The sequence below is a fragment of the Methylobacterium nonmethylotrophicum genome (assembly GCF_004745635.1).
Classification (GTDB): domain Bacteria; phylum Pseudomonadota; class Alphaproteobacteria; order Rhizobiales; family Beijerinckiaceae; genus Methylobacterium; species Methylobacterium nonmethylotrophicum.
This window is the reverse complement of the sequence record NZ_SRLB01000010.1, coordinates 168,340-272,736: the sequence shown is the minus strand read 5'-3', so window position 1 is coordinate 272,736 and position 104,397 is coordinate 168,340. Positions and strand designations below refer to the sequence as shown.

100 protein-coding genes and 1 pseudogene (1 of these 101 only partly in view) are annotated in these 104,397 nt (G+C 72.6%); 40 read left to right on the top strand and 61 right to left on the bottom strand.

The annotated features are described in order from the left end of the window. On the top strand, positions 1 to 314 hold a 314-nt coding region (locus EU555_RS36190; RefSeq protein ID WP_167858559.1), incomplete at its 5' end, for a hypothetical protein. A 77-nt stretch (positions 315 to 391) separates the two neighbouring features. Here EU555_RS36190 and EU555_RS15810 read toward each other — a convergent pair. The 7 genes and pseudogenes from EU555_RS15810 to EU555_RS15785 form a co-directional block, all read right to left on the bottom strand. Next, positions 392 to 1,528, bottom strand: coding sequence for a sulfate/molybdate ABC transporter ATP-binding protein (locus EU555_RS15810; protein WP_135415679.1), 1,137 nt, complete (start codon positions 1,526 to 1,528; stop codon positions 392 to 394). Position 1,529: 1 nt separating this feature from the next. After that, positions 1,530 to 2,411 (bottom strand): sulfate ABC transporter permease subunit CysW, encoded by an 882-nt coding sequence (gene cysW / locus EU555_RS15805; protein ID WP_135415677.1) that lies wholly within the window; start codon positions 2,409 to 2,411, stop codon positions 1,530 to 1,532. After that, entirely contained in the window at positions 2,404 to 3,273 is an 870-nt protein-coding gene (cysT, locus tag EU555_RS15800) for a sulfate ABC transporter permease subunit CysT (RefSeq protein ID WP_135415675.1), read from the bottom strand. The genes cysW and cysT overlap by 8 nt, the downstream gene beginning before the upstream one ends. After that, on the bottom strand, positions 3,270 to 4,271 hold the full coding sequence (locus EU555_RS37025) for a sulfate ABC transporter substrate-binding protein (RefSeq protein WP_425375118.1): 1,002 nt from the start codon (positions 4,269 to 4,271) through the stop codon (positions 3,270 to 3,272). The genes cysT and EU555_RS37025 overlap by 4 nt, the downstream gene beginning before the upstream one ends. Before the next feature lie 6 nt (positions 4,272 to 4,277). Continuing rightward, positions 4,278 to 5,690: pseudogene (cysN, locus tag EU555_RS37020) on the bottom strand (sulfate adenylyltransferase subunit CysN); the annotation flags it as partial. Beyond that, on the bottom strand, positions 5,690 to 6,625 hold the full coding sequence (cysD, locus tag EU555_RS15790; RefSeq protein WP_135415671.1) for a sulfate adenylyltransferase subunit CysD: 936 nt from the start codon (positions 6,623 to 6,625) through the stop codon (positions 5,690 to 5,692). The pseudogene cysN and the gene cysD, both read right to left, overlap by 1 nt. Then, positions 6,622 to 7,470 (bottom strand): phosphoadenylyl-sulfate reductase, encoded by an 849-nt coding sequence (locus EU555_RS15785; RefSeq protein ID WP_135415669.1) that lies wholly within the window; start codon positions 7,468 to 7,470, stop codon positions 6,622 to 6,624. Before EU555_RS15785 ends, cysD begins: the two co-directional genes overlap by 4 nt. 213 nt (positions 7,471 to 7,683) lie before the next feature. On the opposite strand from EU555_RS15785, the gene EU555_RS15780 reads away from it, so the two are divergent. The 3 genes from EU555_RS15780 (at position 7,684) to EU555_RS15765 (ending at position 12,364) form a co-directional block, all read left to right on the top strand. Continuing rightward, positions 7,684 to 8,175 (top strand): Lrp/AsnC family transcriptional regulator, encoded by a 492-nt coding sequence (locus EU555_RS15780; protein WP_135415668.1) that lies wholly within the window; start codon positions 7,684 to 7,686, stop codon positions 8,173 to 8,175. A gap of 108 nt (positions 8,176 to 8,283) precedes the next feature. Next, complete coding sequence (locus EU555_RS15775) at positions 8,284 to 10,062, top strand: diflavin oxidoreductase (protein WP_135415666.1); 1,779 nt, start codon at positions 8,284 to 8,286, stop codon at positions 10,060 to 10,062. 487 nt (positions 10,063 to 10,549) lie between these two features. Beyond that, positions 10,550 to 12,364: an NADPH-dependent assimilatory sulfite reductase hemoprotein subunit gene (locus EU555_RS15765; RefSeq protein WP_135415714.1), complete on the top strand. Its 1,815-nt coding sequence runs from the start codon at positions 10,550 to 10,552 to the stop codon at positions 12,362 to 12,364. A 22-nt stretch (positions 12,365 to 12,386) separates the two neighbouring features. Here the strand turns inward: EU555_RS15765 and EU555_RS15760 are convergent, their stop codons facing one another. Then, entirely contained in the window at positions 12,387 to 12,974 is a 588-nt protein-coding gene (locus EU555_RS15760) for a glutathione peroxidase (protein WP_135415662.1), read from the bottom strand. Positions 12,975 to 13,142: 168 nt separating this feature from the next. On the opposite strand from EU555_RS15760, the gene EU555_RS15755 reads away from it, so the two are divergent. After that, positions 13,143 to 13,340 (top strand): hypothetical protein, encoded by a 198-nt coding sequence (locus tag EU555_RS15755; protein WP_135415660.1) that lies wholly within the window; start codon positions 13,143 to 13,145, stop codon positions 13,338 to 13,340. Positions 13,341 to 13,443: 103 nt separating this feature from the next. Continuing rightward, entirely contained in the window at positions 13,444 to 14,058 is a 615-nt protein-coding gene (locus tag EU555_RS15750) for a TetR/AcrR family transcriptional regulator (RefSeq protein WP_135415658.1), read from the top strand. A gap of 9 nt (positions 14,059 to 14,067) precedes the next feature. On the opposite strand, the gene EU555_RS15745 is transcribed toward EU555_RS15750, so the two are convergent. Beyond that, positions 14,068 to 14,877, bottom strand: coding sequence for a formate/nitrite transporter family protein (locus tag EU555_RS15745; RefSeq protein WP_135415656.1), 810 nt, complete (start codon positions 14,875 to 14,877; stop codon positions 14,068 to 14,070). A 173-nt stretch (positions 14,878 to 15,050) separates the two neighbouring features. On the opposite strand from EU555_RS15745, the gene EU555_RS15740 reads away from it, so the two are divergent. Then, entirely contained in the window at positions 15,051 to 16,316 is a 1,266-nt protein-coding gene (locus EU555_RS15740; protein ID WP_135415654.1) for an alpha-hydroxy acid oxidase, read from the top strand. Between the two features lie 114 nt (positions 16,317 to 16,430). On the opposite strand, the gene EU555_RS15735 is transcribed toward EU555_RS15740, so the two are convergent. The 7 genes from EU555_RS15735 to EU555_RS15705 form a co-directional block, all read right to left on the bottom strand. After that, on the bottom strand, positions 16,431 to 17,474 hold the full coding sequence (locus tag EU555_RS15735; protein WP_135415652.1) for a DUF3616 domain-containing protein: 1,044 nt from the start codon (positions 17,472 to 17,474) through the stop codon (positions 16,431 to 16,433). A gap of 146 nt (positions 17,475 to 17,620) precedes the next feature. After that, on the bottom strand, positions 17,621 to 17,953 hold the full coding sequence (locus EU555_RS15730; RefSeq protein ID WP_135415650.1) for a hypothetical protein: 333 nt from the start codon (positions 17,951 to 17,953) through the stop codon (positions 17,621 to 17,623). Between the two features lie 70 nt (positions 17,954 to 18,023). After that, a complete protein-coding gene (gene lpdA, locus EU555_RS15725; protein WP_135415648.1) occupies positions 18,024 to 19,412 on the bottom strand; it encodes a dihydrolipoyl dehydrogenase in 1,389 nt (462 codons plus the stop codon). A 2-nt stretch (positions 19,413 to 19,414) separates the two neighbouring features. Beyond that, positions 19,415 to 20,785 (bottom strand): dihydrolipoamide acetyltransferase family protein, encoded by a 1,371-nt coding sequence (locus tag EU555_RS15720; protein WP_135415646.1) that lies wholly within the window; start codon positions 20,783 to 20,785, stop codon positions 19,415 to 19,417. A gap of 3 nt (positions 20,786 to 20,788) precedes the next feature. Beyond that, complete coding sequence (locus EU555_RS15715) at positions 20,789 to 21,802, bottom strand: alpha-ketoacid dehydrogenase subunit beta (protein WP_135415644.1); 1,014 nt, start codon at positions 21,800 to 21,802, stop codon at positions 20,789 to 20,791. Position 21,803: 1 nt separating this feature from the next. Continuing rightward, on the bottom strand, positions 21,804 to 23,051 hold the full coding sequence (locus EU555_RS15710; RefSeq protein WP_135415642.1) for a 3-methyl-2-oxobutanoate dehydrogenase (2-methylpropanoyl-transferring) subunit alpha: 1,248 nt from the start codon (positions 23,049 to 23,051) through the stop codon (positions 21,804 to 21,806). Between the two features lie 57 nt (positions 23,052 to 23,108). Further along, the gene (locus EU555_RS15705) at positions 23,109 to 23,363 is read right to left on the bottom strand and encodes a hypothetical protein (RefSeq protein ID WP_135415640.1); all 255 of its coding nucleotides are present in this window, start codon (positions 23,361 to 23,363) and stop codon (positions 23,109 to 23,111) included. A 103-nt stretch (positions 23,364 to 23,466) separates the two neighbouring features. On the opposite strand from EU555_RS15705, the gene EU555_RS15700 reads away from it, so the two are divergent. Continuing rightward, on the top strand, positions 23,467 to 24,021 hold the full coding sequence (locus EU555_RS15700) for an Lrp/AsnC family transcriptional regulator (RefSeq protein WP_135415638.1): 555 nt from the start codon (positions 23,467 to 23,469) through the stop codon (positions 24,019 to 24,021). Between the two features lie 470 nt (positions 24,022 to 24,491). On the opposite strand, the gene EU555_RS36185 is transcribed toward EU555_RS15700, so the two are convergent. From EU555_RS36185 to bchF, 20 genes are all read right to left on the bottom strand, one after another. Then, complete coding sequence (locus EU555_RS36185) at positions 24,492 to 24,641, bottom strand: hypothetical protein (protein WP_167858558.1); 150 nt, start codon at positions 24,639 to 24,641, stop codon at positions 24,492 to 24,494. Next, positions 24,638 to 25,693 (bottom strand): phytoene/squalene synthase family protein, encoded by a 1,056-nt coding sequence (locus EU555_RS15695; protein WP_135415636.1) that lies wholly within the window; start codon positions 25,691 to 25,693, stop codon positions 24,638 to 24,640. The genes EU555_RS36185 and EU555_RS15695 overlap by 4 nt, the downstream gene beginning before the upstream one ends. Beyond that, a complete protein-coding gene (crtI, locus tag EU555_RS15690; protein ID WP_135415634.1) occupies positions 25,674 to 27,200 on the bottom strand; it encodes a phytoene desaturase family protein in 1,527 nt (508 codons plus the stop codon). Before crtI ends, EU555_RS15695 begins: the two co-directional genes overlap by 20 nt. Before the next feature lie 75 nt (positions 27,201 to 27,275). Then, entirely contained in the window at positions 27,276 to 28,151 is an 876-nt protein-coding gene (gene bchO / locus EU555_RS15685; RefSeq protein WP_135415632.1) for an alpha/beta fold hydrolase BchO, read from the bottom strand. A 5-nt stretch (positions 28,152 to 28,156) separates the two neighbouring features. Then, positions 28,157 to 29,896, bottom strand: coding sequence for a magnesium chelatase subunit D (locus EU555_RS15680; RefSeq protein ID WP_135415630.1), 1,740 nt, complete (start codon positions 29,894 to 29,896; stop codon positions 28,157 to 28,159). Next, positions 29,893 to 30,867 (bottom strand): magnesium chelatase ATPase subunit I, encoded by a 975-nt coding sequence (gene bchI, locus EU555_RS15675; RefSeq protein WP_245524323.1) that lies wholly within the window; start codon positions 30,865 to 30,867, stop codon positions 29,893 to 29,895. The genes EU555_RS15680 and bchI overlap by 4 nt, the downstream gene beginning before the upstream one ends. A gap of 426 nt (positions 30,868 to 31,293) precedes the next feature. Next, positions 31,294 to 32,505 carry a 5-aminolevulinate synthase gene (gene hemA / locus EU555_RS15670; protein WP_135415626.1) on the bottom strand — a complete coding sequence of 404 codons (1,212 nt, stop codon included), beginning with the start codon at positions 32,503 to 32,505 and terminating at the stop codon, positions 31,294 to 31,296. Positions 32,506 to 32,554: 49 nt separating this feature from the next. Continuing rightward, the gene (gene puhE / locus EU555_RS15665) at positions 32,555 to 33,337 is read right to left on the bottom strand and encodes a putative photosynthetic complex assembly protein PuhE (protein ID WP_135415624.1); all 783 of its coding nucleotides are present in this window, start codon (positions 33,335 to 33,337) and stop codon (positions 32,555 to 32,557) included. A gap of 7 nt (positions 33,338 to 33,344) precedes the next feature. Continuing rightward, positions 33,345 to 34,406 (bottom strand): magnesium-protoporphyrin IX monomethyl ester (oxidative) cyclase, encoded by a 1,062-nt coding sequence (gene acsF, locus EU555_RS15660; RefSeq protein ID WP_135415622.1) that lies wholly within the window; start codon positions 34,404 to 34,406, stop codon positions 33,345 to 33,347. Then, complete coding sequence (locus tag EU555_RS15655; RefSeq protein WP_135415712.1) at positions 34,403 to 34,702, bottom strand: hypothetical protein; 300 nt, start codon at positions 34,700 to 34,702, stop codon at positions 34,403 to 34,405. Before EU555_RS15655 ends, acsF begins: the two co-directional genes overlap by 4 nt. Further along, entirely contained in the window at positions 34,702 to 35,151 is a 450-nt protein-coding gene (gene puhC / locus EU555_RS15650; RefSeq protein WP_135415620.1) for a photosynthetic complex assembly protein PuhC, read from the bottom strand. The genes EU555_RS15655 and puhC overlap by 1 nt, the downstream gene beginning before the upstream one ends. Positions 35,152 to 35,161: 10 nt before the next feature. Then, positions 35,162 to 35,788 (bottom strand): photosynthetic complex putative assembly protein PuhB, encoded by a 627-nt coding sequence (gene puhB, locus EU555_RS15645; protein WP_135415618.1) that lies wholly within the window; start codon positions 35,786 to 35,788, stop codon positions 35,162 to 35,164. Then, positions 35,785 to 36,576, bottom strand: coding sequence for a photosynthetic reaction center subunit H (gene puhA / locus EU555_RS15640; protein ID WP_135415616.1), 792 nt, complete (start codon positions 36,574 to 36,576; stop codon positions 35,785 to 35,787). The genes puhB and puhA overlap by 4 nt, the downstream gene beginning before the upstream one ends. A 12-nt stretch (positions 36,577 to 36,588) precedes the next feature. Further along, positions 36,589 to 37,998, bottom strand: a complete 1,410-nt coding sequence (locus EU555_RS15635; protein ID WP_135415614.1) for an MFS transporter — start codon at positions 37,996 to 37,998, stop codon at positions 36,589 to 36,591. Next, entirely contained in the window at positions 37,995 to 38,696 is a 702-nt protein-coding gene (gene bchM / locus EU555_RS15630; RefSeq protein ID WP_135415612.1) for a magnesium protoporphyrin IX methyltransferase, read from the bottom strand. Before bchM ends, EU555_RS15635 begins: the two co-directional genes overlap by 4 nt. Further along, the gene (gene bchL / locus EU555_RS15625; RefSeq protein ID WP_135415610.1) at positions 38,696 to 39,589 is read right to left on the bottom strand and encodes a ferredoxin:protochlorophyllide reductase (ATP-dependent) iron-sulfur ATP-binding protein; all 894 of its coding nucleotides are present in this window, start codon (positions 39,587 to 39,589) and stop codon (positions 38,696 to 38,698) included. The genes bchM and bchL overlap by 1 nt, the downstream gene beginning before the upstream one ends. Then, positions 39,586 to 43,302, bottom strand: coding sequence for a magnesium chelatase subunit H (locus EU555_RS15620; protein ID WP_135415608.1), 3,717 nt, complete (start codon positions 43,300 to 43,302; stop codon positions 39,586 to 39,588). The genes bchL and EU555_RS15620 overlap by 4 nt, the downstream gene beginning before the upstream one ends. Beyond that, the gene (gene bchB, locus EU555_RS15615; protein ID WP_135415606.1) at positions 43,277 to 44,809 is read right to left on the bottom strand and encodes a ferredoxin:protochlorophyllide reductase (ATP-dependent) subunit B; all 1,533 of its coding nucleotides are present in this window, start codon (positions 44,807 to 44,809) and stop codon (positions 43,277 to 43,279) included. Before bchB ends, EU555_RS15620 begins: the two co-directional genes overlap by 26 nt. A gap of 5 nt (positions 44,810 to 44,814) precedes the next feature. Beyond that, positions 44,815 to 46,077, bottom strand: coding sequence for a ferredoxin:protochlorophyllide reductase (ATP-dependent) subunit N (locus EU555_RS15610; RefSeq protein WP_135415605.1), 1,263 nt, complete (start codon positions 46,075 to 46,077; stop codon positions 44,815 to 44,817). Beyond that, positions 46,074 to 46,565, bottom strand: a complete 492-nt coding sequence (gene bchF / locus EU555_RS15605) for a 2-vinyl bacteriochlorophyllide hydratase (RefSeq protein WP_135415603.1) — start codon at positions 46,563 to 46,565, stop codon at positions 46,074 to 46,076. Before bchF ends, EU555_RS15610 begins: the two co-directional genes overlap by 4 nt. 269 nt (positions 46,566 to 46,834) lie before the next feature. Here bchF and EU555_RS15600 point away from each other — a divergent pair, with 269 nt between their 5' ends. The 8 genes from EU555_RS15600 (at position 46,835) to EU555_RS15565 (ending at position 55,315) form a co-directional block, all read left to right on the top strand. Beyond that, positions 46,835 to 47,722: a cobalamin B12-binding domain-containing protein gene (locus tag EU555_RS15600; protein ID WP_245524316.1), complete on the top strand. Its 888-nt coding sequence runs from the start codon at positions 46,835 to 46,837 to the stop codon at positions 47,720 to 47,722. Positions 47,723 to 47,801: 79 nt separating this feature from the next. Then, positions 47,802 to 49,214, top strand: a complete 1,413-nt coding sequence (gene ppsR / locus EU555_RS15595; protein ID WP_135415601.1) for a transcriptional regulator PpsR — start codon at positions 47,802 to 47,804, stop codon at positions 49,212 to 49,214. 80 nt (positions 49,215 to 49,294) lie between these two features. Further along, positions 49,295 to 50,227 carry a chlorophyll synthase ChlG gene (gene chlG / locus EU555_RS15590; RefSeq protein ID WP_135415599.1) on the top strand — a complete coding sequence of 311 codons (933 nt, stop codon included), beginning with the start codon at positions 49,295 to 49,297 and terminating at the stop codon, positions 50,225 to 50,227. Next, positions 50,224 to 51,558, top strand: a complete 1,335-nt coding sequence (locus EU555_RS15585) for a BCD family MFS transporter (RefSeq protein ID WP_135415597.1) — start codon at positions 50,224 to 50,226, stop codon at positions 51,556 to 51,558. The genes chlG and EU555_RS15585 overlap by 4 nt, the downstream gene beginning before the upstream one ends. A 46-nt stretch (positions 51,559 to 51,604) precedes the next feature. Beyond that, complete coding sequence (locus EU555_RS15580) at positions 51,605 to 52,783, top strand: geranylgeranyl diphosphate reductase (protein WP_135415595.1); 1,179 nt, start codon at positions 51,605 to 51,607, stop codon at positions 52,781 to 52,783. Continuing rightward, positions 52,780 to 53,268 carry a TspO/MBR family protein gene (locus tag EU555_RS15575; protein WP_135415594.1) on the top strand — a complete coding sequence of 163 codons (489 nt, stop codon included), beginning with the start codon at positions 52,780 to 52,782 and terminating at the stop codon, positions 53,266 to 53,268. Before EU555_RS15580 ends, EU555_RS15575 begins: the two co-directional genes overlap by 4 nt. Before the next feature lie 225 nt (positions 53,269 to 53,493). After that, positions 53,494 to 53,763: a hypothetical protein gene (locus EU555_RS15570; RefSeq protein ID WP_135415592.1), complete on the top strand. Its 270-nt coding sequence runs from the start codon at positions 53,494 to 53,496 to the stop codon at positions 53,761 to 53,763. A 19-nt stretch (positions 53,764 to 53,782) separates the two neighbouring features. Further along, a complete protein-coding gene (locus tag EU555_RS15565) occupies positions 53,783 to 55,315 on the top strand; it encodes a c-type cytochrome (RefSeq protein ID WP_135415590.1) in 1,533 nt (510 codons plus the stop codon). A gap of 473 nt (positions 55,316 to 55,788) precedes the next feature. Here the strand turns inward: EU555_RS15565 and EU555_RS36180 are convergent, their stop codons facing one another. The 13 genes from EU555_RS36180 to EU555_RS15505 all read right to left on the bottom strand — a co-directional run bounded on the left by EU555_RS36180 (position 55,789) and on the right by EU555_RS15505 (position 67,672). After that, the gene (locus tag EU555_RS36180; RefSeq protein WP_167858557.1) at positions 55,789 to 55,965 is read right to left on the bottom strand and encodes a hypothetical protein; all 177 of its coding nucleotides are present in this window, start codon (positions 55,963 to 55,965) and stop codon (positions 55,789 to 55,791) included. Between the two features lie 286 nt (positions 55,966 to 56,251). After that, on the bottom strand, positions 56,252 to 57,298 hold the full coding sequence (gene pufC / locus EU555_RS15560) for a photosynthetic reaction center cytochrome PufC (RefSeq protein ID WP_135415588.1): 1,047 nt from the start codon (positions 57,296 to 57,298) through the stop codon (positions 56,252 to 56,254). Beyond that, positions 57,295 to 58,272 carry a photosynthetic reaction center subunit M gene (gene pufM / locus EU555_RS15555; RefSeq protein ID WP_135415586.1) on the bottom strand — a complete coding sequence of 326 codons (978 nt, stop codon included), beginning with the start codon at positions 58,270 to 58,272 and terminating at the stop codon, positions 57,295 to 57,297. The genes pufC and pufM overlap by 4 nt, the downstream gene beginning before the upstream one ends. A 49-nt stretch (positions 58,273 to 58,321) precedes the next feature. Continuing rightward, on the bottom strand, positions 58,322 to 59,146 hold the full coding sequence (gene pufL / locus EU555_RS15550) for a photosynthetic reaction center subunit L (protein WP_135415584.1): 825 nt from the start codon (positions 59,144 to 59,146) through the stop codon (positions 58,322 to 58,324). Positions 59,147 to 59,250: 104 nt separating this feature from the next. After that, entirely contained in the window at positions 59,251 to 59,430 is a 180-nt protein-coding gene (gene pufA / locus EU555_RS15545; protein ID WP_135415708.1) for a light-harvesting antenna LH1, alpha subunit, read from the bottom strand. A gap of 16 nt (positions 59,431 to 59,446) precedes the next feature. After that, positions 59,447 to 59,677: a light-harvesting antenna LH1, beta subunit gene (gene pufB / locus EU555_RS15540; RefSeq protein ID WP_135415582.1), complete on the bottom strand. Its 231-nt coding sequence runs from the start codon at positions 59,675 to 59,677 to the stop codon at positions 59,447 to 59,449. A 199-nt stretch (positions 59,678 to 59,876) separates the two neighbouring features. After that, a complete protein-coding gene (locus EU555_RS15535) occupies positions 59,877 to 60,089 on the bottom strand; it encodes a hypothetical protein (RefSeq protein WP_135415580.1) in 213 nt (70 codons plus the stop codon). Between the two features lie 99 nt (positions 60,090 to 60,188). Further along, on the bottom strand, positions 60,189 to 61,652 hold the full coding sequence (bchZ, locus tag EU555_RS15530) for a chlorophyllide a reductase subunit Z (RefSeq protein ID WP_135415578.1): 1,464 nt from the start codon (positions 61,650 to 61,652) through the stop codon (positions 60,189 to 60,191). Then, on the bottom strand, positions 61,652 to 63,199 hold the full coding sequence (gene bchY / locus EU555_RS15525; protein WP_135415576.1) for a chlorophyllide a reductase subunit Y: 1,548 nt from the start codon (positions 63,197 to 63,199) through the stop codon (positions 61,652 to 61,654). Before bchY ends, bchZ begins: the two co-directional genes overlap by 1 nt. 2 nt (positions 63,200 to 63,201) lie before the next feature. Next, positions 63,202 to 64,206: a chlorophyllide a reductase iron protein subunit X gene (locus EU555_RS15520; protein WP_135415574.1), complete on the bottom strand. Its 1,005-nt coding sequence runs from the start codon at positions 64,204 to 64,206 to the stop codon at positions 63,202 to 63,204. Further along, positions 64,203 to 65,135, bottom strand: a complete 933-nt coding sequence (gene bchC, locus EU555_RS15515; RefSeq protein WP_135415572.1) for a chlorophyll synthesis pathway protein BchC — start codon at positions 65,133 to 65,135, stop codon at positions 64,203 to 64,205. The genes EU555_RS15520 and bchC overlap by 4 nt, the downstream gene beginning before the upstream one ends. A 165-nt stretch (positions 65,136 to 65,300) precedes the next feature. After that, positions 65,301 to 66,437 carry a methyltransferase gene (locus EU555_RS15510; RefSeq protein WP_167858561.1) on the bottom strand — a complete coding sequence of 379 codons (1,137 nt, stop codon included), beginning with the start codon at positions 66,435 to 66,437 and terminating at the stop codon, positions 65,301 to 65,303. Between the two features lie 362 nt (positions 66,438 to 66,799). After that, complete coding sequence (locus EU555_RS15505) at positions 66,800 to 67,672, bottom strand: polyprenyl synthetase family protein (RefSeq protein ID WP_135415568.1); 873 nt, start codon at positions 67,670 to 67,672, stop codon at positions 66,800 to 66,802. Between the two features lie 83 nt (positions 67,673 to 67,755). On the opposite strand from EU555_RS15505, the gene crtD reads away from it, so the two are divergent. The 3 genes from crtD to EU555_RS15490 all read left to right on the top strand — a co-directional run bounded on the left by crtD (position 67,756) and on the right by EU555_RS15490 (position 70,742). Next, positions 67,756 to 69,237: a 1-hydroxycarotenoid 3,4-desaturase CrtD gene (crtD, locus tag EU555_RS15500; protein ID WP_135415566.1), complete on the top strand. Its 1,482-nt coding sequence runs from the start codon at positions 67,756 to 67,758 to the stop codon at positions 69,235 to 69,237. A 2-nt stretch (positions 69,238 to 69,239) separates the two neighbouring features. Continuing rightward, entirely contained in the window at positions 69,240 to 70,133 is an 894-nt protein-coding gene (locus EU555_RS15495; protein ID WP_135415564.1) for a carotenoid 1,2-hydratase, read from the top strand. 66 nt (positions 70,134 to 70,199) lie between these two features. Next, positions 70,200 to 70,742 carry a phosphate-starvation-inducible PsiE family protein gene (locus tag EU555_RS15490; RefSeq protein WP_135415562.1) on the top strand — a complete coding sequence of 181 codons (543 nt, stop codon included), beginning with the start codon at positions 70,200 to 70,202 and terminating at the stop codon, positions 70,740 to 70,742. Positions 70,743 to 71,235: 493 nt separating this feature from the next. On the opposite strand, the gene EU555_RS15485 is transcribed toward EU555_RS15490, so the two are convergent. Next, entirely contained in the window at positions 71,236 to 71,943 is a 708-nt protein-coding gene (locus tag EU555_RS15485) for a L,D-transpeptidase (RefSeq protein ID WP_135415560.1), read from the bottom strand. Between the two features lie 212 nt (positions 71,944 to 72,155). Here EU555_RS15485 and EU555_RS15480 point away from each other — a divergent pair, with 212 nt between their 5' ends. The 11 genes from EU555_RS15480 (at position 72,156) to EU555_RS15430 (ending at position 82,443) form a co-directional block, all read left to right on the top strand. Further along, a complete protein-coding gene (locus tag EU555_RS15480) occupies positions 72,156 to 72,659 on the top strand; it encodes a DUF427 domain-containing protein (RefSeq protein ID WP_135415558.1) in 504 nt (167 codons plus the stop codon). Positions 72,660 to 72,935: 276 nt separating this feature from the next. Then, positions 72,936 to 73,868, top strand: a complete 933-nt coding sequence (locus EU555_RS15475; protein ID WP_135415556.1) for a hypothetical protein — start codon at positions 72,936 to 72,938, stop codon at positions 73,866 to 73,868. 48 nt (positions 73,869 to 73,916) lie between these two features. Beyond that, the gene (locus EU555_RS15470) at positions 73,917 to 75,242 is read left to right on the top strand and encodes a hypothetical protein (RefSeq protein ID WP_205820933.1); all 1,326 of its coding nucleotides are present in this window, start codon (positions 73,917 to 73,919) and stop codon (positions 75,240 to 75,242) included. Positions 75,243 to 75,250: 8 nt separating this feature from the next. Further along, positions 75,251 to 77,023, top strand: coding sequence for a hypothetical protein (locus EU555_RS15465; protein ID WP_135415554.1), 1,773 nt, complete (start codon positions 75,251 to 75,253; stop codon positions 77,021 to 77,023). A gap of 10 nt (positions 77,024 to 77,033) precedes the next feature. Beyond that, the gene (locus EU555_RS15460) at positions 77,034 to 77,219 is read left to right on the top strand and encodes a hypothetical protein (protein WP_135415552.1); all 186 of its coding nucleotides are present in this window, start codon (positions 77,034 to 77,036) and stop codon (positions 77,217 to 77,219) included. A gap of 115 nt (positions 77,220 to 77,334) precedes the next feature. After that, positions 77,335 to 77,766 (top strand): hypothetical protein, encoded by a 432-nt coding sequence (locus tag EU555_RS15455; RefSeq protein ID WP_135415550.1) that lies wholly within the window; start codon positions 77,335 to 77,337, stop codon positions 77,764 to 77,766. 123 nt (positions 77,767 to 77,889) lie between these two features. Then, positions 77,890 to 78,987 carry a hypothetical protein gene (locus EU555_RS15450; RefSeq protein ID WP_135415548.1) on the top strand — a complete coding sequence of 366 codons (1,098 nt, stop codon included), beginning with the start codon at positions 77,890 to 77,892 and terminating at the stop codon, positions 78,985 to 78,987. Positions 78,988 to 79,079: 92 nt separating this feature from the next. Continuing rightward, positions 79,080 to 79,934, top strand: a complete 855-nt coding sequence (locus EU555_RS15445) for a hypothetical protein (protein WP_135415546.1) — start codon at positions 79,080 to 79,082, stop codon at positions 79,932 to 79,934. Continuing rightward, entirely contained in the window at positions 79,931 to 80,776 is an 846-nt protein-coding gene (locus tag EU555_RS15440; protein ID WP_135415544.1) for a hypothetical protein, read from the top strand. Before EU555_RS15445 ends, EU555_RS15440 begins: the two co-directional genes overlap by 4 nt. Positions 80,777 to 80,899: 123 nt before the next feature. Further along, entirely contained in the window at positions 80,900 to 81,730 is an 831-nt protein-coding gene (locus EU555_RS15435; RefSeq protein ID WP_167858556.1) for a trypsin-like serine peptidase, read from the top strand. 350 nt (positions 81,731 to 82,080) lie between these two features. After that, on the top strand, positions 82,081 to 82,443 hold the full coding sequence (locus EU555_RS15430) for a helix-turn-helix domain-containing protein (RefSeq protein ID WP_205820932.1): 363 nt from the start codon (positions 82,081 to 82,083) through the stop codon (positions 82,441 to 82,443). 65 nt (positions 82,444 to 82,508) lie between these two features. On the opposite strand, the gene EU555_RS15425 is transcribed toward EU555_RS15430, so the two are convergent. The 3 genes from EU555_RS15425 to EU555_RS15415 form a co-directional block, all read right to left on the bottom strand. Then, positions 82,509 to 83,546, bottom strand: coding sequence for an alpha/beta fold hydrolase (locus tag EU555_RS15425; RefSeq protein ID WP_135415541.1), 1,038 nt, complete (start codon positions 83,544 to 83,546; stop codon positions 82,509 to 82,511). 179 nt (positions 83,547 to 83,725) lie between these two features. Further along, entirely contained in the window at positions 83,726 to 85,018 is a 1,293-nt protein-coding gene (locus tag EU555_RS15420; protein ID WP_135415539.1) for a sensor histidine kinase, read from the bottom strand. Further along, a complete protein-coding gene (locus EU555_RS15415) occupies positions 85,015 to 85,791 on the bottom strand; it encodes a response regulator (protein ID WP_135415537.1) in 777 nt (258 codons plus the stop codon). Before EU555_RS15415 ends, EU555_RS15420 begins: the two co-directional genes overlap by 4 nt. 260 nt (positions 85,792 to 86,051) lie before the next feature. Between EU555_RS15415 and EU555_RS15410 the strand changes: the two genes are divergently transcribed. The 5 genes from EU555_RS15410 (at position 86,052) to EU555_RS15390 (ending at position 91,717) form a co-directional block, all read left to right on the top strand. Then, entirely contained in the window at positions 86,052 to 87,788 is a 1,737-nt protein-coding gene (locus EU555_RS15410; protein ID WP_135415535.1) for a cytochrome c biogenesis protein DipZ, read from the top strand. A gap of 52 nt (positions 87,789 to 87,840) precedes the next feature. Next, positions 87,841 to 88,950 (top strand): apurinic/apyrimidinic endonuclease family protein, encoded by a 1,110-nt coding sequence (locus EU555_RS15405; RefSeq protein ID WP_135415533.1) that lies wholly within the window; start codon positions 87,841 to 87,843, stop codon positions 88,948 to 88,950. Positions 88,951 to 88,993: 43 nt separating this feature from the next. After that, positions 88,994 to 89,542: an RBBP9/YdeN family alpha/beta hydrolase gene (locus EU555_RS15400; protein WP_135415531.1), complete on the top strand. Its 549-nt coding sequence runs from the start codon at positions 88,994 to 88,996 to the stop codon at positions 89,540 to 89,542. Positions 89,543 to 89,550: 8 nt separating this feature from the next. After that, positions 89,551 to 90,501 (top strand): class I SAM-dependent methyltransferase, encoded by a 951-nt coding sequence (locus EU555_RS15395; protein WP_135415529.1) that lies wholly within the window; start codon positions 89,551 to 89,553, stop codon positions 90,499 to 90,501. A gap of 250 nt (positions 90,502 to 90,751) precedes the next feature. Beyond that, the gene (locus EU555_RS15390; protein WP_135415527.1) at positions 90,752 to 91,717 is read left to right on the top strand and encodes a UDP-glucuronic acid decarboxylase family protein; all 966 of its coding nucleotides are present in this window, start codon (positions 90,752 to 90,754) and stop codon (positions 91,715 to 91,717) included. Positions 91,718 to 91,968: 251 nt separating this feature from the next. Here EU555_RS15390 and EU555_RS15385 read toward each other — a convergent pair whose 3' ends face one another. Together EU555_RS15385 and EU555_RS37015 are read right to left on the bottom strand one after the other, a co-directional pair. Further along, on the bottom strand, positions 91,969 to 92,460 hold the full coding sequence (locus tag EU555_RS15385; RefSeq protein WP_135415525.1) for a prepilin peptidase: 492 nt from the start codon (positions 92,458 to 92,460) through the stop codon (positions 91,969 to 91,971). Continuing rightward, on the bottom strand, positions 92,460 to 93,521 hold the full coding sequence (locus tag EU555_RS37015) for a hypothetical protein (protein WP_245524315.1): 1,062 nt from the start codon (positions 93,519 to 93,521) through the stop codon (positions 92,460 to 92,462). The genes EU555_RS15385 and EU555_RS37015 overlap by 1 nt, the downstream gene beginning before the upstream one ends. Before the next feature lie 179 nt (positions 93,522 to 93,700). Here EU555_RS37015 and gspG point away from each other — a divergent pair, with 179 nt between their 5' ends. After that, positions 93,701 to 94,144, top strand: a complete 444-nt coding sequence (gene gspG / locus EU555_RS15375) for a type II secretion system major pseudopilin GspG (protein WP_135415523.1) — start codon at positions 93,701 to 93,703, stop codon at positions 94,142 to 94,144. A gap of 539 nt (positions 94,145 to 94,683) precedes the next feature. Further along, positions 94,684 to 97,026: a type II secretion system secretin GspD gene (gene gspD, locus EU555_RS15370; protein ID WP_135415521.1), complete on the top strand. Its 2,343-nt coding sequence runs from the start codon at positions 94,684 to 94,686 to the stop codon at positions 97,024 to 97,026. On the opposite strand, the gene EU555_RS15365 is transcribed toward gspD, so the two are convergent. The 3 genes from EU555_RS15365 to EU555_RS15355 are packed head-to-tail and all read right to left on the bottom strand — an operon-like array spanning position 97,023 to position 99,132. Then, entirely contained in the window at positions 97,023 to 97,544 is a 522-nt protein-coding gene (locus EU555_RS15365; protein ID WP_135415519.1) for a hypothetical protein, read from the bottom strand. The two genes, gspD and EU555_RS15365, sit on opposite strands and share 4 nt — an antisense overlap. After that, a complete protein-coding gene (locus EU555_RS36175; RefSeq protein WP_167858555.1) occupies positions 97,541 to 98,071 on the bottom strand; it encodes a hypothetical protein in 531 nt (176 codons plus the stop codon). The genes EU555_RS15365 and EU555_RS36175 overlap by 4 nt, the downstream gene beginning before the upstream one ends. Further along, on the bottom strand, positions 98,068 to 99,132 hold the full coding sequence (locus EU555_RS15355) for a PilN domain-containing protein (protein ID WP_135415518.1): 1,065 nt from the start codon (positions 99,130 to 99,132) through the stop codon (positions 98,068 to 98,070). The genes EU555_RS36175 and EU555_RS15355 overlap by 4 nt, the downstream gene beginning before the upstream one ends. Positions 99,133 to 99,286: 154 nt before the next feature. On the opposite strand from EU555_RS15355, the gene EU555_RS15350 reads away from it, so the two are divergent. The 3 genes from EU555_RS15350 (at position 99,287) to EU555_RS15340 (ending at position 102,904) form a co-directional block, all read left to right on the top strand. Beyond that, positions 99,287 to 101,017, top strand: a complete 1,731-nt coding sequence (locus EU555_RS15350) for a GspE/PulE family protein (RefSeq protein WP_135415517.1) — start codon at positions 99,287 to 99,289, stop codon at positions 101,015 to 101,017. A 289-nt stretch (positions 101,018 to 101,306) separates the two neighbouring features. Continuing rightward, the gene (locus EU555_RS15345; RefSeq protein WP_135415516.1) at positions 101,307 to 102,521 is read left to right on the top strand and encodes a type II secretion system F family protein; all 1,215 of its coding nucleotides are present in this window, start codon (positions 101,307 to 101,309) and stop codon (positions 102,519 to 102,521) included. Between the two features lie 59 nt (positions 102,522 to 102,580). Then, a complete protein-coding gene (locus EU555_RS15340) occupies positions 102,581 to 102,904 on the top strand; it encodes a hypothetical protein (protein ID WP_425375116.1) in 324 nt (107 codons plus the stop codon). Between the two features lie 9 nt (positions 102,905 to 102,913). Here EU555_RS15340 and EU555_RS15335 read toward each other — a convergent pair whose 3' ends face one another. The 3 genes in view from EU555_RS15335 to EU555_RS15325 are tightly spaced (at most 17 nt apart) and all read right to left on the bottom strand, a layout consistent with a single transcriptional unit that may run on beyond the window. Continuing rightward, positions 102,914 to 103,261 (bottom strand): RidA family protein, encoded by a 348-nt coding sequence (locus tag EU555_RS15335; RefSeq protein WP_135415515.1) that lies wholly within the window; start codon positions 103,259 to 103,261, stop codon positions 102,914 to 102,916. 17 nt (positions 103,262 to 103,278) lie between these two features. After that, complete coding sequence (locus EU555_RS15330; protein WP_135415514.1) at positions 103,279 to 104,391, bottom strand: NAD(P)/FAD-dependent oxidoreductase; 1,113 nt, start codon at positions 104,389 to 104,391, stop codon at positions 103,279 to 103,281. Beyond that, positions 104,388 to 104,397, bottom strand: the 3' portion of a protein-coding gene (locus EU555_RS15325; RefSeq protein WP_135415513.1) for an NAD(P)/FAD-dependent oxidoreductase. The gene runs 1,424 nt beyond the window's last position; only the last 10 of its 1,434 coding nucleotides appear in the window; its start codon lies off the right edge, out of view; the stop codon is at positions 104,388 to 104,390. The genes EU555_RS15330 and EU555_RS15325 overlap by 4 nt, the downstream gene beginning before the upstream one ends.

Sequence of the window (104,397 nt, the reverse complement as noted above, 5' to 3'; positions counted from 1 at the left end):
TCAGGCTTTTGCTGTCTCTCCTGCTCGCCGCCGCACTCCGCATGGTCAGATCCGACCCGCCAAGCAGCCAAGCCGCCAAGCCGCCAAGCCGCCTGAGCGATTTCTTCACGGACGACATTTGCCGGGAGATGTCGGGGAGCGACATGACCGCCGTGGCCGACGTCATGTTCGAATACCGGCTCAACCTCTACCTCATGCCGGTCGCCGGAATTGCCATCTACGCGGCGACGGCCCTGCTGGCCTGGATCGGCGGCCGAACCTTGCGGCGTGTGGCTGGGCCGGACCTCCTAGCGCGTCGTGAGGGGCGGGATTGAGCAGAGGACCGTAGCGATTGTTACCAAAATCGCGGTTTTGGTAACAATCGCTACGGTCGATACTGGCCTGGCCGATTCTATCCCCGCGCGAACACCCGCGCTGCCCCCACCGCGAGGGCCACCCGGTCGCCGGGCTCGTAGACCTCGGTCACCTTCACCTCGACCGGGGCCTCGGCGCCGTCGAGCAGGATCTCCGCCACGGTCCCGCGGCCGGTGCGGCGCCATTCGCGCACGGTGCCGGGCAGCGTGCCGGGTCCCTGCCCGACCGTGAGGTCCCAGGGCCGCAGGCAGAGATCGACGGCGCCTTGCGGCCAGCCGGGCTCCGCCGCGATGACCGGGCGGCCGGCGACGCGGACCTGCCCGTCCGAGACCTCGGCGGCGAGGCGCGCGGTCTCGCCGACGAAGGACATCACGAAGCGCGAGGCCGGGTGGTCCTGGACCTCGTGGGCTGCGCCGACCTGCTCGATGCGACCCTTGTTGAGGATCGCGATCCGGTCGGCGAGCTCCAGGGCCTCGTCCTGGTCGTGGGTGACGAAGATCGTGGTCTGGCCGGTCTCGCGGTGGATCTCGCGCAGCCAGCGCCGCAGGTCCTTGCGCACCTGGGCGTCGAGGGCGCCGAAGGGCTCGTCGAGGAGCAGCACCGAGGGCTCGACGGCGAGCGCGCGGGCGAGCGCGACGCGCTGGCGCTGGCCGCCCGAGAGCTGGCCCGGATAGCGCTTGGCGAGGTCGGGCAGCTGCACCAGCTCGAGCAGGCGCTCGACCCGGCGGCGGATCTCGTCCTCCTTCGGGCGGTGGGCCCGGGGGCGCGAGCGCAACCCGTAGGCGATGTTCTCGAACACCGTCAGGTGGCGGAAGAGGGCGTAGTGCTGGAACACGAAGCCGACGCCGCGGCGCTGGACGGGCAGGTCGGTGGTGTCCTGCGAGCCGAAGAAAACCCGGCCGCCATCCGGGATCTCGAGCCCGGCGATGACGCGCAGGAGCGTCGTCTTGCCCGAGCCCGAGGGACCAAGCAGCGCCAGCAGCTCGCCGGGCTCGATCGCCAGGCTGACGCCCTCGAGGGCCGCCGGGCCGGCGCCGGCGTAGCGCTTGACGATGGCATCGACGCGCACGGACGTTCCGGCGTGGCGCAGGCGCTCGGGGGCGGCGACCTCGACCGACCGGACCTGCGCGTCGCGGCGCAGGGTCAGGGTGGTGGGAGCGAATCCTGCCGTCATCTCAGTGGGCTCCGCGTCCGGCCAGCGCATCCGCGTGGCGCCATTCAAGGAACGATTTTCCCGCCAGGGTGACGAGCGCCAGGAGCGCCAGCAGCGAGGCGATCCCGAACGCCGCCACGTAATTGTACTCGTTGTACAGAATCTCGACGTGCAGCGGCATGGTGGTGGTGAGGCCCCTGATTCGACCGGACACGACCGAGACCGCGCCGAACTCGCCCATCGCCCGGGCATTGCAGAGCAGCACGCCGTAGAGCAGCGCCCAGCGCACGTTGGGCAGCGTCACGGTCCGGAAGACCCGCCACGGGCTCGCCCCGAGGGTCAACGCGGCCTCCTCGTCGGTGGTGCCCTGGTCCTGCATCAGCGGGATCAGCTCGCGGGCCACGAACGGGAAGGTGACGAACACGGTGGCGAGCACGATGCCCGGCACTGCGAAGATGATCTCGATGCCGTGCCGGTGCAGGAACGGCCCGAACAGCCCCTGCGCCCCGAAGAGCAGCACGTAGATCAGGCCCGCCACCACCGGCGAGACCGAGAACGGCAGGTCGATCAGGGTGATGAGGAGGTTACGGCCGCGGAAGTCGAACTTGGCGATGGCCCAGGAGGCGCACAGGCCGAACGCGACGTTGAGCGGCACCGCGATCACCGCGACGAGGAGCGTCAGGCGGATCGCCGCCTGGGCATCCGGCTCCGCGAAGGTGTCGAGATAGGCCCCGACCCCCTTGCTCAGCGCCTCGACGAACACCACCGCCAGCGGCAGCAGCAGGAAGAGGGCCAGGAAGGCGACGGCCAGGAGGATCAGGGCGATCCGGACCGGGCGCGGCTCGGTGAGCGCCGCGTGCGGGCCGCGGGAGGGCGGCGGAATCGACGGGACGGTCTCAGACATGCCCGAACCTGCGGCGGCTGACATCCTGCACCAGGTTGATGGCGAGGAGCGCGGCGAACGACATCAGCAGCATCACGGCCGCGATGGCGGTGGCGCCGGCGTAGTTGAACTCCTCGAGCTTGATCACGATCAGGAGCGGCGCGATCTCCGAGACGAAAGGCAGGTTGCCGGCGACGAAGATCACCGAGCCGTACTCGCCGACGGCCCGCGCGAAGGCCAGCGCGAAGCCCGTGAGCATCGCCGGGATCAGCGGCGGCAGGATCACGGTGACCAGCGCCCGGAAGCGCGAGGCGCCGAGGATCGCGGCGGCCTCCTCGCTCGACCGGTCGATCTCGGCCACCAGCGGCTGCACCGTGCGGACGCAGAACGGAAGGCCGACGAAGACGAGCGCCACCAGGATGCCGAGCGGGGTGTAAGCGACCTTGATCCCGAGGCTCATCAGCGGCTCGCCGATCCAGCCGTTCGGGGCGTAGAGGCTGGCGAGCGCGATGCCGGCCACCGCCGTCGGCAGGGCGAAGGGCAGGTCGACGAGGGCGTCGATGATCCGCCGGCCGGGGAAGCGGTAGCGCGTCAGCACCCAGGCGATCAGGAGCCCGAACACCGCATCGATCGCGGCGGCGGCGAGCGACAGGCCGAACGAGGTCTTGAGCGCCGCGAGGTTGCGGGCGTCGGTGACGAGCGCCCACAGCCCGGCCGGGCCGACGCTGGCGGCGCGCAGGAGCAGCACCGCCAGCGGCAGCAGGACGAGCAGGGTCAGGTAGGTGAGCGTGATCCCGAAGGTGAGGCGGAAGCCCGGGAGCGCGCTCGGTCGCCGGAAGCGGGGTGCGGCCCGCCCCGCGGGCAGGGCCGCGGCGTTGCTCATTGGCGGGACTTCAGGATGGCGTCGAAGACGCCGCCGTCGTCGAAATGGGTTTTCTGCGCCTTGGCCCAGCCGCCGAAGGTGTCGTCGATGGTGACGAGCTTCAGCTTGGGGAAGCGGGCCAGGTCCTCCTTGGCCGCCGCCGATTCGTCGCGCGGGCGGTAGTAGTTCCTGGCGATGATGGCTTGCGCCTCCCGGGTATAGAGGAACTGCAGGTAGGCCTCCGCTTGGCGGCGGGTGCCCTTCTGGTCGACATTGGCGTCGACGAGGGCCACCGGCGGCTCGGCCAGGATCGAGAGCGACGGCACCACGATGTCGAACTTGCCCTTGCCGAATTCCTCGTCGGCCAGGAACGCCTCGTTCTCCCAGGCGATCAGCACGTCGCCGAGGCCCCGCTGCACGAAGGTGGTGGTGGCGCCCCGCGCCCCGGTGTCGAGCACCGGCACGTTCTTGAACAGGGCGGCGATGAACGCCTTCGCCTTGGCGTCGTCGCCGTTGTTCCTGGCGAGCGCATAGGCGTAGGCGCCCAGGTAGTTCCAGCGCGCGCCGCCCGAGGTCTTCGGGTTCGGGGTGATGACCTGGATGCCGGGCTTGACCAGGTCGTCCCAGTCCTTGACGCCCTTCGGGTTGCCCTTGCGGACCAGGAACACGATGGTCGAGGTGTAGGGCGTCGAGTTGTGGGGAAGACGCTTCTGCCAGTCGGCCGGCAGCTTCTTGGTGCGCTCGGCGATGGCATCGATGTCGCTGGCGAGCGCCAGCGTCACCACGTCGGCCGGCAGCCCGTCGATGACCGAGCGGGCCTGGGCGCCCGAGCCGCCATGCGAGGCGCGCACCGTCACGGTCTCGCCGGTCTTGGCCTTCCATTCCTTGGCGAAGGCGGCGTCGATCGCCCGGTACAGCTCGCGGGTCGGATCGTAGGAGACGTTGAGGAGGGCTTGCGCCTTGACCGGGGCCGGCGCCCCGGCCAGCGCCAGGAACGAGGCCCCGGCGAGGAGCGCCAGGGACGAGCCCCGGAACAGCCGGCGCAGGGAGCCGAGGAAGCCGCCGCCGGCGGGAGCCGCCCCGGCCTTCGCTTCGGTCGTCGGAGCCTCGGCCTCGGTCCCGCCCTGGGGAGCGATCTGGGGTGCCTGGACCAGGCCGAGCGCCGCCGTGTCGGTGGTCGTGCGGTCGATCAGGATCAGGCTGCCGGTGTCGCGGTTCTGCCGGTAGGCGTCGACCGCGACCTTGCGGTCGAGGCTCAAGGTGACGTCGCCGATGTCGTTGGCGCTCAAGCGTTCGGCCGGCACGCCCTGCCCGGTCTCGGTATCGATGCGCGCGCGCACCGCCTCGACCACGGCATTGGCCGTCACGGTGCCGACCTTGGCGAGGTAGGTCGCGCCCGGCGTCAGCTCGGCCTCGTTGGCCCAGAACAGCCGCACCTCGAGCCGGTCGCTCACCAACGGCGCCTGCGCGGCGGCGGCGATCACGCTGCCGCGGGAGGCGTCGACCTCGTCGGCCAGCACCAGGGTCACCGACTGGCCGGCGATGGCGCGGTCCAGGTCGCCGTCATAGGTGACGATCCGCGCCACCGTGGAGCGGGTGCCCGAGGGCGCCACCACGACCGCGTCGCCCGGGGCGATCGCGCCAGACGCGATCAGGCCGGCAAAGCCGCGGAAGTCGGAATTCGGCCGGTTGACCCACTGCACCGCCATGCGGAAGGGGGCGACCTCCTCCTCGACATGGGCCGGCACCTCCTCGAGGTACTGCAGCAGCGGCGCGCCGGTGTACCAGGGGGCGGCGGTGCCGGGCAGCACGACGTTGTCGCCGTTCGCCGCCGAGAGCGGGATGCCGGTGACCTCGGCGAAGGAGAGACCTTTCGCGAAGGCCTCGAACTCGGCCACGATCGTCTCGAACCGATCTTGCGACCAGCCGATCAGGTCCATCTTGTTGACCGCCAGCACGACGCGGCGGATGCCGAGCATCGAGACCAGCAGGGCGTGGCGGCGGGTCTGGGGGCTCAGGCCCTTCCTCGCATCGACGAGCAGCACCGCGACCTCGGCGGTCGAGGCGCCGGTCGCCATGTTGCGGGTGTACTGCACGTGGCCGGGGGTGTCGGCGACGATGAACGAGCGCCGCTCGGTCGAGAAGAACCGGTAGGCGACGTCGATGGTGATGCCCTGCTCGCGCTCGGCCTGCAGGCCGTCGACGAGGAGCGCGAGGTCGAGCTCCCCGCCCCGCGTGCCGTGGCGGCGCGAGTCGCGCTCGAGCGCGCTCACCTGGTCGTCGAAGATCTGCTTGGTGTCGTGCAGGAGCCGCCCGATCAGGGTCGACTTGCCGTCGTCGACCGAGCCGCAGGTGATGAACCGCAGCACTTCCTTGCGCTGGTGGGCGGCGAGGAACGCCTCGTAGCCGAAGGCGCGGGTGGATTGGTGCACGGTCATCAGAAGTAGCCTTCCTGCTTCTTGCGCTCCATGGCGCCGGCGCCGTCCTTGTCGATCACCCGGCCCTGCCGCTCGGAGGTGCGGGTCGCCAGCGTCTCGCCGATGATCTCCGGCAGGGTCGCGGCGTCGCTCTCGACCGCCCCGGTCAGCGGGTAGCAGCCGAGCGTCCGGAACCGCACGCGGCGCATCTGCGGCGTCTCGCCGGGCCGGAGCGGCAGGCGCCCGTCGTCGACCATGATGAGCTGCCCGTCGCGCTCCACCACCGGGCGCTCGGCCGCGTAGTAGAGCGGCACGATCGGGATGTTCTCCTGCTCGATGTAGAGCCAGATATCGAGCTCGGTCCAGTTCGAGAGCGGGAAGACGCGCAAGGACTCACCGCGCTGCTTCTTCATGTTGTAGAGGTGCCAGGGCTCGGCGCGCTGGCGCTTCGGGTCCCAGCGGTGCTGGGCGGTGCGCAACGAGACGATGCGCTCCTTGGCCCGCGAGGCCTCCTCGTCGCGGCGCGCCCCGCCGAAGGCGGCGTCGAACTTGTGCGTGTCGAGGGCCTGGCGCAGGGCCTGGGTCTTCATCACGTCGGTATGGACCTCGGAACCGTGGCTCACCGGCCCGATGCCGCGGGCGAGCCCGTCCGGGTTGGTGTGGACGAGGAGGTCGAGGCCGAGCTCCTTCGCGCGCCGGTCGCGGAAGGCGATCATCTCGCGGAACTTCCAGGTCGTGTCGACGTGGAGCAGCGGGAACGGCAGCCGGCCCGGCGCGAAGGCCTTGAGCGCCAGGTGCAGCAGCACCGAGGAATCCTTGCCGATCGAGTACAGCATCACCGGGTTCTCGGTCTCGGCGACCGTCTCCCGCATGATGTGGATGCTCTCGGCCTCCAGGCGCTGGAGGTGGGTCAGGCGGTCGAGCCCGTCGGTGCGGACTTTAAGGGCGGCGCTCATGCGGCCAGCTCCGGGTTGCTTCTGGTCGAGGACGACGCGGGGGAAAGGTTACGGTCCGACTGTGCCGGCTCGAAGGCGGCGGGCTCCTGGCCTGGGCGCAGGACCGCGCCCGGCGCTCCCGCGACGTGCAGGCCGCATTCCTGCTTGCCCGCCTGCTCCCACCACCAGCGGCCGGCCCGCTCGGGCTCGCCGACCTTCACGGCGCGGGTGCAGGGCGCGCAGCCGATCGACGGGAAGCCGCGGTCGTGCAGGACGTTGTAGGGCACGTAGTTCTGGTGGACCAAGTCGGCGATCGCCTCGCGGGTCCAGTCGGCCAGGGGGTTGAGCTTGATCAGGCCGCGGGCCTCGTCGGCCTCGGCCAGCGGCGTCTCGGCGCGGTTGGCCGACTGGCCGGCACGCAGGCCGGTGAGCCAGCCGGCGGCGCCGGAAAGCGCCCGTCCCAGGGGTTCGACCTTGCGAAAGCCGCAGCAGGCCTGCCGCGCCGCGACCGAGTGCCGGAATCCGTTGATGCCCGATTCGGCGACGAAAAGCTCCTCGGCCTCGCGCTCGGGCGCGTAGGCGCGGATGCGCAAGCCGTAGGCGGCTTCCGTCTCGGCCCAGACGTCGTAGGTCTCGGGGAAGAGCCGGCCGGTATCGAGCGTGACGATCTCGGCCCGCGACTTCGCCATGCGCAGGGCATGGGTCAGGGCCTGATCCTCGAGGCCGAAGCTCGTGGTGAAGACCAGGCGGCCGTCCATCGTCGCGTCGATCAGCGCGAGGCGCTCCGGCAGGGCGAGGGGACGCAGGCGCGCCGCCAGCGACTGCGCAAGGTCGGCCTGCGCCGCACGGTCGAGGGGGAGGGTCATGGGGAGCACGGGAATGGCTGCTTGTCGGACCCGGTAACTGTTCGCTATACCGAACACTGTCAAGGCATGGCTGGGATGCGGTCCCGGTGTTTTTCGCGAGCTTCGCCCCGGCGTTCCGCGATATTCGGGATCCGGCAAACCACCGGGTAGGAGATTCGTTCCCTGCCCAAGGGTCATCCTTGAAAGAATCTTCTCCAGAATCGGAGCCGCGCAGTGGATGCCATCGATCTGAAGATCCTCGCCCTGCTCCAGAACGACGCCACTCTGTCGATTGCGCAGATCGGGGAGCGCGTCGGCCTGTCGCAGACCCCGTGCTGGAAGCGGATCCAGCGCCTCGAGGCCGACGGGGTGATCGACCGGCGGGTGGCGGTGCTCGACCCCGTCAAGCTGGGGCTCGGGCTCACGGTGTTCGTCTCGATCGAGACCAACGACCATTCGCGCGAGTGGCTGGAGCGGTTCGCCGCCACGGTCTCGGGCATGCCGGAGGTGCTGGAATTCTACCGCATGGCCGGCGACGTCGACTACATGCTCCGCGTCGTGGTGGCGGACATGCAGGCCTACGACGCCTTCTACAAGCGCCTGATCGCGGTGCTGCCGCTCAAGAACGTGACATCGCGGTTCGCCATGGAGAAGGTGAAGAGCACCACTGCGTTGCCGCTCCCGACGGCACCGTTCATCCAGCCTGTCGCGGCGAACGGAAAATAATTTTCTCTTTCCGGCGGCCGGGGCGATAACGACGATCTCCCGCGGGCGCGTTCTTCAAAAAGAACATTTCGGTTGACTCCGGGACCGCGCGGGCACATCTGTGCGGGCATGTCTCGCCCCGCGCTCCTTCCCCGCACGGCTCCCTTCGGCGACGCCGAGCGGGCCCATCTCGATGCCGCCCTCGGCTCCACCACCGCCCTGCAGCGCGCCTGGCTCGCGGGCTTCCTGGCCGGCCTGGACGCCGCCGGGGGCAGCGCCGCCGCTGCCGAGGCGCCCGCCCCGGCCGCTCCGCCGCGGGCGGCCGAGCCGCTGACGGTCGTGTTCGCCAGCGAGTCCGGCAACTCCGAGAAACTCGCCGGCGACGTCTCCAAGCTCGCCCGCAAGAGCGGCTTCAAGCCGAAGGTCGTCGACTTCGCCGACCTCGACGTGGCGGCCCTCGGCAAGGAGAAGCGCCTGGTCGTCATCGCCGCCACCTGGGGCGAGGGCGAGCCGCCGGCCCGGGCCGTGCGGGCCTATGGCGAGATCATGGGCGAGGGCGCGCCGCGCCTCGACGGGGTCGAGTTCGGCGTTCTGGCCCTCGGCGACACCTCCTACGCCGAGTTCTGCGCCACGGGTAAGCGCCTCGACGCCCGGCTCGAGGAGCTGGGGGCCAAGCGGGTGCTGCCGCGGGTCGATTGCGACCTCGACTTCGACAAGCCGGCCGCCGCCTGGATCAAGGACGCCCTGAAGGCGCTCGCGCCTCCTGAGCCCGCCGGCAACGTCGTGGCGGTGGACTTCGCCCGCACGGCCGGCGCCGACGAGGACGTCGAGGTCAGCCGCGAGCCGGTCACCGTCGAGGTGATCGAGCACGTCAACCTGAACTCCTCGCGCTCCGACAAGGAGACGATCCACCTCGCGCTGGCCTTCGAGGACGCCGCCCCGGCTTACGAGCCCGGCGATTCCCTCGAGCTCTATCCCGAGAACGATCCGGCGCTCGTCGACCAGATCCTCAAGGCCGCGGGCCTCGAGGGCGACGCGGCCCTGCGCCGGGCGCTGCTCGCCGAGCGCGACATCACCACGCTGTCGGCCGCGACGGTCGAGCGCTTCGTGAAGGCCACCGGCCACGAGGAGGCGCGGCGCCTCATCGACTCGAACGAGGTCCGGGCCTGGATCGAGGGCCGGCACCTGATCGACCTGATCGAGACCTACCCGGCCAAGCTCACGGCGCAACACCTCTCCGAGATCACCCGGCCGCTGCCGCCGCGGGCCTACTCGATCGCCTCCTCGCGGGCCGAGGTCGGCGACGAGGCGCACCTCACCATCGCGGCGGTGCGCTACACGACGCATGGCCGCGCGCGGACCGGCGTCGCTTCGGTCCACGTCGCCGACCGGATCCGCACCGGCGCCAAGCTGCGGGTGCGGGTGAAGCCCAACAAGCACTTCCGCCTGCCGAAGGATCTCGCCACCGACATCATCATGGTCGGCCCCGGCACCGGCGTGGCGCCGTTCCGCGCCTTCGTGCAGGAGCGCCGCGCCACCGAGGCGCCGGGCCGCAACTGGCTGTTCTTCGGCGACCGCCACTTCACCCACGACTTCCTGTACCAGCTCGAGTGGCAGGAGGCCCTGGAGGACGGCTCGCTTCACCGCATCGACGTCGCCTTCTCCCGCGATCAGCCCGAGAAGATCTACGTCCAGGACCGGATCTGGGAGCAGCGCCGCGAGCTCGTCGCCTGGCTCGATAACGGCGCCCATTTCTACGTCTGCGGCGACGCCAAGGCGATGGCCAAGGACGTGCGGGCGGCCCTGGTCAAGGCCTTCGCCGACGTGAAGGGCCTGGATGCGGCGGCCGCCGAAGCCGCCGTGGCGGGCCTGGAGCGCAGCCACCGCTATCAGCAGGACGTGTACTAAGCATCATTCGCCGAAGTGGTCACCGGTTCGGCGGCGAAAATGATGCAAAAACAAGAAGCTAAGAAGAGTTGTGCCATGCAATTCACGGTGCACGACAGTGCGGTTTGGAGGCAGCGTCAGTCGTCCCTCCGACCCGCGACCTCATCCTGAGGTGCCGGCGATCGGAGATCGCACGCGATCGCAGATCGCTGGGCCTCGAAGGAGGGCTCCAGAAGTCGGTGCGATCCCTGGAGCCCTCCTTCGAGGCTGCCGCTAGCGGCGCGATCTCCGATCGCCAGCACCTCAGGATGAGGTTCGAGGGTCGGAGGTCCCTAACCGCCGACACACTGGCCGTGTCGTGTACCGTGCATGCAATTCTGCTTAGGACCCGTACCGCCTCCCCTCTCCCACACGGGAGAGGGGATCCCGCGTTTCATTCGGTGCTGTCAGGCGTCGGAGACGCTGGTAGATGACGCGCCGCACCCGGCGCCCGAACGGACACCACTCCATGGCCGACCACAAGACCGCCGACATCTCCGCCGCCGAGCGCGTCTACGAGACGCCGCCGACCGAGCGCCCGATCACCGAGGCGGAAGCGGCGCGGGCCGCCAAGCTCTCGGCCAACGAGCACATCAAGATCGCCAGCGGCTACCTGCGCGGCACCCTCGCCGAGGGCCTGCTGAAGAACGCCACCGGCGCGATCTCGGACGATGACGGGCAGCTCGTGAAGTTCCACGGGATGTACCTGCAGGACGACCGCGACCTGCGGCCCGAGCGGACCAGGAAGAAGCTCGACAAGGCCTATTCGTTCATGATCCGCCTGCGCATCGCCGGCGGCGTCGTGACCCCGAAGCAGTGGCTGATCCTCGACGAGATCGCCCGCACCTACGCCAACGGCACCCTGCGGGCGACGACGCGCCAGACGTTCCAGTATCACGGCGTCATCAAGTCGAACCTGAAGCGCACCATGGCGGCGATCGACTCGGCGCTCCTCGACACGATCGCGGCCTGCGGCGACGTCAACCGCAACGTGATGGCGGCGACGAACCCGGCCCAGAAGGGCGCCCACGAGACGGCCTACAAACTCGCCAAGGACATCTCCGACACCCTGCTGCCGAAGACCAATGCCTGGCGCGAGATCTGGCTCGACGGCGAGCGCGTGGTCGGGGGCGAGGAGGCGGCCGAGGTCGAGCCGGTCTACGGCAAGACCTATTTGCCGCGGAAGTTCAAGACCATCGTGGCGGTGCCGCCCTCCAACGAGGTCGACGTCTACGCCCACGACCTCGGCTTCATCGCGATCCTCGACAAGAAGGGCAAGGTGACGGGCTGGAACGTCACCGTCGGCGGCGGCATGGGCATGACCCACGGCGAGACCGACACCTTCCCGCGCACCGCCGACGTGATGCTCTTCTGCGAGCCGGACTACGCCCTGAAGGTCGCCGAGGCGGTGATGACCGTCCAGCGCGACTGGGGCAACCGCACTGTCCGCAAGAACGCCCGCCTGAAGTACACGATCGAGCGCTACGGCCTGAAGGCCTTCCGGGCCGAGGTCGAGAAGCGCGTCGGCCGCGCCTTCCAGGACCCCAAGCCCTTCACGTTCACCGGCAACGGCGACCGCTACGGCTGGGTCGAGGGCGATGACGGCAAGCACCACCTGACGCTCTACGTCGCGTCCGGCCGGATCAAGGACATCGAGGGCGGGCCGCAGATCCTCTCGGGGCTCCGCCGCATCGCCGAGGTCCACCAGGGTGATTTCCGCCTGACCGGCAACCAGAACGTCATCATCGCCAACGTCCCGGCCGACCGGAAGGCGGAGATCGACGCCCTGGTGCAGGAATACGGGCTGACCGCCGGCGCGGGGGCGCTTCGCCGCAACAGCCTCGCCTGCGTGGCGCTGCCGACCTGCGGCCTGGCGCTCGCCGAGAGCGAGCGCTACCTGCCGAGCCTCATCGACGAGCTCGAGGAGAGCCTGGCCTCCCACGGCCTCGCCGAGGACGACATCACCATCCGGATGACCGGCTGCCCCAATGGCTGCGCCCGGCCGTTCATCGCCGAGATCGGCCTCGTCGGCCGGGGCCCCGAGCGCTACAACCTCTATCTCGGTGCCGCCTTCGACGGCTCGCGGTTGAGCAAGCTCTACGCCGACGACGTCGCGGCCTCCGACATCAAGGCCAAGCTCGACCCGCTCTTCGCCGCCTACGCCAAGGACCGCAAGGCCGGCGAGCGGTTCGGCGACTTCGTGATCCGGGCCGGCTACGTGGCGAAGACCGGCAACGGGCCGGACTTCCACGCACGCACCGGCGCGCAGAAGGCGGTGGCCTGAGCCGCTCGACGCGGCGGGGTCCCTACCCTGCCGCGTCGAGCTCCTTGACGATCGCGGCGATCACCCGCGGGTCGGTCGGCTCGACCGGGGTGGCGAAGGCGGCGGCCAGGTGGCCGTCGCGGCCGACCAGGTACTTGTGGAAGTTCCAGCGCGGGGTCTCGGCCGGCTTCTCGGCCGCGGCCCAACGGTAGAACGGGTGCGCCTGCGGCCCGGTGACGGAGGTCTTGTCCACCACCGGGAAGGTCACGCCGTGGCTCTTGCGCGCGGCCTCGGCGATCGCCAGCCCGTCGAGGGGCTCCTGGCGCCCGAAATCGGGCGACGGCACCGCGATCACCGTCAGCCCGCGGGAGCCGAAGCGGGTCCAGAGCTGCTGCAGGCCGGAGAATTGCGGGGCGTAGCCGCAGGCGGTCGCGGTGTTGACCACGAGGATCGGCTTGCCGGCATGCTCGGCGAGCGCGAGGCTGCCGCCCTCGGGCCTGGTGAAGCTGAAGGCGGAGGCGGTCACGCCGCTCTGCAGCGGCGCGGCCCGGGCCGGAAGGGCGACCGCGCCCGCGATCAGGAACAGCGCCTCGCGGCGCAGGAACAGCGCCTCGCGGCAAACGACCGGCATCGATCTCTCTCCCTCGTCGGAACCTGTCGCCGATTGTCTCCCGGCCGCCGGGGTCGCGCAAGCGGCGGCCTATGCTCAAGCTTGCGCAGAGTTCGGCGAACCGGCGCAACATTCCGTGAACTTCCGCCCGACTGCCACGTTGTCTCCGCGACTGACAGGGAGGCAGATGTGGGCCGGCACGAAATCCTGAACTACTTCGAGCACCGGCGCGACGGCGCCTGGGTCTGCACGAAGTCGGTCACCCTGACCACCCCGCGCGAGAGCGTGGCGATCCGGGCCGGCATGCGGTTCGACTACGGCAAGAAGGTCGGCGGCATCGACCTGGCGGAGTACCTGGAGCGCCTCGGCTCGCAGTTCGGCTCCTGAACGGGAGCGCCCGCCCCGCCCGGGGGTGACGCGGCTGCCACACCCGGCCGCGAGGGTGCAGGTGCCTTTTGACCAGGATGCGATCGGCACGATAGGCTCGCGCATGATCCCTGCCCTGTCCGCACCTCCGCCGGTCGCGGAGTCGCCGCCCGATACGCGCTGTCGCATCCTGGCGACGGCGGAGCGCTTCTTTCGCGAGATCGGCTACCAGAAGACCACGGTGGCCGACATCGCCAAGACCCTGCGGATGAGCCCGGCCAACGTCTATCGCTTCTTCGACTCGAAGAAGGCGATCAACGAGGCCGTGGTGGCGCGCCTGATCGGCGAGGTCGAGGCGCAGATCGCCGCCGTCGCGGATCGGCCGGGCCTCTCGGCCGAGGCGCGGCTGCGCGAGGTCATCGTCTTCCTGCACCGCGATGCCGTCGGCCGCTTCACCGGCCATCCGCGCATGCACGAGATGGTCGAGGCGGCGATGTCCGAGAGCTGGAACGTCTGCCGCCACCACGTCGACCGGATCACCGCGGTGCTCGAGCGCATCATCGCCGACGGCGTGGCGCGGGGCGAGTTCAGGGTCGAGGATCCGGCGGTGGCGGCGCGCTGCGTCCACACCGCGATCGTGCGCTTCTGCCACCCGGTCCTGGTGGTGCAGTGCCCGGAGGATTTCGTGCCGGCTCTCGACGCGATGATCGCGTTCCTGCTCGGTGCGCTGCGCGCCTGACCGCCTCCCTTACAACTCCTGGCGGACCTGGGCGTGGGCCAGCAGCGCGAACAGGCCGGTCCCGCCGATCACGTTGCCGACGAGCGCCGGCAGGATCTGCCCGCCGAGCACCCGGCCGAGGCCGGCCTCGCCGGAGAACAGCAGCAGGAAGGCCTCCGCCGCCCCCGCCACCACGTGGGTGAAGTCGCCGAGCACGATCGCGAGGGTGAGGATCACGACGATCCACAGCTCGCCCCCGCTCGCGGCGGCCCGAAGCCACGCCACGGTGGCGATGAGGAAGCCGGCCGGGATGCCCTGGAGCAGGATCTCGGAGGGCGTCTTGTGCATCAGGCTCTCGCGCGACACCGCCACCATCGCGGCGAGCAGGTCCTGGCTCACCAGGTGGCCGTAGGTGTTGAGCGCGGCGGCGGCGCAGCTGCCGATCATGTTGCCGAGAAGCACGATCGCCCAGAGCCGGGCGGTCGCCGCGAGCGCCCGCCCGCTCGGCCGGGTGACGAGGGGCAGCACCGTGACGATCGTCTGCTCGGTGAAGAGCTGCAGCCGCCCGAGGATGACGATCAGGAAGCCGAGCGGGTAGCCGAGCTGCGCCACCAGCGTCCGGGCCGCCATGTCGGGCGGCAGCTTGTGGTGCAGCGCCCCTTCCGCGATGACCGACGCCATGATGGCGATGCCCGCCGCGACCCCGGACCAGAACAGGGAGCCGGCGGGGCGGGACAGCTCCTCCTCCCCCTGCTTGCGCACCGCCTCGTGGACGATCGTCGCCCGCGGGGCCGAGCGGTCCGCGATCTCGTCGCGCTCGGCCGAGCCCTGATCCGCCATAGGCTCCCCGCTGCGCCGCCCGCCTGACCATCGAGCGGGTTCGACGCGCGGCATCTTCCGCCGTTCCATCCCCGCCGCCGCGACGGCTCCGGCCCGCCGGTTGCGGCCCGCTCCGCGCCGGTGCTACCCCTCGGCCCGACCGGACACGAGAGCCGGAAGCCCGGGAGGCCAACGTGGACGCAGACGAGGCCCGCGGCACGGGGCGGGCGGTCGCCCCTCGGCCGTCATCGGCGCTGACGCCCCCCGCCCAGGCCCTGCCGGCGCAGGGCGTGGCGTCGACGCGGCTCGCCGCCCGGCTGCAGCGGGCCCACGCGGTCGCGGACCTGCGCGGCCTCGCCGCCCGCCGCCTGCCGAAGGCGGTGTTCGACTTCATCGATGGCGGCGCCGAGGACGAGCGCACCCTGCGCGACAACGTCGAGGCCTTCGACGCCTGGATGCTGATGCCGCGGGTCGGCGTCGATGTCGGCACCCGCGACCTCTCCTGCGCGATCCTCGGCGCCCGATCGTCCCTGCCCGTCATGATGGCGCCGACCGGGCTCGCCGGCTTCTTCTGGCCGGACGGCGAGGTCGCAGGCGCCCGGGCCGCGGCGCGGGCCGGCATCCCCTATTGCCTGTCGACCAATTCGGTGGGCTCGATCGAGCACGTGGCGAAGGGGGCGCCCGACGGGGAGCGCTGGTTCCAGCTCTACTTCCTGCGCGACCGCGACTGGATGCAGGCGCTGCTGCGCCGCGCCGCGGCGGCGCGCTACCGGGTGCTCTGCCTCACCGTCGACCTCGCGGTGCAGGGACGGCGCGAGCGCGACCTGCGCAACGCCTTCACGATGCCCCTGCGGCCGCGCCTCTCCACCGCCTTCGACCTCGCCCGCCGGCCGGGCTGGCTCGCCGGGGTCGCCCGCTCGCGCCTCGGCTTCGGCAATTTCGAGGTCGCCGGTCCCGGCTTCACCAGCGTCGCCCAGCACGTCGCCTCGCTGTTCGATCCCTCGGCGAACTGGGACGACATCGCGCGCATCCGGGAGAGCTGGCGCGGCCCGATGGCGCTGAAGGGCCTCCTGCACCCGGCCGATGCCGAGCGGGCGGTAGCGCTCGGGATCGAGGCGGTGATCGTCTCCAACCACGGCGGCCGCCAGCTCGACGACGTGCCGGCGGCGATCGAGGCCCTGCCGGACGTGGCCGCGGCGGTCGCGGGCCGGGCCGAGGTGATCCTCGACGGCGGCGTGCGCCGCGGGACCGACGTGATCAAGGCCCTGGCGCTCGGCGCCACCGCCTGCAGCCTGGGCCGCCCGTTCCTGTGGGGCCTCGCGGCCGGCGGGACCGAGGGCGTCGCCCGGACGATCGAGATCTTTCGCAGCGAGCTCGACAACGCGATGACGCTGCTGGGCACGCCGGCGCTCAAGGACATCGCGCGGGATCACGTGCGGGCGCGGCGGGGGCGCTGGTGAGGACGGAGCCCGACACGATGATCGGGCAGACGGCTCTCATCTCCTCTCCGTCGTCCCGGGTTCCGCTGCGCGGCCCCGGAACGACGGAGGATGCAGACCCAGCGATGACGGTGCTTACTGCAAGTCCAGGACCACGCTGCGGAACGACAGCGGCTTGCGCGCCGGGCAGATGTCGGCGTCGTCGCTGATGAGCCGTACCTTGGTGCCGTCGGGAGAGACCAGCAGGCCCTCGGGCTGGAAGTCCGGAATCGCGGCCAGCGCCTCGGCGGCGCCGGCGATCCGGGTCGGGGCCGCGCCGGGGGTGCCGGACCACCGGTAGAGGTCGAAGGACTCGCCGCCGCTGCCCGAGCCGCCCGCGATGATGACGTAGGTCTTGCTCCCCGGCGCGTAGGCGATGTCGCGGATGCCGCGGCCCTTGAGGTCGAGGGCGATCGGCTTGGCCAGCTTGGGCTTGGCTCCGCTCGCCAGCACCTCGGCCGGGTTCTCGAACGGCACCACCAGGGCGTCGTTGTCGGCGCTGAGCGGGTTGCGCAGGCCGATCAAGAGCCCCTTGCCGTCCGGAGCCGGGGTCAGGCCCTCGATGGAAAAGCCCCGCCGCCGCGGGCTGAGATTGGGCTTCTCCGCGAGGTCGACGGCGATGCGCTCGGCGAGGCGCGGATCGAGCTCGGCGATCGCCTTGGCGAGGCCCGGGAACACCTTGCCCTTCGGCGTCACGGCGGGCTCGGCGGCGGTGCCGCCCACCGACAGGCCGAGCACCTGGCGCGATGCCTCGCGCGTGCGGCCCTCGGCGTCGCGGGCGTGCGAGCCCATCAGCACCAGGTCGCTGCCGAGCCAGGCGAGGGCTTCGAGATCCGCCTTCCCGGCGCCCTCGCCGGGACCGGCCCCGAGGGCTTCGCCGAGATCGCCGCCCTTGAGCGGGAGCGGCGGGCCGGACTCGTTGGACCGGTAGAGCCGGAGGGTATTGTCCTCGTCGCTCACCACCAGGAAGCGGTCGCCGAAGCTGCCGGCCGGGTAGGCGGCAGCAGCGGACGCCTCGCACAGGCCCCAATGCATCAGGACCGGTCCCGCTTTCACCTCGGCGCGCGCGGCGCCGGTCGCGAGACAGAGGGCAAGCGCAGAAACGAGCGTTCCCAGGCGCGCGGTGCCCAGGCCATCCATGGCGATCCTCCCCGTTCCGCGGCCCGTCGGTTCGGGACCGTCTTCGCTATATTTCACGCGGCCAAGGCTCCGTTCAATGTGCCGGACGAAAATTCTTCGCGGCGCGAGACCCGGCACCGCCGGCGCTGCGGCAGCCGGCGCCGCGCTCAGGCGTCGTCCCGCAGCGCGGTGTCGCCGGCCTCGCCGGCCCTCCCCTGCTGCTCGGCGACGTAGCGGCGGCGCGCCTCCGCCGCCAGCCGGAACGCCCGGGACCGGGGCGGCTCACGCGCGAGCTTGCCGATCTCGCGCAGGATCAGCTCGGCCTCGAAGGCCGCGGCGCGCTCCATCGCGGCGGCGCGGCTGTCGGCGCCGCGGGCCTCTGTGTGCCGCTCCAGCCCGTCGCGGCAGATCGCGACGCGGTATTCCAGCCACTCGATCACGTCGCGGAAGGCGCGGCCGCGGATCTCGGCCGCATTGGCCCGGCGCTTCCTCTCGCTCATCCTCGTCCCTCCGCGGCTCGGGAGGGCGATGATCTCGCATATCGCGCCGCGATTCGCCCCGCAGGCCCGCTCAGATGTGCAGAGCCTCGCCGAGCGCCCGCAGGTTCGCCTCGTGGAAGGCCTCGCCGAGGGTCGGGTGGGCGTGGATCGTGCCGGCGACGTCCTCGAGCCGCGCGCCCATCTCCAGAGCGAGGCCGAAGCCCGCCGCCAGCTCCGAGACGCCCGCCCCCACCGCCTGGATGCCGAGCAGCAGGTGGTTGTCGGCCCGCGCGGTCACCCGCACGAAGCCGTCCTCGGCGCCGAGCGTCATGGCGCGGCCGTTGGCGGCGAAGGGGAAGAGGCCGGTGCGGATCTCGTGGCCGGCCGCGCGGGCCTCCTCCGGCGAGAGGCCGGCCGAGACCACCTCGGGATCGGTGAAGCAGACCGCGGGAATCGCGACCTTGTGGAAGGCGCGGCGGCGGCCGGCGACGAGGTCGGCCACCATCTCGCCCTGCGCCATGGCGCGATGGGCCAGCATCGGCTCGCCGGTGACGTCGCCGACCGCCCAGACGTTGCGCATCGAGGTGGCGCAGCGCTCGTCGATGCGGATGAACGGGCCGCTCATGTCGAGGTCGAGCCGGTCGAGCCCGAGATCCTGCGTCCGGGCTCTTCGCCCGACCGCGACCAGGATCACCTCGGCGGGGATCTTTCGGAGTTCGCCGTTCACCTCCACCGTGAGCGCATCGCCCGCATGTCCGGTCGCCTTCGCGCCGAGCAGCACCTCGATCCCCAGGGCGCCGAGGCGCCGCGACACGGGCCTCGTCAGCTCGGAATCGTAGGCGGGCAGGATCCGGTCCGCCATCTCGACCACCGTGACCGTGGCGCCGAGCTTGGCGAAGGCGGTGCCGAGCTCGAGCCCGATATAGCCGGCGCCCACCACCGCCATCGTGGCCGGGACCTTTTGCAGCGACAGGGCCTCGGTCGAGGAGATCACCCGCCCGCCGAAGGGCAGGTGGGGGAGCGCCGCCGGGACCGAGCCGGTGGCGAGCACCACGTGCTCGGCCCGCACCCGCTCGGGGCCGGTATCGGTCTCGACGAGGCAGGTCTTGCCGTCGACCATCGCGCCTCGCCCGCGCAGGATCTTGACCCCGCCGCGCTTGAGGAGCGACGCGACGCCGGTGTTGAGCCGCCCGACGATCCCGTCCTTCCAGGCGACCGTGCGGGAAAAGTCGAGGCTCGGCGGGCCGGCCGAGAGGCCGAAGGGCGAGGAATCCTCGGCCTGGAGCACGGCCGCGTGGAAGGCCTCAGCCGCGTGGATCAGCGCCTTCGAGGGGATGCAGCCGACATTGAGGCAGGTGCCCCCGAGCCGGTTCTCCTCGACCAGCACCGTGTCGATGCCGTGCTGGCCGGCGCGGATCGCCGCGACGTAGCCGCCCGGGCCGCCGCCGAGCACCAGGAGCTTGGTGGTGATCTCGCCCACGGTCAGGCCTCCATGAACAGCATCGCGGGCGTCTCGAGCAGGGCTTTCAAGGCCTGCACGAACAGGGCGGCGTCGTAGCCGTCGACCACCCGGTGGTCGAAGGACGCCGAGAGGTTCATGGTCAGGCGCGGCACGAAGGCATTGTCGCGCCAGACCGGGCGCATCACCTGCTTGTTGACGCCGATGATCGCGACCTCCGGCCGGTTGATGACCGGCGTCGTGACGATGCCGCCCAGCGCCCCGAGCGACGTGATGGTGATCGTGGATCCCGACAGCTCGTCGCGGGCGGCGAGCCCGTTGCGGGCGGCCTCCGCCAGGCGGCGCACCTCGGTGGCCGCGTTCCACAGGTCGCGGGTCTCGGCGTGGCGCAGGACCGGCACCATCAGGCCCGACGGCGTCTGGGTGGCGATGCCGACATGCACGCCGGCATGGCGGTGGATCACCTCCGCCTCGTCGTCGTAATGCGCGTTCATCTGCGGGAAGTCCGGCAGGGCGCGCACCAGCGCCTGGACCAGGAACGGGATCAGGGTCAGCTTCGGGCGGCTCGCGCCGTGGCGCTGGTTGAGGCTCGCGCGCAGCTCCTCCACCGCCGTGACGTCGACCTCCTCGACGTAGGAGAAATGCGCGACCCGGCGCTTGGCGTCGGCCATGCGCTGGGCGATGCGCCGGCGCAGGCCGATGACCTTGATCTCCTCCACCGCCGTGCGGGGCGCGCGGCCGGCGGGAGCGGGGGTGGCCTCCTCGGGCGGCGCGTTGAGATAGGCGTCGAGGTCGTCGTGGCCGATGCGGCCGGCCGGCCCGGTGCCGCGGACCTGGCGCAGGTCGATGCCGGCCTCGAGCGCCCGCCGGCGCACCGCCGGGGAGGCGACGGGCTTCTCGCCCGGGGGACGGGGCGGGCCGGAGGCGGGCGCCGCCGCGGCGGGGCGCGGGGCGGTCGGCTTCGCCGCCGGGGGCTTCGGCGCCTCGACCGGCCTTGGCGCCTCGACCGTCCCGGGCGTGGGCGGGGCCGGCTCCAGGCCGTCCGCGGCCGGGACCAGGGCGGCGGCCGGCCGGCCCGCCGCCGCGTCCTGCGCCTGCGCGACCTCGGGCGCCACGGCAACGCCGGCGTCCGGGGCGGGCACGGCATCGCCGCCCTCGACCTCGAGCCGCACCAATTCGGCGCCGACCGCCAGCATCTGGCCGGCCTCGGCCCCGAGGGCCGCGACCGTGCCGCTGACCGGCGACGGGATCTCGACGGTGGCCTTGTCGGTCATCACGTCGGCCAGCGGCTGGTCCTCGCGGACCACGTCCCCGACCTTGACGTGCCAAGCCGAGACCTCGGCCTCGGCCACGCCCTCGCCGATATCGGGCAGCTTGACGATGCGAAAGCCCATGGATCAGCCCTCCATCGCGGCGAGAAGGGCCCGGCCGACGCGCTCGGGGCCCGGGAAATAGGCCCATTCCTGGGCGTGCGGGTAGGGCGTGTCCCAGCCCGCCACCCGGACGATCGGCGCCTCGAGGTGGTAGAAGCAGGCCTCCTGCACGAGCGCGGCGAGCTCGGCGCCGAACCCGGACGTCAGGGTCGCCTCGTGGGCGATGACGCAGCGCCCGGTCTTGCGCACCGAGGCCTCGATCGTCTCCATGTCGAGCGGAAGCAGCGTGCGCAGGTCGATGACCTCCGCGTCGATGCCGGTCTCGGCGGCCGCCGCCTCCGCCACGTGCACGATGGTGCCGTAGGCCAGCACCGTGACGGCGCTTCCCTCGCGCCGGATCGCCGCCCTGCCGAGCGGCACGGTGTAGTGCCCGTCCGGCACCTCGCCGAGGTCGTGGCGGGCCCAGGGGGTCACCGGCCGGTCGTGATGGCCGTCGAATGGGCCGTTGTAGAGCCGCTTGGGCTCCAGGAAGATCACCGGGTCGGGATCCTCGATCGCGGCGATCAGCAGGCCCTTGGCGTCGTAGGGGTTCGACGGCACCACGGTCTTGAGGCCGGCGACGTGGGTGAACAGCGCCTCGGGGCTCTGGCTGTGGGTCTGGCCGCCGAAGATGCCGCCGCCGGTCGGCATCCGCACCACCATCGGGGCGGTGAACTGGCCGCCCGAGCGGTAGCGCAGGCGCGCGGCCTCCGACACGATCTGGTCGTAGGCCGGGTACATGTAGTCGGCGAACTGGATCTCGATGCAGGGCTTCAGGCCGTAGGCCGCCATGCCGACGGCGGCGCCGACGATGCCCAATTCGCTGATCGGCGCGTCGAAGCAGCGGCTCTTGCCGAAGCGGGCCTGGAGCCCTTGCGTGCAGCGGAAGACGCCGCCGAAATAGCCGACATCCTCCCCGAACACGACCACGTCGTCGTCGCGCTCCATCGCCACCGCCATCGCGTCGCGGATGGCCTCGATCATCGTGCGGCGCGGCATGTCAGTACCCCGCCTGCTGGCGCTGGCGGCGCAGGTGGGGCGGCATCTCGGAAAACACGCCTTCGAACATGTCGCGCGGCGACGGCTTGCCGCCGGCATGGAGCGTGCCGTGGGTCTCGGCCTCGCGCTGCGCGGCCACGACCTCGTCGAGGATCTCGGCCTCGCCCTGGCGATGGCGCTCCTCCGACCAGGCGCCGCGGGCGATCAGGTGATCCTTCAACCGCTTGACGGGATCGCCCAGCGGCCAGGCGTCGAACTCGGTCTTCGGCCGGTAGGCGGAGGGGTCGTCCGAGGTCGAGTGCGCGCCGGCCCGGTAGGTGACGTACTCGACGAGCGTCGGCCCCAGGTTGCGCCGCGCCCGCTCCACCGCCCATTTCGCCACCGCGTGGACGGCGAGGTAGTCGTTGCCGTCGACCCGCAAAGCCGGGATGCCGAAGCCGTGGCCCCGCGCCGCGAAGGTCGAGGAGCCGCCGCGGGCGAAGCCCTGGAAGGTCGAGATCGCCCACTGATTGTTGACGACGTTGAGCACCACCGGCGCCCGGTAGGTCGACGCGAAGACGAGGGCCGCGTGGAAGTCGGATTCGGCGGTCGAGCCGTCGCCGATCCAGGCGGCTGCGATCCTGGTGTCGTTCTTGATCGCCGAGGCCATCGCCCAGCCGACCGCCTGGACGTACTGCGTCGCGAGGTTGCCGGAGATCGAGAAGAAGCCGTGATCCTTGGCCGAGTACATCACCGGCAACTGGCGCCCGTGCAGCGGATCGGCCTCGTTCGAGTAGATCTGGCACATCATGTCGACGAGCGGATAGCCGCCGGCGATGAGCAGGCCCGCCTGGCGGTAGGTCGGGAAGTTCATGTCGCCGGGTTCGAGCGCGCGCCGGAAGGCGGTGCTCACCGCCTCCTCGCCGAGATGCTGCATGTAGAACGAGGTCTTGCCCTGGCGCTGGGCCATCAGCATGCGGGCATCGAAGGCACGCAGCTTCATCATGTCGCGCAAGCCCGCGAGCAGCTCCTCGTCGGTGAGCGAGCCGGCCCAGGGGCCGACCGCGTTGCCGTCGGCATCGAGCACCCGGATCAGCGTGTAGGCGAGGTCGCGGATGTCGGCGGCCGCCACGTCGACCGCGGGCCTGCGGACCGCGCCGGCCTCCGGGATGTCGAGATCCGAGAAGCTCGGATTGCCGCCCGGGCGGACGGCGGGCTCCGGCACGTGAAGGGTCAGGGGAGCTTGGGGGCTCGGGGCGTCTGGCGGCATGGCGGAGGCCCTTGCGGAAGAGGGGTCGCGGACGGTTCGTCGAAGGCGCCCGGCGGATCAGGAGGCGACGGCAGCGCCGACCCGCGCCTCGACGGCCGCCGGGTGGCGCGCCGGGCGGGCGGCCAGGACGGCGAGATCCGTGCCGTCCGGGACCAGGATCGACGGCGTGACGGAGGACGCGGCGGCCTCGCTCGCGAGGGCGGGATGGCGCAGCGGGTCGCCCGCGCGCTCCACCCCTCCGGGCAGGCGCGCGATCCCGCCAAGGACGGGGAGGGTCCGTTCCCGGATCTCGACGGGGTGCCCCTGAGCCATGCGCGTCCTCCCGCGACGCTTGATTGGCCTCCCTTGTAGCCCGGTCCGGCCGGATGGTCCTCGCCGATTTTCGCGGCTAAAGCCCGTGCCCGGAGAACACGCGATGGCATCGAAGGCTGAAGCGCCGAACAGGCGTTCCGTGCGGGCGTCGGCCCCGGCGAGGAGCACGGAGCCGCACCGGCTCGACGACATCGACCGCAGGATCCTCGGCGCCCTGCGGGCCGACGGCCGGCTGACCATCGCGGCCCTGGCCGAGCGGGTCGGCCTGTCGCAATCGCCGTGCTGGACGCGGCTCAGGCGCCTCGAGGAGGCCGGGCTGATCCGCGACTACGTCGCGGTGCTCGACCACCGGGCGCTCGGCATCCCGGACGTGGTGTTCGTCGAGGTGACGCTCGACAAGCACGACGATTCGGTGCTGGAGGCGTTCGGCTCCGAGATCCTGCGCATCCCGGAGGTGCTGGAGGCGCATCTGGTGACCGGCGAGTACGATTACATGATCAAGGTCGCGGTCAGCGGCACCGCGCATTACGAGCGCTTCCTGCGCGAGAAGCTCTACCGCCTCCGCGGCATCCGCCAGTCGCGCTCGGTCTTCGCGCTCCGCACGCTCAAGCAGGAGGTCTCGGTCGATCCGGTGGCGATCGCCCGGCAGGCGCCCTGACCTCGCCGTTTGGTGGCGGACCGTCGTTGAGAGGCGGCACGCCGGGCGATCGGGGCGCATGTTTGGCGCTTCGAGCGGACACGGCGCTCCTCCTCCCGGGCGACGCGCTGATGCACGCGATCCCGACCCCGACGCCCGCATGACCCTTCGCCCTGAGCGCCGACATCGCCCGCTCTCCTGAACCCTCGATCGGCCTCACGCGCCGTGACGGCGCCTCCACCGAGACCATCCGTACCTGGCGCGACGCGCGGACCCGGCGCGAAGCGCCGACCCGGCGCGAAGCGCCGACCCGAGGATGGCCGGGACCGCCCGGGCCGGCCTCACGCCCTGCCCCGTGGACGGCGGGCGCGGAGGAGCGCGCCATCGTCGGTGCCCTGCCTCGCTCCGCCGGCTGTCCCCGCGACGGCCTCACCGTCGCGATCCCCCGACCTCCCGCCCCACGCCGACGACGTCGCCGCAAGCGCCTGCGGTCACGAATCCTGCTTCCGCTCGCCCTCCTGGCGCGCCGTTTCCCGCTGCCGCCTGTCCCGGCGCAGCACCCAGAGTTGCCAGAAGCCGAGGCCGAGCACGACCCCGAAGGCGAGGCCGAAATCCAGGAAGGCGAACAGCGCCTCGCTCACGAGGGCGCCGCGCCGCCGAGGCGCTCGCGCTCGCGCAGGACCTCGATGAGGTCGAGCACGCGCACGGCCCGCGCGCCGAGGTTCCACCAGGCCGGTCGCCGCCTCGCGGCCTGGTGCGGCATGGCCGCCACCGCCTCGACCAGGAAGACCGCCTCCGGCAGGGCCGGCCGGTCGGCGCGGCGGGTCGAGGGGGTGAGGACGGCGCGGGCGAGGAGCTGCGCCTTGCGGCGGCCCGGCACGCGGGCGCGGCGGCTGACCGGGTCGAGGCCGGCGCGGGTGAGGTCGCGGCCGATCTCGGCGTAGATCAGCCCCGCTGCCCGCACCGCCGGGCGGCAGGCCGGCGGCAGCATTGCGATGCCGGATTCCGCACGGGCGTACAGCAGGTCGGCGGCCTCCAGCAGGCGGGCCACCACCGAGGCCAGGGCCGGGCTCGGCTCCGGCCGGGCCAGGAAGGCGTCGGGGTCGAGCCCGGCCTCGCGCAGCCAGGTCTCGGGCAGGTAGAGGCGCCCGGCCCGGGCATCCTCGCCGACGTCGCGGGCGACATTGGTGAGCTGCATGGCGATGCCGAGGTCGCAGGCCCGCGCGAGCGCCTCCGGCGAGCGCTCGTTCATCAGGAGCGTCATCATCGCCCCGACGGAGCCGGCGACCCGGGCCGCGTAGGCGACGAGGGAGGAGAGGTCCGGGTGGCGCCGCCCGGCGGCGTCCCAGGCCAGCCCTTCGAGGAGGGCCGCCGGCAGCGCCTGGGGAATGGCGTGGCGCGCGACGATCTCGGCGAGCGCCCGGTCGGCCGGGGCATCGGCGGGGCGGCCGGCATAGGCCGCCGCGAGGCGCGCCTGCAGGCGCGGCACCGCGTCAGCCCGGGCGCCCGCCCCGTCGACCGCATCGTCCGAGAGGCGGCAGAAGGCGTAGAGCCCATAGGCGTCGCGGCGCACGGCCCGGGGCAGCAGCCACGAGGCGGCGTAGAAGCTGCGCGAGCCGGTCCGGATCGCCGCCCGGCAGGCGGCGTGGTCGGCGGGGCGCGCGAGAGGCGCATCAGGCGAAGACGGCAGCATCCGGCACCACGCGATCGAGGATCTTCGACGAGGAGAGCACGCCCGGCAGCCCGGCCCCCGGATGGGTGCCGGCGCCGACGAGGTAGAGGTGGCGCACCGCGCCGCTTCGGTTGTGCGGCCGGAAATACGCGCTCTGGGTGAGGATCGGCTCGAGGCCGAAGCCCGAGCCGCGCCAGGCCAGGAAGTCGTCGGAAAAGTCCTGCGGCGTCGTCACCCGCGAGGTGACGAGGGCCTCCGATAGGCCCGGCAGGACGGTGGCCTCGAGGCGCGCCGCCACGCGCTGCCGGAACGGCTCGGCCAGCGCCGCCCAGTCCTGCCCGCCGGCGAGGTTCGGCACCGGGGCCAGGGCGTAGAACGCGTCGTGGCCCGGCGGCGCCACGCTCGGATCGGTCGCGGTCGGGCGGTGGAGGTAGAGGCTCATGTCCTCGGCCAGCACCTTGCGGGAGAAGATGTCGTCGAGGAGCCCGCGGTAGCGCGGCCCGAGCAGGATCGTGTGGTGGGCCAGCTCCGGATAGGTGCGCCGCGTGCCGAAATACCAGACGAACAGGCCCATCGAGGATTGCGCCCGGCCGAGGCGCCGCTCGCGCCAGCCCCGGGTCGCCGGCGGCAGCAGGTGCAGGGCCGTGAAGGCCGAATCGGCGTTCGACACCACCACGTCGGCGGGCATCGTCGTGCCGTCGGAGAGCGCCACGCCCCGCGCGGTGCTGTCCTCGACCAGGATGCGCGCGACCTCGGCGTTGCAGCGGACCTCGCCGCCCTGGCCCTCGATCAGGTTGACGAGGCCGCGCACCAGGGCGCCGGTGCCGCCGAGCGCCGAGTGCACGCCCCAGCGCCGCTCCAGCGCTGCGATCAGGCAGTAGAGCGCGCTCGCTCGGAACGGCGAGCCGCCGATCAGCAGCGGGTGGAAGCTGAAGGCGGTGCGCAGTCGCTCGTCGCGAAACACCGACGCGACCAGGCTGTAGACGCTGCGGTGGCCGCCGATCCGCACGAGGTCGGGGGCGACGCGCAGCATGTCGGCGAGGCGCCCGAACGGCACCGCGCCGAGCTGCTCGAACCCGACCCGGCACAATTCGTCCGAGAGCGCCATGAAGCGGTCATAGGCGCCGCCCTCGCCGGGCGACAGGCGCTCGACCTCGGCGCGCATGGCCTCCGCCTCGCCGCACATCGCGAAGCTGGCGCCGTCGTCGAAGCGGATGCGGTAGAACGGCCGCATCGGCACCAGCGTCACGTCGTCGGCGAGGCGTCGGCCGCACAGGGCCCAGAGCTCCTCGAACAGGAACGGCGCGGTGACGATGGTCGGCCCGGCATCGAACGCGAAGCCGTCCTGCCGGTGGACCCGCGCCCGCCCGCCCGGCTGCTCCAGGCGCTCCAGCACGGTCACCCGGTAGCCCCGCGCCCCGAGCCTCACCGCCGCCGCGAGCCCGCCGAAGCCGCTGCCGATCACCACCGCACGGGGCCTGCGCCGGGCGGTGGTGACCCGCAGCGGCGCGTCGTCGAGTGTCAACATAACTTGACACTATCATCGCGGCCGGGGCGGGTGGCAAGCGGGAAAGACGGTCGTGTGAACTGGGTCTGCCAAGACCTATGCCTGCAGCGCCCCATCCCGGATCAGCCCCGCCACCACCTCCGGCTTCTCCTCATGCGCGAGATGCCCCAGCCCGCGCAGCAGCTCCACCTTCGCCCGTCCGCCGAGGCGGTCGGCGAGGGCGAAGGAAACGTCGGGGGCGATGGTGCGGTCCTCCCCGCCGACGATCAGCAGCAGCGGGGGCGTGAGGCGGGGCAGGTCGCGGTCGAGGGGGACGAGGTCCCAGTGCGCCATCATGCCGAGGGCGCCGGCGACGTGGCCCGGAGTCTGGAACAGGCGGCGGTAGAGGTCGAGGCCGGTGCGGTCGAGGGTCGAGCCGGTGCCGTGGATCAGCCGCTCGACCGCGGCGCGGTCGGCCGACCAGGCGAAGACCCGCGGCGTCACGGGGTTGAGGAAGAGGGCGCGGGCCATCGCCGGGAAGATGAAGCCCGCCATCCCCGGAAAGGGTTTGAGCGCCGCGTTGAGCCCGACGAGGAGGCGCGGCGCGAGCGCGCCGTCGAGGCAGAGCCGGGCCAGGATCGCCGCACCGGCGGAGTGGCCGACCACGACCTGCGGGGCCGCGTCGAGGACGCGCAGCAGGTCGCCGAGCGCCCGGGCCATGCGCGGCAGCGAGGGCGTCGGCAGGGGATCGGTGAAGCCGTGGCCCGGCAGGTCCGGGGCGATCACCCGGAAGTCGCGGGCGAGCAGCGGCATGAGCCCGCGCCAGGAATGGGTCGCCGCGCCGGTGCCGTGGACGAGGAGCAGGACCGGGCCCGCGCCCGCTTCCTGCACGTGCCAGGTCAGGCCGCCGGCGGCGACGAAGCGGCTCGCCTCGCGGTTCGGCCAGTCCCGGCCCTCCCGCGCGAAGGCGGGCCTGTCGTCGAAGCGGGGCATCGTGCTCAACACGAAGGGGCGGCCTCGCGCACGGCCCGGGTCAGGCGCGCGGCATCGGCCTGCGGCATCGCCAGGTAGCGCGCCGCCATCGCGGCGGCCAGCGCCCGGGCGGCGTCCTGGGGGCGCGCGGCGGTGTCGATGACCAGCGCGCGGGTGCCCTCCTGGGCCAGGGCCCGGGCGGCGCTGAGGGCGTCGGAGGCGGCCTGCGCCCGGCCGGGCGCGCCGGAGCGGGCGACGTTGGCACGGCCGTCGGTGAGGAGCAGCACGACCGGGCTGCGCCCGGCCCGGCGCTCGGCGGCGGCGAGCCGGCCGGCCGCCTCGATGCCGGCCGCAAGCGGCGTGCCGCCGCCGCCGGGCAGGGCCGCCAGGGCGCGCTTGGCCCGCACCAGCGAGCGGGTGGGAACGAGCAGCAATTCGGCGCCGCGGCCCCGGAAGGCCACGAGGGCGACCCGGTCGCGGCGGACGTAGCACTCGGCGAGGAGCGACTCGACCGCGCCCTTGGCCTCGGCCAGCCGCTCCAGCGCCGCGGAGCCGGAGGCGTCGACCGCGAAGATCGTGGTGGTCTCGCGCCGTTGCACCAGGCGGCGGATGCGCAGGTCGTCCGCCGTGATGCGCAGGCGCGCCGCGCCCTCGGCTCTGCGCAGGCGCTGCCAGGGCGCGGCGGCCCGCAGTGTCTCGATCAGGGCGAGCCGCCCGCGCCGCGGATCTCCCGGCCGGGCGCCGACCGGGCGGCCGCGCTGCGCCTGCGCCACGGCCCCGGCGCGGCCGGCGCCGGGTGATCGATTGCGCGGCCCCTCGTGCGCGAGCAGGCGGGCGAGCAGGCCGGGCGGCAGGCTCGCCGCGGCGGCCGCCAGAATGCGGTCCTCGCCGCTCTCCTGGCCGGCGGGGCCGGCCTCGTCGTCCCGGTCCGGCCGCGGGGGCTCGGCCGCGGCCTCGTCCGCGTCCTGCGGCCAGGTGCGGGCCCGCGGTGCCAGAACCAGGGCGACGGCAACGGCCAGGTCCAGTTCCTCGACGATGCTGCGCCCGTCGAGGCCGGCATGCAGCCGGGCCACCCGCAGGGCGAGGAGCGGTGCACGCAGCGACGCGATGCCGAGCCGCGCCGCGAGGGCGCAGAGCGTTTCGGCCGCCTCCGCCGGGAGGGCGGACCGGGCGGCGCGGGCGGCGTCGAGATCGGGGCGCGGCAGTGGCGTGGCGACGGCGCCCGGTGGAATGGCGTCGAGGTCGAGGTGGATCGCCGCGCGGTCGGCGAGGCCGGGCGGCAGGGCCTCGTCCTCGCCCTCCCCCTCGTCGAGGAGCACCAGGCCGACCTGTGCCGGGTGCCGGGTGGCGATGCCGTCCCGGGCGACCTCGACGCTGCCGGTGTCGAGGACCTGGGCGATCCGCGCCGCAATGCCGGGCGCCAGCCGCTCGGCCATCGGCACCAGGACGATGCCGCCATGGCTGCGGGCGAGCAGGCCCGGCTGCGCCACCGGCCGTCCGGTCCGCAGGGTGGCCGGCAGGTCGAGCCCGCCGAGGAGCGCGTCGTCGGCGATCCCGGGCGGCAGGCGCGTCACCGGCATGCCGACGGGCAGGAGGGCGCGCAAGGCGTCGAGCCAGGAATCCCGCACCGGGCCGGGCCGGGCGCGCAGGACGACGCCGGTGCCGGCCGGATCGAGGGCGACCAGGGCCGCCGCGAGGCAGGCCCGGCTCCAGGTCGCATCCGGCGCTCTCGCGTCCGAAGACGTTGCGTCCTGCGGCGCGGTCACCCCAGGACCTCGGCGAGGGCCCGGGCGATCCGGGCCTCGGACCCGGCCTCGTCGAGGGGGTTGCGGCGCAGGCGGTGGCTCAGGGCGCTCGGCGCCACCTCGCGGAGGTGGTCGAGGGTCACGGTGTCGTCGCCGTCGAGGCTCGCCAGCGCCCGGGCGGTCCGCATCAGGGTCAGCTCGCCGCGCAGGCCGTCGGTGCCGAGCGCCAGGCACAGGCGCGCCGCGGCCTCCAGCACGGCGTCGGGCACCGCGACATCGGGCAGGCGCGCCCGGGCCGCCACGATCTGCCGGCCGAGAAGAATCTCCGCCTCCTCCCACTCGTCCGCGAAGCCGGCGGGATCGCGCTCGTAGGCATCGCGCCGGCGCACGATCGTCACGCGGCTCGCGAGATCGGTCGGCGTCGCGACCTGCACCGCGAGGCCGAAGCGGTCGAGGAGCTGCGGGCGCAGCTCGCCCTCCTCCGGGTTGCCGCTGCCGACGAGGACGAAGCGGGCCGGGTGGCGCAGGCTCAGGCCCTCGCGCTCGACGGTGTTGACGCCCGAGGCCGCCACGTCGAGGAGCAGGTCGACGAGATGGTCCTCCAGCAGGTTGACCTCGTCGATGTAGAGGAAGCCGCGATTGGCGCGGGCGAGCAGCCCCGGCTCGAACGCCTTCTCGCCGGCCCCGAGCGCCCGGCCGATGTCGAGGGCGCCGACCACCCGGTCCTCGGTGGCCCCGAGCGGCAGGTCGACCACCGGCACCGGCACGGTCTGGACCGCGAGCCCCTGCGCCCGGCGGGCGGAGCAGGCCGAGCAGAGGGTGCCGGCCTCGACCGGATCGCAGGAATAGGCGCAGCCCGCCACCGCCCGCATCGGCGGCAGCAGGGCGGCGAGCGCCCGTACGGCGGTGGACTTGCCGGTGCCGCGGTCGCCGAAGACCAGCACCCCGCCGACCGTCGGATCGACCGCCGCGACCAGCAGCGCGCGCCGCATGGCGTCCTGCCCGACGATGGCCGAGAACGGATAGGGCGGTCGGGCTTTGGGCTCGGGCCGCGCGGCCGGTGCCACGAATGCCGGCTTCGGGGCCCGCCGGGACAGGGCCGATTGGGTGGGCGCCACGGTTCGGGTCCTCGAAGGCTGACAGTGGGGACAGGATCGGCCGGGAGGGCGGGAATGTCTAATGAAAATGACAGTCGATTAACTTGACATTGAGGCCCGTGGCGGTCGCGCGCGTGACCCTCCCCCCTCTGCGGGGGAGGGTGGCGAACGGAGTGAGCCGGGAGAGGGGACGCCGTTTCCGGAGAAGTAGCGACTGCTCTGAAAGGCGGCCTCTGGACCAGCGTGGCGCTGCCCCTCTCCCGCCCCGCATCCGCGGGGCACCCTCCCCCGCAGAGGGGGGAGGGTTCAGCGGCGCGCGCGCTACGCCGCCCGGGCCAGCCCGATCCGGCCCCAGATCGCCCCGAGCGCCGCCGCCAGGTGGTCGATGTCGGCGTCGCTGTGGAGCGGCGACGGGGTGATGCGCAGGCGCTCGGTCCCGCGCGGCACGGTGGGGTAGTTGATCGGCTGGACGTAGATCGCGAACTCGTCGAGCAGGGTATCGCTGATCTGCTTGCACAGGACCGGATCGCCCACCATCACCGGCACGATGTGGCTCGGGTTGTCGAGGAGCGGGATGCCGATCGCCGACAGGCGCCGGCGCACCGCGGCGACGCGGTCCTGGTGGCGGGCCCGCTCGACCCCGCTCGCCTTGAGGTGGCGGATGCTCGCGGCTGCGCCCGCCGCGATCGCCGGCGGGAGCGAGGTGGTGAAGATGAAGCCCGAGGCGAAGCTGCGCACGAAGTCGCAGAGCGCCGCGGAGGCGGCGATGTAGCCGCCCGAGACCGCGAAGGCCTTGCCGAGCGTCCCCTCGATGACGGTGAGGCGGTGCATCAGCCCCTCGCGCTCGGCGATGCCGCCGCCGCGCGGGCCGTAGAGGCCCACCGCGTGGACCTCGTCGAGGTAGGTCATGGCGCCGTGGGAGTCTGCGACGTCGCAGAGCTCGGCGATCGGCGCGATGTCGCCGTCCATCGAGTAGACCGACTCGAAGGCGACGAGCTTCGGCAGGGCGGGATCGACGAGCCGCAGCTTGCGGTCGAGGTCGTCGGGATCGTTGTGGCGGAAGATGTGGCGCTCGGCGCGGCTCGAGCGGATGCCCTCGATCATCGAGGCGTGGTTGCCTTCGTCGGAGAACACCACGCAGCCGGGCAGCTTCGAGGCGAGGGTGCCGAGCCCGGCCCAGTTCGAGACGTAGCCCGAGGTGAAGAGGAGCGCCGCCTCCTTGCCGTGCAGGTCGGCGAGTTCGCGCTCGAGCAGCACATGGTAGTGGTTGGTGCCCGAAATGTTGCGGGTGCCGCCGGCACCGGCGCCGCAGCGGTCGATCGCCTCGTGCATCGCGCCCGTCACCGCCGGGTGCTGACCCATGCCGAGATAATCGTTCGAGCACCACACCGTCACCTCGCGGGTGCCGTGGGCGCCGTGCTGCGTGGCGTAGGGAAAGCGCCCGGCCTGCCGCTCGAGGTCGGTGAAGACCCGGTAGCGCCCCTCGCGGTGCAGGCCCTGGAGGGCGGCGGAGAACATTGCCTCGTAATCCATCGAGCGTCCCCTTGTACGGTGTTCTTGTGGGCGTGTTCTTCTGGGTTTCTTACGGAGCGGCATCGGCCCCCGGGCGGCGGCCCGGCAGCCCCCAGCCCCAGAGCGCGGCGGAGGGCAGCGGCAGCATCAGGAAGCCGTGCTCCAGGATGGCGAGGGCCATCAGGGTCGCCATCATGGTGTGGCCGGAGCGCTTGAAGGCCGAGGCGCTCTCGGTGACGGCGGGGTGCAGGAGCACCAGGAGGAAGCCGGTGGCGAGGATCATCGCCACCGGAAACAGCGCGTTCATCGGCGCGCGGCGAAAGAAGCTGCCGAGGTAGCGCAGGTGCTCCGGCAGGAATTCGGCGTGGAGGTTGCGCACGCCGAGGAAGAGGTTGAGGCGGGCGCTGAGGTTCATCCCCCACAGGACCAGGTAGGTCCAGAGCGCCATCCGGTTCGGGCAACCCGCCGTCAGCCAGGCGATGGCGGCGAACCCTGAGATGATCGCCGCCTCGTGCCACAGGTTCGTCGCCGCCGCCGCGCCGAAGCGGGCGAGGCCCCGGGCGGTGGGGGCGCCCGGCGTGCGCCGGGGACCGGCGAGATAGCCCATGTAGAAGGCCATCTCCTGCCAGCCCCAGACGATCAGGGCCGCCGTGAAGGCCGCGTAGGCCGCCCCCTCGCTCTCCTGGCCTGCGCTCCAGGCGACGACCCAGAGGGCGGCGACGAGCGCCAGCGTCGTCGCCCCGAAGCTCCAGGCATGGGTCCGGCGCGGCCGGTGGTTCAGCCAGAGGATCGCCCCGGTCAGGAACCACCAGATCACGACGGCGTAGAGGATCGGGGCGGCGTAGTCGGACATGCGGGCGCTACCAGGCGGGGCTGAGGCGGATCTGCGCCGGCATCGGGTTGGCCTTGGCCGGCATCACCATCAGCCGCCCGAAGGCCAGGGCGGCCTTCGCCGCGTAGCCGGCATGCTTGAGCTTGCCGATCAGGCCGCCCTGCGCCTTCGCCTCCTCGATGCCCCGGGCGCAGGCCAAGAGCCGCTCGAGCCCGGCCCGGAAGCCCGGATGGTCGATATCGAGCGTGAGCGGGAAGACCTGCCGCGAGATCTCCGAGGTGATCGCGAAGACCTGGAAGTCGTACTCCTTCGGGTCGACCCCGAGCGCCTTGTGGAAGGCCGGCCGGCACTGGTCGCGCACGTACATCGTGCAGAACACCGCCAGCAGGAAGAACTTGATCCAGTAGTAGTTGATGCCGGTGAGCAGCTTCGGGTTGGCACGCATCAGGAGCGCGAACGCCTCGCCGTGGCGGAACTCGTCGTTGCACCACTTCTCGAACCACTTGAAGATCGGGTGGAAGCGCTTGTCCGGGTTGCGCTCGAGGTGGCGGAAGATCGTGATGTAGCGGGCGTAGCCGATCTTCTCAGAAAGATACGTGGCGTAGAAGATGAATTTCGGCCGGAAATGCGTGTACTTCTTGGCCTTCGTCAGGAAGCCGAGGTCGATGCCGACCCCGAAATCCTTCAGCGTGTCGTTGATGAAGCCGGCGTGGCGGGCCTCGTCGCGGCTCATGAAGCCGAACAGCTCGCGGATGTCCTTGTTCTTGGCGCGCTTGCGCATCTCGGCGTAGAGCACGCAGCCCGAGAACTCGGCGGTGATCGACGAGACCAGGAAGTCCAGAAATTCCTTGCGCAGCTCCGGGTCGAGGCCGGAGAGATCGAGGTCGAAGTCGGAATTGCGCACGAAGTGGCGCTTGTTGGGGTCGGAGCGCATCTCCGCGATGAGCACGTCCCACTCGGCCCGCACCGGCTCGACATTGGTGCGGTCGAGCTCCTCGAAGTTCGTGGTGTAGAAGCGGGGGCTCAGGAAGGTCGTTTCCTGGGCCGACTTGGTGCTCTCGTTCGGGGTGTAGGGGGAAGCCGCGCTCATAGCCGCGTCCTTTCCGAGAAGCTGACTTCGTAGAGTTCGGTGAGTTCGAAATGGCCCGCGATGCGGGTCCACAGGCGCTCGACCGCGCCGGCGCGCACCACCGTGGCCTGGCGGCGCACCACGATCCGCTCGCCGTAGGGCACGGAGGTCGGCGCGTCGTGCACCGTCACCTCGTCGCCCGGCGCGATCAGCAGCCCCCCGTCCAGCGTCACGTGGGCGTGCAGGCTCTCGGCCGTCTGCTCGATCTCGACCGTGCACGGCACCTCGATGCGGCGTCCGCCGCCCAACCAGTGCATCACGATGCGCCCCTCCCCTGTTCGAGCAGCCGCGCGAAGGCGGCCGCGTTGCCGAGCCCGAAGGCCTCGAGGTTGATCCGCCGGCCCGACGCGACGTCGTCGAGCGAGAGCGTGCCGTTGTCCCAGCGGGTGAGGCGGAACGGCTCCCCGCGCGGCAGCCCCTCGCGCAGGCGCGCCTGGGCCATGACCCGCAAGGTCGCGCGCAGGAAGCCGTCCTCGCCCGGGGCAACCTCCGCCACGAGTCGCCCGTCGCGGGCGTCGCGCAGGGTGACGCTGCCGCCCTGGCGGTCCTCGACGGTGAGGTCTAGCACCTGGACCGCGTGGGCGGCCGGCATCTGCGTGACGCCGACGCCACCGAACCGGCCGATCGCCACCGCGGCGAGCGAGAAGGCGACGAGAAGCGCGGCGCTGCCGAGCAGCTTGCGCGGGACCGGGATGTCGTGGGACATCGCCGCCTCCCTAGTGGCCCGCCGCCGCGAGGCGGCCGGGGAGCACCGGAGCGGAAGCGGGCGCCGGCGGCAGCGCCTGGACGGGCTGGCCGTTCGCCTCGGCGAGCGCCGCCGCGATGCGCTTGGCCACGCCCTCGGCGTCGGGCACGCAGCGCAGCATCGGCTCGGGCCGGGTCAGCCGCCAGGGCCGGGCATGCGGCCACAGGTGCAGGTAGGCGAGCCGCACGCCGGGCTTCAGCAGGAGGGGCAGGTCGCCGCTGCCGTCGCCGAAGCGGCGGAAGGAGGCGGCCTCGATCTCCTTGAGCGGCAGGTTGATGTCCATCTGCAGCGCGATGCCGATGCGCAGCATCAGCCGCCGGTCGGTCAGGGTGTAGACCGTGGTGCGGCAGGCGCCCCAGGCGAGGGCGAACAGGATCGCCAGCCCGAGGGCTCCGCCGAGGAGCACCGGCCAGGCCGCCGAGATCCGCCCCGCCGCGATCACCTGCCAGGCCGCGAGCCCGCCGAAATAGAGGGCGACGAGGTCGACGTGGAAGGCGCGGCGCGCCAGGCTCACCAGCGCCGGGCGGCCCTGCCAGAGCAGGCGCTCGCCTGGGGGCAGCGGGCCGGGCAGCCCATTCGGGATCGGAGCAGGCGTCACAGCAGCGGCTCCTCGCGGTCGGCGGTGGCGTAGAGCGTGCCGGCGCCGTAATACGCCATGACCCGCTCCTCCTCCCGCAGGGTGATGCTGTCGGGGTCGCGCTGCGCCGGCACGCCGGCGAACTGGCGGGCGAGGAGGGCCTCGACGACGATCTTCCTCTCTCGGCTGAAGCGCGGCACGTCGGCGAAGGTCACCGGGATCAGCACCGTGCGGTCGCGGGCGCCCTCGAGTTCCATCTCGTAGTAGCGCGGCAGCGACTCGCCGCGATCGACCCAGATCTCCGTGACGGTGCCGGCCAGCACGCGATCGGCGCCGTAGACCGGCATGCCGCGCGGATCGGGGTCGTCCGCCGCGACCGTGAACTCCTCGGCGACGCGCATCGGCACGATGCGGGGCTTGCCCTCCCAGGTGAGGTCGGGCCGCTCGGCGCGCTGGGCATAGGCGCCCGGGCCGACGCCGTCGGCGAGGCGGGAATCGTCCGTCGCGGTCGGCTCGATCGGGGCGCCGGGCCAGGGCTCGCGCTTGACCGCCTTGAGCGGGCCGGTCGGGCCTTCCTCGGGCCGCGGCGCCAGCACGGTCCTGCCGTCGGCGAGCAGGAAGGTCTTCGGGCTGGGCAGGAAGAGCCAGTCCCAGCCTTTCAGGCCGCCATGGGTCTCGGATTCGAGCGGGTAGCCCTCGCGGCGGTCCTCGCGGCGCAGGTAGAAGACCAGGCCGGCGAAGAACAGCCAGAACGCGTAGAGCACCAGTTGCGCGACGTCGATGTAGCTCGTGATGGCACCCTTGGGCATGAGGGCCTCCTTTTAGGGCAGGGCCGGGCGGGCGGTGAGCGGGGGGTGATCGGGGCGGCGGCGCACCAGCGGGCCGATCGCCACCAGGGTGGCGAAGAGGAGCCCGATCTCGATGTGGTAGACGACGAGGTAGCCGGTCGAGGCTTCGGCGAGGGCCTCGCCGAGGCGGCCCGACACGGCGAGCGCCGAGCCGGCATCGCGCAGGATGCCGCTTGCCGCGATCGCGGCACCCGCGGCGCAGGCCTGCACGGCGCCCCAGGCGCCGAGCGCGAGGCCGGATTGCGCGGGAGGCGCGCTCGCCATTGAGGCGGTCAGCGTGCCGTGGGCGAAGAGCCCGCCGCCGACGCCGATCAGCGCCACGCCGCAGGCGAAGAGCCCGCCGGAGCTCAAGGGCGCGGCGAAGACCACCGCCGAGAAGGCCGCGATGCCGACGACGGCGCCGGCCGCCGCGACCCGGAACGGGTCGCCGCCGCGGTTGAGCCAGCGCGCCGCGGTCACGAGCCCCGCCCCGCCCCCGACCGCCAGCACGGCGGTGAGCGCGGTCGTGGCCGCCACCGGCAGGTGCAGGATCTGGCCGCCATAGGGCTCGAGCAGGATGTCCTGCATGCTGAACCCCGCCGTGCCGAGGCCGGTGGCCAGCAGGCGGCGGCGCGCCTGCGGCTCCGCGGAATACGCCTCCCAGGCCTCGCCGAAGCGGCGCGGGGCGTCCGCCTTGCGGGAGGTGTCGCGCGGCTCCTGCTTCCACAGGGCGATGCCGTTGAGGACGAGGGTGGCGAGCGCCGCGCCCTGGATCACCTGGATCAGCCGGATGGCGGAGAAATTCGCGAGCGCCAGGCCGAACACCACGGCGCTCGCCATCATGCCGACGAGGAGCATGGCGCAGAGAAGCGCCACCACCTTCGGGCGGGCATGGGCCGGCGCGAGGTCGGTGGCGAGCGCCAGCCCCACGGTCTGGGTGGTGTGGAGGCCGGCGCCGACGAGCACGAAGGCGAGCGCCGCCGCCACCTGGCCGACGACGATCGGCCCGGTCGTGTCCCCCGACAGGATCAGGAGCGCGAACGGCATGATGGCGAAGCCGCCGAACTGCAGCAGCGTGCCGAACCAGAGGTACGGGACGCGCCGCCAGCCGAGCACCGAGCGGTGCGTGTCGGAGCGGAAGCCGACCAGCGCCCGGAACGGGGCGGCGAGCAGCGGCAGCGACAGCATCACGGCGACGATCCAGGCCGGCACGTCGAGCTCGACGATCATCACCCGGTTGAGGGTGCCGATCAGCAGCACCGCCGCCATCCCGACCGTGACCTGGAACAGCGACAGGCGCAGGAGCCGGCCGAGCGGCAGCTCCGCCGTGGCGGCGTCCGCGAAGGGCAGGTAGCGGGGCCCGAGATCCGCGAGGGCGCGGGCGAGGCGGCGTCCCGGGCTCATCGGCGCGCGAGCTCCAGGGCGTTGGAGAGGTAGAAGCCGGAGGTGATGCGCCGGCTGCGGGCAAGCGCGAAGGGCGCGAGCCCCGGCTCGTCGGCGATGCGGCGGCGCAACGCCCCCTCCCCGACCGGCTCGATCGCCGGCGCGCGGTCGCCGCGGGGGAAGAGGCGGCCGGTGGCGTGCATCAGGGTCAGGAGCGGCGTGCGCGGCGCCACGGTGAAGAGCACCGACGCCTCGGTGCGCCGGGCGAGCTGGTCGAGCGCCCGCACGATGTCCGGGGTGCGGTAGTGGATCAGCGAATCCATCGCCACGACGTGGTCGAAGGCTCCTAAGCCCTCGTCCAGCATGTCGCCGACGCGGAAATCGAGCCGGCCCGGCAGCCCGAAGGCGGTGGTGCGCTCGCGGGCGAGCCCGATCAGCGTCGGGGAGACGTCGACCGCGACGACCTCGGCTCCGCGCCGCGCCGCCGCGACGGCGAGCGCCCCGGTGCCGCAGCCGGCATCGAGCAGGCGCCGTCCGGAGAGGTCGGCGGGCAGCCAGGACAGGAGTTCCGCCCGCATCGCGTCGCGGCCGGCCCGCACGGTGGCGCGGATGCGGCTCACCTGCGCGTCGGAGGTCAGCCGCGCCCAGGCCTCGACCGCGGTACGGTCGAAATAGGTCTCGAGCTGGGCCCGGCGGGTGGCGTAGGTGGGGCTGGTCATCAGTCGAACCCCAGGAACTCGAACAGGTCGCGGTCCTTCATCGGCACCGCTTCCAGCGCCTCGACACCGGCCCAGAGCTGCTCGGCGAGCTGCAGGTACTCGGCCTGCACCGCGAGCAGCTCCGGCGAGGGATCCATCTCGAACAGGGTCGCCTTCTTCAGGCGCGAGCGGCGCACCACGTCGAGGTCGCGGAAATGCGCCAGGCGCTTGAGGCCGACCGCGTCGTTGAAGCGGTCGATCTCGTTGGTCTCAGCCGAGCGGTTGGCGATGACGCCGCCGAGGCGCACGCCGTAATTCTTAGCCTTGGCGTGGATCGCCGCGACGATCCGGTTCATGGCGAAGATCGAGTCGAAGTCGTTCGCCGTGACGATGAGGGCCCGGTCGGCGTGCTGGAGCGGCGAGGCGAAGCCGCCGCAGACGACGTCGCCGAGCACGTCGAAGATCACCACGTCGGTGTCTTCCAGGAGGTGATGCTCCTTGAGGAGCTTCACGGTCTGGCCGACGACGTAGCCGCCGCAGCCGGTCCCGGCCGGCGGGCCCCCCGCCTCGACGCAGCGCACGCCGTTATAGCCCTCGACCACGAAGTCCTCGACGCGCAGCTCCTCCGAGTGGAACTGCACCGCCTCCAGAGCATCGATCACCGTCGGGGCGAGGCGCTTCGTCAGCGTGAAGGTCGAGTCGTGCTTCGGGTCGCAGCCGATCTGCAGCACCCGCTTGCCGAGCTTCGAGAAGGCGACGGAGAGGTTCGACGAGGTCGTGCTCTTGCCGATGCCGCCCTTGCCGTAGACGGCGAAGACCTTGGCGGTCTCGATACGGATGTCCGGATCGAGGGCGACCTGGAGGCTGCCCTCCTCTCGTCTCGCCGCAACGGGGTTTCGGATCGCGATGTTCATGCGGCGGCCTCCGCGGTGATGCCTTCGAGCCGGTCCTCCAGGGCCTCCTCGGCCCGGTCGAGCGCGGCACGTGTCTCGGGGTCGGGTGTCCAGAAGCCGCGCCGGTGCGCCTCGATCAGGCGGTGGGCGACCTTGGCGGATGCGGCGGGGTTCAGCGCCGCCATGCGCTCGCGCATGGCCTCGTCGAGCACGTAGGTCTCGGTGATGCGCTGGTAGATCCAGGGTGCGACCTGGTCGGTGGTGGCCGACCAGCCCACGGTGTTGGTGAGGTGCTGGTCGATCTGGCGCACGCCCTCGTAGCCGTGGCCGAGCATGCCCTCGACCCATTTCGGGTTGAGCATGCGGGTGCGGGTCTCGAGGGCGACCTGCTCGGCGAGCGAGCGCACCCGGCCCTCGCCCCGCGTCTGGTCGCTGATATAGACGGGGACCGAAGTCCCGCGGGCCTTCGCGACGGCGCGGGCCATGCCGCCGAGCCCGTCGAAATAGTGGTCGACGCTGGTCACCCCGACCTCGACCGAGTCGAGGTTCTGGTAGGCGAGGTCGACCTGGGCCAGCACCGCCTGCATCAGCGCACGGCGGGGCTCCGGCTTGCCGGTGCGGCCATAGGCGAAGCTCTTGCGGCGCGAGAACGTCTCGCACAGCTCGGTCTCGTCCTCCCAGCGCCCGCTGTCGACGAGGTGGTTGAGGTTGGCGCCGTAGGCGCCCTCGGCGTTGCTGAAGACCCGGAGCGCCGCCGTCTCGATGTCGATGCCCTGCGCCGCCTGGTGGGCGAGCGCGTGCTTGCGCACGAAGTTCATCGCCTCCGGCTCGTCGGCGGTCGCCGCGAGGTAGGCGGCCTCGGCGAGGAGCTTCGTCTGCAGCGGCAGCAGGTCGCGGAAGATGCCGGACAGGGTCGCCACGACGTCGATGCGGGGCCGCCCGAGATCCGCGAGCGGGATCAGCGCCGCGCCGCAGAGCCGGCCGTAGCCGTCGAAGCGGGGAGTCGCGCCCATCAGGGCGAGGGCCTGCGCGACGGGGGCGCCCTCGCTCTTCAGGTTGTCGCTGCCCCAGAGCACCAGGGCGATGCTCTCCGGATAGGCGCCGCCATCGGCCGCGTGGCGGGCGAGCAGCCGCTCGACCTGGGCGCGACCGTCGGCCAGAGCGAAGGCGCTCGGGATCCGGTAGGGATCGAAGCCGTGCAGGTTGCGGCCGGTCGGCAGGATCCCGGGCGAGCGCAGCACGTCGCCGCCGGCGACCGGCGCGACGAAGCGGCCGTCGAGGGCGCGCAGCAGGGCCGGGATCTCGTGGTCCTCGGCGAGCAGCCGGTCGGTCTCTGCGAGCGCCCGGAAGGCCGCGAGGGTCGCGTCGTCGAGGTTCAGGCCGGCTGCCGCCACCGCCTCTTCCGGCGCGGCCCCGGCGACGAGCCGCGCGATGCCGGCGCGCTCCGGCGTCAGCCCGTGGACGGATTCGGCGAGCGCCAGCAGCAGGTCGCTGCGCTCCTCGGCCGGGGTGCCCTGCCCGACCACGTGCAGGCCGTGCGGGATCAGGGTGTGCTCGAGCTCGATCAGCCGCTGGCCGAGATCGGCGATGCGGTGCTCCGCATCCTCGCCCCAGCCGTCGCCCTCCGCGAGGTCGAGGCCGAGGGCCTGGCCGTGGATCAGGCTCGCGAGCTTTGCCCGCTCGGCCGCGTCCTCCGGCGGCAGGGCGCGGCGGCGCTCCAGGGAGGCCTTGAGGTCGATCAGCCCGCGATAGAGCCCGGCCTGGGCAAGGCTCGGGGTCAGGTAGCTGACCAGCGTCGCGGCGGCCCGGCGCTTGGCGAGCGTGCCCTCCGACGGGTTGTTGGCGGCGTAGAGGTAGACGTTGGGAAGCGCCCCGATCAGCCGCTCCGGCCAGCAGGCGGCCGAGAGCCCGGTCTGCTTGCCGGGCATGAATTCGAGCGCCCCGTGGGTGCCGAAATGCAGGACCGCGTCGGCGTAAAAGTCCTCGCGCAGGTAGCGGTAGAAGGCCGAGAAGGCGTGGGTCGGCGAGAAGCCCTGCTCGAACAGCAGGCGCATCGGGTCGCCCTCGTAGCCGAAGGCCGGCTGCACCCCGACGAAGACGTTGCCGAAATGCGCGCCGAGCACCAGGATCGAAGACCCGTCGCTCTGGTGCCGCCCGGGAGCGGGGCCCCACTGCGCCTCGATCTCGGCGAGGTGGGCCTCGCGCCGGACGTGCTCGTCGGCCGGGATGCGGTGGGCGACGTTGGCCTGCGTGCCGTAGCGGGCGGCGTTGCCCTCGAGAACCCGGGCGCGCAGGGCGTCGGCGGTCTCGGGGATCTCGACGGTATAGCCCTCGGCCCGCATCCCCTTTAGCACGCGGTGGAGGGACTCCCACACCGACAGGAAGGCGGCGGTGCCGGTGGCGCCGGCATTCGGGGGAAAGTTGAACAGCACCACCGCGACCCGGCGCTCGGGCAGCGGACGGGCCCGCAGGGCGACGAGGCGCGCGACCCGGTCGGCCAGGCGCGCGGCGCGCTCGGGATGCACCGCCATGTCGCGGGAATCGCCCGACCGGTCGGAGCGTCCGCCGAACACCATCGGGGCGGTGGCGCCGTCGAGTTCGGGGATCGCCACCATCATGGTGGCCTCGACCGGCGACAGGCCGCGCGCCGAGGCCTCCCATTGCTCCAGGCTCTGGAACTCGACCGCCTGCGCGGCGAGGTAGGGCACGTCGAGCTGCGCCAGCATCGCGCCCGCCGCCGCGGCGTCGTTGTAGGCCGGCCCGCCGACGAGGGAGAAGCCGGTGAGCGAGACCAGCGCGTCGATGGCCGCCCGTCCGTCGCGCAGGAAGAACTTTTCCACCGCCGGGCGGTTGTCGAGGCCGCTGGCGAAGGCCGGCACGACGGTGAGCCCGCGGGCCTCGAGCGCCGCGATCACCCCGTCGTAATGCGCCGTGTTGCCGGCGAGCACGTAGGAGCGCATCAGGAGCAGGCCGACCCTCCCGGCCGGACCGCCGGCCGGCAGCCGGTCGAGGCGTTCCCCGACCCCGCCCGCCAGCCGCGGGTGGTAGAGGCCGGTCTCCGGATAGGCGAGCGGCTCGGCGGCCGAGAGGTGCTGGCGCCAGGCGGCGCGCGCGCCGCTGGCGTAGCGCCCGGCGAGGAAGCGCACCAGGTTGACGACGTTCTCGTCCGAGCCGGCGAGCCAGTATTGCAGGGTCAGGAAATAGGCCCGCACGTCCTGGGCCGAGCCCGGGATGAAGCGCAGGATGCGGGGGATCTGGCGGATCAGCGCCATCTGGCGCGCGCCGCTGCTGCTCGCGCCGCCCTTGCCCGCCTTGCCGCGCAGGCGCTTGAGGAAGTCGAGGGCGCCGCGCTGCGAGCCGTCCATGGCGAAGCGGTTCATCCGGGTGGTGCGCACCACCTCGGCCGCCGAGAGGCAGCCCACCATCGCGTCGCAATGCGGGCGGCGGGCGAGGAGATCCGGCAGTACTGCCCGGACGTGCTCGTCCATGAACAGCATCGCCGAGAGCACGATGTCGGCCCGGGCGATGTCGGCCCGGCAGGATGCGAGCGCCGAGGGATCGGTCTCCCACTCGGCGGCGGCGTGGAAGCCGAGGACCAGGCCGGGCGCGGTCTTCGCCAGCACCCGGCGCGCCCGCTCCACCGCCCCGGCGAGGTGGTTGTCGAGGGTGACGATGACGACGCGCAGCTCCGGCAGCGCGTCCGGCCCGTTACCGGCTGAAATGCGCTTTGGCATCGTACAGGGTCTCGACGGTGATGAGCGGGAGCGCCCGCTCGCGGGCGTAGCGTTCGGTGTTGTGACGGGCCTTGCCGCGCACGAAGAAGGGGACCTTCTTCAGCTCGCGCTCGGCCTCGATCGACCAGACCACCGGCGCCACCGCGGTGGCGGGCGCGGCGACGACGACCGTCTCGGCCTCCTCGCGCGGCCGGCCGCCGAGGTGAGAAGGGGCGACGCCGTCATGGAATTCCGGGTCGTCCCGGAACATCGCCAGCAGGTGCTCCTCGAGCCCCATCATCAGCGGGTGGACGAAGGTGTCGAACAGGACGTTCGCCCCCTCGAAGCCCATCTGCGGCGCGTGGCGGGCCGGGACGTCCTGCACGTGCATCGGCGCCGAGATCACCGCGCAGGGGATGCCGAGCCGTTTGGCGATGTGGCGCTCCATCTGGGTGCCGAGCACCAGTTCCGGCTGCGCCGCCGCGATCGCCGCCTCGACCGCCAGGTAGTCGTCGGTGACCAGCGCCTCGATTCCGTGCTGGGCCGCCTCGGTCCGCACCTCGCGGGCCAATTCGCGCGAATAGGTGCCGAGGCCGACCAGCGAGAAGCCGATCTCCCGCGTCGCGACCCGGGCCGCCGCGACCGCGTGGGTGGCGTCGCCGAAGACGAAGACGCGCTTGCCGGTGAGGTAGGTCGAATCGACCGAGCGCGAGTACCAGGGAAGCCGCGAGCCCTCGCCGCTCAGGACCGGGGCCGGATCGACGCCGGCAAGCTTCGCCACCGCCTCCACGAAGGCCACCGTTCCCTTGACGCCGATCGGCGCGGTCTCGACGAAGGGTTGGGCGTGGGTGCGCTCGAGCCACTGCGCGGCGCTGCGCGCCACTTCCGGGTAGAGCACGACGTTGAACGCAGCCTGTGAGAGGCGCGCGAGGTCGGCGGGCGCGGCGCCCAGCGGCGCCACCACGTTCACGGCGATCCCGAGGCGCTCGAGGAGCCCCCGCACCTCGCGCACGTCGTCGCGGTGCCGAAAGCCGAGCGCGGTCGGGCCGAGGATGTTGCAGCTCGCCCGGGCGGGCGCGGCGGCGGGCGGGCCCGCCAGCGTGCGCACCAGCCGGTAGAAGGTCTCGGACGCGCCCCAGTTCTCCTTCTTCTGGTAGGCGGGGAGCTCGAGTGGGATCACCGGGATCGGCAGGCCCAGCGCCCGCGACAGGCCGCCGGGATCGTCCTGCAGCAGTTCCGCCGTGCAGGAGGCGCCGACGATCATCGCCTGCGGGCGGAACCGCTCGTAGGCCTCGCGCACCGCCCGCTTGAAGATCTCGGCGGTGTCGGAGCCGAGGTCGCGGGCCTGGAAGGTCGTGTAGGTGACCGGCGGGCGGGCGTCGCGCCGCTCGATCATGGTGAAGAGCAGGTCGGCGTAGGTGTCGCCCTGCGGCGCGTGCAGCACGTAGTGCAGGCCGTGCATCGCGGTGGCGATGCGCATCGCCCCGATGTGAGGGGGCCCCTCGTAGGTCCAGAGCGTGAGCTGCATCCGCCTCAGGCCTCCAGCCGCGCGCGCCGCGCGAGGGGACGGGTGAACAGCCCGGCGAGGTCGCCGGCCTGGTCGTAGCCCTGGATCGGGGTGAACAGGAGCTCGATCGACCACTTGGTCGCGAGGTCCTCCGCCTCGAGCGGGTTGGCGAGGCCGAGGCCGCAGACCGTGAGATCGGGCCGCGCCGCCCGGCAGCGGTCGAGCTGGTCGTCGAGGCTCTGGCCCTCCGTCACGGCGGTGCCGTCGGGCAGCAAAGCCAGCTCTTCCGCCAGGTGGGTGCGGTGGAGGTAGGGGGTGCCGACCTCGATCAGCTCCGCGCCCATCTCCCGCGACAGGAAGCGGGCGAGCGGCACTTCGAGCTGCGAGTCGGGGAAGAAGAACACCCGCCGGCCGGACAGCTCTGCCCGGTGGGCCTGGAGCGCCCGCCCGGCCCGGGCCCGCCCCGCTTCCGTGACCGCGACGACTTTGGCCGGCGTCACCCCGAAGGCGCGGGCCGCCGCCGCCAGCCACAGGGTCGTGCCCTCGGCCCCGAGGGGGAACGGGGCCGGGATGCGGGTGGCGCCGCGGTCGTCGAGGGCGCGGGCGGTCTCGGTGAGGAAGGGCTGCGCCAGGAGGTAGCGCGTGCCCGGGCCGATGGCGGCGCGGTCGGCGGCGCGGCGGCCCGGCAGGAAGCGCACCGGGCCGATGCCGAGATCGTCGAACAGCCGCGCGAACTGGTCCTCGACCACGTCGGCGAGCGCGCCGACGACGAGGAGCGGGGTCTCGGTTCCGCGGGGCAGGTCCGGCACCAGGGAGGCCAGGCAGGCATCCTCGCCCTGCGTGAAGGTCGTCTCGATGCCGCTGCCGGAATAGCTGAGCACCCGCACCGCGGGGGCGAAATCGGCGGAGAGCCGGGACGCCGCGCGGCTAAGGTCGAGCTTGATCACCTCGGACGGGCAGGACCCGACGAGGAACAGCAGCCGGATGTCGGGCCGGCGCTCGAGCAGGCGGCGCACCACCCGGTCGAGCTCCTCGTGCGCGTCGGCGAGGCCGGCGAGGTCGCGCTCCTCGATGATCGCGGTGGCGAAGCGCGGCTCGGCGAAGATCATCACGCCGGCGGCCGACTGGATCAGGTGCGCGCAGGTGCGCGAGCCGACCACCAGGAAGAAGGCGTCCTGGATCTTGCGGTGCAGCCAGACGATGCCGGTGAGGCCGCAGAACACCGCCCGCTGGCCGCGCTCCTGGCGGATCTCGGGGCCGCAAGCGGCCGGGGAGGCGAGCGCTGTCATCGCGCAGCCCCCAGGGCGTAGGCCGGCGCCTGCGCCCGGGCGGCGCGCAGCTTCAGGAGGAACTGGCCGGCATTGACGAGGTAGCTGGCGTAGGCCGCGAGCGCCAGGAGCATCAGCCCGGAGGTGCCGAGCGCGCCGGCAGCGAGCGCCACCAGGTAGGCCGTGTGCAGGGCCAGGACCAGCATGCTGACCGCGTCCTCCCAGAAGAAGGCCGGGGCGAACAGGTAGCGCCCGAACACGTCCTTCTCCCACAGGGAGCCGGTGATCATGATCGCGTAGAGCGCGAGGGTCTTGGCCACCACCGAGGCGTTGGCGAGCGGTGCCCCCTCCCCGGTCGCGAGCGTGCGCAGCACCAGGGCGAGGCTCATCAGGAAGACCGCGAACTGCACCGGCGCGAGCACGCCCTGAACCAGGGTCCAGGGCGAGGCGTCGCGCCGCCGCCGCTCGGCCTCGCTGTAGAGAAACGGCCGGTCCGTGGACGTCGCCATCGCGCCTGCCCTCACTTCCGACCCGCGTTGGCCGCGGATGCCGATGGAGGAAACCTAGGGCCGGCGCCACGGGAGTGTCAACCTAAGTTGACAGTTGCCCATCGTGACATTCCTGGGAGGCCGACGCGAATGAGCCTTGCGGCAGGACGCCGGAGCTGTATCCTGGAGTGAAACCCGGATAACGCCGTCCCGCCGACGACGCTCCCAAGGTAGAAACGTCGACACAAGGTCGAGCAAACCCGATTTTCCTGTGCATCGGGGAGGTGCCGGTGGGAGATCAAGCACAGTCCGGCGCGCTGCCCGACGACATGGCGATCCGCCGTGAAAGGGCATTCCGGGATCGTTCGTCTCTCGAAAGAAACCCTGGGGGAGTACAGAGGGGATCGCGCTGGCGCGACGACCTCGCACAGGTCGTCGAGGCCGAGATCATCCCGCGGCTGATGCTCGCCCATCGCAGCGAGACCCGGCCGCCCCGTTTGTCCGCCCGCCGGACCGGCACCGCCGACATCGACCGCCTCACCGCCCTGATGCTGGCGCAGCAGGACCGCGACGCGCTCGCGGTGGTCCGCGAGCTGATCGACGACGGGATGGCGCTGGACGAGGTGCTGATCGGCCTCATGGCGCCCACGGCCCGGTATATCGGCCGGCTGTGGGAGGAGGATGCCTGCGACTTCGTCCAGGTGACGACCGCGATGGCGCGGCTGCGCCGGCTCGTCCACGATCTCGAGACGCTCTGCCTCGAACCGCGTCCGGTCGATCCGGCGAGCCGGCGGGTCCTGCTCGTGCCGGCACCCGGCGAGACCCATACCTTCGGGCTGACGCTGGCGGCGCACTTCTTCGCCGAGGCCGGCTGGGAGGTGGTGACGAGCTTCGACACCAACCTCTCCGACGCGCTGGAGCGCCTGCGCGCCGAGTGGTTCGACGTGATCGGCCTGTCGCTCTCCTGCGACGTCCATGTCGACCGGCTGATCGCGGCGGTCCCGGCGCTGCGGCGCGCCTCGCGCAATCGCGACCTTCACCTGATCGTCGGCGGCCCCGCCTTTCACGGCCGGCCCGACCGGATCCGGCTCGTCGGCGCCGACGCATCTGTCGATGATGCGCGCGAAGCGCCTGAAATCGCACGAAGCTTGCTTGATCTGCGGATTAGAGCCTGCTGAAAGCACTGTTCGATGCGGTCGGCGTAGTTGGTGGCCCTTGAACAGACCCGTGAGCCCTGCTGCGAAGGAATCTTTCGCGGTGCTTCGAGACGCCGTCTCCCGCCTCGATCCCCGGACGACGGGCAGCCTCGTCGCTGCGGCCAGCGACGTGTCGCTGGTGATCGACGGCGACGGCGTGATTCGCGATGCCGCCTTCGGGGCGGACGGGCTGTCCGAGGAGGCCGGCGACCGGTGGCTCGGCCGGCGCTGGATCGACACCGTCACGGTGGAGAGCCGGCCGAAGATCGCGAGCCTGCTGGAGGATGCCGAGCCCGGCGCCGTGACGCGCTGGCGGCAGGTCAACCACCCCTCGGCGCAGGGCGGCGTCGACGTGCCGATCCGCTACGCGGCCCTGCGCGTTCCCGACGACGACCGCATCATCGTGATCGGCCGCGACCTCAGGGCGCTCTCGGCGCTGCAGCAGCGCCTGGCCGATTCGCAGCAGGCGCTCGAGCGCGACTATGCCCGCCTGCGCAGCGCCGAGACCCGCTACCGGGTCCTGTTCCAGCTCGCCGGCGAGCCGATCCTGATCGTCGATGCCGGCACCCGCCGCGTCACCGAGATCAACCCGGCCGCCGCCCGCCTGCTCGGCCGGGCGGTCAAGCGCATCGTCGGGCGCGACCTCGTCGACCTGTTCGAGCCCGAGAGCGGCCGCGCCCTCCAGGCGCTCCTCGTGGGCCTGCGCCTCACCGGCCAGGCGGAGGACCTGTCTGCCCGGCTCGCCCAGCGGCGGGGCGAGGCGCGGGTCTCGGCGACTTTGTTTCGCGAGGAATCCGGGATGAGCATCCTGGTGCGCCTCGCCCCCCTCGCCCACGCCCCGAGCCCGGCCGCGGCGCGCTCCGGCGCCCTCGAGGTGATCGAGGCGATGCCCGAGGGCTTCGTCGTCACCGACCGCGACCGGCGCATCATCGGGGTCAACGCCGCCTTCCTGGACCTCGCCCAGCTCGCCACCGAGCACCAGGCCAAGGGCGAATCGCTCGAGCGCTGGCTCGGCCGCGAGGGCACCGAGATCGCCGCCCTGTTCAACACCCTCGCCGATCACGGCGCGGTGCGCCACTTCGCCACCGTCATGCGCGGCGAGTTCGGCGCGATCGAGGAGGTGGAGGTCGCCGCGGTCTCGGTGCCGGGTGGCGACCGGCCCTGCTTCGGCTTCACCCTGCGCAGCCTGCCCCGCCGCGTCGCCGCCGTGGCGCCGGGCGGGCGCGAATTGCCGCGCTCCGTCGAGCACATGACCGAGCTCGTCGGCCGCGTCTCGATGAAGGCGCTGGTGCGCGAGACCACCGACCTGATCGAGCGCCTCTGCATCGAGGCGGCGTTGCGCATCACCCACGACAACCGCGCCTCCGCGGCCGAGATGCTGGGCCTCAGCCGGCAGGGCTTCTACGCCAAGATGCGCCGCTACGGTCTCGGCGACCTCGACGGCTCGGAGGAGGCGGACGAGGGCGCGAGCTGACGTCGCAGGTCCACGCGACGGAGCATGTGAAAGTGTAAAGCGCGCTTGACACTCGCGAGGGGCCGTCCCACCCTCCGGTCATGACGACCGAGCCCCTGATCAAGCCGCTGATCGAGCCCCTGCCTCTGGTCAAGCCCTCGGCACTTCCGGAGCCCCGCGCGCTTCTGGAACTGCTGAAGCCGATCACGTGGTTCGCGCCGATGTGGGCCTTCGGCTGCGGGGTGGTCTCCTCCGGCGGCGCGGTCCAGGGGCGCTGGCCGGTGGTGCTGGCCGGCATCCTGCTCGCCGGGCCGCTCGTCTGCGCCACCAGCCAGGCGGTCAACGACTGGTACGACCGGCACGTCGACGCCATCAACGAGCCGCAGCGGCCGATTCCCTCCGGCCGCATCCCGGGCCGCTGGGGCCTCGCGGTCGCGATCTGCTGGAGCCTGCTCTCGCTCGCGGTCGCGTCGCTGCTCGGCCCCTGGGTGCTCGGCGCGGCCTTGTTCGGGCTCACGCTCGCCTGGATCTACAGCGCCCCGCCCCTGCGCCTGAAGCGCAACGGCTGGTGGGGCAATGCCGCCTGCGGCCTCTGCTACGAGGGCCTGCCCTGGTTCACCGGCGCCGCCGTGATGACCGCCTCCCTGCCGGACGGGCGGATCGTGCTGATCGCCGCCCTCTACAGCCTCGGGGCCCACGGCATCATGACCCTCAACGACTTCAAGGCGATGGAGGGCGACCGGCGCACCGGCATCCGCTCGCTCCCGGTCCAGCTCGGCGCCGACCGCGCCGCCCGCCTCGCCTGCCTGGTCATGGCGCTGCCGCAAGGGATCGTGGCGGCGGCGCTCATCGCCTGGGGCCATCCCTGGCACGCGGGCGTCGTCGCCGCCCTTCTGGCCGGCCAGGGCCTGCTGATGCGCCGCTTCCTCGCCGATCCGCACGGGCGGGCGGCCTGGTACAACGGCACCGGCACGCTCCTCTACGTGCTCGGCATGCTCGCGGCGGCCTTCGCGTTGCGCGGAGGCGTCGCGTGAGCCAGGCCTGCGCCTTCGGCTGGGGCACCATCCTGCGCCTCGGCCTCGTCCAGACGGCGCTCGGCGCCATCGTGGTGCTGATCACCTCGACCCTCAACCGCGTGATGGTGGTGGAGCTGGCGCTGCCGGCCGCCCTGCCGGGCGGGCTGGTGGCGCTCCACTACGCCGTGCAGGTCCTGCGCCCGCGCTGGGGCTACGGCTCGGACCTGGGCAAGCGCCGCACGCCCTGGATCGTCGGCGGCATGGCGCTGCTCGCCCTCGGCGGCGTGGGCGCCGCCCTCGGCACCGCGCTCGTCGCGACGCACCCGGTCGCGGGCTTCGCTCTCCTGGTCCTGTCCTTCCTCGCCGTCGGCATCGGCGTGGGTGCGGCCGGCACGTCGCTTCTCGTGCTGCTCTCCACCGGCGTCGCGCCCCACCGCCGGGGCGCTGCCGCGACGATCGTCTGGATCATGATGATCACCGGCTTCGTCGTCACCGCCCCGACCGCCGGGCACCTGCTCGATCCGTTCTCCGGCACGCGGCTCGTGGCGGTCTCGGGCTCCGTGTCCCTGATCGCCTTCCTGGTGGCGCTGGCGGCCGTCTGGGGCGTCGAGCCGGCGCGGGCCTCCGCCCCCGCCCGGCCCGGGCCGGCGCAGCCCTTCGCCCGGGTCCTCGCCGAGGTCTGGGCCGAGCCGGAGGCGCGCCGCTTCACGATCTTCGTCTTCCTGGCGATGCTCGCCTACAGCGCCCAGGAACTGATCCTCGAGCCCTTCGCCGGCCTCGTCTTCGCGATGTCGCCGGGTGCGACCACGAAGCTCGCCGGGCTCCAGAACGGCGGCGTGCTCGCCGGCATGATCTGGGTCGCTCTCGTCACCGCCAACGGCAGCGGGCCGCTCGCCTCCCTGCGCCTGTGGACCGTCGCCGGCTGCCTCGGCTCGGCCGCCGCGCTCGTGGCGATCGCGGCCTGCGGATTCGCCGGGCCCGACACGCCCTTGCGCGCCTGCGTGGTCGGGCTCGGCCTGTTCAACGGCATCTTCGCGGTCGCGGCGATCGGCTCGATGATGGCGCTCGCCGGCACCGGCGGGGCGCCCGGCGGCGAGAGCCGCCACGGCACCCGCATGGGCGTCTGGGGTGCCGCGCAAGGGCTCGCCTTCGGGCTCGGCGGCTTCCTGGGTGCTGCGGGCGTCGACCTCGCGCGCCTCGCCTTCGGCACCGTGGTGCCGGCCTACGCGGCGGTCTTCACCATCGAGGCGGTGCTGTTCCTCGTCGCGGCCGGGCTCGCGCTGCGGATCGGCCGGACGGGGGACAGCGTGAGGCCGCTCGGCGGCCTGTCGGTGCGGCACGCGACCTGAACACGATCCGGCCGGAGCACGGCCTGGACAACCGGGAGGCACGGCCATGGACGAGGCGACCGTCGATGCGGTGGTGGTGGGCGGCGGACCGGCCGGGGCGACGGCGGCGACCGATCTCGCGCGGCTCGGGCGCCGGGTCGTCCTCCTCGACCGGGCCGGGCGCATCAAGCCCTGCGGCGGCGCCATCCCGCCCCGGCTGATCCGCGAATTCGCGATTCCGGATGAGCTCCTGGTGGCCAAGATCCGCTCCGCCCGGATGGTCTCGCCGCGCGAGCGCGCGGTCGACATGCCGGTCGGCGACGGGTTCGTCGGCATGGTCGACCGCGGGCCCTTCGACGAGTGGCTGCGCAACCGCGCCGCGCTCGCCGGGGCCGAGCGGGTGACCGGCACCTACCTGCGCCTGACCCGCGCGGGCGACGGCCCCGTCACCGTCCATTACCGCGGCGCGACCGGCGCCGAGGAGCGGCTGCGGACGCGCCTCGTCATCGGGGCGGACGGCGCCAACTCGGCGGTCGGGCGCCAGGAGATCCCGGCCCATGCCCGGATGCGCCAGGTCTTCGCCTATCACGAGATCGTGCGCACGCCGCCGGCGGGAGCCTTCGAGGGCGCGCGCTGCGACGTCTATTACCAGGGCGTCCTCTCGCCGGACTTCTACGCCTGGATCTTCCCGCACGGCGACACGCTCAGCATCGGCACCGGCAGCGCCCGCAAGGGCTTCTCGCTGCGCGGGGCGGTCGGACGGCTTCGCGCCGCCACCGGGCTCGACCTCGGAGAGACGGTCCGCCGCGAGGGCGCGCCCCTGCCGCTCAAGCCGCTCAGCCGCTTCGACAACGGCCGCGACGTGCTCCTCACCGGCGACGCCGCCGGGCTCGTCGCTCCGGCCTCGGGCGAGGGCATCTACTACGCGATGTTCGGGGGCCGCCTGGCGGCGGAGGCCGCGAACGATTTCCTGACCACCGGCGACGCCCGGGCGCTGGCGCAGGCGCGGGCCCGCTTCCTCAAGGCCCATGGCCGGGTGTTCTGGATCCTGCGGCTGATGCAGACCGTCTGGTACCGCAATGACGGCTTGCGCGAGCGCTTCGTCAGCATCTGCCGCGACCCCGACGTGCAGTCCCTCACCTGGGACGCCTATATGAACAAGGAGCTGGTGCGCGCCAGGCCGGCGGCCCATGCGCGGATCTTCTTCAAGGACCTCGCCCACCTCTTCCGCTGGGTGTCGCCGTGATGGAGATGCTTGGTGGGCGCGGGGGGCCGGTTCTCGTGGCGGCGCTCTCGGCCATCGTGGTGGCGGTCGCGGGCGGGTGGCTCACCACGATCGATCCCTGGTACCGCAGCCTGCGGGTGCCGTCCTGGAAGCCGCCCGACTGGGCCTTCGGCCCGGTCTGGACCACCATCCTCACCCTCGCGGCGGTCGCCGGCGTGCTCGCCTGGAACGCCGCACCGGAGGGCGCGGCGCGGGCGTGGCTCGTCGCCGCCTTCGCGGTGAACGGCGCGCTCAACATCGCCTGGAGCGGCCTGTTCTTCCGCCTGCGCCGGCCGGACTGGGCGCTCGTCGAGGTGACGGCGCTCTGGCTCTCGATCGCGCTGCTCATGCTGGCGGTCGGGCGGCATTCCGGCATCGGGGCGGTGCTCCTCGTGCCCTACCTGGTCTGGGTCGCGATCGCCGCCCTGCTCAACTGGTCGATCCTGCGACTCAACGGGCCGTTCTGAGGCGGGTGCCGCAGGAGCGCCGGGATGTCGGTCGCGCCCGGTGCCCGACCGGCTCGGCGATCGATTGCGCGGGACCGGATTGCCGCTGATGCGACATCGTGAACCGTGGCGCGAATTCCGTGAACGCGCGCCCGGCTCTCGCGTTGCAAGGGCTGGAAACCTCGGTTTGCTAGGTTAGTTCCCGGATCGACTGCGCATCTTCGGTGCGGGCAGGAGACAAGACGCGTGCAGGATCTCCTCACGAGCGGCCTCGTCGTGGACGTTGCGTTGCTCATCGTCGCCGCGGAGGCCGTCCTGCTCGTCCTGATGCGTCGCGGCCGCAGGCCGGGACCGGGGGCTCTCCTGATCAACCTCGCCTCCGGCGCCTGCCTGATGCTGGCGCTGCGCGCCGTCCTCGCCGGCGCGCCGGGTTTCTGGCTCGCCGCCGCGCTCGCGGGGGCGGGCCTCGCCCACGTCGCCGATCTCTGGCTGCGGCTGCGGTCCGCCGCCCGATAATCACACCCGGAGGAAGCCCATGCGTCGCATCACGGCCCTGGTTCTCGGCTCCAGCGCATTCGTCGCCAGCGCGGCGCTGGCGCAGCAACCCTCGGACCTCGTGGACAAGGGCCGCTACCTCGCCACCGCGGGCGACTGCGTCGCCTGCCACACGGCGCCGGGCGGCAAGCCCTATGCGGGCGGCCTCTACATCAACTTCCCGGGCGGCATCGGCAAGCTCGCCACCCCCAACATCACCCCCGACAAGGAGACGGGCATCGGCAACTGGAGCGACGACGACTTCAAGCGCGCGATGCACGAGGGCATCACGAAGAACGGCAGCTACCTCTACCCGGCCTTTCCGTTCCCCTGGTACACCCGCCTGAGCGACGACGACGTGCGGGCGATCAAGGCCTACCTGTTCTCCCTCGAGCCGGTGAACGCGCCGCGGAAGCCCGCCGACATCGCCTTCCCATTCAGCATCCGCGACGGGCTGCTCGCCTGGCGGCTCGCCTTCTTCACGGAAGGCCGGTTCAAGCCCGACCCGAAGGCGAGCGAGCAGGTCAACCGCGGCGCCTACCTGGTCGAGGGCCCGGGCCATTGCGGGGCCTGCCACAACGGCAGCAAGCTCGTCGGCGCCTCGCAATGGAGCGGCTACCTCGAGGGCGGCACGATCGACGGCTGGTACGCCCCGAACCTGTCGGGCGACGACAAGCAGGGCCTCGGCCTCTGGAGCGAGGACCAGCTCACCACCTATCTCAAGACCGGCGCCGCCCCGGGCCGCGCCGGCGTGGTCGCCGGGCCGATGCGCCAGGTGATCGAGGAGAGCCTGAGCAAGATGAGCGACGGCGACGTGCGCGCGATCGCCGCCTATCTCAAGACGCTGGCGCCCAAGCCCACCTACACGCCCGACGTGAAGTCCGACTTCAAGCAGGCCTCCGCGGCCCCGGGCGCCGACGTCTACCTCAACCGCTGCGTCGCCTGCCACCGGCCGGACGGCCAGGGCCAGCCGGGCGCGATCCCGCCGCTCGCCGGCAACGGCGCGGTGCTGGCCAAGGGCCCGGAGACGGTGATCCGGGTGATCCTCGGCGGCCTCGACGCGAAGGGCGAGTACGCCGCCATGCCGGCGGTGGGCGTCGGGATGAGCGACGCGGACGTGGCGGCCGTGACGAACTACGTCCGCCAGACCTTCGGCAACGAGGCCCCGCCGACGGCCGAGCCCGGCCAGGTGGCGACGCTGCGCGCAGAGACCCAGACGATGCTCGCCGGCAACGCCCCCTGCGAGACCGTCGCGGATCCGACCCTCGCCGGGGCGCTGAAGCAGGCGGACGCCGCCGGCCAGCTCAAGGACCTGAAGGCCGAGCAGATGCTGCCCCGTGTCGCGACCCTGCTGCCGGCCGTGCGCCAGGCCGCCCCGAAGGCCGACCACGCCGCCCTGGTGAACGGTCTCACCGCCACCTACTGCCAGGCCGCCGACCGCAACGCCGCCGGCCTCGACTGGCCGACGGCGATCGGCACCTTCGCGGGCGTGGTCTACGGCCAGCTGAAGAACCCGAGCCGGGTGGAGAAGTAAAGAAAGGGCGCGGGGATCCGCGCCTCCGAGAGCCGGTTTGTCCTATAGAGTCAGTATCGCCGGCGCCTCCTCGATCCGATCTTCGACCTCATCCTGAGATGTCAGTCGATCTTTGATCGGCTGACCGCGAAGGAGGGCTCCGGAAGTCTCCGTGATCCCTGGAGCCCTCCTTCGAGGCCGCGACGCGGCACCTCAGGATGAGGTCGTGGGTGGGAAGAGCATGGAAACCAAATCAAACAGGATCTGACAGGATCTCCTTGGGGCGGAGCGCACCTTGACCCTCCCCCCCTCTGCGGAGCAGGCCGTGGGAGGGGACCGCGACGGCGGCGGATGTGGCGCCCGTCATGACGCCCGCGACCTTTCCGGAAACGGGTTTCCCCCTTCCGCCCCGCGCACGAGTGCTTCGCACTCGCAGCGGGGCACCCTCCCCCGCAGAGGGGAGAGGGTTCCTGCACGTCGACCGACCTTCCCCCCTACCGCGGATCCACCCCGTGCTGCGGGCGCGGCGGGCCGCCGTGGTGGTCGGTGAAGGTCGAGCGCTCGCCCGTTTCCTTGGCGCGCTGGACGCGCATCCGCTGCCAGATCAGGAACAGGATGACCAGCGCGAAGGTCGTGAAGGCGAGCATGTAGATCAGGCCGGAATCGCCCATGGCCGTTGCCTCCGGGTGGCGCCTCTAGAGGGCGCGGGTTGGGGGGCGGGCGCCAGGCGGTCGGGGCCGCTGCCGCACGTGTCAGTCCAACGCCGCGAACCCTCTGATCTGCCTGTGCGGCAAATTGACGTGAGATGAGGCATAGCTTGTCGACAATCCAGCACCGGCCATCGGCGATGGATTGCAAGCAACCAATGTCGAGGCTTCGATCTCGCGCATGCGAGAAGGCCCCGTCTCCTTGCGGAGGCGGGGCCCTGTCGTACAAGCCGGTATCGTGCGTCGGCGCTCACTTCGCCGGCGTCATCGGACCCCCGGCGAGCTCGGGGTAATCCTTGAGCATCTGCGCGCCGTTGAGGGGCTTGGCGAGGCCCTGGTGGCAGGTGGTGCAGTTGGCCTTCGGCGCGTCGCCCTCCGGCCCGAGGCGGGCCTCCGGCAGCACCGGCGTCAGCGGCGTGATGTAGTTGCCGTTGATGTCGCGCACCAGCCGGATGCCGTGCCAGGCGGTCACCCGCTTGGGCGTGCTCTCCGACCAGGACGAGAAGGCGCGGGTGTTGTGGCAGTAGGTGCAGTTCACCCCGAGCCCTTCCGACATGTGGATCATCAGGGCGTAGGTCTGTTCCGCGGTCTGGATCGGCTTCGAGGGCGCGGTCGGCAGCGCGGTCGTGGCGGCGACCCGCACGGCGTTCTGGTCGATGTCCTTGTTGCCGAGCAGGACCTTGTAGGGGTCGTAGTTCAGCGAGGACAGGCCGGCCTCCGGCGCCGGGTGGTTCTGGCCGCCGTCCCGGGCCGCGAAGCCCTGGGCGTGGGGCGGGCCGGGATTGTCGTGCCAGACGGCCTGCGGGACCGGGTTGCCGCGGTGGCAGGTGTAGCAGGTCACGCCGGTCTGCCCGACATGGTTCTTCCAGTCCGCGTTGATGTGCCGGACCATCCGGAGCATCGAGCGCGCCACCGTCTTCGCGTAGACGCTGTCGTCGGCCATGTTCTCGACGTTGTGGCAATAGGCGCAGCCCTGCTCGGGCGACACCCACTCGGTGATCGAGGCCATCACGCGGTTGAACTGGTCGGTCGAGAGGTCGGTCAGCACCTGCACGTTCTGGTAGGTCTGGGTCGCCGGGTCGCCGCCCGGAGGCGCCGGGTCCTGCGGCGCGGGCGCGGCGTTGGCGTCGATCTTGGCGGCCAGCGTGCGGGGGTTCTGCACCTGCACCATGCCGGTGCCGCGGAAACCCGTCTGCTCGGAGCGCACCGGCGGGCGCGTCCAGCCCGCCGTGCCGAACATCGCGCCGGTGAGCAGCACCGCCACCACGACGCCGAGGATCTGAAGGGCGAGCTTCATGGCGTGCCTCCGGGGTTGAGCGGATCGACCACCGGGCCGTAGATCAGCGGGTAGCTCGGGGCGACGCCGTGCTTGACGGCCCAGAGATACCAGTTGTCGACGACCGTGCCGGTGAGCAGGATGCCGATGCCGCCGGTGAGCGTGGTCAGGAAGGCGAACCACCACAGCCAGCGGTGGACCGATTCCATCGTGGCGTTGAAGCCCATGGTCCAGCGCCAGAACAGGGCGGCGCGCTCGGTCGCGGTGCCGCGGTCGACGATCTGCTCGATCTCGCGCTCGCCGCCGTAGCGGCTCACCGCCAGGATGGTGGCGCCGTGCATGGCGAAGAGCAGCGTCGACCCGTACAGGAACGCGATCGAGAGCATGTGGAACGGGTTGTAGAACAGGTTGCCGTAGCGAAGCGAGAACGCCGCGGTCCAGTCGAGGTGGGGGAAGATGCCGAACGGCACCGCCTCGCTCCAGCTCCCCATCAGGATCGGCCGGATGAAGCCGAGGACCAGGTAAAGCCAGATCGCCGAGGCGAAGGCCCAGGGCACGTGGTAGCCCAGCCCCAGCGCCCGGGCGCGGCGGAAGAGCCGCACCCACCAGAGCAGGATCGACGCCGTCAGGAAGAAGCCGGCCAGCAGCCACCAGCCGCCCTCGGCCATCGGCGGCAGGATCTTCAACCCGTGTTCGGGTCGGGGCGGCTCGAGGGCGAGCCAGGGCAGCTGGCGCAGGAACTGGACCGGGTCCCAGTTCACCGAGGCCCACATGTTGAGGCCGATGATCTCGAAGGCGATGAACCCGCTCGCCAGCGACAGCGTGCCGAGGGTGCCGAGATAGATCGGTCCGACCTGCGCGTTGCCGACGAGGCCCGCCAGGTAGCTGAACCCTCCCTTGCCGACGCGCTTCTCGATCTCCGGGATCGTGACGCCGGCCTCGGGGTGGAGCGGATGGACCTGAACCTGCGTGTAGATGTTCTGATAATACCCCATGGTGGCGGATGCCTTCTGAAGGGTGGTGTCTGGAGGACGCGGGTGAGACTCAGCGCCAGATCGGCAGGCTCAGCCACCAGCCCCACCATTCGGGCCAGCCGCGGGTCCAGAACGGACCGCTGATGACGATGCAGACGGCGCTCCAGAACCCGGCCGAGAGGGCGAGGAACAGGCCGAGGCGGTGGATGCCGAGCGTGCCGATCGAGTAGCCGATCGTGTCGCGGAAGTAGGTGTCCTCGTGCTCCGGCGTCTTCACCACCTCGCCCTTCGGCGGGTTGGTGGAGGACAGGATCAGGGAGCCATGCAGCGACAGCGCGAACGTCGTCGTGAAGAAGAACGTCACGCCGAGCATGTGCGCCGGGTTGTAGTGGAAGTGGAGATACTGGTAGCCGACGTTCGACACCCAGTCGAGGTGGCTCAGGATCCCGTACGGGAAGCCGTGGCCCCAGGCGCCCATCAGGAGCGGGCGGATCACCACCAGCGTCACGTAGGCGAAGATCGCCACCGAGAAGGCGAACGGCACGTGGTAGCCGATGCCGAGCTTGCGGCAGATCTCGACCTCGCGCAGCGCCCAGGACCCGAAGGACCCGATGGCGCAGAAGGTGATGATCTGCCAGAGGCCGCCCTCGCGCAGGGGGGCCAGCGCCAGCCCGTATTTCAGGTCGGGCGGCGCGATGTTGATCTGCCAGACGTTCCAGGTCGGCCCCAAAGCCGCGCCCCAGACGATCAGCCCGGTCCCCAGCAGGGTGAAGAACAGGCCGGTGACGCCGAAGAAGCCGACGTAGAACGGCCCGACCCAGAAGTCGAACAGGTCGCCGCCGAGCAACGTGCCGCCGCGGACCCGGTATTTCCGCTCGAAATTCAGCATGGCCATGGCGCGGCCCTCCCCGTCCGCGAGACAACGTGGTTGCCGCGGGCGGGGCCAGGCCCGTCCGCGGTGCGGAGCGCCCCGCGAGGGGGCGTCGATTGTGCCGGCCGTCAGGTCGGCAGGACGAGGCTGTGGGGGATCTCCGCCTTCTTCACCGCCGGGCCTTCCAGCCAGTTGAACCGGCTGGTGCTGAGCAGGATGAAGTGGATGAGGATCGCGAGCACGAACAGGAAGGTGAACAGGGCCACCAGCGTGCGACGCGGGTCGAACAGGAGCCAGACCTTATGCATGTCGTTCATTCCATCCTCACGAGATGAAGGGCAGGAGATTGGTGGCGGCGACCTTCACGCTGCTCTCGAGCGCGGAGTAGCCGTTGGGGCCCGGCAGCCAGGGCCGCCACAGCCAGACGAGGAAATGCGCGACGACCGCGATCGCCGTGAAGATGATGAAGCTCGTGACGAAGATTCCGTGGAATTCTTTCGCCTCGTCTTCGGTGAGACCTGAAAGTGTACTGGGTTTGTCCAAGCCGTTGGCCATTGGCGAACCTCCGGATGCGGATCCGCGCGGGGGTTCCCGCGTGGGGTTTGCCCGGCCTGACGGTCGGGCGGTCTCTCCGCCGCCCGTATCGGCGGCGGAAACTCGGCCCAGGAAGCCGGAGCCCGGACGGGCCCGGCGCGAGGGAGGCAGCCCCAAGGGGTGAGCCCGAAGGGTCAGCCCGAAGACTCAGCCCGAAGGCTCAGCCCATGAAGGCGAAGGGAATGGCCGAGAGCGCCATCGCCCGGGCCTCGCCGAAGACCGAGCGCCGGGGCCCGGCCGGCGCCGCGGCGCCCGGGCGGAGGCGCTGCAGGACGGCGGCGACCAGGAAGACCGGGTAGGTCGCCGCCAGGATGGTCCGGAACTGGACCGCTTCCGAGCGGGACCGGGAAACCGTGACGAACGGACGGGACATGGCGTCTGATCTCCTCCCTCCTCGCGGACCTGGTTAGCGGCGCGCGAGCTGTCTCGATGATCCGGCGCGGCGTGCGCCGCGCCGAAAGGGCGGTGGCTGTCAGGCCGCCGCCGCCAGCGCGGCGCGGGCGCGCTCGACGCAGAGTTCGGTCACGCAGGCGGACCCGGCTCGGGCGGCCTCGCGCTCGGCGGCGTCGCGCAGGCGCTTGGCGAACGAGATCCGCACCAGCACCGGGCTGTCGGCCACCGAGGCGTCGAGCCGCTGGCGGGCCTCGTCGTCCCAGGGCAGCTCGCGCGGGGCGCGGGCCGGCGTCGCCTCGACCGCGTCGAGGTCGCGCGACAGCGGCAGGATGTGGAAGAGCGCGTCGAACAGCGCGTTGCAGACCTCCTGGACGAGGTAGGTCGCGCCCGAATAGCCCATGAACGGCGTGCCGGTGTGCCGCCGGACCACCGCGCCCGGGAACGAGGCCGGGATGAACACCGCCCTGCCCCCGCTCTCGGCGAGGTAGAGGCGCTCGTTGTAGGAGCCGAACAGGACGAGCGGCGGCGTCTCCCGGATGGCCTTGCGCACCGCCGCGTTGTCGGGCTTGGTGCCGGCCGTGCGCGAGACGGCGAACCGGCAGGGCAGGCCCATCTCGTCCTCGAGGAAGTTTCGCAGGCCCCGGGCGTAGGTGTCGGTCGCGACGATGCCGAAGCTCGCCGAGGCGAAGAAGTCCTGCGTCACCGAGCGCCACAGGTCCCACAGGGGCTTGAGCGTCGTGTGCTTCTCCCGCTCGATGAACGGCTCGGGATCGAGCCCCAGGATCTCGCCGAGCGCCCGCAGGAACTTGGTGGTGCTGTGCACGCCGATCGGCGCCTGGAGGTAGGGCCGGTCGAGGGCTTCGCAGAGCAGCCGGCCGAACTCGCGGTAGAGGCAGATATTGGCGTCGGCCTCGACGAGGCGCGGCACGTCGGCGAGGTGGGTGCCCAGCGGGAAGACCAGGTTCACCTCGGCCCCGATGCCCTCGACGAGGCGCCGGATCTCGGCGAGGTCGGAGGGCATGTTGAAGGTGCCGTAGGCCGGGCCGATCAGGTTGACCCGCGGCTTCACGCCGGGCGCGCGCTCGGGCCGGGGCGGGATCACGCCCTTCTTCGCCGCCTTCTTCGCCCCGTATTCGTGCCAGAGCCAGGACAGGGCGCGGTCGGCGGACTGCCACTGGTCCTCGTCGATGGTGCGGGGCAGGAAGCGCTGGAGGTTGGTGCCCTCCGGCGTGACGCCGCCGCCGATCATCTCGGCGATCGAGCCGGTGACGACGACGCTGGGCTGCGTCGGATCGAGCGTCGCGTGGGCGCGGCGCATGGCGCCTTCCGTGCCGTGGCGGCCGAGCTCCTCCTCGGCCAGGCCCGTGACGACGATCGGCAATTCGTGCGGGGGCAGCGCGTCGGTGTAGTGCAGCACCGAGGTCACCGGCAGGTTCTCGCAGCCGACCGGGCCGTCGATGACGACCTGCAGGCCCTTCACGGCGGTGAAGACGTAGACGGCGCCCCAGTAGCCGCCGGCGCGATCGTGATCGAGGACGAGCATCAGGCCATCTCCCCGATCGGCTTCTCGGGCGCAGGCCGCTTCACCGCCGCGCGCTTCTTCGGCACGTCCTCCCAGATCCCGGCGGCGTGACCGGTGCCGACGCCGGCGAAGAACGAGCGCATCGCGTCGAAGCGCTCGGCCTGCGCCATCGCGCCGTTGACCACCTGGGCGAGCGAGCCGGCGCCGGCGACGCCCATCAGCGGGCGGGCCGAGATCAGGTTGGTGAAGTAGAGGGCGGGGATCGCCCGCTCCTTGGCCTTCTGCACCACCGGGGTCGTGCCGACGGCGAGGTCCGGCCCGAATTCCTCCACCGCCGCGAGGTCCTGCTCGAGGGAGGCGCGGAACTGCACCCGGCAGCCATGCGCCTCGAGCCAGTCGCGGTCGGTCTCCGACATCGCCGTGCGCGGGCAGGCGGTGCCGACATAGGGCACCTCGGCGCCGCTCTCGACGAGGAGGCGGGCCACCAGCAGCTCCGATCCCTCGTAGCCGGTGAGCGTGATCCGGCCACGGATCGGGGTGGCACTGAGCGCAGCCCGGATCGCCGGGAGGAACCGGTTCTTGGCCGCGGCCGCCGCGGCCGGCGCCACGCCGCAGGCCTCGGCCACCGCGTCGAGCCAGGCGGCGGTGCCGTCGTACCCGACCGGGGCCGAGGCGACCGCCGGGCGGCCCGCCGCCTCGAACTCGCGCAAGGACGCGGTGTAGAACGGATGGATCGCCGCCACCACTGCGCTGTCCAGGGCGGCGTAGAGCTCGCGCCACTCCCGCGTCGGCACGACCGGGCCGGCGCCGAGCCCCAGCGGCTCGAGGAGCGCGCCGATCTGCACCGGATCGGCCGGGAACATCTCGCCGAGGAGCGCGACGGTCGGGCGCCCGTCGCGGCCCTGGCTCGGTGTGCCTTGCCTTGGCGCCGCGACGGGGCCCTGCTCCGCCTCGTTGCGCGCGACCTTGAGCATCGCGCCCGCGAGCACGTCCTTCGCCTCGGCGTGGGTCGGCACGCCGAAGCCCGGAACGTCGATCCCGATGATCCGCACCCCGTCGATCTCGCGCGGCAGGAGCCGCAGCGGTACGCCCGAGGCGGTGGGAACGCAGAGGTTGATGACGACGACGGCGTCGTGGAGCGCCGGGTCGGCGGTGGCGTGGACCGCGTCGCGGATGTCCTCGAACAGCTTGCCGGTGACCAGAGTCTCGGAATTGAACGGCACGTAGCCGACGGTCCGGCGCGCGCCGTAGAAGTGCGAGGTGAAGGTCAGGCCGTAGACGCAGCAGGCCGAGCCCGACAGGATCGTGGCGGTGCGCCGCATGCGCAGGCCCACCCGCAGCGAGCCGAAGGCCGGGCACATGCTCTGCGGCTGGTCGTGCGGGCCGACAGGATAGTCGCGCTTCAGGGCGTCGAGGGTCTCGCCCATCCCGGCGGCCTCGGCCGCTCGGGCCATCGTCTCCTTGCCGGAATGGCAGCCGATCCCGTCCTGGCGCGTCGCCGCCAGGTTCACCGGCGTGTCGACGGGCGTTCGTGCGCGCAGGGCCGCGAGGTCGAGGGAGGCGCCCATGGTCAGACCGCCTCGTAGATGACTTCGAGGGAGGGCTTCTGCACGACCGGGCGGCCGCGCATGTCAGCGTCGCTCGCCGGGTCCAGCACCACGCCCCGCCCGACCGCCTCGCCCTTGAACAGGCCGAGCAGCGCGTCCTGGCTGAGCGGGCTCGGCCGGTGCGGCAGGGCGGTGGCGACGTTCTCGGCGAGGTCCGCGAAGAGCGGGCCCCAGCGCCCGTCCGGCCGGCCGATGATCTCGTAATTCGCGCTCTTCTTGCGGATGTCGTCGTCGGCCGGGATCGAGGCGAGGATCGGGATGCCGGCCGCCTCCGCGAAGGCCTGCGCCTCGCCGGTGCCGTCGTCCTTGTTGATGACGAGGCCGCCGACCCCGACATTGCCGCCGAGCTTGCGGAAATACTCCACCGCCGAGCAGACGTTGTTGGCGACGTAGAGCGACTGCAGGTCGTTCGAGCCGACGACGATGACCTTCTGGCACATGTCGCGGGCGATCGGCAGGCCGAAGCCGCCGCAGACCACGTCGCCCAGGAAGTCGAGCAGGACGTAGTCGAAGCCCCATTCGTGGAAGCCGAGCTTCTCCAGGAGCTCGAAGCCGTGGATGATGCCGCGCCCGCCGCAGCCGCGGCCGACCTCCGGCCCGCCGAGCTCCATCGCGAACACGCCGTCGCGCTTGAAGCAGACGTCGCCGATCGCCACCGCCTCGCCGGCGAGCTTGCGCTTCGTCGAGGTCTCGATGATCGTCGGGCAGGCCCGGCCGCCGAACAGCAGCGAGGTCGTGTCGCTCTTCGGGTCGCAGCCGATCAGCAGCACCCGCTTGCCCTGCTGCGCCAGCATGTAGGACAGGTTGGCGAGCGTGAAGCTCTTGCCGATGCCGCCCTTGCCGTAGATGGCGATGACCTGCGTCTCCCGCGTCGCGGTGGTCGGCACGGGGTCCGGCGGGATCGCGGCTTCCGCGCGCAGGAGCGTGGCGGTGGCCTGGAGAGCGGCGCCGTTGAGGGCTGCGTTCATGAGCGGGCGCTCCAATCGAGGATCATCTTGAGGCAGTCGGGATCGCCGAAGGCGGTGCGGTAGGCGTGCTCAGCCTCCGCGGCCGGCCGTCGGTGGGTGACGAGGCCGTCGAGGGACAGGGCGCCGCGGCCGGCGAGCGTCGCCACCGCGTCGAGGTCGCCGGGCTGCCACTGGGCCGAGACGCGGATGCGCGCCTCGCGCAGGAAGGCCGGCGGGAAGGCGAAGGAGAGCGGCGCCTCGTAGAAGCCCGCCAGCACCACCTCGCCGCCGGGCCTGAGCCGGGCGATCAGGGTATCGAGGAGGCCGGCATCGCCGCTCGCGTCGATGATGCGGGTGTAGGCCGTCTCGTCCTGGCCGGGATCGACGACCGCGTAGCCGGCGGCGCCGGCGCGCCGGGCGGGGTCGCGCTCCCACACCACCGGCTCGTGGCCGGACAGGAGCGCCAGCCGCGCCAGCAGCCGGCCGAGCACGCCGTGCCCGACGATCAGCATGCGCCCGCCGGCCTCGCCCGCGAGGGCATGGTGGGCGGTAGCGGCGAGCGCCAGCAGGATGCCGCGCTCGCCCAGGGATTCGGGGATCGGCCGCAGCCGGGCGCCCGCGGCGACGAGGTGCGAGGCCGCGCCGCCGAACAGCCCGCGGACCGGGCCGAAGCAGCGCGCGCCCGGCACGAACACCGTCTCGCCGACGCGGCGGCCGGAGTCGGGCCCGGCCTCGACGACGCGGCCGACGGATTCGTAGCCCGGGACCAGCGGGTAGCCCATGCCGGGGAAGTCCGGCATGCGGCCCGACCAGAGCAGCCGCTCGGTGCCGGTGCTGATCCCGCTCCAGGCGACCTCGACGGTCGCGTCGGCGGGGCCGGGTGCGTCGAGAGCGAGCCGGGCGAGGCCGAGCCGTTCGGGACGGTCGAGGATCACGGCCTGCGCGTGCATGCGGTCTGGCCCCCCGCCAAGTGGATCGAGCAAGCGGATCGAGTGCCGCTTGAAGCGGCAGATGTCATCTTAGTTGGACGCCATGCTGCGTCAAGTTTACTTTACACTTTTGAGACAGGAAGTGGACGGTCGCGGTCGGCGCCGGCCCGTCCGCCCCAGGCGCCGTCAGGGCGCCCGGGCGGCGAGCAGGCGCACCAGCAGCGGGCGCCGCGTCCGGTGCTCGCGCACCTGCGTGAAGCCCGCCTGGCGGAGCATGCCGGTGAGCTCGGCGGCTTTGCGGGGGCGTCCGCTGCCCATGGCGAGGAGGTAGAAGCCGAAATAGGCGTCGCCCACCGGCTCGGCGCCCGGCGTGCCGGCCATCGGCTCGGCGACGAGCAGCGTGCCGCCGGGCGGCAGCGCCGCCCGGGCGCTGCGCATCAGGGCGAGGGCGGGCGCGTCGTCGTGGTCGTGCACGACCCGCACCAGGGACACCACGTCGGCTCCGGTCGGCAGCCCGTCGTGGAAGCTGCCGCCCCGGGCGGTGGCGCGCCCTGCCAATCCCTCCTCGGCGAAGCGGCGGCCGGCGCGGGCAGCGACCGCCGGCAGGTCGACGAGCGTGACCCGCAGCTCAGGCGCGCTGCGCGCCGCCTCGACCGCGAAGGCGCCCTCCCCGCCGCCGACATCGAGGAGATGGGCGTGGCGGGCGAGCGGGTAGGCGTCGAGGATGTCGCGGGCGACGAGGGCCTGCGAGGCGCCCATCAGCGCGCCGTAGGGCGCCACCGCCGCCTCGTCGGCGCCGGCGGGGTCCGGCGCGCCCGCATAGGCCCAGTAGCCGGAGAGCCGGGTCGGTGCGGCCGTTCCCCGCAGCAGGGCCACGGGATCGCGCAGGTCGTCGTAGAGCATCGCGTGGTGGGCCACCATCGCGGCGACGGACGGGTTGCCGAGGAGCGCCGCACCGAGATCGCCGAGGGCGAAGCGCCCGTCGCGCAACGCCGTCAGGAGCCCGAGGGAGGCGGCGGCGCGGAGCAGGCACAGGGCCCGGTCGGGCGGCAGGTCGAGGCGCCGGGCGAGGGCGTCGGGCGTCATCGGCCCGTCGGCGAGGATCCGGAACAGGTCGAGGCGCAGGGCGGCGGCGAGCACCTGGGCGTAGACGAAGCCGGCGCAGAGATCGAACAGGGCGCGCGCGTTGCGCCGCGCGATCCCCCGGGTCGGCGGGAAGGCGGCCGCGAAGCGCTGGAAGTGGGGGCTCGCGATCAGGCGGTGGCGCCAGGCGAGGAGCCGGTCGCGCCACGACGGATTTTCCGGCGGCGCGACGGAGGTCATCGGGAAGGCGCGAGGGGCGGGCTTCATCGGCGTCACCACTTTGCGCCTAACTGTTCGGTGAACGTTGCGAACAAGATTTGGCGCGGGATCCCCTCTCCCGTGTGGGAGGGGGGTAGGGGCGATCGCAGATCGTGCGAGGGTGGAGACGGTTCAGCTTGAAGCGTTGACCGTAAAGCTGCCAGCACGACGCACTGAGCTTTACACGGAAGCGCGCCACCCTCACGCGGGCCGCAGGCCCGTGCGGGATCTTCGATCCCCATACCCCTCTCCCACACGGGAGAGGGGAGATGTTGGCCTATTCCATTCCCGGAACGGCCTTCGGAAGAGGGTGGCTTGGAAGCGCGCACCCGCTCGCCTCGCCCCTACGCCGCCAGGCTCTGGGCCAGCCGCGCCGGCAGGAACAGGCGCGTCTGGGCCAGGATCTCGGCCCGCAGGGCCTCGACGCCCGGGCAGTCGGGAATCACCGCCATCGCCTCGTTGGCGAGGTCCGAGAGGCGGCGAAGCGCCCCGTCCATGCCGAGGAGCGCCGCGGCGTTGGGGCGCCCGAGGGTCACGTCGCGCCCGACCGGCTTGCCGATCTCTTCCTGGCGGCAGGCGACGTCGCGCAGGTCGTCGGCGACCTGGTAGGCCTCGCCCAGATACTCGCCGAGCAGGCGCCAGGCCATCGGCTCGACCCCGGCGGCGGCGGCGCCCGTGACGGTGGCGGCGGCGAAGAGCGCGCCGGTCTTGGCCTGCTGGTAGACCGAGAGCCCGACGCTCGGCTCCGATTCCCAGGCCTGGCCCGCCACGATGCCGGCGGGCGAGCCCACCGCCCGCGCCACCAGCCCGACGAGCGCGGCGAGCCGCGACGGCGAGCGCGCGGCGCCGCGGGCCAGCGTCTCGAAGGCGAGGACGATCAGCGCGTCGCCGGTGAGCAGCGCCACCGGCTCGCCGAAGGCCACGTGGACGGTGGGCTTCTGGCGCCGCAGGGCCGCGTCGTCGAAGCAGGGCAGGTCGTCGTGGACCAGCGAGGCGCAGTGCAGGAGCTCGATCGCCGCCGCGGCCGCGTCCGACGCCGCCGGGTCGTCGTCGCCGCAGGCGCGGGCGACCGCGAGGCAGAGCCGCGGCCGGATGCGGTGCCCGCCCGGGAAGACCGCGTAGCGGATCGACTCAGCCAGGCGCGGCGGCGCGCCGGGTGCCTCCGCGAACGACACGGCCACGTCCAGGGCCTGCTCGATGCGCCGACCGTCGTCCATGTCCCTCTCCCTGGGTGTCATTTCGTTTGAACATCCGAAGATGTCAATTTAGATTGACACTGTTGCGGCGGGAGATCAACGGCGTGCCGGACGAACGCGTGGTGGTGATCGGGGCGGGGATCGGCGGGCTCGTCGCCGCGCTGAAGCTCGCCGCCTCCGGACTGCCGGTGACGCTCGTCGAGAAGGGGGCCCATCCCGGCGGCAAGATGCGCCGGGTCGCGGCCGGCCCGCGCGCGGTCGAGGCCGGCCCGACGGTCTTCACCATGCGCTGGGTCTTCGAGGAGATCTTTTCGGAATGCGGCGCCGATCTCGGCGCCCGCGTGGCCCTGACCCCCGCCGAGATCCTGGCCCGTCATGCCTGGGGCGGGGCCGAGCGCCTCGACCTCTTCGCCGACCCCGCCCGCTCCGAGGCGGCGATCGCGGACTTTGCCGGACCCCGGGAGGCGGAGGGCTTCCGCCGCTTCCGCGCCCGGGCCGGCGAGATCTACCGCACCCTCGAGGGGCCGTTCATCCGCGGCCAGCGCCCGTCGCCCGTCGACCTCGCGCTACGGGTCGGCCCGTTCGGCATGGGCGACCTCTGGCGCATCCAGCCCTTCGCCACCCTGTGGACGGCGCTCTGCGAGCATTTTCGCGATCCCCGCCTGCGCCAGCTCTTCGGCCGCTACGCCACCTATTGCGGCTCCTCGCCCTTCGCGGCCCCCGCCACCCTGATGCTCGTCGCCCATGTCGAGCTGGAGGGCGTCTGGACCGTGGGGGGCGGGCTGTCGCGGCTCGCCGCCGCGGTGGCGGACCTCGCGGCCGAGCGCGGGGCGGACCTGCGCTACGGCGCGGGCGCCAGGGAGATCGTGGTCGAGGGCGGGCGCGTGACCGGCGTGACCCTCGCCGACGGCGAGCGGCTGCCCGCGACCCGGGTGGTGGCGAATACGGACGCGGCGGCGCTGGCCGACGGGCTCCTCGGATCCGGGGCCGCCCGGGCGGTCGAACCCGTGCCGGCGGGCGAGCGCTCGCTCTCGGCCGTGACCTTCGCGGTGGCGGGCCGGCCGGCGGGCTTTCCCCTCGTGCGCCACAACGTGTTCTTCTCAGGCGACTACGCGGCCGAGTTCGCCGACATCACCCGCCACGGCCGCCTGCCGCGGGACCCCACCGTCTACGTCTGCGCCCAAGACCGCGGCGACGACGGCGAACCGTCCGAGTCCCCCGAAGCCCTGCTCTGCCTCGTCAACGCGCCGGCGCGCGGCGCCGCGCTGCCCCCGGAGGAGATCGCCCGATGCCACGACACGATGAGCCGGCGGCTCTCCGCCTGCGGCCTGACGATCTCGGAAGCGGCGCGGACGACCACGGCGCCGGCGGAGTTCGACGCGCTCTTCCCGGCGACGGGGGGAGCGCTGTACGGCCGGGCCTCGCACGGCTGGATGGCGTCGTTCCGCCGGCCGGGGGCCCGCACGCGGCTGCCGGGCCTCTACCTCGCGGGGGGGAGCGTGCATCCGGGGCCGGGCGTGCCGATGGCGGCGCAGTCGGGCCGGCTCGCGGCGGCGAGCATCCTGCGGGACCTCGGTTCGACCTGAGCGTGGCGCCCGGCGGCTATGCCTGGTGGTACGTCGACGGCGTCAGCGACGACGGCCGGCACGGGATCACGATCATCGCGTTCCTGGGCAGCGTGTTCTCGCCCTACTACGCCTGGAGCGGACGGGCCGACCCGCTCGACCATTCCGCCGTCAACGTCGTCCTGTACGGCCGGCCGAAGGCCTGGGCGATGACCGAGCGCCGCCGCGGCAGCGTCCGGCGGGACGCCACCTCGCTGAGCATCGGCCCGAGTTCCCTCGACTGGGACGGCAGCGTGCTGACGATCCGGGTCGACGAGGTGACGAGTCCCCTGCCCTCGCGGCTCACGGGCACGATCCGGGTGCGGCCGGCCGGGATCACGCCGGGTCCCTTCACCCTCGACGCGGAGGGCCGGCACCGCTGGTGGCCGCTCAGCCCCGCCTCGCGCATCGAGGTGGCGTTCGAGCGCCCGTCCCTGCGCTGGAACGGCCACGCCTATTTCGACACCAACGAGGGCGACGTCGCCCTCGAGGACTCGTTCCGGAGCTGGACCTGGTCGCGCTCGACGCTCCGGCACGGCGCGGCGATCCTCTACGACGTCGAGCGCCGGGACGGCAGCCGCCAGGACTTGAGCCTGCGCTTCGATCCGGACGGGACCCCGCAGCCGATCGCGCCGCCGGTTCCCGCCGCCCTGCCGCCGACGCTCTGGCGCCTGCCCCGCGCCACCCGCAGCGACGACGGCACCGCCGCGGTGCTGTGCCGGTTCGAGGACGCGCCGTTCTACTCCCGCTCGCTGCTCTCGGCGCGGATCTGCGGCGAGGCGGTGCAGCCCGTCCACGAGGCCCTCGACCTCGACCGCTTCAGGAACCCGCTGGTGCGCCTGATGCTGCCGTTCCGCATGCCGCGGGCGCTGCGCTGAGGGCGTCCGGCACGACGCAAGGTCCCACCCCACGCACAGGCCCGCGACGCCGGCCCGGGAGCAGTCATGGCCCAGGATGCTCAGAGGAGCGATGCCCGGAAGGACGTTTCCGACGAGGAGGGGGGCCGCCTGACGCGGCTCTCCGCCTTCGTCTTCCTGCACACCGAGCACGCGATCTACGCCGCCCTCGGGGTGCTCCTGGCGATCACGGCCGTGATGGCCCTCGTCGATGCCGCCGGCATGACCGGCAAGGCGATCCTGTCGGTCGGCGGCGCCTCGCAGCTCCTCGACGTGGTCGACCGGCTGCTCTTCCTGCTGATGCTGGTCGAGATCCTGCACACGGTCCGGGTGTCGATGCGCTCGGGACGACTGACCTGCGAGCCGTTCCTGATCGTCGGGCTGATCGCCTCGATCCGGCGCGTCCTCGTCCTGACGCTCCAGACCGCCGAGGCGATGCACGCCGCCGACTGGACGCCGCAGAAGGAGGCGCTGTTTCGCGCCTCGATGATCGAACTCGGCGTCCTCGCCGGACTGATCCTGGTCATGGTGGTGTCGATCTTCCTGCTCCACCGCGCCCGGGACGACGACACCCCCGCGGGCGTCGAGTAGGGCGCCGCGGCGACCGCCCCGCCGGCCGCGCAGGCGACGCCTGCAACCGGCACCGGCCGCCCGGCATTATCGGATGTACTCGTGAAGCAACGAAGGGAGGTTCGTGATGGGCTTGTTGTTCTTCCTGGTCTTCGTCTGTCCGTGGATCGCGGTGGCGGTCGTCTCCAGCCGCGGCCAGCTGGCGAAGCCGAAGCCGTATTGAGGAACGGCCGCTCTGCGGCGAGAGAACCAGGGCCCGCGCGGCACTGCCGTGCGGGTCTGTTCGCGGGTGGGCCGGCATTCGCCCCGCAGGCCCCTGCGGTCGCGTTAGACCCTGGCGCCGTCGCATCGATGCATCGATGCGACGGCGTTCGGCGCATCAGCGCCCGGCGCCTGCCGGCGGGACCCCGTTCGGGCTCAGCCCGCGCCTGCGAACGAGCCCGTTCGAAGGCGCGGCGGTATTGGACACCCGCGACCGCCTCGGCACCCGCCGACCCTGCCGGCGGGACGACGCTCAGGCCGGCAGGACGACCACCTTGGTCTTCACCGGGGTGCGGTCGTAGAGGTGGATCATGTCCTGGCTGAGCAGGCCGACGCAGCCGCTGGTGATGCCGCTGCCGATCGATTCCGCATCGCTGCTGGCGTAGATCGTGTAGAGCGTGTAGGCGCCGTTCTGGTACAGGTGGAGCGTACGGGCGCCGAGCGGGTTGTCGAGGCCACCCGGCATGCCGCGGGCGTATTTCGCCGTCTCGGGCTGGCGCCGGATCATCTCCTTGGGCGGGGTCCAGGTCGCCCACTCGCTCTTGCGCCCGACATAGGCGTCGCCGCTCCAGCGGAACCCGTCGCGGCCGACATTGGCGCCGTAGCGGGTCGCCGTCCCGCCCTCCTCGATCCGGTAGACGTAGTAGTTCTTGGGATCGACGACGATCGTGCCGGGAGCTTCCTTGGTGTCGTAGCGGACCGTGCGGCGGTAGTATTTCGGATCGACCTTGCTGACGTCGACGGCCGGGATTGGGAACTTCTCCGTGGGCACCGGCCCGTAGAGCGCCGAGGCCTCGGCGAGGCTCATCCCGTCCGACGTCGCGCAGCCGCCGAGGCCGAGCGCGCCCAGGCCCGCGGCCGAGCCGAGCAGGAACGACCGGCGATGAAGGAGCCCGGACGCCCCTCGCGACGCGTCTTCATGTCCCGCGCCGGCCCCGGCGCGCCCGCTGTCCCAGATCATGGTTCTCGAAGTCCCGTATCCCGTTGCCCGATGGAAGATGTCCCGGTCCTGCAGCCGCCGAACGTCTCTGCCGGGCGGACCCTGCCGTCATACGGCTCAGCTTGCAAGGGCGGTCGCCCGCCATGCGAGACTGGACCTCTTCGCCGCCGGCCGGTCGGGTGACCCGGGTGCGGCGGCCCAGCTATCCCGGAAGATGAGGCAGGAGCGTGACGATGCCGCATAACCGACCCGATCCGATTCCGCCCGGCCCCGGCCAGGAGAGCGTCTGGGACTATCCGCGCCCGCCGCGCCTCGAGCCGGTGCCCGAGCGCCTGCGCGTCGTCTTCGACGGCGTCACCATCGCCGACACCGTGCGGGGATGGCGGGTGCTGGAGACGTCCCATCCGCCGACCTACTACCTGCCGCCGCAGGACATCCTGCCCGGCGCGCTCGTCCCGGCCGGCGGCGGCTCCTTGTGCGAGTGGAAGGGGCGCGCCGTTTATTTCGACGTGGTCGGGCCCCGGCGGCGGGCCGCGCGCGTGGCCTGGGCCTATCCGCGGCCGAGCGCGGCCTTCGCCCCGCTCGCCGATCACGTCGCGTTCTATGCCGGACCGATGGAGGCGTGCTTCGTCGGCGAGGAGCGCGTCACCCCGCAGCCGGGCGGCTTCTACGGCGGCTGGATCACGTCCCGCGTCGTCGGCCCGTTCAAGGGCGAGGCCGGGACGATGGGCTGGTGAGGCGCCCGACCGGGGGCCGGCGACGGCGAGGTCCCCTCCTCCCGCGATCCAACCGTTCGCCCGGGCGTCGTCCGAACGAATGAGCTGGTTCGAGCTACGGTGATCGGGCCAGACGATCCTCTCTACGAAGAACAGGCGTCTGTCGGGGCGGCCGGTTTCTTGGTCTCATCACGGCCTGAAGGTGCCTGGAGATCGGCGACCCTGGACGATTCTGAGCCGGCGGACCGCAACCTGGCCGGACGACCGGCGATGCCGCCTTTGGACGGAGGACACGCTATGGCGATCAACGAGCGCGAGCTTCTCGAGGATCTCGCTTACCAGGAAGCCGAGGGCGCCGCCGAGATCTACGCGGACGACGCCGATTCCGCCGACCTCCTGGGCAGCGACGCCGCCGAGGGCGAGCAGGAGGACGGCTTCGACGGCGCCGAGGCCGATTGGGGCGAGGAGGAGGACGGCTTCGACGGGATGGACGGCTACGAGTCCGAGACCGACTCCCTGGAGGAGGGCGACGCCCTCGAGGAGGTGATGGCCGCCGCGCTCTCGGCCGAGGAGGAGGACGAGTTCTTCGGCAAGATCGTCAGCGGCATCCGCCGCGCCCTGCCGGTGGTGGGCAAGATCGCCCGCGCCGCCGCCCCGGTCCTGAGCGTGATCCCGCATCCGGCCGCGCAGGCCGCCGCCACCGCCGCCCGGCTGATCGGCAAGCTGCGCGCCGAGGGCGCGTCCGAGGAGGAGGCCCTGGAGGCCGTGGCCGAGCTCGCCGCCCGCGACCGCCGGGCACTGCCGGTCGTCGCCGGCCTCGCCGCCCGCGCCGTGATGAAGCAGAGCGGCACCCAGCTCTCGGGCCATCAGCGGCGCCAGGCGGTGCGCACGATGAACCGCGCCGCCCAGGCCCTCGTGCGCCAGGGCGGTCCCTCCGCCGTGCGCGCCCTGCCGAAGGTGGCCCGCAGCGTCCTGCGCACCACCGTGTCGAAGGGCACGCCGGCCGCGCTCCGGCCCCGCGTCGTCGCCAGCACGGCCGCGAAGGTCTCGCAGAACCCCGCGCTCCTGCGCCGGCTCGCCCAGCCCTCGCCGCACGGCCAGCGCCTGCTGCGGCGCCTGATCGCCGGCGGCGGCCAGCCCGGCGCGGGCCATCGCGGCGTCGGCGGGCCCGGCAGCAGCCGGACGCTGCGCGTGTCGGGGCCGGGCGAGATCCGCATCGTGATCGGGTGAATCCGCAAGGATCGGTTGGCGCCGGGAGGTCCGCCTGGGGAGGTCCGCATGGCCGCGCATCCGCTGCACCGCTTCCTCGCCGCGAAGGCCCGGACCCTGAAGAGCCGGGCGCACCGGCTGACGGCCCTGAACCCCGCCACCGTCGGCCTGCGCCCGCAGGACCTGCGCCACGCGCCGAGCCGGGCCCATTTCGAGGCGGCGAACCGCCGCCTCGCCAGCATCGACGCGGTCATCCGCCAGCGCCTGGAGGAGCTCGACCGGATCGGGTCCCGGGCGACCCCGTCCGACCGGCTCCTCGCCCTCGCCATGGTCGAGCGGGAGATCGACCGGGCCCGGCGCTGCTTCGGGATGTTCTTCGAGGTCTTCGCCCAGCGCGGAAGCGCCTTCGCGCCGGCCCTGGCCGCCCACGACGCCATCGCGGCGGATTGCTACGCGGCGGTGCGCAAGGCCGCGCCGCGGATCTTCCCCGGGCCGCTGCTCGCCCCCCTCACCTATCTGGAGCACGGCTACTCGCCGATGACGATGCGCCGCGGCGTGACGCTGGGCCGCCTGATGGGCGAGCGCAATCCCTTCCCGCTGATCCGGGTGCCCTGGGACCGCGAGAAGCCCTGGCAGGCCACCTTCCTGCACGAGGTCGCCCACAACCTCCAGGCGGATCTCGGCCTGTGGGAGGAGAACCGCCACGCGCTCCTGGAGCGCCTGGTCACGGAGGACCTGCCGGCCCGCGCCATCAGCGTGTTCGGGCGCTGGCACAAGGAGATCTTCGCCGATCTCGCGGCGCTCCTGCTCGGCGGGCCGGCGGTCGGCTGGGGCATGGCGGAGTTCCTGGCCCACCCGGAGGACAAGGTCATGACCTACCGCCCGGGCGGCGCCCACCCCACGGGCCTCCTGCGGGGCCTGATCCTGGTCGAGGCGATGCGCAGCATGGGCTTTGCCCGGGAGGCCGGCGCCCTCGATGCCGTCTGGCGCGGGCTCTACGATCCGCGGCGCGGCCACCGGATCCCGCCCGTGCTCCTCGACGCGGCGCCCCGCGCCATCCCGGCCCTCGTCGACGAGATCCTGTACCAGCCGCGCCGGAGCCTGAGCGAGCGGTCGCTGGCGCGGATCATCCCCTTCACGGCCGCCGACCAGGCCGCCATCGAGGCGGGCGGCCGGACGCTCGTCGCCGGGAGCGTGCCGACCGGGCTGCCGCCGCGCTTCCTCGTGAGCGCCTGCCGCTACGCCTTCACGGGCGGCGCCGACATCATCACCGCCTCGCAGCAGATCATCGCGCACCTCACCCGCGCGAAGGCCTCCGCCCCGGCAAGGATTCTCCCCACGCCGACCGTATCGGCTCCGCGCGCGCCGGCGCCGGCGTCCCGTAGAGCCGCATGAGGACCGTCATGACCTACGACACGATCTCCGCCCTCGCCGAGGCCGATCGCAGCTCGGCGGCCGTCAAGGCCGAGAACATCCTCCGCCAGCGCCTGCGCATCAGCAACCCGCACGACCCGCGCGAGGTCATCGAGGGCCTGCGGCGGCTCTTCCCGGATCAGGCCGCGGCGCTCGACCGCGAGGCGAGCGGGCTCCCGTCCGGACTGGCCGACCTCTATCCCAGGCCTGTCGCCGTGCCGGTGGCCGGAATGGCCGCGAGCGAGTTCGACCGGGCCCGGGACGCGATCGAGACCGACCTGCGGGCCCTCGCCACCGACAACCAGCTGCGGGAGGTGGATGCCGAGATCGAGGGCTGGGGGCAGGCGATCCGCACGCTCCTGGTCAACGGCCGCAACGCCGCCCAGATGGCGCTCGACCCGCGCGCGCGCGACCGCGCCCTCGCGGTCCGCCGCCAGCTCTGCGACTACGCCCGCATGGTCAGGCTCGCGGGCGCCTCCAACCCGGCCGCCAATCCCGCCTACCGGCGCCTCGCCCAGGGCATCGACACGGCGGCGGCCCTCATCCTGGTCGCCTCCGGCGAGGCCCTGGCGGAGCTCGGGATCGCCGGCGGGCAGATCGTCCTGACGGCCCCGGTCGGCGAGCTGCAGGCCCGCCGCGACGCGATCGTGATCGCCCTGCGCACCCTCAACGGCACGGCCGACGGCGCCGGCGACGATTTTCCCCGCGGCGTCTACGGCCTGCGCACGCTGCTGCACCGGCTGCGCGAGGGGGGGAACGCGGAGCTTCTCGCCTATCTCGACGAGACCATCATGGCGCGAACCCTCGACGACCTGATCGACTACGCCGCCAACGGCACGGGGCGGGGGATGCGCGTGCTCAGCGCCGCCGCCGCGGTTCCCCTGGCCCACCTCACGCGCGTCGCGGAAGCGGCGGGCGACGTCGATCGCGGGTCGCCGGCGATCTCGCGGCTGACCCACACGCTCGCCCTGTTCATCGATGCCTTCCAGCAGAGCCCGGGCCACCGCCTGCAGGTGATCGCCCGTCCCGCCCTGCTGAGGATCGGCCAGCAAGGATCCGGGATCCGCGACGACGGGGCCTCGCGCCTCGTGGGGCTCGTCGAGGCCCGCGGCGACCTGGTGCAGCGCGTCGACTGCCTGATGGGATGCGACTGCGAGCGGCAGCGGATCGCCGGCCAGATCGTGGTCGACGGGCTGCTCGCCGGGATCGACCGCGCCATCGACCTGTATACGGTCGGCACCGACCCGGATGGGCAGGGCGACCCGGAGCGGCGGGCCGTCGCCTACGGCCTTCTCTGCACCGTGCTCTGCGGTTTCATCTCCGAAGCCGAGCATCCCCGCAACGCCGCGGACGACGCCGCCGAGACCGAGATCGGCCGGGTCCTGGCCCAGGCGCGTCGGTTCCACGAGACGATCCGCGACCTCGCCAGGCTGCTCGTCGGTCCCTGGCGGCACGCTGCCGATCGTCCGAGGACCATCCGCCTCGTCCGGAGCGAGCTCTTCGCCTACTGGCGTGCCGAGGGCCACTGGCTCGACGCGGCACCGCGCTTCGCCGGCGCCTGCACGATCGCGGACCGCGGCGTTCCGGGCGCCCGCGCTGCAGGCCCCCGCGACCCGGTGACCAATCCGAGGGCGGTCCTCAGGACGCTCGTCCTTCACGCCTTCGAGGCGACGGGCGACGTGCCGGACGGTCTGGTGCCGCTCACCCACCGCATGACGGACCACGAGGCCGTGTCGCTCGAGACGATCGCGTGCCGCCTCTAGGCAGAGTTGCATGGCGCAACTCTGCTTAGTTTATTGTTTTTGCATCATTTTCGCCGCCGAACCGGTGACCACTTCGGCGAATGATGCTCAGGCGGCGCTGCAGGGTGCAACGCTGCTGAACTGCTTGGTTTTGCATCCTGTTCGTCGCCGGACCGCCGACCGCTTCGGCACCGGTCGTTCGCGACCGGCGGAATGAGGCTCAGGGCATTCGGCTGGTGCGCGGGGCAAGCGTCCGCCGGCCGTTGCCCACGCGCTCACCGGTGCGGCGGCGAGCGGCGCGGCGAGAATCGCAGCAAGGCAGGGACCACGCCATGACGAGCCCCAAGAACCCTGACGGGATGAAGAACCCTGACGGGATGAAGAACCCTGACGCGACGATCAGCCCGGGCGGCCAGGACGCGAGGGCGGGCGGCCCGCCGCCGCCCCTGCCGGACGCTGCGAAGGACCCGGCCGGGAATGGTGCGCCTGTCGCCCATCGCGACGGCATCGCGCCGAACGAGGAAGGACGTCGCGAGCACGGGACCCGCAATCGCAGTGACAAGGCGAAGGTCGATGCTGTCAAGGTCGTGACCGTGAGGAAGAGGCGGGCCGGTCCTGCACCCGATCGGCCGGTCAATGACGGTCCGATGGACATCGCCGCCGCCGAGAGGCCCGCTCCCTTGGCGGATGATGCGAGATCGAAGCCTGACTTGAAGTATTCCGGTCTCGCCAACCGGATCCTGGACGAGCTGTTCAAGCCTTGATCGCATCGGTCTTCGGCATCCGGCATTCGGAAGGATCTGACGCGGATTTGTTCCTGATGGGGTCGCCTGCGCCTCGGACTGCCCGCACGCCTCTTCTCGCAACGCCTTTCACGAGGTCGCCCCATGGCCAACGGAACCAACACCACCCTGCAGGGCTTCCGCAGCTTCATCAGCCAGGAGGTGGAGCGGCTGCCGCCGCAGGAACGCCGGGCGGTCGTCAGCGCGCTCGAGCAGCTGTTCGAGGGCCTGCAGGACAAGGCGTCCCAGACCGACAGGACCGACTTTCCCGACCTGATCGGGTTCGGCACGGACGCGGCGGAGGTGGCGATCGGCGACATCCCGCAGCTGCGGGCGGATTTCGACGACGCCGTCACGGTGACGCAGCTCGACGCCACGTCCAAGCTCTATTTCCTGTACCAGCACGAGCGGATGGGGGTCTTCCGGGTCCTCAACATCCTGTGCCGCATGTTCCACGAGGGCCGCATCCGGGTCCATCGCGGGCCCGGCGCCCGCCGGCTCTACCTCCTCGAGAAGTGGCAGCCGCTCCGCTACGGGCCGCGCGACCGCCTCGCCGCCTACAAGCGCGTCTTCAACTACGGCCGCGCGCCGCGTCCGGCCGGCGCCATCGTCAACGTCAACTTCCACTACCAGCTCGTCGCGCTGATGAGCGCGCTCGCCCAGTACTACCGCGACATCACGATCGGCGAGGTCATCCGCGGCAGCCAGGACATCGAGAACCGGCCCTACGGCACGCAGGCGACCATCATCCGCATCGCCACCGACCTGCGCTACGCCCTCGACCGGGCGAGCTACGGCAACATCGTGGCCCTCGCCCACGAGAGCTCGCTCTACCTGAAGGAGCTGCTCGACCTGTTCGACATGCCCGACATCAAGAAGGCGTTCGATGCCAACAACAAGTGGGACGTGGTCGAGCAGGTCCTGAACCGCTCCGTGGCGGGGGGCGCCCGCGAGCTGTCGCAGCGCGCCAAGATGGCGGAGGCCGGCCGCGAGGTGCTGCAATGGGCGGCCCACGCCAACCTGGCGACGAACCGCGATCCGGCGTCGTTCCAGATCGACACCCAGAAGGCCGGCGCCAATGCCGAGGCCTGGATCGCCGCCTACCGCATGACCGACGAGGGCCGGCGGTTCCCGGGCGTCGGCCAGAACCTGCGCTGGGCGGTCGGCCTGCCCGACCGGGACGCGCGGCTTCACGTCGCCTGACCGGCGCGCCTCGCCCGACCGGCGGGGCGCCGGCATCCCGGGCCTCTCCGAGGCCCCCTTCATGACGAGGACCCGAACGGGAGGGCGCCGCCATGAGCCTGCTCTCGCCCAGGACGATCACCCTGGCCACGCCCCGGCCGACCTGCGTCGTGGACGTGAGCGTCGCGCTCTCGCCCTGGGGCCTGTGGGCCGTCCGCCGCCTGGCGCGGGCGGCCTGCGTCTGGCTCGCCAGGGCCCAGATCGCCCTGCTCCAGGAGCGCGTCGAGGAGATCCTCAAGGACGACGCCTTCGTGGCGCGGGTCCTCGCCGGTTTCGGCGGGACCGCCACCGCCGCGGAGCGCCTCGAGGCCGCGACCTGCCTGTGGAACGCGGCGCGCCCGATCCTGGCCTTCTCGCCCGACGAGGAGGTCTGGTGGCCCTGCGACAGGGCGGAGGACTCGGTGATGCCGCGCGGCACGGACCCGTCGATCGTGGCGCGGCTCGACGCCCTGGCCCAGGGGCTCGAACTCAGGCGGCCCCGCGCCCGGTACGGCCTCGACCTCCTGTCCGACTGCGCCCGCGACACCCTCGCGCTCGCCGCGGCGCTCGGTCCCGGCCACGTCTTCGTCCTGACCGCGATCCCGACCGGGCGGGAGGCGCCGGACCTGGCCGGCTTCCTGGCGAGCGCCGCCATCCCGTGCCGCCACGTCGCGGAGGCCGGGCAAAGGCGGCTGCTGCGCGAGACGCTGCTGCCGCTGTTCGTGCAGGCCGGGCTGACGGACCTGCTGGCGACCGGCTCGATCCGGCTCGCCTGCCTGCACCTCATCGTCCCGCGGGCGCCGCTCGCCCTGCCGGGGCCGCTCAGCGACGACGATTACGCCTACGACGCCGTCTGCGACGACGCGGAGGGGCCGGGCGACCCGACGCTCTGGGACGACGCGATCTCCGCCTGGTGGGAGGTGTCATGACCGATCTGACCATCCGCCGTGCCCGGCACGGGTGCCGATGCGGCTGCGCCGCCTGCGCGGGCGACGCCGTCGGGCAGGAGATCGACCTCCTGGCGCGCGAGAGCCTCAGCGCGGCGCTCATGCACGCGCAGCAGGACGGCCTCGAGATCGAGGCCGATGCCACCGCGCGGCGCCGGGGCGGTGCCGCCGGCGCTCCCCGCTCCCCGCGCGCCCGCCCGCGTTCCCGCGCCGCCCGGACGATCGGCCTGCCCGCCATCCCGCCCATGCGGCATGGGCCGATGCGCCTGACGAAGGCGGTCCGCCTGGCCGAGGTGATCGCGGGTCGGCACCCGGCCTACGACCGGCCCGTGACGGGCACCGGGCGGATCTACGTGCTGAGCGTCCCGGGCATCGACCGGCCGCTCTATGTCGGCGAGGTCAGGCCCGATTCCCGGACGCAGACCCTCGCCGACCGCATGCGGCAGCACGCCCGGAAGACGGGGCCGCAGGACTGCATCTCCCCTCGAAACGTCCGGGAATCCTGCGTCCTGCGCGAGGCTCTCCTCGGGCGCTTCGAGCCGCTGAGGACCGTCCTGGCCCGCGCCGGCCTCGGCCCCGACCGGCGCAGGCACGTCGAGCAGCAGATCAAGGCCGGCAATGTCTACGTGCAATATGCCGAGTTCCGCCTGCCGCGGGGCATCGATCGCCGCGATCTGAACGCCCGGACCCAGCTGCAGCACTCGGCCGAGCTGTTCGCGAAGAACCAGCTCCGGGCCCTGATCCGCTCGAACTCGCTCACCTTCGAGGAAGAGGAGGAGCGGGAGCAGCCTCGGCGCGCGAGGGCGGAGTACCGCGTGGTCTGACGATTCCCCTCGACCGCCGCGGCTCGCCGCCCGCGGCTGTCGATCGTGCCGCATCGTCCGCACCGCGCCGGCCTCCCCCGCCGGCGGACGATGCCCTCGCGGCGGCGCGGCAGGAGGCAGGCGATGCTGGATGTTCCGACCCGGTCGTGGCTTCACCTCGACACCCTGGCGGATGCGAGCGACGCCTCGCTGGTGGGCCCCCGCGACAGCCGGATCCAGGAGATCCGCACCACGGTCTATCCCTGGAACACCATCGTGTACCTGTGCCGGGATTTCGGTGGCGGGGCCTGCTCCGGATGCAGCGGCGTGCTGATCGCACCGCGTCTCGTCCTCACCGCCGGGCACTGCGTCTGGAGCCTGCGCCACCGGCGGGCGCCCCGTTCGATCCGGGTCTGCCCGGGACGGCGCGACCGCGACACGCTGCCCTACGGCGCGATCGAGGCCACCGCCACTTACGCGCCGGCCGCCTTCGTGCGCGGGCCGGACCGGACGGTGGCGGATTGGGGCCTGATCGTTCTCCCGAAAGCCTTCCGCGGCATCGAGCGTTTCATGGCGCTCCACGCGCCCGACGACGCCGAGGTGAAGCGCATCGCCTCGCACGGCCTCGTCTCGGTCGCCGGCTATCCGTCCGACCGGCCGATCGGCACCCTGTGGCGCCACGCCGAGCGGCTGAAGCGGGCGACCAACCTGCGCCTGTTCTACACGGTGGATACCTGCCCGGGTCACAGCGGCAGCCCGATCTTCGTGGGCGGCGCGCAGCTGCGCATCGTCGGCGTCCACACCGCCGGCGTGCTCGACCCGGAGGGCCGGTCCTACGGCTGCAAGCGGGACACCACCCTGGCACCGCTGGGGGCCCTGAACAGCGGGATCCGCCTCACGGCGGCGATGATCGGCGCGATTCGAAAGATCCAGTCGGGCGAGCCGGTCCCGGAAAGCATGATGCGCCTGCCGTGATCGGTCGATGGGCACGTCCACGAATGAGGATGGCGACGATTGCTTGGAAGACGTTCCTATCGCCGCCACTTTTTTCAGGCTGGACGGATTTTCCATTGTCAGTTAGAGTGATCGTTACTCGCTCAACCACCGATCGAGCGGCGCCGACGCGGCGGTTATCAATATTGCCTCCATGGTCTTCATCGCGTTGATCTTTCACGCGTTTGCTCTCGGGAAGCCTTGTTCGAAGGAGCCGCAGCTCTGAACGAGTGCGCAGACGGGAGGTGGCTGTGCCGATGTCTTCCATGCCGATCCCGGATCCTGTCGAGATCGCCTGCGCGCGCGGGACAGGGGATGAGAGCCCTGCCTTCATGGTCGAGGGGGTCGCGTGCCGTCTCGTCCGCAGCAGCCACCTTCACCAGGTGGCCCCGGACCGGCCGGTCGGGGCGCTCACGGTGAACGGGCACGACTACGCCATCGTGGCCCGGGCGACCGGCCGGTCCGACGCGGATCACGGGACGGCCCCGTCCGACGTGCTGGCGGTGCTGACCCCGCGCGAGCTCGAGATCGCGATGCTGGTCGCGGCAGGCCAGGTCAACAAGCGCATCGCCGCCCGGCTGGGCATCAGCACCTGGACGGTCGCGAGCCACCTCAACCGCATGTTCTGCAAGCTCGGCGTGCGCACCCGGGCCGAGATGACCGCCCGCGTGGTCGGCCGCATCGTCCGGACATGATCCGGGCCGTGCCTCCCCGCGGCGGCCCGGCGCGACGCGAGGCGCCGGGACCCTGATGCCGGCGATCAGGCGCCGTCGACGTCGATGACCGCCCGCGCGAAGGCCTCTGGCGCTTCCTGCGGCAGGTTGTGGCCGATGCCGCCGGTGATCGTGCGGTGCGCGTAGCGGCCGGTGAACTTGCGGGCATAGGCGGAGGGTTCGGGATGCGGCGCCCCGTTCGCGTCGCCCTCCAGCGTGATCGTCGGAACCGCGATGGTCGGGAAGCCGGCAAGCTTCCTCTCGATCTCGTCGAAGCGGGCCTCGCCCTCCGCGAGCCCCAGCCGCCAGCGGTAATTGTGGATCGACACGGCGACGTGGTCGGGGTTCTCGAAGGCCGGGGCCGAGCGGGCGAAGGTGGCGTCGTCGAAGCGCCATTGCGGCGAGGCGAGTTCCCAGATCAGCCGGACGAAGTCGCGTGTGTAGCGCGCATAGCCCTCGCGGCCCCGCTCGGTCGCGAAGTAGAACTGGTACCACCATTGCAGCTCGGCCTTGGGCGGCAGCGGCATCGCGTTCGCCTGCTGGCTGCCGATCAGGTAGCCGCTCACCGACACGAGGGCCTTGCAGCGCTCCGGCCAGAGCGCCGCGAGGATGCAGGCGGTGCGCGCGCCCCAGTCGTAGCCGGCGACGAGCGTCCGCTCGACGTTGAGCGCGTCGAGGAACGCGACCGCGTCGACGGCGAGTGCCGCCTGCTGGCCGTTGCGCGGCGTTCCCTCCGACCGGAAGCGCGTCCCGCCATGGCCGCGCAGGTACGGGATCAGGACGCGGTAGCCGGCCGCCGCCAGGATCGGCGCGACCTCGACGTAGCTGTGGATGTCGTAGGGCCAGCCGTGGAGCAGCAGCTCCGGCTTGCCGTCCGCCGGGCCGGCCTCGGCGTAGGCGACCGCGAGGTCCCCGGCCGCGACCTGCTTCACGGGCCCGAAGGACGCCTGCGCGCCCGCAGCTTTCCGGCCGGACGGGGCCGTCTGTCCGGCTGCCGCGCTCACCCGGAGCGTGGGCCCCGCCACCAGCGCGGCGCCGGCCGCCGCCATCCAGTGCCGCCGCATCCGATCGATCTGCTCAGGCATATTCGGGTCCTCCATGATGCCGATGCGGCGTTGGAGTACGGGCCCGACATGTCCGGCCTATGTGCTCGCGACGGGCTTGTGTAAGCTCTTGTACGGGAGGTCCGCCCCGATACGAAGCCTGACGAAGCCGGCCGCGCGACGCCACCGCCCGATCGGGCCGCCGGGTCGGGCGAGCGTGATCAGCCGAGCGTGACCGTGGCTTCGAGGCCCCCGCCCGCGCGGTTGCGCAAGGCGAGCCTGCCGCCGATCGCGCCGGCGAGCTGCTCCGCGATGGCGAGGCCGAGGCCGGTCCCGCCGGTGTCGCGGTTGCGCGATTCCTCCAGCCGCACGAAGGGCAGCAGCACCGCCTCGAGCTTGTCCTCCGGGATGCCGGGTCCGCGGTCGAGGACCGCGAGGACGATCCGGCCCCCGGCGACCCGCACCGCGACCTCCGCCCGGCCGGCATAGCGCAGCGCGTTGTCGATCAGGTTGGTGAGGATGCGCCGCAGCGCCTGCGGGCGCGTCGCGATCGTGGCCTCCGGCAGGTCCGAGACCGTCACGTCCCGCCCGGTATCCTGGTAGTCGAAGACGAGGCTCTCGACGAAGGCGCGCAGGTCGAGGCGGGCCGGCGGCTCCACGTCGCCGTGCACGCTCCGGGCATAGGCGATCCCCTCGCGCACCAGCGCCTGGATCGCGTCGAGATCGGCCAGCAGCCGGTCCTGCTCGGCTCCCTCGACGCCGGTCTCGACCCGCAGCCGCATCCGGGTGATCGGGGTCTGGAGGTCGTGCGAGATCGCCGCGAGGATGCGCACGCGCTCGTCGAGGTGACGGGCGATACGGGCCTGCAGGGCGTTGAAGGCCTTGGCGGCCCGCGCGACCTCGTCGGGCCCCGCCTCCGCGACGCGGGTCGCCGGCCGGCCGGGCTCCAGCCGGTCGGCGGCCTCGGCGAACCGGGTCAGCGGCCGCACCGCCAGCCGGACGGCGAGCCAGACGCAGGCGGCCAGCCCGAGGAGCTGGACCCCCAGCGCCACCGGCAGCCACGACGCGACCGCGCGTGCGGCCGGTCGCACGTCGATGGTCAGGTCCTGGCCGTCCGCCAGGACCACGTGGGCCTGCAGCCGCCCGGGCGGCTCGGGGACGGCGTCGAACCGCACGGGGAAGCGCGGCGCCAGGGCCGCCCGGATCTCGTCGGCGATCATCTGCCCACGGGCCGGGAGCGCCGGCGTGCCCGGCGCGCCGCGGCCGATCTCGAACCGGTAGGTCGGCCGTTCGAGGAGGGCGAGCCAGTCGGGCCGCTCTCGGGCTGGCAGGCGGTCGAGCAGCGCCACCGCGACGGCCACGTCGCGCTGGAGCGTCGTCAGCATGACGGCGCGGGCCGACTGGTCCCGCTCGAGGAGCATGACCGCGAAGGAGAGCGCCTGGCTGCCGAGGAGGCCCGCGAGCAGGATCAGGAAGAGCCGGCTTCGCAGGCTGCCGGGCCAGCCCGGCTTCATCCGTCTCGCGCCTGCGCGACGGTGATCGGCCATTCATCGCGCGGCTGCGCGATGGTGATCGGCATCGCGAAGACGTAGCCCTCGCTGCGCACGGTCTTGATATAGGCCGGCTCGCGGGCGTCGTCCTTCAGGCGCTGCCGCAGGCGGCTGACGAGAAGGTCGATGGAGCGGTCGAACAGCTCGGCTTCCCGGCCCTGGGTCAGGTTGAGGAGCTGGTCGCGCGTCAGCACCCGCTGGGGATGGTCGATCAGGACGCGCAGCAGCCGGTATTCCGCGCCGCTCAAGGGCACGACCGTCCCGGCCTCGTCGATCAGCTGGCGGGCCGTCGTGTCGAGGTGCCACGCCCCGAAGGCGAGGAGGCGCGCGGCTTCGGTCACCTGGAGGTTGGGCGGCAGCATCCGGGTGCGGCGCAGGACGGCCTTGATGCGGGCCAGAAGCTCGCGGGCCGCGAACGGCTTCACCAGGTAGTCGTCCGCCCCCATCTCCAGGCCGACGATCCGGTCGGTCTCGTCGCTGCGCGCGGTCAGCATCAAGACCGGGATCGCCTTGTGCTTGCCGGCGCGCAGGTCCCGGCACAAGACGAGGCCGTCGTCGCCCGGCATCATGATGTCGAGCACCACGAGGTCGACCCGGTCGGCGTCCAGGAAGGCGCGCATCTGACGCCCGTCCACCGCGACGCTCACCCGCAGGCCGTTCTTCCGGAGATAGCTCGACAAGAGATCGCGGATCTCGCGGTCGTCATCGACGATCAGCACGTGGTCGATGTGCTCCACAGGTGCTCTCCCGGCTCGCCCCACCTGCATAGAGGCAGGCCGGCTCCGCGGCGACTCCGGCATCGTAACGCCGTGTAGCGAGGCCGCGCGAGCCGTCGTCCGATTGTGACGGCGACGTGATGAGCGGCCCACGGACCGGCGCCCGGAACGACCGGACCGGCGCCCTACATGCCGATACACGATCGCCGGATCCGCGACACAGGCGGGAGACGCGGGCCGGGTGTGCTGCAGGGCAACCCTGGCACCCCCGAGGAGCCGCCATGACCCTGTGTCTCGCCGCCTACCTGGCCGGCATGCTGACGATCGTCAGCCCCTGCATCCTCCCGGTCCTCCCCTTCGTCCTTGCCCGGGCCGATCGGCCCTTCGTCTCGGGCACGCTGCCGCTCCTGTCCGGCATGGCCGCGGCCTTCGCGGCGGCCGCGTTCCTCGCCGCCATCGGGGGCGGCTGGGTGGTGCAGGCGAGCGAGGCCGGCCGCGCCGCCGCCCTGGTCCTGCTCGGCGCCTTCGCCGTGGCGCTGGTGTCGCGCCGGGCCGCGCTGCTTGTCTCTGCGCCGCTGGTCCGCGTCGGAGACGCCCTCGCGCGCGGCCTCGGCGGCGGCGCACCGGCCGGGAAACCGGCCGGGATCTTGGGCTCGCTCGGTCTCGGCGCCGCCACCGGCCTGCTCTGGACGCCCTGCGCCGGCCCGATCCTCGGCCTCGTGCTCACGGGCGCGGCCCTCAACGGATCGGGCGTGGAGACGCTGGGCCTGCTTCTCGCCTACGCCGCCGGCGCCGCCACCTCCCTGGCCGCGGCGGTCGCGGCCGGTGGATCGCTCGCCGCGGCCTTGCGCCGCTGCCTCGGCCTCGCCGATCGTCTTCGCCGGGTCCTGGGGGCCGGCATGATCGCCGCGCTCGCCGCGATCGCCCTCGGGCTCGACGCCGAGGTGCTGGCCCCCCTCTCCGTCGCCGGCACGACCCGGGCCGAGGACGCGCTCGCCGCCGCCTTGCGGGTCGCCCCCGCCCGGGCCGAGCCGGCCGCCGGCCCGGTCCGCAGCGCGCTGCCCATCGAGGGCCGCCTGCCCGGTTTCGAGGGCGCGACGCACTGGCTCAACGGTGGTCCGCCGAGCCCGGAGCAGCTCCGGGGCAAGGTGCGGCTCGTCCATGTCTGGACCTATTCCTGCATCAACTGCATCCGCACCCTGCCCTATCTGCGCGCCTGGGAGGCGCGCTACCGCGACCAGGGACTGGCGGTGATCGGCGTCCATGCGCCGGAATTCGCCTTCGAGCGCGACGTCGACAACGTGGCGCGCGCCGTCCGCCGCTTCGCGATCCCCTACCCGGTGGCGCTCGACAACGACTTCCGGATCTGGCGCGCCCTGGGCAACACGTACTGGCCGGCCCTCTACGTCGTCGATGCGAAGGGGCGCATCCGCCACCACCAGTTCGGCGAGGGCGGCTATTTGCAGGCGGAAGCCGCCATCCGCGACCTCCTGGCCGAGGCCGCGGGGCAGCAGGCGAGCGTGGGCGAGGTCGCGCTGCCGCGCGGCGAAGGCGCCGAGCAGGCGCCCGATCTCGCGCAGCTCCGTTCCGGCGAGACCTATCTGGGTGCCGACAAGGCGGAGAGCTTCGCCTCGCCGGAAGGCCTCTCCACGGGGATGGCCATCTACTCGCCCGGCCGGCCGCGGCTCAACCAATGGTCCCTGTCCGGCGCCTGGGCGGTCGGACCGGAGGCCGTCCGCCTCGACCGCGCGGGCGGCGGCATCACCACTCGGTTCCGGGCGCGCGACCTCCACCTCGTCCTCGGTCCGGGCGCGAAGCCGGTGCGGTTCCGGGTGACGCTCGACGGGCAGCCGCCCGGCCCGGACCACGGCAGCGATATCACGGCGGAGGGCGACGGCATCGCGACGGAGACGCGGCTCTACCAGCTCGTCCGGCAATCCGGGCCGATCGCGGAGCGCACGTTCGAGATCCGGTTCCAGGATCCGGACGTCCGGGCCTACGCCTTCACCTTCGGCTGACCGCGCAGCGGAGACTCCCGGATCCGGCGCCGGACACGTCGCGTTGTCGGCCATGATCTCCACCGACACGCCCTCCGCCGCCGGTCCCCGCCTCGGCTTCTGCTGCAAGTTCATCCCGGACGAGGCGCCCGGCCGGCACAAGACCCTGAAGGCCGCCAGGGACGCCGCGATGACGATGAACGTCACCACGGTGACGATCGCGCATCTGCGCCGGCTCGATCCGGCGGCGGCACGCGAGAAGCTGGTCGCCGTCGTGACGCACAACCTCGCGGCGATGGGGCGGCAGGTCGCCTGGGTCGCGGAACGCCCGCCGCTCGAGCGGCTGTTGCGCCTCGCGAGCTCGATCCTGCCGGGCTACACCCACCCGGAGGTGCGCGGCCTCTACGCCGACCCGGATTTCCGCCGCGCCATCGAGGCCGGTCTCGCGGCGGTCGGCGAGGCGGCGCGGGCGGGCGGCGTGCGCCTGAGCATGCATCCGGGCCCGTTCTGCATCCTGGCGAGCCGCAACCCGGCGGCGCTCGAGAACGGCATCGCCGAGCTCGACTACCATGCCGAGGTGATGGCGATGATGGGCTACGGCGCCGGCTGGCACCCGCACGGCGCCCACGTCAACATCCATGTCGGCGCCCGCGACCCCGGGGTCGAGGCCTTCCGGGAGAATCTCTCCAAGGTCTCGCAGGTCGCCCGCGACCTCGTCACGGTGGAGAACGACGAATCGGCCTTCGGGCTCGACGAGGTCCTGCGCCTCGCCGACCGGGTGCCGGTGGTGCTCGACCTGCATCACCACTGGATCCACAGCCGCGGCGATTACATCGCGCCCGACGACCCCCGGATCGCCCGCGTGATCGAGTCCTGGCGCGGAGTGCGGCCGGTCGGCCATGTCAGCGTCTCGCGCGAGGACGTGCTGACGGGCCACGACCCCGACCGGCTCCCGGATTTCGCGGCGCTCACGGCGGCGGGCCTCAACGGCCGCGACCTCGCCGCCCATTCCGACCTGATGTGGAACCGGGCGCTCAACGACCTCGTGGCGCGCCACCTCGCCTGGTGCGACATCGAGGTCGAGGCCAAGCTGAAGAACCTCGCCTCGACCGGGCTCGCGCTCCAGGTCGGGCCGGGCCTCCTCGGCCTCGCCCCGGCGGTCCCGCCGCTCGCCGCCGCTTAAGCCCGCTCTCGACGCTGCCGTCTCCTGGCTGTAACGGTGCGGCATGAAATCGGCCGATTGCGACATCCTCGTCGTCCCGGGCTACACCAATTCCGGGCCCGACCACTGGCAGAGCCGCTGGCAGGAGCGCCTCTCCACCGCCCGGCGGGTGACCCAGGGCGACTGGGACCACCCCGAGCCCGAGGCGTGGCGCGACGCCGTGATCGCGGCCGTGCAGGCCGCGCAGCGGCCGGCGGTGCTGGTCGCCCACAGCCTGGGGGTGATCTCCTGCGTCCAGGCGGCGCCCTACCTGCCCGCAGGCGCCGTCGCCGGCGCCTTCCTGGTGGCCTTGCCGGACATCGAGCGGCCCGACACGCCGGCGCCTTTGCGCACCTTCGCGCCGATCCCGCGCGACCCCCTGCCGTTCCGGGCCGTGCTGGTGACGAGCCGCACCGATCCCTACACCGCCTACGACCGGGCGGGCGAGTTCGCCGCCGCCTGGGGCGCGGAGCTGGTCGATGCCGGCGAATCCGGCCACCTCAACGCCGAGAGCGGCCACGGGCCCTGGCCCGAAGGGCTGATGCGCTTCGCCGGCTTCCTGCGCACCCTCTAGGCCGCTCGATGGTCGCGTATCTCGACATGCTCGAGCCGGCGACGGCGGCGACCTTCTCGGAGGCCGACTACCTCGCCGCCAACCCGGACATCCAGCTCGCGGTGCGCGAGGGCCGGCTCGCCAGCGGCCGGGCGCATTTCGAGCGCCATGGCCTGCGCCAGGGCCGGCGCCAGAGCCGCCTGCCCGACGGGCTCGAGGCGATGCGCGCCGACAAGCTCGCCCGGCTGGCGCCGCTGATGCGGGACGACCTGCCCCACCGCCGCCTCGGCCTCAAATACGACTACCTCTCCGACGAATTGCGGGCGCTCGCGGGCGCCGAGGACAGTCCCAACGTCTCGCAGAACGGCTACGACGTCCATGTCGACGAGCTGATCGCCAACAACCCGGACGGGCTGATCCTCGATTGCGGCGCCGGGCGGCGCGACCGCTACTACGCCAACGTCGTCAACCTCGAGATCGCCGACTACGACACGACCGATGTCCTGGGCATCGGCGAGGTGCTGCCATTCCGCGACGCGAGCTTCGACGGCGTGATCTCGATCGCGGTGCTCGAGCACGTGCGCGATCCCTTCGCCTGCGCCCGGGAGATCGCCCGGGTGCTCAAGCCCGGCGGGCGGCTGGTCTGCGCGGTGCCGTTCCTCCAGCCCCTGCACGGCTATCCGCACCACTACTACAACATGACCGGCGAGGGCCTGCGCAACCTGTTCGATCGCCACCTCACGGTCGATCACCAGTACGTCCCGGCCTCGCTGCTGCCGATCTGGAGCCTGACCTGGATCGTCCAGTCCTGGGCGGCCGGCCTGCCGCCGGACCTGCGCAAGCGCTTCCTGTCGCGCCGCCTGTCCGACTTCACCGCCGATCCGCTCTCCCTCCTCGCCGAGCCCTACGTCACCGGGCTCAGCGACGCGAAGAACATGGAGCTGGCGAGCGGGACCTACCTGTTCGCGCACAAGGAATAGGGGCGAGACGGGACCGTCTCGCCGCAGGATCGACGCGGCGGGACACTGTTTCAGGTCGAGCCGGCGCCCGATTCCGTTTCTCGTGCCGGACAGCGGAGATGCGTTCTCGCGTCAGGAGACGGATCGCGCGCAGCCTCATGGCGCGTGATCGTCCCGAATGTTCCCCGACGCCGCGGAATGCCGGTCGGCTCAACGATCGCTATCATCACCATCATGATCCGGTATTGTTGACGGCATTCGGGGATTCACCATGCGCTACGGCCACACGAAGAAGATCCTGGTCACCGGCGGGGCCGGGTTTCTCGGCTCGCACCTGTGCGAGCGGCTGCTTGCGCAAGGACACGAGATCCTCTGCGTCGACAATTTTTTCACCGGATCGCGGCGCAACATCGCGCATCTGCTCGACAAACCGAATTTCGAGCTGCTGCGTCACGATGTGACCTTCCCGCTCTACGTCGAGGTCGACGAGATCTACAACCTCGCCTGTCCCGCCTCGCCGGTCCACTATCAGTTCGATCCCGTGCAGACGACGAAGACCAGCGTCATCGGGGCGATCAACATGCTGGGCCTCGCCAAGCGGCTCAAAGCCAGGATCTTCCAGGCCTCCACCTCCGAGGTCTACGGCGATCCCGAAGTCCATCCGCAGCCCGAAGAGTATTGGGGGCGCGTCAACCCGATCGGTTTCCGCTCGTGCTACGACGAAGGCAAGCGCTGCGCCGAGACCCTGTTCTTCGATTACCATCGCCAGCACCGGCTCCCGATCAAGGTCGCACGCATCTTCAACACCTACGGCCCGCGCATGCATCCGAATGACGGACGGGTCGTGTCCAACCTGGTCCTGCAGGCTTTGCGCGGGCAGGACATCACCCTGTACGGCGACGGCGCGCAGACGCGCTCGTTCTGCTACGTCGATGATTTGATCGAGGCGTTCATCCGGCTGATGAACACCGATTCCGAGGTGACGGGGCCGATCAACCTCGGCAACCCGGCCGAGTTCACCATCAGGAGCCTGGCCGAGATCGTGATCGCGCTGACGGGGTCCCGGTCGAAGCTCGTGTACCGCCAGCTGCCGCCGGACGATCCCCGCCAGCGGCGGCCCGATATCGCGAAGGCGACGCAACTCCTCGCCTGGGAGCCGACGATCGACTTGCGCGACGGCCTGATGCGGACCATCCGGTACTTCGAGGATTACCTCTCGACCGGACCTGCCGAATAGGCGTCCGGCGACCGCGGCCGATCGAGCGGCGCCGGCCGTCGGGCGCCGGGATCACGCCCTGACCGGGGGCGCCAAGTCCTTCATGCGCCAAGTCCTTCATGCGCCACAACTTCGGCGTGCCGGTCGAGGGCTCCGGGATGCGGGGCACCGAGCGCGACCCCGGCCGCGAGGCCGAGGAGCGCCATCGTCACCGGCATCCCGACGAGGGTGAACCCGTCCTGCCCATTCCCCGTCTGCCCGTCCCCGGCCCGTCAGACGGCCGCCCCGACGAGGGTCGCGTGCAGGAGGGCCGCGTGAAGCCCGAACGCCAGGAACGGGCCGAACGGCAGCACGGTGGTGCGACCGACGGGCCGCCCCGCGAGCGCGGCGAGGCCGACCGCCGCGAGCGCCGAGAGGCTGGCCGCCAGGATCAGCACCGGCAAGCCCGCGAGCCCGGTCCAGGCGGCCGCCGCGGCGACGAACTTGACGTCGCCGAGCCCGAGGCCGATCCGGCCGCTCAGGCGGGCATGCCCGGCGCGCAGGGCCCGGAACAGCCCGTAGGCGAGGCCGGCCTCGAGGAGGCCGAGCCCGGCCCCCCCGGCGCCATCCCGCCAGGCGGCCACCGCGAGTCCGAGGACGAGGAGCGCGAGGTTGAGCGCGTCCGGGATGATGCGCTGCCGCAGGTCGATCAGGCTCGCCGGCAGCGTCAGCGGCAGGGGGAGCAGGGCGGGCAGCACCGCGCCGGCGAGGAGAGCGGCGGACATCACGCGCGCCGGGGCGGGCGGGCCCGCGAGGACGCCGCGGGCGTAAGGGCGAGGATCCGGTCGGAGGGGATCCGCGCGGGGGCGGACGGGCTGCGGGTCCCGGGCGCGGCGGGCATCGCAGGGGACGTTTCCGGCCCCTCGACGAGGCCCCGGCTGTGCGGCTGGGCGGGCGCCGCCACGGCCGGTTCCCGGACCTGCGCGGCGACCCAGGCCTCCGCCGCGGGGGCGGCCGGCATCAGGTCGGGCCGGGGCGGGACGGCCTCGGACACCGGCTCGCCCGCCCCCGCGGCCGCGCGATCCTTCGCGTGGCGCTCCCTTGCCTGGAGCGCCTTCACCTGCCGCGGCGTCCACTCGCGCAGGTGCAGCCAGTAGAAATACGCCGCCAGGGAGGCCGCGACGACGCCGGCGAGCCACAGGGCGAGGAGCAGGAAGGCGGGCACGGCGCCGTTCAGCTCGCGCAGCAGGCCGAGGGCGAAGGCCGTGTACCAGGACACGCCCGACACGGCGCCGGAGACCAGGAAGATGCCGGTGCGCACGCCCGACACCCCGTCGAGCATCGGCCGGCCGATGTCGCGCAGCACCCCCGGCAGCACGACGGCGTGGATCAGGAGCCCGTTGATCGTGAGCGCCAGCACCACCGCGAGCTTGGCCCACAGCTTCGGGTTGTCGAACTTCTCCGGCGATTCGACCGCATAGACGGCCAGGAAGCCGAGGCCCGAGAGCCAGAGCAGGCCGATGCCCACCGTGACGACCTTGCTGACGAACAGGAACATCCGGGCGATCTCGCCGGGCAGGCCGCCCCAGCGCATCCAGCGCAGGATCCAGAAGTCGAGCATCGTCGCGCCGCCGAGGCCGAGGCACAGGCCGATGAGATGAAGGCCCACCAGGAGCGTCAGCACCCGGATCGGCGGGAACGGCGCCGGCAGCGGCAGGGCGAGCGGCCCGGCGGCAAGCGCGCTGCCGCAGAGGACGAGCAGGATAGCGAGCGAGAGGCCCGCGGCCCCGAGGCCGCCCTGGCGGGCCTCTCTCCCAGGGACCGAAGCTACGGCTGAGCGGCCCATGCTTCTCCTCTACAGCTGCCCGAGGGCTCATCGCATCGATGTGCGAGTCTGGCCGGAAATGGATAACAAATCCCGACCTGCACCTCCGGACATCTCTCGGTCAGTCATCGCAGTGAGGGCTTCTTTACGAAAGGATGGCATCGTCCTGGCCGATACTCGCTCCGCCTCGAGGCTGCACGATGCTCATCAACACCACGCAGGACCGCCCGGAGCCGCGGGGGGATCAGGCCGGCTTCTCCCTGGTCGAACTTCTCGTCGTGCTCGCCATCATCGGCATGATCGCCACGATGGTGACGCCGCAGGTGCTCGGCTATCTCGGCCGCGCCAAGGGCGAGACGGCCCGCATCCAGGTCAAGAACATCGCGCAGGCGGTGGAGCTCTACTACCTGGACCTCGGTGCCTACCCGACGACGCAGCAGGGCCTCCAGGCGCTGGTGCAGCCCACAGGCCCGGCCTGGCGCGGCCCCTATGTGCGCGACGCGCGCGGCCTGACCGATCCTTGGGGGCACGCCTACCTGTACCGGTCGCCCGGCGCCGCCGGCACCCCGTTCGAGGTCTACAGCCTCGGCGCCGACGGCAAGGCCGGCGGCAGCGGCGACCAGGCCGACGTCGCCAGCAACTGAGCCGCGGCCGCCGGTGCGGCGGCCGGGACGAGGCGGAAACGACCGGGAGAGACGTGCCGCGCGCGATCACGGCACGGACGGCGTCGAACGCGAAGCCTGACGGTGCGCGTCGGGCGATGTCGGATCGCGTGCTGCGCGCGCGAGCCGTGCTGTGCGTGGTCTGAGCTGGTCGGAGCCAATTGCTGCGGGCTTGGCCGGCGAGCTTGTCCCGCCCCAGCAAGTCCCCCGAGCCGTCTCGGCTCTCCTTTTCGCCGCGCCAGGAAGCAATCGGCCGGGATCCGGCAGTCATGCGCGGGATATGCCGGAGGCATCCCGAGCGTCGCCGCAGGCGGGAGAGCCGCGTCCTGTCGGGAAACCGTCCCTTGATCGGAGTCCCGAACCGGTCGGATGGAGGAATCGCCGGGCAAGTTGCACGTGCAGGATGCGCGTCTCGCGATAAACAACTGGCGATCGGCGGCCGCGAGACCGCCTCAACTCTCCATTAACCATAACTCCCCTAACGTCCGGTTATCGACGCGCGGGGCGAGGGACGGCGGGGGATGATCAAGGGTGCGCCTGTCCTCGCCCTGGCGCTTGCCTGCGGCTGGCCGCTCGCCGCTCTCGGTGCGGAACCGACCGGCCCGGCCGGCCCGCGAAACCCCGGCGGCCTCGTGATGCGGGGCAACGATCGCCTCATCGGCGGCGAGGCCCCGGCCCGGGAGCCGATCGCCGGCGGGCCGGTGAGCCTCAACCTCGTCGAGGTGCCGCTGCCGGTCGCCGCCAAGGCGGTGTTCGCCGACACGCTCGGCTGGGGCTACAGCCTGGACGAGCGCGCCGCCGGCACGATCACCCTGCAGACCGGCGGCCCGGTGAGCCGTGAGGCCCTGCTGCAAATGGTCGAGACGGCGCTGGCGAGCCGCGGCCTGTCCGTGCGTCGCAGCGGCCGCACCGTGCAGATCGTGCCGGCGGGCGGTACCCCGGACCTCCGTCCGGTCCAGGGGCTCGGGGCCGAGTCGGGCGCCGTCGCGGTGCCGCTGCGCTGGATCTCGGCCGCCGAGATGCAGGCGATCCTCGGGGCGGTCGCCCCGCGCGAGGTGGTGCTGCGGGCCGACCGGGCGCGCAACCTCCTGATCCTGTCCGGCGACGCCAGCCAGATCCGGGTGCTGCGCCAGACCATCGCGGTGTTCGACGTCGACTGGATGCGCGGCATGTCGACCGCGATGATCCCGGTGCGCAGCGCCAACCCGGCGCTGCTCGCCCGCGACCTCACCCAGATGTTCGGCGGCGAGACGGCCGGCACCGGCGACGTCATCCGCTTCATCCCGAACGAGGCGCTGAACGCGATCCTGGTGGTGAGCTCGCGCGCCGTCTATCTCGACCGCGCCCGCGCGCTCCTCGAACAGCTCGAGACGCTCGCCGCCGACCGCGAGCGCCAGCTCTTCGTCTACCGGATCCAGAACCGCTCGGCGAAGGAGCTCGCGGCGGTGCTGCAGGGCGTCGTCATGGCCGAGATGGGCGGCGGCTACGGCGCATCGGGCATGGCCGGCTACGGGGGTTATGGGGGTTACGGGGGCGGGGCCTCCGGGATGTCGGGCACCTACGCCGCCATGGGCGGCGCTCCGGGCGGACTCGCCGGCATGGGCGCGTCCGGCGGCGGGCTCGGGGGCGCGGGCGGGGCCCTCGGCGGCGGCGCCATGGGCGGCGGATTCCCGGGCGGCGCGTCGGGCGGCGCCTCCCCGTCGAATGCGGGCTGGGCCGCGGGCGGCGAGCCGGCCGGCGCCGGAGCGGGCCTCGGGGCGGCCGGAGGGCTCGGCGCCTCGGCGCCCGCCGGCGGCGGCATGGCCGGTGGGGGCTATGGCGGCTTCGGCGGCGGGCTCGACGCCACGTATGCGGGCGGCGGCGCCGGGATGCGGCGCGACGCGATCGGGATCGTCGCCGACGACGCCAATAACAGCCTGGTGATCTCGGCGACCCGCAACCAGTACGACAAGATCCTGCGCATCCTCGGCCGCCTCGACGCGATGCCGACCCAGGTGCTGCTCGAGACCGTCATCGCCGAGGTGACGCTCAACGACAGCCTTCAGTTCGGCGTGCAGTGGTTCCTCAAGCAGCGCGGCAGCCGGTTCAACCTCGCCAGCACCGAGACCGACAAGGCCGCGGCGACGAACGGCACGGCGGGCCTGATCAACGCGGCGATCCGCGGGGTGCCGGGCTTCAACTACCTGCTCAGCGGCACCGACTTCACCGTCGTGCTCAGCGCGCTGCAGGGCGTGACCCGGGTCAACGTCATCTCGTCGCCCAACATCACGGTGCTCGACAACCGCACCGCCAAGCTCCAGGTCGGCGACCAGGTCCCGATCATCAAGCAGTCGGGGCAGAGCGCGCTCACCGCCGGCGCGCCGATCCTCAACCAGATCGAGATGAAGGATACCGGCGTGATCCTCTCGGTCACCCCGCGGGTCAACAAGAACGGCCTCGTGGTGCTCGACATCAACCAGGAGGTCAGCGACGTCGTGCCGACCACGACCTCGGCGATCGACTCGCCGACGATCCGCCAGCGCCGGGTCGCGACCAGCGTGGCGGTGAACGACGGCCACAGCCTCGCCATCGGCGGCATGGTGCAGGAGAAGGCGCAGATCACCAACGAGAACGTGCCGGTGCTGAGCGACCTGCCGCTTGTCGGCCCGGCCTTCCGCAACCGGGTCGACAACCGGGTGCGTACCGAGCTCCTGGTGTTCATCCGCCCCAAGGTGATCCGCGGCACGGCCGAGGCCGACCGCATCGCCGAGGATTTCCGCCGGCAGTTCCAGTCGATGATGCCGGTGCGCCCGGTCCTGCCGCCCGCCCCCCTGCCGGCGGCGCATGAGGGCCCGCAAGGGCTGCTGCGGCGGATGCTGGATTAGGGCCGCAGCGACGGCCCCGCCTCCGCCACCGGCCGGGCGCCCACCGGCAGCAGGGTCGCGGGCGGCCCGAGGAAGACCGCGGTGTAGCGCCGCTCGCCCTGGAACAGGGTGATCCGGTCGCGGCCGATCTCGACGATGCGCCAGTCGCCCCTCCCCTCGCCGCGGGCGAGCCAGGCCTGGCTGCCGCTGCCGTCGTCGATGAGCGCCCGGGCGGCGGCGCCGTCGAGCAGGATGCCGCGCACGGTGAGGACCGGCCGCGGCGGGTCGCCGGCGACGCTGTCGCGCGGGCCACGGGCGGTCCAGGGGCGCCGGCCGGGATCGAAGAGCGGGCGCTGGAGGGCGGTCCCGTCCGAAAGGGGAGTCGGTGCCATGGCGCGGCGCGGGGCGGGCTCCGGCCCGCCATCGACCGGCCAGGCGAAGGCTGCGAGCATCAGGGCGGCCGCCCCCCCGCAGGCGAGGCGCGGCCCGAGGCCCGTCGTCGCAAGGGCGGCGCGCAGGTGGTGTCCGGTCTGTCTCACGGCGTGGTGCTCCGCACGGCCGGGGCTTGCAGGAGCACGCCGCGGACGGTCAGCGTCAGCCGCATCACGGTGGCCCGCCCGGTCTCCGGGTCGGCCGGGCGATCGATGCCGAGCTCCGCCTCCTCCGGCACCACCAGGGGGCTCTCCGTCTCGAGGGCCTGCATCAGGCCGTGCAGGCCCTCGGCCGTGCCGCGCAAGGCGGCCGTGAGGCGCGGCAGCGCCGGACGGGCCGGGTCGGGCTGGAGCCCGGCCCCGTCGACCAGGACGGCGCGCTCCGCCGCCAGGGCGTCGAGGCGGGCCCGGAAGGCCAGGACGAGGCCGGTCTCGTCCGTGGCGCCGAGCGGGGCCGCCACGGCCGGCAGGGCGGCGGCGTCCTGGGCCCGCGCCAGCCGGTCGCGGGCCTGGGCGATGTCGTCCGCCGCCCCGAGCGCGTCGAGCACCGGCCCGGTGCCGAGGACGATCGCGAGGCCGAGCGCCGCGAGGCCCGCGAGCAGCGGCCGGCCGCCGGCCGGGAGGGGCATCGTCATGGCCGGCCTCCGCCCTGCGACGGGCCTCCGGCGCGGGGCAGCGCCACGACGAGGCGCTGGCCGCTCCCCGCGGGCTCGCTCTGGCGCAGCTCCGGCGCGCCGAAGCCCGGAACCCGCGCGAGCGCCGCGAGGACCGCCGGCGGGTCGGGCGCGAGGAGGCTCAGCTCCAGCCCCGCGCCGGTCAGGCGCAGGTTCTGCGCCGAGACACTGTCCGGCAAGGCCGCCGCGACGGCATCCCAGACCCGGGCCAGGGGCGGTCCGCGCTCGGCCAGGATCGCCGCTGCGCCGGCCTGGAGGGCGGGCGGCTGGCCCGCGGCCGCCGCCCGACGGGCGGCCGCGAAGGCGTCGTCGAGGGCGAGAAGCGTCGCCGCCTGATGCTGGCGCAGGCCCGCGAAGGCCCCGAGGAGGAAGAGACCGGCCGCCGCCAGGAGGACCAGGTTGCCGGAGCCCTGCAGCAGCCCCGGCAGGGCCCGGTGCCCGCCGGACAGGAGGTCGACCGGCATGGTCCGGTCCTCGGCCGGTCCGACCGTGACGACGCCCGCGGTCAGCCCTGCCCCGGCCAGTGCCGCCAGAACAGGCGCCAGGCGGGCGCGCTTGAGCACGACGTGGCGCACCCGCAGGGTGCGGGTCTCGGGGTTCTCGCCCTCGACGTACCAGTCGCTGAAGACCTGGTCGGCCCGGAACGGGGTCGCGGCCTCGAGTTCCTGGGCCAGCACCGCGCGCATCCGCGGCAGGGCCGCGCTCGGCAGGTCGAGGGTGCGCAGAAAGCAGGCGGCGGGATCGACGATGACCTTCGCCTGCCCGTCCGGCCGCGCGCCCCGGATCGCCGCGAGCCGGTCGGCGAGGTCGTCGGCGCCGAGATCGAGGCGGTAGGTCCGGTCCTGCCCGTCGCGCCGGTCGATCACCGTCAGGCTCGGATCCGTCGGCGCCGCGAGGCGCAGGGTGAGGCGGGCCGGCTCGCGGTCGGTGCGGACCTCGGCGAAGCCGAGGAGGTGGGAGGCGACGTCGAGGCCCTGGCGGAGCGAGGCCTGGGCCGAGGACAGGGCGGAGGGCGCGGGCAACGGATCGGCTCCGGCGCCCGCCGTCGCGGCGGGCGTCGCCGACCGGTCTAACGCAGCGACATTTCCGTCTGCTTAAGGCTGGTGCCGCAGAGTGGCGCAGCGTCACGCCTCGGGTTCTCGCGGCCCGGGGTGGTCTGATCTTCGGATAGGGGCGATGCTGAGCATCTGGGGAGGCAAGACCCGGCCGCGGCGGGCGCGGCCCGACCGCCGCGACGCGCCCCGCGGCCGGGCCGAGGACCTGCGCGCCTTCGTCGACCGCCTCGCCGAGAGCGACGTGCTCGATGCCGCCGGCCACGAACGGGCGCTCGCCGCCCTCGAGGGCCCGGGCCGGCGGCCCCTGCCGCTTCTGCTGACCGAGCTCGGCCTCGTCCACGAGGCGACGCTCGTCACTGCCCTCTCGGAGGCGACCGGCCTGCCGATCCTGCGCCAGGAGGACCTGCCGGGCGAGCCGGTGATGCCGGACGCGCTCTCGCCCGATTACTGCGCCCGCGCCCGGGTGCTGCCGCTGGCCGTCGCGCCCGACCGCCTCCTCGTGGCCCTCGTCGATCCCTTCGACCCCGAGACCACCCGGGCCATCGCGCATCTCGTCGATCGCGCCGTCGCGCCCTGCCTCGTCGGGCCGGGCAGCTTCGAGCGGGCGCACCGCGCCGTCTACGGCGACGTCGCCGAGGAGGGCGAGGGGTCGGGCGACGACGACCTCGCGCGGCTCGCCGACGTGGCGAGCCAGGCGCCGATCGTGCGCCTCGCCGCCCGCCTGGTGCGCAAGGCCTTCGAGCTCTCGGCCTCCGACATCCACCTGGAGGCCGAAGAATCCGACATGCGGGTGCGCTACCGCGTCGACGGCGTGCTGGTCGAATCCGAGCGGCTGCCGAAATCGGTGCAGCTCGCCCTCACCACCCGCATCAAGATCCAGGCCGGCCTCAACATCGCCGAGCGGCGCCTGCCGCAGGACGGGCGCATGCAGGCCCCCGACCGCGGCCAGGACGTCGACATCCGCGTCTCGACCCTGCCGACCGCCCATGGCGAGAGCGTCGTGCTGCGCGTCCTCGACGGCTCGCGCCGGGTCGAGGATTTCTCGGCGCTGGGCTTCGATGCGGCGGCGATCGACGAGATCGCCGCGATGACCAGCCGGCCGAACGGCCTCGTCCTCGTCACCGGCCCGACCGGGTCGGGCAAGACCACGACGCTCTACGCGGCCCTGTGCCGGATCAACGGCCCGCACCTCAAGGTGGTCACCGTCGAGGACCCGGTCGAGTACCGGATGGCCGGCGTCAACCAGGTCCAGGCCCATCCGGGCATCGGCCTCGACTTCGCGGCGGCGCTCCGCTCGATCCTGCGCCAGGATCCGGACGTGGTGATGGTCGGCGAGATCCGCGACGGCGAGACCGCTCGCATCGCCGTGCAGGCGGCGCTGACCGGCCACCTCGTCATCTCGACGCTGCACACCAACTCCGCCCCCGCCACCGTCACCCGGCTGATGGATATGGGGATCGAGCCCTACCTCATCGCCGCGACCCTCAACGGCGTGGTGGCGCAGCGCCTGGTGCGGCGCCTGTGCGGATCGTGCGCCGAGACCACCCCGGCGACGCCGCAGGAGCGGCTGCGCCTCGGCATCCCGTCCGACGCCCCCTTGAGCCTGAAGCGCGCCCGCGGCTGTCCCGCCTGCAACGGCACCGGCTATCGCGGCCGGATGGTCGCCTCCGAGATCATGACGCTCGACGGGGATCTGCGCGGGCTGATCGCCACCCGCGCCGACGAGCAGGCCCTGACCGCCCGGGCCCGGGCCGGCGGGATGACGAGCCTCGCCGACAGCGCCCGGGCGCGGGTGCTCGACGGCGGCACCACCCTCGACGAGGTGGGCCGGGTGCTGGAAGGGACGCTCTGAATGTCTGCGGGACGCCGTCCGATCGCAATGCGTGCGGATCACGAGAGCCCCTTCCCTCCCATCCACGACCTCATCCTGAGGTGCGACCGAAGGGAGCCTCGAAGGAGGGCTCCAGGGATCAGACAGCTTTCTGGAGCCCTCCTTCGAGGTCAGTCGATCTTCGATCGACTGACACCTCAGGATGAGGTCGTGGATTTGGGAGACGTTGCAGCGCGGCCGGACAGGCTCTCGCACAGGTCCCGAACGCCTCCGCTCGCGACCCTCCGGGCATCGCGCGAGGTGCACTGAGATGCCGCGCTTCGCCTACAAGGCCTATGCGGGCGACGGGCGCTCCCGCTCGGGCAAGATCGAGGCCGAGACGCGCCAGCGCGCCGTGGCCTCGCTCCGGGCCGACGGCCTCCAGGTCTACGAGATCGCGCAGGCCGCGGCCGGGCCGGCGCCGTTCTGGCGCCGCGACCTCTTCGGGCGCGACCGGGTCAACGACGCCGCCCGCATCGCCTTCCTGCGCGAGTTCGGCACCCTGGTCGGCGCCGGGCTCACCGTCGACCGGGCCTTGCGCCTCGTCGAGCGCCAGACCGGTCCGGCCCTGAAGCCGATCCTCGCCGACCTGCTCGAGCGGGTGGTGGCCGGCGCCTCGCTGTCGCGGGCGATGGCGGCCCATCCGCAGGCCTTCCCGCGCGACATGGTCGACGTCGTGCGGGCCGGCGAGGCCACCGGCACCCTCGTCGACGTGATCGGCTCGCTCACCGCCTCGATCGAGCGCCGCGACGCGGTCCGGCGCCACCTCGTCTCGGCGATGATCTACCCGGCCCTGCTGGTCGCGATGGCGATCGGCACCGTGGCGATGATCATCGGGGTCCTGGTGCCGGCGCTCAGCCCCCTGTTCGAGGGCACCGGCCAGGCCCCGCCCTTCGCGATCCGCGCCGCCGGCTGGCTCGGCGAATTCCTGTCGGCCCGCTGGCCGTTCCTGGTCGGCGCTGCCGCGCTCCTCATCCTCGGTCTCGCCCGGGCCTGGAGCCTGCCGGCCTTCGCGGCCACCCGCGCCCGCCTGGCCTTGCGCCTGCCGCTGGTGCGCGAGATCGTGGTCGGCATCGAGTGCGGCCGGTTCTGCCGGGTGCTCGGCACCCTGCTCGTCGCCGAGGTGCCGATCCCGGACGCGGTGGCGGCGACCCGTCCGCTCGCCGGCAACCGCGTGTTTCGCCGCGCCCTCGACGAGGCCGGGCGCCGGCTCGTCGAGGGCGGCAGCCTCGCCTCGGGCCTGTCCTCGCTCAAGCCCTACGCCGCCTCGACCCTGAACCTGATCGCCAGCGGCGAGCAGGTGAACCGCCTCGGCAGCGTCCTCATCCACGCCGCCGAGATGCACGAGACCGAGACCCGCCAGCGCATCGACCGCCTGCTCGCCCTGCTCACGCCGCTGGTGACGGTGGGCATCGGCGGCCTGATCGGCGGGCTCATCATCTCGGTGATGGGGGCGATCCTGAGCGTGGGGCAGCTGACGCAGTAGGCACGACGGATCCGGGCCAGGATCCGCGCGTTGGCCGGCCTCTGACCAGGACGCGCCGCGTGACCCCCGACCGCCAGACACTCGGATTGCTGACCCTCCTCGCCTGCGCCCTCGCGGCCGCCCCCGCCGCCGCCCTCGCCCAGGGCCGCCCCTCGACCCCCGACATGACCTGCCGCCAGGCCCGCGGCGTGCTCGCGGCGCAGGGCGCCGCCGTGCTCGGCACCGGCGGCTACACCTACGACCGGTTCGTGCGCGACCGCAGCTTCTGCGAGCCGACGCAGGTGACCCAGAACGCCTTCGTGCCGACCCGCGACAGCCCGCAATGCCTCGTCGGCTACCGCTGCATCGAGCCCGGGCGCGACTGGTTCGGGGACGACGAGTAGGCGCCGGCCTCACCCCTTCAGCGCGGTCACCACCACCTCGATGAGCGCGCCGCCGCCGAGATCGGCGACGCCGACGGTCGCGCGCGCCGGCAGGTCCTCGCCGAAGAAGCGGGTCCAGGCGGCGTCCATCTCCTTCTTGTGCGACAGGTCGGTCACGAAGATCGTCGCCGAGACGATCCGCGAGGCGTCGGTGCCGGCCTCTTTCAGGTAGCCGGCGATCTTGCCGAGGATGTTCTCGGTCTGGGCGCCCATCGGCACCGAGGTGTCGTCCGCGATGGTGCCGCCGACGAAGACGAAGCCGTTGGCCTCGACGGCGCGGTGCATGATCGGCGTGCGGATCCGGCGGGTGATGCTCATGGGATTCTCCTTGGATGTCAGGACCGGAAGCGCGCGATGCCGAGGTCGCCGATCCGGGTCTGGGTGCCGCCCGCGACGATGAGCTCGGCCATGACGGCGCCCGCCGCCGGCCCGAGCTGGAAGCCGTGCAGCGAGAAGCCGAACTGGTGAAACAGGCCCTCGTGGCGGGCGCTGGACCCGAGGACCGGCAGGTCGTCCTTCATCTTCGCCTCGATGCCGGCCCAGGCGCGCAGGATCGTGGCCTCGCGCATCACCGGAAACAGCTCGAACACCGTGCGGGCGCTCTCGGCGAGGCGTCGCCAGTCGAGCACCGTCGTGCCCCTGTCCTGGTCCGGCACCGCGAGATGGCCGCCGCCGATCAGCACCGTGCCGTTGCCGAACTGCTTGAACGACAGCTTGCGGCCGCGCAGGATCACCACGGGATCGATGAAGTGCGGCACCTTCGAGGTGATCATCAGCATCGGCGCCACGGTCTCGACCGGGACCGGCTCGCCGAGGGAGGCCGCAATGCGCCCGGCCCAGGCGCCCGCCGCGTTGACGAGCACCGGCGCCGCGTAAGATGCGGACCCGACATCGACCCGCCACAGCCCGTCCTGCCGGCGCACATTCGTGGCCGCCTCGCCCTCGCGCACGATGGCCCCGAGCGCCTCCGCCTTGCGCCGGAAGGCCGCCACCGTGCGGGCGGGCTGGGCCGCGCCGTCGCGGCGCGAGACGACGCCGCCCGGGCAGGTCTCGGCCACCGCCGGCACCAGCCGGCGCAGCTCCGCCCCGTCGATCAGCTCCTCGTGGGTGAAGCCGCGATCCTGAAGGTCCGCGACCCGTTCGGCACAGGCCGCGAGTTCGCCGTCGTCCTCGGCGACCAGCACCTGGCCGTGGCTCTCGAAGCCGCACTCGTCGTCGACGAGGTCGGCGATCCTCTCCCACAGGTCCATCGAGCGGATCGAGAGCGGGATCTCGGCGACGTGGCGGGCGAGCTGGCGCACGCCCCCCGCATTGACGCCGGAGGCGTGGCGGCCGGCATAGTCCTTCTCGATCAGCACCGGCTTGAGGCCGGCGCGGCAGAGATGGAGCGCGGTCGAGCAGCCGTGGATGCCGCCCCCGACCACGATGGCGTCGGCAAGCACGGTCATCCGCGC

Excerpts from the sequence above, each read along its gene's own strand:
- acsF (WP_135415622.1), bottom strand. The coding sequence starts at position 34,406 with ATGAGCGCGGCTTCCCCCTACACCCCGAACGAGAGCACCAAGTCGGCC.
- EU555_RS15775 (WP_135415666.1), top strand. The coding sequence starts at position 8,284 with ATGTCTCGCCCCGCGCTCCTTCCCCGCACGGCTCCCTTCGGCGACGCC.
- puhE (WP_135415624.1), bottom strand. The coding sequence starts at position 33,337 with ATGTCCGACTACGCCGCCCCGATCCTCTACGCCGTCGTGATCTGGTGG.
- bchF (WP_135415603.1), bottom strand. The coding sequence starts at position 46,565 with ATGGCGACGTCCACGGACCGGCCGTTTCTCTACAGCGAGGCCGAGCGG.
- EU555_RS15505 (WP_135415568.1), bottom strand. The coding sequence starts at position 67,672 with ATGGACGACGGTCGGCGCATCGAGCAGGCCCTGGACGTGGCCGTGTCG.
- bchY (WP_135415576.1), bottom strand. The coding sequence starts at position 63,199 with ATGGGCGCCTCCCTCGACCTCGCGGCCCTGCGCGCACGAACGCCCGTC.
- puhA (WP_135415616.1), bottom strand. The coding sequence starts at position 36,576 with ATGCCCAAGGGTGCCATCACGAGCTACATCGACGTCGCGCAACTGGTG.
- EU555_RS15735 (WP_135415652.1), bottom strand. The coding sequence starts at position 17,474 with ATGGATGGCCTGGGCACCGCGCGCCTGGGAACGCTCGTTTCTGCGCTT.
- EU555_RS15405 (WP_135415533.1), top strand. The coding sequence starts at position 87,841 with ATGATCTCCACCGACACGCCCTCCGCCGCCGGTCCCCGCCTCGGCTTC.
- pufL (WP_135415584.1), bottom strand. The coding sequence starts at position 59,146 with ATGGCCATGCTGAATTTCGAGCGGAAATACCGGGTCCGCGGCGGCACG.
- bchM (WP_135415612.1), bottom strand. The coding sequence starts at position 38,696 with ATGACCAGCCCCACCTACGCCACCCGCCGGGCCCAGCTCGAGACCTAT.
- EU555_RS15350 (WP_135415517.1), top strand. The coding sequence starts at position 99,287 with ATGCTGAGCATCTGGGGAGGCAAGACCCGGCCGCGGCGGGCGCGGCCC.
- EU555_RS15730 (WP_135415650.1), bottom strand. The coding sequence starts at position 17,953 with ATGAGCGAGAGGAAGCGCCGGGCCAATGCGGCCGAGATCCGCGGCCGC.
- EU555_RS15455 (WP_135415550.1), top strand. The coding sequence starts at position 77,335 with ATGACGAGCCCCAAGAACCCTGACGGGATGAAGAACCCTGACGGGATG.
- pufB (WP_135415582.1), bottom strand. The coding sequence starts at position 59,677 with ATGGCCAACGGCTTGGACAAACCCAGTACACTTTCAGGTCTCACCGAA.
- bchZ (WP_135415578.1), bottom strand. The coding sequence starts at position 61,652 with ATGCTCGTCCTCGATCACGATCGCGCCGGCGGCTACTGGGGCGCCGTC.
- EU555_RS15810 (WP_135415679.1), bottom strand. The coding sequence starts at position 1,528 with ATGACGGCAGGATTCGCTCCCACCACCCTGACCCTGCGCCGCGACGCG.
- cysW (WP_135415677.1), bottom strand. The coding sequence starts at position 2,411 with ATGTCTGAGACCGTCCCGTCGATTCCGCCGCCCTCCCGCGGCCCGCAC.
- EU555_RS15580 (WP_135415595.1), top strand. The coding sequence starts at position 51,605 with ATGGACGAGGCGACCGTCGATGCGGTGGTGGTGGGCGGCGGACCGGCC.
- cysT (WP_135415675.1), bottom strand. The coding sequence starts at position 3,273 with ATGAGCAACGCCGCGGCCCTGCCCGCGGGGCGGGCCGCACCCCGCTTC.
- EU555_RS15720 (WP_135415646.1), bottom strand. The coding sequence starts at position 20,785 with ATGGGCTTTCGCATCGTCAAGCTGCCCGATATCGGCGAGGGCGTGGCC.
- EU555_RS15635 (WP_135415614.1), bottom strand. The coding sequence starts at position 37,998 with ATGAGCCCGGGACGCCGCCTCGCCCGCGCCCTCGCGGATCTCGGGCCC.
- pufM (WP_135415586.1), bottom strand. The coding sequence starts at position 58,272 with ATGGGGTATTATCAGAACATCTACACGCAGGTTCAGGTCCATCCGCTC.
- EU555_RS36180 (WP_167858557.1), bottom strand. The coding sequence starts at position 55,965 with ATGGGCGATTCCGGCCTGATCTACATGCTCGCCTTCACGACCTTCGCG.
- crtI (WP_135415634.1), bottom strand. The coding sequence starts at position 27,200 with ATGTTGACACTCGACGACGCGCCGCTGCGGGTCACCACCGCCCGGCGC.
- EU555_RS15425 (WP_135415541.1), bottom strand. The coding sequence starts at position 83,546 with ATGCCTGAGCAGATCGATCGGATGCGGCGGCACTGGATGGCGGCGGCC.
- EU555_RS15385 (WP_135415525.1), bottom strand. The coding sequence starts at position 92,460 with ATGTCCGCCGCTCTCCTCGCCGGCGCGGTGCTGCCCGCCCTGCTCCCC.
- EU555_RS15760 (WP_135415662.1), bottom strand. The coding sequence starts at position 12,974 with ATGCCGGTCGTTTGCCGCGAGGCGCTGTTCCTGCGCCGCGAGGCGCTG.
- EU555_RS15420 (WP_135415539.1), bottom strand. The coding sequence starts at position 85,018 with ATGAAGCCGGGCTGGCCCGGCAGCCTGCGAAGCCGGCTCTTCCTGATC.
- hemA (WP_135415626.1), bottom strand. The coding sequence starts at position 32,505 with ATGGATTACGAGGCAATGTTCTCCGCCGCCCTCCAGGGCCTGCACCGC.
- EU555_RS15520 (WP_135415574.1), bottom strand. The coding sequence starts at position 64,206 with ATGAACGCAGCCCTCAACGGCGCCGCTCTCCAGGCCACCGCCACGCTC.
- EU555_RS15345 (WP_135415516.1), top strand. The coding sequence starts at position 101,307 with ATGCCGCGCTTCGCCTACAAGGCCTATGCGGGCGACGGGCGCTCCCGC.
- bchO (WP_135415632.1), bottom strand. The coding sequence starts at position 28,151 with ATGCCCCGCTTCGACGACAGGCCCGCCTTCGCGCGGGAGGGCCGGGAC.
- EU555_RS15335 (WP_135415515.1), bottom strand. The coding sequence starts at position 103,261 with ATGAGCATCACCCGCCGGATCCGCACGCCGATCATGCACCGCGCCGTC.
- EU555_RS15535 (WP_135415580.1), bottom strand. The coding sequence starts at position 60,089 with ATGTCCCGTCCGTTCGTCACGGTTTCCCGGTCCCGCTCGGAAGCGGTC.
- EU555_RS15785 (WP_135415669.1), bottom strand. The coding sequence starts at position 7,470 with ATGACCCTCCCCCTCGACCGTGCGGCGCAGGCCGACCTTGCGCAGTCG.
- EU555_RS15445 (WP_135415546.1), top strand. The coding sequence starts at position 79,080 with ATGAGCCTGCTCTCGCCCAGGACGATCACCCTGGCCACGCCCCGGCCG.
- bchC (WP_135415572.1), bottom strand. The coding sequence starts at position 65,135 with ATGCACGCGCAGGCCGTGATCCTCGACCGTCCCGAACGGCTCGGCCTC.
- bchB (WP_135415606.1), bottom strand. The coding sequence starts at position 44,809 with ATGCAGCTCACGCTCTGGACCTACGAGGGGCCCCCTCACATCGGGGCG.
- gspD (WP_135415521.1), top strand. The coding sequence starts at position 94,684 with ATGATCAAGGGTGCGCCTGTCCTCGCCCTGGCGCTTGCCTGCGGCTGG.
- EU555_RS15460 (WP_135415552.1), top strand. The coding sequence starts at position 77,034 with ATGGCGCAACTCTGCTTAGTTTATTGTTTTTGCATCATTTTCGCCGCC.
- chlG (WP_135415599.1), top strand. The coding sequence starts at position 49,295 with ATGACGACCGAGCCCCTGATCAAGCCGCTGATCGAGCCCCTGCCTCTG.
- bchL (WP_135415610.1), bottom strand. The coding sequence starts at position 39,589 with ATGAACATCGCGATCCGAAACCCCGTTGCGGCGAGACGAGAGGAGGGC.
- EU555_RS15390 (WP_135415527.1), top strand. The coding sequence starts at position 90,752 with ATGCGCTACGGCCACACGAAGAAGATCCTGGTCACCGGCGGGGCCGGG.
- cysD (WP_135415671.1), bottom strand. The coding sequence starts at position 6,625 with ATGAGCGCCGCCCTTAAAGTCCGCACCGACGGGCTCGACCGCCTGACC.
- EU555_RS15485 (WP_135415560.1), bottom strand. The coding sequence starts at position 71,943 with ATGATCTGGGACAGCGGGCGCGCCGGGGCCGGCGCGGGACATGAAGAC.
- puhC (WP_135415620.1), bottom strand. The coding sequence starts at position 35,151 with ATGTCCCACGACATCCCGGTCCCGCGCAAGCTGCTCGGCAGCGCCGCG.
- pufA (WP_135415708.1), bottom strand. The coding sequence starts at position 59,430 with ATGCATAAGGTCTGGCTCCTGTTCGACCCGCGTCGCACGCTGGTGGCC.
- EU555_RS15715 (WP_135415644.1), bottom strand. The coding sequence starts at position 21,802 with ATGCCGCGCCGCACGATGATCGAGGCCATCCGCGACGCGATGGCGGTG.
- EU555_RS15470 (WP_205820933.1), top strand. The coding sequence starts at position 73,917 with ATGGCCGCGCATCCGCTGCACCGCTTCCTCGCCGCGAAGGCCCGGACC.
- EU555_RS15450 (WP_135415548.1), top strand. The coding sequence starts at position 77,890 with ATGGCCAACGGAACCAACACCACCCTGCAGGGCTTCCGCAGCTTCATC.
- EU555_RS15565 (WP_135415590.1), top strand. The coding sequence starts at position 53,783 with ATGCGTCGCATCACGGCCCTGGTTCTCGGCTCCAGCGCATTCGTCGCC.
- EU555_RS36175 (WP_167858555.1), bottom strand. The coding sequence starts at position 98,071 with ATGACGATGCCCCTCCCGGCCGGCGGCCGGCCGCTGCTCGCGGGCCTC.
- EU555_RS15510 (WP_167858561.1), bottom strand. The coding sequence starts at position 66,437 with ATGACCTCCGTCGCGCCGCCGGAAAATCCGTCGTGGCGCGACCGGCTC.
- EU555_RS15705 (WP_135415640.1), bottom strand. The coding sequence starts at position 23,363 with ATGGCTCAGGGGCACCCCGTCGAGATCCGGGAACGGACCCTCCCCGTC.
- EU555_RS15435 (WP_167858556.1), top strand. The coding sequence starts at position 80,900 with ATGCTGGATGTTCCGACCCGGTCGTGGCTTCACCTCGACACCCTGGCG.
- EU555_RS15765 (WP_135415714.1), top strand. The coding sequence starts at position 10,550 with ATGGCCGACCACAAGACCGCCGACATCTCCGCCGCCGAGCGCGTCTAC.
- EU555_RS15750 (WP_135415658.1), top strand. The coding sequence starts at position 13,444 with ATGATCCCTGCCCTGTCCGCACCTCCGCCGGTCGCGGAGTCGCCGCCC.
- EU555_RS15465 (WP_135415554.1), top strand. The coding sequence starts at position 75,251 with ATGACCTACGACACGATCTCCGCCCTCGCCGAGGCCGATCGCAGCTCG.
- EU555_RS15490 (WP_135415562.1), top strand. The coding sequence starts at position 70,200 with ATGGCCCAGGATGCTCAGAGGAGCGATGCCCGGAAGGACGTTTCCGAC.
- EU555_RS15440 (WP_135415544.1), top strand. The coding sequence starts at position 79,931 with ATGACCGATCTGACCATCCGCCGTGCCCGGCACGGGTGCCGATGCGGC.
- EU555_RS15700 (WP_135415638.1), top strand. The coding sequence starts at position 23,467 with ATGGCATCGAAGGCTGAAGCGCCGAACAGGCGTTCCGTGCGGGCGTCG.
- bchI (WP_245524323.1), bottom strand. The coding sequence starts at position 30,867 with ATGCGGCGCGCGCTGCTGGTCGCGGCGGTCGATCCGACGGTCGGCGGG.
- pufC (WP_135415588.1), bottom strand. The coding sequence starts at position 57,298 with ATGAAGCTCGCCCTTCAGATCCTCGGCGTCGTGGTGGCGGTGCTGCTC.
- EU555_RS15620 (WP_135415608.1), bottom strand. The coding sequence starts at position 43,302 with ATGCCAAAGCGCATTTCAGCCGGTAACGGGCCGGACGCGCTGCCGGAG.
- EU555_RS15400 (WP_135415531.1), top strand. The coding sequence starts at position 88,994 with ATGAAATCGGCCGATTGCGACATCCTCGTCGTCCCGGGCTACACCAAT.
- EU555_RS15745 (WP_135415656.1), bottom strand. The coding sequence starts at position 14,877 with ATGGCGGATCAGGGCTCGGCCGAGCGCGACGAGATCGCGGACCGCTCG.
- EU555_RS15395 (WP_135415529.1), top strand. The coding sequence starts at position 89,551 with ATGGTCGCGTATCTCGACATGCTCGAGCCGGCGACGGCGGCGACCTTC.
- EU555_RS37015 (WP_245524315.1), bottom strand. The coding sequence starts at position 93,521 with ATGGGCCGCTCAGCCGTAGCTTCGGTCCCTGGGAGAGAGGCCCGCCAG.
- EU555_RS15480 (WP_135415558.1), top strand. The coding sequence starts at position 72,156 with ATGCCGCATAACCGACCCGATCCGATTCCGCCCGGCCCCGGCCAGGAG.
- EU555_RS15655 (WP_135415712.1), bottom strand. The coding sequence starts at position 34,702 with ATGCACTGGTTGGGCGGCGGACGCCGCATCGAGGTGCCGTGCACGGTC.
- EU555_RS15430 (WP_205820932.1), top strand. The coding sequence starts at position 82,081 with ATGGTCGAGGGGGTCGCGTGCCGTCTCGTCCGCAGCAGCCACCTTCAC.
- EU555_RS15475 (WP_135415556.1), top strand. The coding sequence starts at position 72,936 with ATGGCGATCAACGAGCGCGAGCTTCTCGAGGATCTCGCTTACCAGGAA.
- EU555_RS15610 (WP_135415605.1), bottom strand. The coding sequence starts at position 46,077 with ATGACAGCGCTCGCCTCCCCGGCCGCTTGCGGCCCCGAGATCCGCCAG.
- EU555_RS15410 (WP_135415535.1), top strand. The coding sequence starts at position 86,052 with ATGACCCTGTGTCTCGCCGCCTACCTGGCCGGCATGCTGACGATCGTC.
- gspG (WP_135415523.1), top strand. The coding sequence starts at position 93,701 with ATGCTCATCAACACCACGCAGGACCGCCCGGAGCCGCGGGGGGATCAG.
- EU555_RS15710 (WP_135415642.1), bottom strand. The coding sequence starts at position 23,051 with ATGCCGCCAGACGCCCCGAGCCCCCAAGCTCCCCTGACCCTTCACGTG.
- EU555_RS15695 (WP_135415636.1), bottom strand. The coding sequence starts at position 25,693 with ATGCTGCCGTCTTCGCCTGATGCGCCTCTCGCGCGCCCCGCCGACCAC.
- EU555_RS15330 (WP_135415514.1), bottom strand. The coding sequence starts at position 104,391 with ATGACCGTGCTTGCCGACGCCATCGTGGTCGGGGGCGGCATCCACGGC.